This window comes from Gracilibacillus caseinilyticus (genome assembly GCF_022919115.1).
Taxonomy (GTDB): domain Bacteria; phylum Bacillota; class Bacilli; order Bacillales; family Amphibacillaceae; genus Gracilibacillus; species Gracilibacillus caseinilyticus.
On the sequence record NZ_CP095072.1, the window covers coordinates 3,054,733 to 3,170,075 of the forward strand.

The 115,343-nt window shown below is 39.1% G+C and carries 104 protein-coding genes, 1 other RNA gene, 1 riboswitch and 4 other annotated features; of the genes, 90 read left to right on the forward strand and 15 right to left on the reverse strand.

Features of this window, described 5'->3' with window-relative positions:
• Positions 1-143 precede the first annotated feature (143 nt).
• Entirely contained in the window at positions 144-344 is a 201-nt protein-coding gene (locus MUN88_RS14410) for a hypothetical protein (RefSeq protein WP_244716214.1), read from the forward strand.
• A 196-nt stretch (positions 345-540) separates the two neighbouring features.
• On the forward strand, positions 541-753 hold the full coding sequence (locus tag MUN88_RS14415; RefSeq protein WP_244716215.1) for a hypothetical protein: 213 nt from the start codon (positions 541-543) through the stop codon (positions 751-753).
• Positions 754-940: 187 nt separating this feature from the next.
• On the opposite strand, the gene MUN88_RS14420 is transcribed toward MUN88_RS14415, so the two are convergent.
• From MUN88_RS14420 to glgB, 5 genes are read right to left on the reverse strand one after another with little or no spacing between them, the layout of a single operon-like run.
• Positions 941-3,340 (reverse strand): glycogen/starch/alpha-glucan phosphorylase, encoded by a 2,400-nt coding sequence (locus MUN88_RS14420; RefSeq protein WP_244716216.1) that lies wholly within the window; start codon positions 3,338-3,340, stop codon positions 941-943.
• 4 nt (positions 3,341-3,344) lie between these two features.
• Entirely contained in the window at positions 3,345-4,778 is a 1,434-nt protein-coding gene (locus MUN88_RS14425) for a glycogen synthase (protein WP_244716217.1), read from the reverse strand.
• Between the two features lie 13 nt (positions 4,779-4,791).
• Complete coding sequence (glgD, locus tag MUN88_RS14430) at positions 4,792-5,895, reverse strand: glucose-1-phosphate adenylyltransferase subunit GlgD (RefSeq protein WP_244716218.1); 1,104 nt, start codon at positions 5,893-5,895, stop codon at positions 4,792-4,794.
• Positions 5,892-7,049, reverse strand: a complete 1,158-nt coding sequence (locus MUN88_RS14435; RefSeq protein WP_244716219.1) for a glucose-1-phosphate adenylyltransferase — start codon at positions 7,047-7,049, stop codon at positions 5,892-5,894. The genes glgD and MUN88_RS14435 overlap by 4 nt, the downstream gene beginning before the upstream one ends.
• A complete protein-coding gene (glgB, locus tag MUN88_RS14440; RefSeq protein WP_244716220.1) occupies positions 7,046-8,959 on the reverse strand; it encodes a 1,4-alpha-glucan branching protein GlgB in 1,914 nt (637 codons plus the stop codon). The genes MUN88_RS14435 and glgB overlap by 4 nt, the downstream gene beginning before the upstream one ends.
• Before the next feature lie 132 nt (positions 8,960-9,091).
• Here glgB and pulA point away from each other — a divergent pair, with 132 nt between their 5' ends.
• The 6 genes from pulA (at position 9,092) to yihA (ending at position 18,743) form a co-directional block, all read left to right on the forward strand.
• Positions 9,092-11,200 carry a type I pullulanase gene (pulA, locus tag MUN88_RS14445; RefSeq protein WP_244716222.1) on the forward strand — a complete coding sequence of 703 codons (2,109 nt, stop codon included), beginning with the start codon at positions 9,092-9,094 and terminating at the stop codon, positions 11,198-11,200.
• 338 nt (positions 11,201-11,538) lie between these two features.
• Positions 11,539-12,522: a hypothetical protein gene (locus MUN88_RS14450; protein ID WP_244716224.1), complete on the forward strand. Its 984-nt coding sequence runs from the start codon at positions 11,539-11,541 to the stop codon at positions 12,520-12,522.
• Positions 12,523-12,692: 170 nt separating this feature from the next.
• Positions 12,693-13,979: a trigger factor gene (gene tig / locus MUN88_RS14455; protein WP_244716225.1), complete on the forward strand. Its 1,287-nt coding sequence runs from the start codon at positions 12,693-12,695 to the stop codon at positions 13,977-13,979.
• Between the two features lie 329 nt (positions 13,980-14,308).
• The gene (clpX, locus tag MUN88_RS14460) at positions 14,309-15,580 is read left to right on the forward strand and encodes an ATP-dependent protease ATP-binding subunit ClpX (protein ID WP_244716226.1); all 1,272 of its coding nucleotides are present in this window, start codon (positions 14,309-14,311) and stop codon (positions 15,578-15,580) included.
• Positions 15,581-15,841: 261 nt separating this feature from the next.
• Positions 15,842-18,175, forward strand: a complete 2,334-nt coding sequence (gene lon, locus MUN88_RS14465) for an endopeptidase La (RefSeq protein ID WP_244716228.1) — start codon at positions 15,842-15,844, stop codon at positions 18,173-18,175.
• Positions 18,162-18,743, forward strand: a complete 582-nt coding sequence (gene yihA, locus MUN88_RS14470; RefSeq protein ID WP_244716230.1) for a ribosome biogenesis GTP-binding protein YihA/YsxC — start codon at positions 18,162-18,164, stop codon at positions 18,741-18,743. The genes lon and yihA overlap by 14 nt, the downstream gene beginning before the upstream one ends.
• 783 nt (positions 18,744-19,526) lie before the next feature.
• On the opposite strand, the gene MUN88_RS14475 is transcribed toward yihA, so the two are convergent.
• Together MUN88_RS14475 and MUN88_RS14480 are read right to left on the reverse strand one after the other, a co-directional pair.
• Positions 19,527-20,423 (reverse strand): DMT family transporter, encoded by an 897-nt coding sequence (locus MUN88_RS14475; RefSeq protein WP_244716233.1) that lies wholly within the window; start codon positions 20,421-20,423, stop codon positions 19,527-19,529.
• A 70-nt stretch (positions 20,424-20,493) separates the two neighbouring features.
• Positions 20,494-20,973: a LiaI-LiaF-like domain-containing protein gene (locus MUN88_RS14480; protein ID WP_244716235.1), complete on the reverse strand. Its 480-nt coding sequence runs from the start codon at positions 20,971-20,973 to the stop codon at positions 20,494-20,496.
• 228 nt (positions 20,974-21,201) lie between these two features.
• On the opposite strand from MUN88_RS14480, the gene hemA reads away from it, so the two are divergent.
• The 8 genes from hemA (at position 21,202) to MUN88_RS14520 (ending at position 30,285) form a co-directional block, all read left to right on the forward strand.
• Positions 21,202-22,569, forward strand: coding sequence for a glutamyl-tRNA reductase (gene hemA, locus MUN88_RS14485; RefSeq protein ID WP_244716237.1), 1,368 nt, complete (start codon positions 21,202-21,204; stop codon positions 22,567-22,569).
• Between the two features lie 18 nt (positions 22,570-22,587).
• A complete protein-coding gene (locus MUN88_RS14490; protein WP_244716239.1) occupies positions 22,588-23,406 on the forward strand; it encodes a cytochrome C assembly family protein in 819 nt (272 codons plus the stop codon).
• A 24-nt stretch (positions 23,407-23,430) separates the two neighbouring features.
• On the forward strand, positions 23,431-24,363 hold the full coding sequence (gene hemC, locus MUN88_RS14495) for a hydroxymethylbilane synthase (RefSeq protein ID WP_244716241.1): 933 nt from the start codon (positions 23,431-23,433) through the stop codon (positions 24,361-24,363).
• Positions 24,360-25,124, forward strand: coding sequence for a uroporphyrinogen-III synthase (locus tag MUN88_RS14500; RefSeq protein WP_244716243.1), 765 nt, complete (start codon positions 24,360-24,362; stop codon positions 25,122-25,124). The genes hemC and MUN88_RS14500 overlap by 4 nt, the downstream gene beginning before the upstream one ends.
• Positions 25,124-26,104 carry a porphobilinogen synthase gene (gene hemB / locus MUN88_RS14505; RefSeq protein ID WP_244716245.1) on the forward strand — a complete coding sequence of 327 codons (981 nt, stop codon included), beginning with the start codon at positions 25,124-25,126 and terminating at the stop codon, positions 26,102-26,104. Before MUN88_RS14500 ends, hemB begins: the two co-directional genes overlap by 1 nt.
• A gap of 13 nt (positions 26,105-26,117) precedes the next feature.
• Entirely contained in the window at positions 26,118-27,404 is a 1,287-nt protein-coding gene (gene hemL / locus MUN88_RS14510) for a glutamate-1-semialdehyde 2,1-aminomutase (protein WP_244724545.1), read from the forward strand.
• Positions 27,405-28,243: 839 nt separating this feature from the next.
• Positions 28,244-29,200 (forward strand): LysM peptidoglycan-binding domain-containing protein, encoded by a 957-nt coding sequence (locus MUN88_RS14515; RefSeq protein WP_244716248.1) that lies wholly within the window; start codon positions 28,244-28,246, stop codon positions 29,198-29,200.
• A 68-nt stretch (positions 29,201-29,268) separates the two neighbouring features.
• Positions 29,269-30,285, forward strand: a complete 1,017-nt coding sequence (locus MUN88_RS14520; RefSeq protein ID WP_244716250.1) for a phosphotransferase — start codon at positions 29,269-29,271, stop codon at positions 30,283-30,285.
• On the opposite strand, the gene MUN88_RS14525 is transcribed toward MUN88_RS14520, so the two are convergent.
• Positions 30,282-30,470 carry a YszA family small membrane protein gene (locus tag MUN88_RS14525; RefSeq protein WP_501993624.1) on the reverse strand — a complete coding sequence of 63 codons (189 nt, stop codon included), beginning with the start codon at positions 30,468-30,470 and terminating at the stop codon, positions 30,282-30,284. The genes MUN88_RS14520 and MUN88_RS14525 overlap by 4 nt on opposite strands.
• Positions 30,471-31,142: 672 nt before the next feature.
• Positions 31,143-31,229, forward strand: a riboswitch (cyclic di-GMP riboswitch).
• Positions 31,230-31,262: 33 nt separating this feature from the next.
• Here MUN88_RS14525 and sinI point away from each other — a divergent pair.
• The 34 genes from sinI (at position 31,263) to pheA (ending at position 63,456) form a co-directional block, all read left to right on the forward strand.
• Positions 31,263-31,397, forward strand: a complete 135-nt coding sequence (sinI, locus tag MUN88_RS14530) for a DNA-binding anti-repressor SinI (RefSeq protein ID WP_244716252.1) — start codon at positions 31,263-31,265, stop codon at positions 31,395-31,397.
• A gap of 178 nt (positions 31,398-31,575) precedes the next feature.
• Complete coding sequence (locus MUN88_RS14535; RefSeq protein WP_244716254.1) at positions 31,576-32,790, forward strand: NAD(P)/FAD-dependent oxidoreductase; 1,215 nt, start codon at positions 31,576-31,578, stop codon at positions 32,788-32,790.
• Positions 32,791-33,704: 914 nt separating this feature from the next.
• Positions 33,705-34,346, forward strand: a complete 642-nt coding sequence (locus MUN88_RS14540) for an ABC transporter ATP-binding protein (protein ID WP_244716256.1) — start codon at positions 33,705-33,707, stop codon at positions 34,344-34,346.
• Positions 34,343-35,119: an ABC transporter permease gene (locus MUN88_RS14545; RefSeq protein WP_244716258.1), complete on the forward strand. Its 777-nt coding sequence runs from the start codon at positions 34,343-34,345 to the stop codon at positions 35,117-35,119. Before MUN88_RS14540 ends, MUN88_RS14545 begins: the two co-directional genes overlap by 4 nt.
• Before the next feature lie 61 nt (positions 35,120-35,180).
• Positions 35,181-35,407: a binding site (T-box leader), on the forward strand.
• An 83-nt stretch (positions 35,408-35,490) separates the two neighbouring features.
• The gene (locus MUN88_RS14550) at positions 35,491-38,142 is read left to right on the forward strand and encodes a valine--tRNA ligase (protein WP_244716260.1); all 2,652 of its coding nucleotides are present in this window, start codon (positions 35,491-35,493) and stop codon (positions 38,140-38,142) included.
• Positions 38,143-38,398: 256 nt separating this feature from the next.
• Entirely contained in the window at positions 38,399-39,649 is a 1,251-nt protein-coding gene (locus MUN88_RS14555) for a bifunctional folylpolyglutamate synthase/dihydrofolate synthase (RefSeq protein WP_244716262.1), read from the forward strand.
• Between the two features lie 101 nt (positions 39,650-39,750).
• Positions 39,751-40,224 (forward strand): type IV pilus modification PilV family protein, encoded by a 474-nt coding sequence (locus MUN88_RS14560; protein ID WP_244716264.1) that lies wholly within the window; start codon positions 39,751-39,753, stop codon positions 40,222-40,224.
• Positions 40,200-40,619, forward strand: coding sequence for a prepilin-type N-terminal cleavage/methylation domain-containing protein (locus MUN88_RS14565; RefSeq protein ID WP_244716266.1), 420 nt, complete (start codon positions 40,200-40,202; stop codon positions 40,617-40,619). The genes MUN88_RS14560 and MUN88_RS14565 overlap by 25 nt, the downstream gene beginning before the upstream one ends.
• A 9-nt stretch (positions 40,620-40,628) precedes the next feature.
• Positions 40,629-42,140, forward strand: a complete 1,512-nt coding sequence (locus tag MUN88_RS14570; RefSeq protein ID WP_244716268.1) for a pilus assembly PilX N-terminal domain-containing protein — start codon at positions 40,629-40,631, stop codon at positions 42,138-42,140.
• 18 nt (positions 42,141-42,158) lie between these two features.
• Entirely contained in the window at positions 42,159-43,790 is a 1,632-nt protein-coding gene (locus MUN88_RS14575; protein ID WP_244716270.1) for a GspE/PulE family protein, read from the forward strand.
• A gap of 17 nt (positions 43,791-43,807) precedes the next feature.
• The gene (locus MUN88_RS14580; protein ID WP_244716272.1) at positions 43,808-44,845 is read left to right on the forward strand and encodes a type IV pilus twitching motility protein PilT; all 1,038 of its coding nucleotides are present in this window, start codon (positions 43,808-43,810) and stop codon (positions 44,843-44,845) included.
• 21 nt (positions 44,846-44,866) lie between these two features.
• Entirely contained in the window at positions 44,867-46,069 is a 1,203-nt protein-coding gene (locus MUN88_RS14585) for a type II secretion system F family protein (protein ID WP_244716274.1), read from the forward strand.
• Positions 46,070-46,207: 138 nt separating this feature from the next.
• The gene (locus MUN88_RS14590) at positions 46,208-46,579 is read left to right on the forward strand and encodes a prepilin-type N-terminal cleavage/methylation domain-containing protein (RefSeq protein WP_244716276.1); all 372 of its coding nucleotides are present in this window, start codon (positions 46,208-46,210) and stop codon (positions 46,577-46,579) included.
• Between the two features lie 60 nt (positions 46,580-46,639).
• A complete protein-coding gene (locus MUN88_RS14595) occupies positions 46,640-47,395 on the forward strand; it encodes a prepilin peptidase (protein ID WP_244716278.1) in 756 nt (251 codons plus the stop codon).
• 29 nt (positions 47,396-47,424) lie between these two features.
• Complete coding sequence (gene pilM / locus MUN88_RS14600) at positions 47,425-48,384, forward strand: type IV pilus biogenesis protein PilM (RefSeq protein WP_244716280.1); 960 nt, start codon at positions 47,425-47,427, stop codon at positions 48,382-48,384.
• Positions 48,385-48,396: 12 nt separating this feature from the next.
• On the forward strand, positions 48,397-48,933 hold the full coding sequence (locus MUN88_RS14605) for a PilN domain-containing protein (RefSeq protein WP_244716282.1): 537 nt from the start codon (positions 48,397-48,399) through the stop codon (positions 48,931-48,933).
• Positions 48,923-49,465: a type 4a pilus biogenesis protein PilO gene (locus MUN88_RS14610; RefSeq protein ID WP_244716284.1), complete on the forward strand. Its 543-nt coding sequence runs from the start codon at positions 48,923-48,925 to the stop codon at positions 49,463-49,465. Before MUN88_RS14605 ends, MUN88_RS14610 begins: the two co-directional genes overlap by 11 nt.
• 204 nt (positions 49,466-49,669) lie before the next feature.
• Positions 49,670-50,584, forward strand: a complete 915-nt coding sequence (locus tag MUN88_RS14615; protein ID WP_244716286.1) for a hypothetical protein — start codon at positions 49,670-49,672, stop codon at positions 50,582-50,584.
• A 183-nt stretch (positions 50,585-50,767) separates the two neighbouring features.
• The gene (gene radC, locus MUN88_RS14620; RefSeq protein WP_244724550.1) at positions 50,768-51,436 is read left to right on the forward strand and encodes a RadC family protein; all 669 of its coding nucleotides are present in this window, start codon (positions 50,768-50,770) and stop codon (positions 51,434-51,436) included.
• A 272-nt stretch (positions 51,437-51,708) separates the two neighbouring features.
• The gene (locus MUN88_RS14625) at positions 51,709-52,749 is read left to right on the forward strand and encodes a rod shape-determining protein (RefSeq protein WP_305852469.1); all 1,041 of its coding nucleotides are present in this window, start codon (positions 51,709-51,711) and stop codon (positions 52,747-52,749) included.
• 12 nt (positions 52,750-52,761) lie between these two features.
• Positions 52,762-53,640, forward strand: a complete 879-nt coding sequence (mreC, locus tag MUN88_RS14630) for a rod shape-determining protein MreC (RefSeq protein WP_244716289.1) — start codon at positions 52,762-52,764, stop codon at positions 53,638-53,640.
• A complete protein-coding gene (gene mreD, locus MUN88_RS14635) occupies positions 53,637-54,179 on the forward strand; it encodes a rod shape-determining protein MreD (RefSeq protein ID WP_244716291.1) in 543 nt (180 codons plus the stop codon). Before mreC ends, mreD begins: the two co-directional genes overlap by 4 nt.
• A gap of 34 nt (positions 54,180-54,213) precedes the next feature.
• A complete protein-coding gene (gene minC / locus MUN88_RS14640) occupies positions 54,214-54,897 on the forward strand; it encodes a septum site-determining protein MinC (protein ID WP_305852470.1) in 684 nt (227 codons plus the stop codon).
• Positions 54,890-55,687 carry a septum site-determining protein MinD gene (minD, locus tag MUN88_RS14645; RefSeq protein ID WP_244716293.1) on the forward strand — a complete coding sequence of 266 codons (798 nt, stop codon included), beginning with the start codon at positions 54,890-54,892 and terminating at the stop codon, positions 55,685-55,687. The genes minC and minD overlap by 8 nt, the downstream gene beginning before the upstream one ends.
• 104 nt (positions 55,688-55,791) lie before the next feature.
• Positions 55,792-56,571 (forward strand): M23 family metallopeptidase, encoded by a 780-nt coding sequence (locus tag MUN88_RS14650; protein WP_244716295.1) that lies wholly within the window; start codon positions 55,792-55,794, stop codon positions 56,569-56,571.
• Positions 56,558-57,412, forward strand: a complete 855-nt coding sequence (locus MUN88_RS14655) for a site-2 protease family protein (RefSeq protein WP_244716297.1) — start codon at positions 56,558-56,560, stop codon at positions 57,410-57,412. Before MUN88_RS14650 ends, MUN88_RS14655 begins: the two co-directional genes overlap by 14 nt.
• Positions 57,413-57,425: 13 nt before the next feature.
• Positions 57,426-58,874, forward strand: a complete 1,449-nt coding sequence (locus tag MUN88_RS14660; RefSeq protein ID WP_244716299.1) for a ribonuclease E/G — start codon at positions 57,426-57,428, stop codon at positions 58,872-58,874.
• Positions 58,875-58,912: 38 nt separating this feature from the next.
• Positions 58,913-58,985: a sequence feature (ribosomal protein L21 leader region), on the forward strand.
• Positions 58,986-58,998: 13 nt separating this feature from the next.
• Positions 58,999-59,307, forward strand: a complete 309-nt coding sequence (rplU, locus tag MUN88_RS14665) for a 50S ribosomal protein L21 (protein ID WP_244716301.1) — start codon at positions 58,999-59,001, stop codon at positions 59,305-59,307.
• Positions 59,308-59,319: 12 nt separating this feature from the next.
• On the forward strand, positions 59,320-59,652 hold the full coding sequence (locus MUN88_RS14670) for a ribosomal-processing cysteine protease Prp (RefSeq protein ID WP_244716303.1): 333 nt from the start codon (positions 59,320-59,322) through the stop codon (positions 59,650-59,652).
• Positions 59,653-59,666: 14 nt separating this feature from the next.
• Positions 59,667-59,945 (forward strand): 50S ribosomal protein L27, encoded by a 279-nt coding sequence (gene rpmA, locus MUN88_RS14675; RefSeq protein WP_244716305.1) that lies wholly within the window; start codon positions 59,667-59,669, stop codon positions 59,943-59,945.
• A gap of 289 nt (positions 59,946-60,234) precedes the next feature.
• The gene (locus MUN88_RS14680) at positions 60,235-60,750 is read left to right on the forward strand and encodes a Spo0B domain-containing protein (RefSeq protein WP_244716307.1); all 516 of its coding nucleotides are present in this window, start codon (positions 60,235-60,237) and stop codon (positions 60,748-60,750) included.
• Between the two features lie 17 nt (positions 60,751-60,767).
• The gene (gene obgE / locus MUN88_RS14685) at positions 60,768-62,048 is read left to right on the forward strand and encodes a GTPase ObgE (protein ID WP_244716309.1); all 1,281 of its coding nucleotides are present in this window, start codon (positions 60,768-60,770) and stop codon (positions 62,046-62,048) included.
• Positions 62,049-62,102: 54 nt separating this feature from the next.
• The gene (thrR, locus tag MUN88_RS14690) at positions 62,103-62,555 is read left to right on the forward strand and encodes a transcriptional regulator ThrR (RefSeq protein ID WP_244716311.1); all 453 of its coding nucleotides are present in this window, start codon (positions 62,103-62,105) and stop codon (positions 62,553-62,555) included.
• 19 nt (positions 62,556-62,574) lie between these two features.
• Positions 62,575-63,456, forward strand: a complete 882-nt coding sequence (gene pheA, locus MUN88_RS14695) for a prephenate dehydratase (protein ID WP_244716313.1) — start codon at positions 62,575-62,577, stop codon at positions 63,454-63,456.
• Positions 63,457-63,752: 296 nt separating this feature from the next.
• Here pheA and MUN88_RS14700 read toward each other — a convergent pair whose 3' ends face one another.
• Both MUN88_RS14700 and MUN88_RS14705 read right to left on the reverse strand, forming a co-directional pair.
• Positions 63,753-64,283 carry a transcription repressor NadR gene (locus MUN88_RS14700; protein WP_244716315.1) on the reverse strand — a complete coding sequence of 177 codons (531 nt, stop codon included), beginning with the start codon at positions 64,281-64,283 and terminating at the stop codon, positions 63,753-63,755.
• Positions 64,261-65,430: an IscS subfamily cysteine desulfurase gene (locus MUN88_RS14705; RefSeq protein ID WP_244716317.1), complete on the reverse strand. Its 1,170-nt coding sequence runs from the start codon at positions 65,428-65,430 to the stop codon at positions 64,261-64,263. Before MUN88_RS14705 ends, MUN88_RS14700 begins: the two co-directional genes overlap by 23 nt.
• 89 nt (positions 65,431-65,519) lie before the next feature.
• On the opposite strand from MUN88_RS14705, the gene nadB reads away from it, so the two are divergent.
• The 12 genes from nadB (at position 65,520) to yajC (ending at position 76,747) form a co-directional block, all read left to right on the forward strand.
• Complete coding sequence (nadB, locus tag MUN88_RS14710; RefSeq protein WP_244716319.1) at positions 65,520-67,058, forward strand: L-aspartate oxidase; 1,539 nt, start codon at positions 65,520-65,522, stop codon at positions 67,056-67,058.
• Positions 67,055-67,900, forward strand: coding sequence for a carboxylating nicotinate-nucleotide diphosphorylase (nadC, locus tag MUN88_RS14715; RefSeq protein WP_244716321.1), 846 nt, complete (start codon positions 67,055-67,057; stop codon positions 67,898-67,900). The genes nadB and nadC overlap by 4 nt, the downstream gene beginning before the upstream one ends.
• A complete protein-coding gene (gene nadA / locus MUN88_RS14720) occupies positions 67,897-68,997 on the forward strand; it encodes a quinolinate synthase NadA (protein WP_244716323.1) in 1,101 nt (366 codons plus the stop codon). Before nadC ends, nadA begins: the two co-directional genes overlap by 4 nt.
• Before the next feature lie 144 nt (positions 68,998-69,141).
• The gene (gene safA, locus MUN88_RS21730; RefSeq protein ID WP_305852471.1) at positions 69,142-70,134 is read left to right on the forward strand and encodes a SafA/ExsA family spore coat assembly protein; all 993 of its coding nucleotides are present in this window, start codon (positions 69,142-69,144) and stop codon (positions 70,132-70,134) included.
• A 353-nt stretch (positions 70,135-70,487) separates the two neighbouring features.
• The gene (locus MUN88_RS14730) at positions 70,488-71,237 is read left to right on the forward strand and encodes a YebC/PmpR family DNA-binding transcriptional regulator (protein WP_244716325.1); all 750 of its coding nucleotides are present in this window, start codon (positions 70,488-70,490) and stop codon (positions 71,235-71,237) included.
• 476 nt (positions 71,238-71,713) lie between these two features.
• Positions 71,714-72,259: a BofC C-terminal domain-containing protein gene (locus MUN88_RS14735; protein ID WP_244716327.1), complete on the forward strand. Its 546-nt coding sequence runs from the start codon at positions 71,714-71,716 to the stop codon at positions 72,257-72,259.
• Positions 72,260-72,455: 196 nt separating this feature from the next.
• Positions 72,456-73,055: a Holliday junction branch migration protein RuvA gene (gene ruvA / locus MUN88_RS14740; protein WP_244716329.1), complete on the forward strand. Its 600-nt coding sequence runs from the start codon at positions 72,456-72,458 to the stop codon at positions 73,053-73,055.
• Between the two features lie 15 nt (positions 73,056-73,070).
• Complete coding sequence (ruvB, locus tag MUN88_RS14745) at positions 73,071-74,072, forward strand: Holliday junction branch migration DNA helicase RuvB (RefSeq protein WP_244724555.1); 1,002 nt, start codon at positions 73,071-73,073, stop codon at positions 74,070-74,072.
• Entirely contained in the window at positions 74,069-74,269 is a 201-nt protein-coding gene (locus MUN88_RS14750) for a DUF2905 domain-containing protein (protein ID WP_244716331.1), read from the forward strand. Before ruvB ends, MUN88_RS14750 begins: the two co-directional genes overlap by 4 nt.
• 13 nt (positions 74,270-74,282) lie before the next feature.
• Positions 74,283-75,311, forward strand: coding sequence for a tRNA preQ1(34) S-adenosylmethionine ribosyltransferase-isomerase QueA (queA, locus tag MUN88_RS14755; RefSeq protein WP_244716333.1), 1,029 nt, complete (start codon positions 74,283-74,285; stop codon positions 75,309-75,311).
• A gap of 17 nt (positions 75,312-75,328) precedes the next feature.
• Positions 75,329-76,468, forward strand: a complete 1,140-nt coding sequence (gene tgt / locus MUN88_RS14760; RefSeq protein ID WP_244716335.1) for a tRNA guanosine(34) transglycosylase Tgt — start codon at positions 75,329-75,331, stop codon at positions 76,466-76,468.
• Between the two features lie 15 nt (positions 76,469-76,483).
• On the forward strand, positions 76,484-76,747 hold the full coding sequence (gene yajC, locus MUN88_RS14765; protein WP_244716337.1) for a preprotein translocase subunit YajC: 264 nt from the start codon (positions 76,484-76,486) through the stop codon (positions 76,745-76,747).
• A 738-nt stretch (positions 76,748-77,485) separates the two neighbouring features.
• On the opposite strand, the gene MUN88_RS14770 is transcribed toward yajC, so the two are convergent.
• Positions 77,486-77,863 (reverse strand): TIGR04086 family membrane protein, encoded by a 378-nt coding sequence (locus MUN88_RS14770; RefSeq protein ID WP_244716339.1) that lies wholly within the window; start codon positions 77,861-77,863, stop codon positions 77,486-77,488.
• A gap of 152 nt (positions 77,864-78,015) precedes the next feature.
• Between MUN88_RS14770 and MUN88_RS14775 the strand changes: the two genes are divergently transcribed.
• Entirely contained in the window at positions 78,016-79,317 is a 1,302-nt protein-coding gene (locus MUN88_RS14775; RefSeq protein WP_244716341.1) for an ArsB/NhaD family transporter, read from the forward strand.
• A 59-nt stretch (positions 79,318-79,376) separates the two neighbouring features.
• Complete coding sequence (locus MUN88_RS14780; protein ID WP_244716343.1) at positions 79,377-80,048, forward strand: DUF421 domain-containing protein; 672 nt, start codon at positions 79,377-79,379, stop codon at positions 80,046-80,048.
• Positions 80,049-80,082: 34 nt separating this feature from the next.
• Here MUN88_RS14780 and spoVB read toward each other — a convergent pair whose 3' ends face one another.
• On the reverse strand, positions 80,083-81,624 hold the full coding sequence (gene spoVB, locus MUN88_RS14785) for a stage V sporulation protein B (RefSeq protein WP_244716345.1): 1,542 nt from the start codon (positions 81,622-81,624) through the stop codon (positions 80,083-80,085).
• A gap of 115 nt (positions 81,625-81,739) precedes the next feature.
• Between spoVB and MUN88_RS14790 the strand changes: the two genes are divergently transcribed.
• The 7 genes from MUN88_RS14790 (at position 81,740) to dtd (ending at position 91,299) form a co-directional block, all read left to right on the forward strand.
• Positions 81,740-82,036, forward strand: coding sequence for a post-transcriptional regulator (locus tag MUN88_RS14790; protein ID WP_244716347.1), 297 nt, complete (start codon positions 81,740-81,742; stop codon positions 82,034-82,036).
• A gap of 78 nt (positions 82,037-82,114) precedes the next feature.
• Complete coding sequence (gene secDF / locus MUN88_RS14795) at positions 82,115-84,373, forward strand: protein translocase subunit SecDF (RefSeq protein WP_244716349.1); 2,259 nt, start codon at positions 82,115-82,117, stop codon at positions 84,371-84,373.
• 714 nt (positions 84,374-85,087) lie between these two features.
• Entirely contained in the window at positions 85,088-85,417 is a 330-nt protein-coding gene (locus MUN88_RS14800; protein WP_244716351.1) for a LapA family protein, read from the forward strand.
• Positions 85,418-85,473: 56 nt separating this feature from the next.
• The gene (recJ, locus tag MUN88_RS14805; protein ID WP_244716353.1) at positions 85,474-87,795 is read left to right on the forward strand and encodes a single-stranded-DNA-specific exonuclease RecJ; all 2,322 of its coding nucleotides are present in this window, start codon (positions 85,474-85,476) and stop codon (positions 87,793-87,795) included.
• A complete protein-coding gene (locus MUN88_RS14810) occupies positions 87,785-88,297 on the forward strand; it encodes an adenine phosphoribosyltransferase (RefSeq protein WP_244716355.1) in 513 nt (170 codons plus the stop codon). The genes recJ and MUN88_RS14810 overlap by 11 nt, the downstream gene beginning before the upstream one ends.
• A 320-nt stretch (positions 88,298-88,617) precedes the next feature.
• Positions 88,618-90,822 (forward strand): RelA/SpoT family protein, encoded by a 2,205-nt coding sequence (locus MUN88_RS14815; protein WP_244716357.1) that lies wholly within the window; start codon positions 88,618-88,620, stop codon positions 90,820-90,822.
• 21 nt (positions 90,823-90,843) lie between these two features.
• Positions 90,844-91,299, forward strand: coding sequence for a D-aminoacyl-tRNA deacylase (gene dtd / locus MUN88_RS14820; RefSeq protein ID WP_244716359.1), 456 nt, complete (start codon positions 90,844-90,846; stop codon positions 91,297-91,299).
• A gap of 302 nt (positions 91,300-91,601) precedes the next feature.
• Here dtd and MUN88_RS14825 read toward each other — a convergent pair whose 3' ends face one another.
• On the reverse strand, positions 91,602-92,522 hold the full coding sequence (locus MUN88_RS14825; protein ID WP_244716361.1) for an N-acetylmuramoyl-L-alanine amidase: 921 nt from the start codon (positions 92,520-92,522) through the stop codon (positions 91,602-91,604).
• Positions 92,523-92,637: 115 nt separating this feature from the next.
• Here MUN88_RS14825 and MUN88_RS14830 point away from each other — a divergent pair, with 115 nt between their 5' ends.
• The 4 genes from MUN88_RS14830 to ssrS all read left to right on the forward strand — a co-directional run bounded on the left by MUN88_RS14830 (position 92,638) and on the right by ssrS (position 96,535).
• Positions 92,638-92,805 carry a hypothetical protein gene (locus MUN88_RS14830; RefSeq protein WP_244716363.1) on the forward strand — a complete coding sequence of 56 codons (168 nt, stop codon included), beginning with the start codon at positions 92,638-92,640 and terminating at the stop codon, positions 92,803-92,805.
• 64 nt (positions 92,806-92,869) lie between these two features.
• Positions 92,870-93,093 (forward strand) — a binding site (T-box leader).
• A gap of 126 nt (positions 93,094-93,219) precedes the next feature.
• Positions 93,220-94,500, forward strand: a complete 1,281-nt coding sequence (gene hisS / locus MUN88_RS14835) for a histidine--tRNA ligase (protein ID WP_244724558.1) — start codon at positions 93,220-93,222, stop codon at positions 94,498-94,500.
• A gap of 8 nt (positions 94,501-94,508) precedes the next feature.
• Positions 94,509-96,263 carry an aspartate--tRNA ligase gene (gene aspS / locus MUN88_RS14840; protein ID WP_244716365.1) on the forward strand — a complete coding sequence of 585 codons (1,755 nt, stop codon included), beginning with the start codon at positions 94,509-94,511 and terminating at the stop codon, positions 96,261-96,263.
• Between the two features lie 77 nt (positions 96,264-96,340).
• Positions 96,341-96,535, forward strand: a non-coding RNA gene (ssrS, locus tag MUN88_RS14845) — 6S RNA.
• 833 nt (positions 96,536-97,368) lie between these two features.
• On the opposite strand, the gene MUN88_RS14850 is transcribed toward ssrS, so the two are convergent.
• Entirely contained in the window at positions 97,369-98,091 is a 723-nt protein-coding gene (locus tag MUN88_RS14850; protein ID WP_244716367.1) for an RsfA family transcriptional regulator, read from the reverse strand.
• 101 nt (positions 98,092-98,192) lie between these two features.
• On the reverse strand, positions 98,193-99,452 hold the full coding sequence (locus tag MUN88_RS14855) for a replication-associated recombination protein A (protein ID WP_244716369.1): 1,260 nt from the start codon (positions 99,450-99,452) through the stop codon (positions 98,193-98,195).
• A 192-nt stretch (positions 99,453-99,644) separates the two neighbouring features.
• Here MUN88_RS14855 and cymR point away from each other — a divergent pair, with 192 nt between their 5' ends.
• The 15 genes from cymR to greA all read left to right on the forward strand — a co-directional run bounded on the left by cymR (position 99,645) and on the right by greA (position 115,325).
• Positions 99,645-100,064 (forward strand): cysteine metabolism transcriptional regulator CymR, encoded by a 420-nt coding sequence (gene cymR / locus MUN88_RS14860; RefSeq protein WP_244716371.1) that lies wholly within the window; start codon positions 99,645-99,647, stop codon positions 100,062-100,064.
• 19 nt (positions 100,065-100,083) lie between these two features.
• Positions 100,084-101,226: a cysteine desulfurase family protein gene (locus tag MUN88_RS14865; protein WP_244716373.1), complete on the forward strand. Its 1,143-nt coding sequence runs from the start codon at positions 100,084-100,086 to the stop codon at positions 101,224-101,226.
• 12 nt (positions 101,227-101,238) lie between these two features.
• Positions 101,239-102,348, forward strand: coding sequence for a tRNA 2-thiouridine(34) synthase MnmA (gene mnmA / locus MUN88_RS14870; RefSeq protein WP_244716375.1), 1,110 nt, complete (start codon positions 101,239-101,241; stop codon positions 102,346-102,348).
• A 931-nt stretch (positions 102,349-103,279) separates the two neighbouring features.
• On the forward strand, positions 103,280-103,945 hold the full coding sequence (locus MUN88_RS14875) for a tetratricopeptide repeat protein (protein ID WP_244716377.1): 666 nt from the start codon (positions 103,280-103,282) through the stop codon (positions 103,943-103,945).
• A 16-nt stretch (positions 103,946-103,961) separates the two neighbouring features.
• Complete coding sequence (gene recD2 / locus MUN88_RS14880; protein WP_244716379.1) at positions 103,962-106,328, forward strand: SF1B family DNA helicase RecD2; 2,367 nt, start codon at positions 103,962-103,964, stop codon at positions 106,326-106,328.
• Between the two features lie 78 nt (positions 106,329-106,406).
• Positions 106,407-106,595 carry a YrzR-like zinc ribbon domain gene (locus MUN88_RS14885; protein WP_244716381.1) on the forward strand — a complete coding sequence of 63 codons (189 nt, stop codon included), beginning with the start codon at positions 106,407-106,409 and terminating at the stop codon, positions 106,593-106,595.
• A gap of 5 nt (positions 106,596-106,600) precedes the next feature.
• On the forward strand, positions 106,601-107,671 hold the full coding sequence (locus MUN88_RS14890) for an AI-2E family transporter (RefSeq protein ID WP_244716383.1): 1,071 nt from the start codon (positions 106,601-106,603) through the stop codon (positions 107,669-107,671).
• A 38-nt stretch (positions 107,672-107,709) separates the two neighbouring features.
• Positions 107,710-107,919: a binding site (T-box leader), on the forward strand.
• A gap of 86 nt (positions 107,920-108,005) precedes the next feature.
• Complete coding sequence (gene alaS / locus MUN88_RS14895) at positions 108,006-110,636, forward strand: alanine--tRNA ligase (RefSeq protein WP_244716385.1); 2,631 nt, start codon at positions 108,006-108,008, stop codon at positions 110,634-110,636.
• Between the two features lie 76 nt (positions 110,637-110,712).
• Entirely contained in the window at positions 110,713-110,976 is a 264-nt protein-coding gene (locus MUN88_RS14900) for an IreB family regulatory phosphoprotein (RefSeq protein ID WP_244716387.1), read from the forward strand.
• Complete coding sequence (gene ruvX / locus MUN88_RS14905; RefSeq protein ID WP_244716389.1) at positions 110,976-111,395, forward strand: Holliday junction resolvase RuvX; 420 nt, start codon at positions 110,976-110,978, stop codon at positions 111,393-111,395. Before MUN88_RS14900 ends, ruvX begins: the two co-directional genes overlap by 1 nt.
• A gap of 13 nt (positions 111,396-111,408) precedes the next feature.
• Positions 111,409-111,693, forward strand: coding sequence for a DUF1292 domain-containing protein (locus MUN88_RS14910; RefSeq protein ID WP_244716391.1), 285 nt, complete (start codon positions 111,409-111,411; stop codon positions 111,691-111,693).
• 448 nt (positions 111,694-112,141) lie between these two features.
• Positions 112,142-113,284, forward strand: coding sequence for an endolytic transglycosylase MltG (gene mltG, locus MUN88_RS14915; RefSeq protein ID WP_244716393.1), 1,143 nt, complete (start codon positions 112,142-112,144; stop codon positions 113,282-113,284).
• 57 nt (positions 113,285-113,341) lie between these two features.
• Positions 113,342-113,986 (forward strand): O-methyltransferase, encoded by a 645-nt coding sequence (locus MUN88_RS14920; RefSeq protein ID WP_244716395.1) that lies wholly within the window; start codon positions 113,342-113,344, stop codon positions 113,984-113,986.
• A gap of 13 nt (positions 113,987-113,999) precedes the next feature.
• Positions 114,000-114,629, forward strand: a complete 630-nt coding sequence (udk, locus tag MUN88_RS14925) for a uridine kinase (RefSeq protein WP_244716397.1) — start codon at positions 114,000-114,002, stop codon at positions 114,627-114,629.
• Between the two features lie 219 nt (positions 114,630-114,848).
• Positions 114,849-115,325, forward strand: coding sequence for a transcription elongation factor GreA (greA, locus tag MUN88_RS14930; protein WP_244716399.1), 477 nt, complete (start codon positions 114,849-114,851; stop codon positions 115,323-115,325).
• The last annotated feature ends 18 nt before the right edge of the window (positions 115,326-115,343 follow it).

Genomic DNA, 115,343 nt, shown 5'->3' on the forward strand with positions numbered 1-115,343 from the left:
TTTTCTTTTTAATTTCCTTACTTCAGTAGTGTGATTGCTTGTTACATCAATAATCTCCATAGACACCTCCGACATGGGTGGGTAATTGGTATTTTATTGTAAAATAAGATAATTATTGTTATAATTTATTGCAGGTTTTAAATTTGGAGGTGGTAAAAATAGATGCATTAACGTTATTTAAAATTGCATTTGGAGTATTGCTTCTTGTGTTAGCTATTTACACAATTAAAACCGCAAATAGAAACGATAAAGAAGATGGTAGTTCTCAGGATAATGCGTTAATAATTTTGATAGTAGTGGATTTAATAGCTTTTCCGATTTGGGGATACTTATTATCTTTATAAAAAACGGAGGAACTAAGTAATGAAAAAATATTTATTTTGTTTTTAATCTTGTCATTAATGATTGTACCTTTTTCCAGTATTTCAGCTCAAGATTTGAATTCAAAAGAAATAAAAGAAGTAGAAAAAATATCTGATGAATTAGAGTTTTATTTTGAGGAAGTCGGAGAAATTTATTCATAAGGACAATACATAAGATATGGAATTATTGAAAGAAAAAATTAATTCTGGAGATGAAATAGCTAAGAATATTTATGAAATTTATACTAGCACATATGGCGAATCCCAGTCAGATATGGTCACCATAAATTCAGCAACTGATTTCGGCAAATGTGTGGTAGGGAAATTTGCTGATAGTTACGGAAGCATTGCCAGAGGGATTTTAACAGGTGCTATTTTTACATATTTATAACATAAGAAATGAATATACTCCTTCAGTATTGGTGCAAGGTTCTCATGATAGGACCCCGAATCACGAAATCGTATTGTATCAACCAGAATCGGACGTTGCATAAAAAATATTTTAAATGACCGCCTCAAGAAACCATATGTAATTTAAAAAGCAAGTAACCCGCTTCCGGATTCCTTGCTCTCCAAGACTATAACTTCCAAATACTAGTCGCATATTCTCTTATCGTCCTATCACTCGAAAATTTTCCCGAATGCGCAATGTTCACCAGACTTTTAGACAACCAGCTGTCCTTGTTACGATAAGTCTGATCAATATGCTGATGTGTTTCCACATAGTCATCAAAATCTTTCAATATAAAATAGGGATCATTAGTGGATAGCAGCTGGTAATAGATATCTTTAAATTCATGGCCGAAATAGCCATCACGTAATTGATCTAATATTTTTGCGAGCCTGTCATCTGTCTGGTACAGTTCATTCGCCTGATACTCACCGGTTTGATAATACTGAAAAACCTCATCAGATTGTAAGCCGAATAAGAAGATATTTGCTTCACTCACCAGCTGCTTCATTTCAATATTGGCACCGTCTAATGTACCGATCGTTAGCGCGCCGTTCATCATCATCTTCATATTACCGGTACCGGAAGCTTCTTTGCCGGCGGTCGATATTTGTTCACTTAAATCGACGGCTGGTATGATCTTCTCTGCTAACGAGACATTGTAATTTTCCAAAAAAACAACCTTAAGCTTACCTTTGATTGCAGGGTCATGATTGACGACAGAAGCAACAGTGTTAATCAGCTTGATTACTTCTTTTGCGAAATAGTAGCTAGGAGCTGCCTTAGCAGCGAAAATAAAGGTCCGTGGTGTAATATCCAACAGAGGATTTTCCTTCAATTCATTATATAAATAAATAACATGAAAAGTATTTAATAATTGCCGTTTATATTCATGCAGCCGTTTAATCTGAACATCAAATATCGATTGATGATCTACCAGAATACCAGTTGTTTGCTGAATGTAATCGGCCAATTTTTGTTTATTTTCATTTTTGATGATATCGAGTTGATCAAGGAGTGGCTTGTCATTAATGTGTCGCAATAAATGGGTCAGCTCACGTGGTCTTTTGATCCAATGGGAGCTGATCGTTTCGGTGATCACTTCCGCTAATCGCGGGTTTGCCATTAGTAACCAGCGTCTGTGGGTAATGCCGTTTGTTTTATTGTTAAATCGTTTCGGATACAGCTGATAAAAATCTTTTAATTCCTGTGTTTTTAGAATTTGGGTATGGAGTTTTGCCACACCATTGACGCTGAAACTGCCGACAACTGCCAGTCTCGCCATATGAACGTAGCCATCAGCAATAATCGCCATCTCCGAAATACGTTCTCGTAATTCTGTATGCCCCTCCCAGATGTCACGACAAAATCGTTCATTGATTTCGTTAATAATCATGTAAAGACGTGGGAGCAGCTGATGCATGACTGTGACTGGCCATTTTTCTAATGCTTCACTCATAATCGTGTGATTGGTATAGGCAAACATATTGCTGGTAATCTGCCACGCTTCGTCCCAGCCGAGTGATTCTTCATCCATTAAGATACGCATCATTTCTGGAATAGCTAGACTGGGGTGGGTGTCATTGATTTGAATGACGACTTTATCTGGCAGTTTGGATAGAGATTTTCGAACGTTTTCCTGATAATCCTTCAATATTTTTTGCAGGCTCGCGGCTACCAAAAAATATTGTTGTTTTAACCGCAACCATTTGCCTTCTTCACTGGAATCGTCAGGATAGAGAAATCCGGAAATTTGTTCGATGGCGTGATGGTGTTCTAATTGATGATAGTATTCCGTTTCATCTGGCTGTTGAACAGCATCTGCCGGTTCTGCACTCCATAGGCGCAATGTGTTGACCACTTTATTTTGAAAGCCGATGATCGGGACGTCATATGGTACAGCGAGTACTTTATCTGTGTTGTGATAGCTGAAGGTGAAAGAACCATCTTCAGCTTGTTGCATATGTACTGAACCACCATACTCAATTTCTACTGCTTCATCGATTTTGCGAATTTCCCAAGGGTAAGGGGAGTCGAGCCAATAGTCAGGCAGCTCGGTTTGGTATCCGTTGATGATCCGTTGTTCAAAGAGTCCATAGCGGTAACGGATGCCGTAGCCATGACCAGGATACTGTAGAGCTGCCAATGAATCGAGAAAACAGGCGGCAAGACGTCCCAGACCGCCATTTCCAAGTCCGGGATCACGTTCTTCCTGATAGATCTGGTCGGGATCAAAGCCAAGCTCTGTCATCGCCTGGTTACAAGTGTCGAGCATGTCATAATGAAAAAGATTATTCTTCAGCAAGCCGCCGATTAGAAATTCCATCGAAAGATAATAAAGCTGCTTTGGTCGCTTAGAATGATAGCGTTTCTCTGTTTTCTTCCAATTCCGTTCAATCTCTTGGCTTATCAGTGAACTGATCGCATAATACATTTCTTTGGATGAAGCTTCTTTTATTTCTATTTCGTGTTCTTTTAAGATACTTTCTAACTGGGATGAAAATAATGCCGGTGTCCATTTTTTCAAAGGTTCATTCTCCTTTCTTTGCATGTATCAAAGCGCGATATAAGTGCACATATGCTTCAGCAGATTGTTGCCAGTCAAAGCTGCTTTTGTCTACATTGTGGAGGAGCGCTTTCCACTTTGTCTCATTATGATAGATTTGGAGTGCATATCGTAACACGTGCAGTAAATCATGCGCGTTGTAGTTCTGAAAGCTAAAACCATTTCCGCTTAAGCTGTGTTCATTAAAAGCTTGCACCGTATCTTTAAGACCACCCGTTTCCCTGACGATCGGCACTGATTTATACTGAAGGGCAATTAATTGCGATAAGCCACACGGTTCAAATAAGGATGGCATCACAAAAAAATCACTTGAGGCGTAGATTTGTCTAGCTAATGATTCGCTAAAACCTAAGTATGTTACAAGTTTAGTAGGATTGCGACTAGCTGCATGGTAGAAATAATCTTCAAACTCGTGTTCACCAGACCCAAGAATGATAAACTGAACATCTTCTGTTAGAAATTCGTCGATAATTCGCTGTACAAGATGAAAGCCTTTCTGTTCGACTAGACGGGAAACCATTACATATAATGGTGTATCTTCATTTACAGGTAATCCTAATTGTTGCTGAAGTACTTTTTTGTTAGCTTGCTTGTTAGCGCCTGCATGATCGAAAGGAGATACAAGCGATCTGTCTGTCATCGGATTATATCCCTCGGTATCGATTCCGTTCAATATACCTGACACATCCTGATGGCGTTCATTGATAATGGAATGTAAACCTTCACCGTGATAATGTGTTTTTATTTCCTCTGCATAGGTCGGGCTGACTGTTGTAATCTTGTGGGCATGGAACAAGCCAGCCTTCATACAGTTCAATAAGCCGTTCCATTCAAACCCGCCAATATGATCTGGAGCTAAATAAAACAAATCAGAAAAAGCATATTTTTGCATGATCCCTTGATATTTCAAATTATGAATCGTATAAACTGTTTTGAGTTGCCAATCCGGATAATAAATTTTGCTAAATGCGATAGACAAAGCAGCTTGCCAGTCATGAGCGTGCAAAATGTCAACAGGGAAACCTTCTAATTTAGAAAGCATCGAACAAACCGCCTGACAGAAAAAGATAAAACGTTCGCCATCATCTTCATAGCCATATATTTGATGCCTGGAGAAATAATAATCATTATGAATAAAATAGAAGTGCGTATGCTGATGTAACAACTGGTAGACTTTAACCTGGTGATGGCGCCACCCCACATCAACGGAGAAGGTAAGCCATTCTTCGATTTTGTCCTTCCATTTGTTCAATATTTCCTGATAGAGTGGAAGGACTACTCGGACTTCGACGTCATTTCGCTTGTTTAATGCTTGCGGGAGTGAACCAATGACATCAGCTAATCCGCCGGTTTTGACAAAAGGGGATGCTTCAGATGCAACAAATAATAGACGAGTCATAAAGCCAACTCCTTTAAACCGTACTTCGCTTTGCGATGATAAATGGTTGTTCTTTTGCCCCTTTTAACAATTGGTCTTCGGTAACGGTGACGTCTTTATCGAGAATCACATTTTCTAAATGGGCACCATCTTCGATTTTGCAATGCTGTAAAATAATCGAGTTTTTGATTTTCGCTCCTTTTCCTATTTTTACGCCGCGAAAGAGGATGCTGTTTACCACCTCACCATTAATAATTCCGCCTGTGGCAATGAGTGATTTCGCTATCTTTGCAGCGCTGTTATATTTTGTTGGTGGTTGATTGCCGATTTTGGTGTACACTCTTTCGCCGTTCGGAAATAATTGTTGATAATTGTTCAAGTCTAATAACGAAAGATTTTGCCGATAGTAACTATCAATCGAGTTAACGATCATGCTATATCCTTGATAGTTGTGTACTTGGATCTTTAGTCGTTCGAGATTGTTCTGTATGCCATCCAGAAAGAAGTTGCTTTTGTTATTGGCGATACACTCTTCCATCAAGGAATATAGCAGTGATTTTCTTAATAAATAAACACCGGTATACACATGATTATTTTTGGTATCATTGGTAAAAGCCTTTACATAACCATGTTCGTCAGCTTCTATCTTTAAACAACTATTATGTTCAGGCATTAAATCGTAATGACTGGTGAGTATGGTTACGTCAGCTCCTGATTCAAGATGCTGTGCAAATAAATGATTATAGTGCATGTTGGCTATGAATTGACTGCCGCTAATTAGCACATATTCTGATTTGCACCGTTCAAAGAAATCCCAGTTATTACGAAAATGCCGCAAATCTCCTTTGGACACATCGTGAGGATCATGCCATTGCGGTGGTAAAATAAATAAACCGCCATGCCGTTTGTTCAGATCCCAGTCTGCTCCGGATCCTAGATGATCAATTAAGGAGCGATATTTATGTTTAGCGAAAATAGCAATCTCGTTCATGTACGATTTAGTCATGTTCGATAAAGTAAAATCAATCAGACGGTAACGACCGGCAAAGGGTGTCGCAGCCCCACAGCGAAAATAGGTCAATTCGTTCAAAAAATCATATTCATGTTCTAAATTAATTAATCCGATCATGGTCTTCATGGCGCAACCCCCTGATTAGCTGAAATAACTTCTACATTTTCGTTCGAGATCACGATTGGTTCTTCGTCTGGTAAGGAAATGATTGTGGTATGATCTGGAATAATGACATTTTCCTGAACGATGACACGTTTTAATGTGACGTTGTTGCCAATTCTTCCTCCCGGCAATAGAATTGATTGCTCAACTGTTGAATCTTTACCGATACGTACATTTTCGAACAGAATGGATTGCTGAACATTGCCTGATACAATGCATCCATTATTAATTAATGATTTTGCGATGGAGGCACCTTGATCAATTAATTGAGGTGCGAAATTAGAGTCATGTGAATAAATACGCCAATCATCATTGTTTAAAGAAAAAGGAATATCGTCTTCTAACAGATCCATATGTGCTTCCCAATAGCTTTGGATCGTACCGACATCTTTCCAGTATCCTGTAAAGCGGTACGCATACATGGAGCATTGCTTGGCAAGCATCGCCGGTATGATATCATGTCCGAAATCATGCTGCGAGACGGAATCCAGCATGTCAGCTTCTAAATATTCTTTTAGTAATTTCCAATTAAATATATAAATGCCCATAGAAGCTAAGTTATTTTTAGGTTCTTTTGGTTTTTCCTCAAATTGATAGATTTTTAAGTTTTCATCCGTGTTGACGATACCGAAACGGGAAGCTTCCTTTAAAGGAATTTCAAGTGCAGCGATTGTCACATCTGCGTTTTTTTCTTTATGATATTGGAGCAGCTTATCATAGTCCATCCGATAGATGTGGTCTCCGGATAGAACAATTAAGTATTCCGGCTGATAACGCTCGATGAATTTCATATTTTTAGTAATGGCATCTGCTGTTCCAAGATACCAGTTGCCACCGTCATTCTCTGTGTAGGGGGAAAGGATCGCGAGGCCATCTTCCAATCGGTCAAGATCCCATGGTTTTCCGACACCAATATGTTTATGCAGTACAAATGGGGAATATTGGGTGAGAACACCGACGGTATACATGTGTGAATTCAAGCAGTTACTCAGTGTGAAATCAATAATTCGATACCTTCCACCAAAGGGGACTGCCGGTTTGGCGAGATTTTTCGTTAATAAGCCGAGACGCTTGCCGACACCGCCGGCCAAAAGCATGGTCACACATTCTTTTTTCATTCCTTATCCTCCTTTTTTGGTTGTTCTCTGGTGAAAATCGCTATAGCTAAAGGCGGAACCTTTACTTGTATATGCTGGGAATGGCCGTGCCATTGTTCTGGAAGGCTGAAATGCTCTGCCGTATTCTGCTGATCAGATCCACCAAATGATGCTGCATCTGAGTTGAAAATCTCTATATACTTACCAGGGAATGGAACGCCAATACGATAGTCGTAATAAACATTCGGTGTAAAATTACAAAGAATGATCAGGTCATCTTGGCTGTCCGCTGTTTTTCTCATAAAAAGCAGAATACTTTGTTCATTGTTATCTGCATCAATCCATTGGAAACCAGCCGGAACGAAATCCAATTGATATAAAGCTGGGTGGGCCAAATAGAAATGATTCAGCTTTTGTACATAATGATGAAGGGCATTGTGTAAAGGATAATCAAGAAGCAGCCAATCTAATTCCTCCTGGTCACGCCACTCAATATATTGGCCGAATTCCCCACCCATGAACATCAGCTTCTTTCCCGGATGTACCATCATATAACCGAGAAGTAAGCGCAAATTGGCGAATTGCTGCCATTGATCACCCGGCATTTTGTTTAACAGTGATTTTTTTCCATGTACAACTTCATCGTGTGACAAGGGAAGAACGAAATTCTCACTATATGCATACATCATAGAGAAGGTTAACAAATGATGGTGCCATTTCCGGTAAACAGGCTCATACTCCATATAGGCTAATACATCGTTCATCCAGCCCATATTCCATTTGAAATTAAAGCCGTAACCACCATTTGACGTTGGCCAGCTGATCATTGGCAGGTCTGAACTGTCTTCTGCCATCATGAGTGCATGCGGAAAGTAAGCAAATACAACTTCATTTAATTTTTTGATAAAAGCTACTGCTTCTAAGTTTTTATCTCCACCTAGGCTATTTAGTAATTGCGCTTCGTCGTCACCTCGATCAAAATTCAGATAAAACATACTTGCAACCGCATCTATTCGCAAGCCATCAATATGAAACTCCTTCAACCAGTAAATGGCGTTAGAAATTAAGAAGCTTTGAATCTCCGGACGTCCAAAGTCAAAAGTCAATGTTCCCCAAGATCGTTTCTCTGCTTTACTGGAATCACGATATTCATACAACGGCTCACCATCGAAAATACGTAATCCATGTTCATCCTTGCAGAAGTGTCCGGGAACCCAGTCGAGTATAATGCCAATATTGTGCTGATGACACTGATCGATGAAATATTTGAATTGATCTGCCGTTCCATAGCGGCTGGTGGGTGCATAATAGCCAGTGATTTGATAACCCCATGATAAGTCGAATGGATGTTCTGCTATAGGTAACAACTCAATGTGGGTATAACCTAACTTTTTTATATAAGGAATCAAAACAGCAGCTAATTCATTATAATGATAGTAACTGCCATCTTCTTTTGTCTTCCAGGTGCCCAGATGCAATTCATATATAAGCATGGCGGCTGGATAAGGAGTGTTCACTTGTTTTTGAGATTCCCATTTTTGGTCATTCCACGTATATATATCAGGAGAAGGGATAATGGATGCAGTAAGTGGCCGCAGCTCCGATTGAACGGCATAAGGATCAGCTTTTAAAAAAGGTGTTCCATTTTGTGGTGTTATCTTATATTTATAAGGAATGCCGGTTGGAATATCTGTAAAAAAAGCCGACCAAAGACCATTCATGCTGATTTTTTCAAGTGAATAGCCAGTACCGGTCCATTGATTGAAATTACCGGCTACTTCTACTTGCACAGCGTGGGGGGCCCAAACTGTGAAGCGTAGCCCTTCTTGATTGTCTTCCTGCACAGGATGACAGCCAAGGAATTGATAGCTTTGGTAGTGAGTGCCTTGGTGGAATAAATAGATATCAGTTTCTGTTATTGCTGGGTTCATAGATACTCCTTTCCTTACACCTGTGGAATGTTAAACTGTTATTATTCTATGACTTGAAGTAACGCAATATTACTTGTACACCAATTATGCGCAGATAATTATTGGGTACAATTTTAAGAGAGGGAGAAGGTTATGGAATGTTTTCAGGCATTTATTGATGAGCCAGATGTTGTGGTACTGGAACATCCTAAAACAGCATTTGTTTCAAAAGAAAACGTGAAAGTTATTGCTTCGTCGCAGGCCGTTACGGTTCTATCTATCGAACGTGCAGATGAGTATACCTTGTATCTTCAATTGGAAGAAGAGGTCATTTTAGGAGAGGAGATGTACCTGGTAGTCGAAGACAGTTACATACCGATCGATCCACGGCATATCGTTTGGACTGATTGGTTTGAGAGACATTATACGGCCAAAGCAGAAGAATTAGGACCGAACTATACGGCTGAAAAAACGACATTTCGTGTCTGGTCACCTACTGCTACTCAGGTTGAAGTGTGTATGTGGAACAAACGTTTTCCGATGATAAGGAAAACAAACGGTGTCTGGCAATTGGAATGGAATGGGGATTTAGCGGGTGTCACTTACCAATACGCAGTCACGATTAATCGGCAGCAACAACTCGTAAATGATCCCTATGCGAAAAGCATGAAGGCTAATAGTGAGTGTAGCGTCGTAATCGATTTGTCAAAAACAGATCCAGCTGCATTTCGTCAAATGCCTTCTCCTACAGTAGATAAGCAGGACGCTGTTATTTATGAACTGCATGTACGTGATGCTACGAGTGCAGCAACAAGTGGTGTGCAACATAAAGGTACCTTTTCAGGGCTGACAGAAAAACATACAACAACAGAAAATGGCTTTTCAACTGCGTTATATTATATGAAGGAATTAGGAATAACCCATGCACAGATCTTGCCGATTCAGGACTATGCCCGGGTGGATGAACGAAATCCATCCATGCAGTATAACTGGGGATATGATCCACTTTTTTATATGGTGCCTGAAGGTAGTTATGCAACAAATCCTGATGATCCATCGGCCCGGATCACAGAATGTAAAAAGATGATTATGGCATTTCATGAACAAGGGATTGGTGTCATACTGGATGTCGTTTTTAATCATGTGTATGCATATGAACATTCCGTTCTCGAGGCGTTAGTGCCAGGATATTATTTCCGTTATTATCAGGATGGTTCGATTAGTAATGGGAGCGGTACAGGAAATGACTTGGCAACAGAACGAGTGATGGTACGAAAATTACTTGTGGAAACAATTGATTATTGGTTAGAGGAATTCCAGGTAGATGGTTTTCGATTTGATTTGATGGGGCTGATAGATGTTGAGACGATGACAGCAATTAGCAAGCGATGCCAAGCGTGCTCTCGTCCTGTTCTCTTGCTGGGGGAGGGCTGGGAAATGGAGACGGCAATAGCTAGTGACAAGCATAAGAAAGCAAGTCTCTCTCAAGCTTCTGCTTTACAAAATATCAGTTTCTTTAATGATCAGTACCGGGATGTGCTGAAAGGTAATTTGTTCGATCAGGAGCAGAAGGGGTTTGTTAATGGTAACGGTCTGTTTCACGACAGAATTGCCGCTTTAATTGCGGGCAGTGCAGATAATCGGTTTGGAAATCCACTCTTTTCAAATCCATTACAATCCGTCAACTATGTCGAATGCCATGACAATTTAACATTAGCTGACTTTTTAGTGCGTTCAAATCCAGAAGTATCGGAAGAAGTGCGGAAGAAGATGCATCAGCTCGCTACCGGTCTGGTGCTGCTTAGTCAAGGTGTACCATTCCTTCATGCTGGTCAGGAATTTTTCAGAACAAAAAAAGGGAACGAAAACAGTTACAATGCAGGTGATGACATTAACCAATTAGATTGGCTTCAGCGAGTTGAAGAGAATGACAATGTTGCCTGGATTCGTCAGTTGATAGCTTTACGTAAACAATATCCTCATTTTCGTATGGTAAATTCTGACAAAACAAAAGCCTATCTGCATATCATTCCAGCGCCACTACCTGTCTTTGCTTACATGTTAATTGGACCTAGTGAAGACTTTACCATTTTTATTAATCCGACAAATGAAATGAAAATGGCAAAGCTAGCCGCTCTTGGCCGTTGGGAAAAAATCGTAAGCAACCATTCATCGACTTCCGCTACAATACACTGTACAGACCAATTACCGATCGAACTAGCAGGATATGAGCTCGCGGTTTGGAAGAAGAACAGACGGTAAGATGAAGTAACCACTGTATAGAGCTATCGTAATATTATTTATGTGTTTATTTTAAAGCGTAAGAAGATCCAGAGTGTGCTCCGGGCTCGATGGAATCGAAGCGGTTGGACGGAGCTGCGTTCCAGAACACATTGTGGCATGGCTTGATTGTTTCGTATAGGTGCGTAACCAATTGTAGAAAAATAGATAGACTGTTATCGGCGGAGGAGTCTTTAGACATAGTCTTAACGACGTAAATGGAAAGGGATGGAAGAGTTCCTTTTATTCCTCCTACTTGTTTCTTTCCTTTAATAAATTTATAATAGTACTTACTACATATATAGAAGGCAGGTGAAAAGATGGAAGAACGGGAAAAGGTCATTATTTTTCCAAAATGGAAAGATAACCTTGAGGAAAAAGCAAAAACTGCCATGCAAGAAAATCAATTTAATCAAGCCTTCGAATATTTTGATCAACTTACGGACAACGGTGTTCAAACGCATGAAGTAATGACCGGAAAATTGATATGTATGATGGAACTGAATATGCAAGCAGACGCAGAAGAATTGTGTGAGGAACTGATCGCGAAGAAAGATAACTATTATGCTTCTTATGTACATATTTATGCCACCTTGTTATTTCAGTCAAGCAAATACAGTGAGGTCATGCACATAGTGGAGGATGCTTTATTACATACAGATATACCATCGCATATTATTAATCAGTTACAACATATGTATCAGTTGAGCAAAGAGTTGCAACAGCATGAAGATCAAAATTCGTATGCAGACGTGTTGGAACGATTAAATGTAGCTGTCTTTGAACGGAATGACCGGCAGCAATGGTACTTAGTGAAGCGTTTATTAAAGTTGGGAGTGTACCATGATAAACCACTGCTACGAGACATGCTGGCTGAGCCAACCATCCATCCGGTAGTCAAAACAGCCTTGCTGGAATACTTCGAACATGTCAAACTGAAAGAGCCAATACATATAGAAAAATTTCAAATAAAAGACATATGGCAAGTAGAGGAGGCAAACCCTGTATTACCAGTCACCTTCACTACAGGTGTACTACATTACTTAGATGACCTGCAACATGAAAACCCTACGGAATATCAAATGATTCAATTCATTCTGGAACGGTTTATGTATGTATACACACCTTTTTTGCCTCATGTCGAAAACTACCAATTACTGGCTGACGCCCTTTGTTATTATGTGAACAAAAGTTTTCAGCTGGTAGAGCCGGAGGATGAACGGCAAACCTCTAATCTTAAGAAACACTATGTCAACATGATTGAAACGTCAGAGACACTTTATGGCAGTCTCCTTGACGTTTGATTATCTCATATCATATATATTGCAAAAATTTTACTACATACGTTATTATTATTGAAAGCAAGTGCAATTATGTTATAATAAGATGGTTGCAATTTGCGTTCGGTCTATTATAGGATGGTATATTGAATGAACGTCAAAGATACAGATTTTTATGTTGGAGGGAATTTAGAATGACAGCAAAATGGGAAAAGCAAGAAGGTAATGTCGGTGTCCTTACGGTAGAAGTGGATGCAGACAAATTCGATAGTGCTTTAGACCAAGCTTTTAAGAAGGTCGTAAAACAAGTACAAGTACCAGGGTTCCGTAAAGGAAAGATGCCTAGAGGAATGTTCGAAAAACGTTTTGGTGTAGAATCATTATACCAAGATGCAGTAGATATTATTCTTCCTGGAGAGTATTCTAATGCAATTGATGAAACTGGAATCGAGCCAGTAGATCAGCCGGAAGTAGATATTGAACAAATCGAAAAAGGCAAAAACCTTATCTTTACTGCTAAAGTAACGGTTAAACCGGAAGTGAAGCTTGGAGACTACAAAGGACTTGAAGTCGAAGAGGAAAACACAGAAGTAAAAGATGAAGATGTAGATGCTGAAATTCAAAAACAACAAGAGCAACAAGCTGAACTTGTTGTTAAAGAAGATGGCGAAATCGTGGATGGCGATACAGCCGTTATTGATTTCGAAGGTTTTGTTGATGGAGAAGCTTTTGAAGGTGGTCAAGCGGAGAATCATTCGCTAGAAATCGGTTCTGGTCAGTTTATTCCAGGCTTTGAAGAGCAACTAATCGGCAAAAAAGCTGGTGAAGAAACAGAAGTACAAGTAACTTTCCCTGAAGAATACCATGCAGACAACTTGGCAGGTAAAGAAGCTACTTTTAAAGTTAAAGTTCACGAGATCAAAGCAAAAGAATTACCTGAATTAGATGATGAATTTGCTAAAGATGTTGATGAAGAAGTAGAATCATTAGACGAATTAAAAGAAAAAACGAAAAAACGTCTACAAGAACAAAGAGAAAACGAAGCAGATTCAAATAAACGTGAAGACTTAATTCAGCAAGCTTCTGATAATGCAGAAGTTGAAATTCCAGAAGCAATGGTACAATCTGAATTAGATCGTATGCTTCAGGAATTCGAACAAAGACTTCAAATGCAAGGTATGACATTGGATATGTACTTCCAATTCTCAGGTCAAGATGAAGAAGCATTAAAAGCACAAATGCAAGAAGATGCTGGTAAACGTGTTAAAACGAATTTAACACTTGAAGCTATTGCTCAAGCTGAGAATGTAGAAGTAACAGATGAAGATGTAGAGAAAGAATTAGAACAAATGGCTTCCATGTATAACATGGAAATCGACCAAATCAAACAAGCGCTTGGTGGTAACACAGCAGCACTTCAAGATGATTTGAAATTCAAGAAGGCAATTGATGTCCTTGTAGATAATGCAAAAGTAAAATAAATCAATCAGCAAAACAAGGTGCGTACGTCCGTACCTTGTTTTCTATCCATATTCATACTTATAATTCAAGCCCCATCATACATAAATTTTTGCAGAATGCAATATAAGGATATAGATTTGGGAAGACTAACATATACATAAAGAAAACTGTTACCAAAAATGCAACATGTTTGTCATCGAGGTAAAAGACTGGTACGCTTCTACAAACAATGAAAAAGTGTATTACTTTTTTATTTTGAAACAATCTGATATGATTGCTTAAAGACGAGTAAACAGCTCATCGTTTTTGGGAACTTATCGTAATATTTTTTGATCAAGGGGTGAATGTCATGTATAAATTTAATGAAGAAAAAGGCCAATTAAAGTGTTCATTCTGTGGTAAAAGCCAAGACCAAGTTCGTAAGCTAGTGGCTGGCCCAGGAGTTTATATATGTGATGAATGTATTGATTTATGTACGGAAATTGTGGAAGAGGAATTAGGTACAGATGAAGAAGTTGAATACAAAGATATTCCGAAGCCACAAGAAATTTGTGAAATTCTGGACGACTACGTAATCGGTCAACAAAAAGCAAAGAAGAATTTGTCCGTAGCGGTTTACAATCATTATAAACGGATTAACGCACCGAAAGCGAAAGACGATGTAGAATTATCGAAAAGTAACATTGCGATGATCGGACCTACTGGTAGTGGTAAAACATTACTTGCGCAGACTCTTGCACGTATTCTTAATGTTCCGTTTGCAATTGCAGATGCTACTTCTTTAACAGAAGCAGGTTACGTTGGGGAAGACGTGGAGAATATTCTGCTCAAATTAATTCAGGCTGCAGACTACGATGTAGAAAAAGCAGAAAAAGGTATTATCTATATTGATGAAATTGATAAAGTAGCACGTAAATCGGAGAATCCATCGATTACACGTGATGTTTCTGGTGAAGGGGTACAGCAAGCCCTGCTTAAAATCTTAGAAGGTACGACAGCAAGTGTACCTCCTCAAGGTGGCAGAAAGCATCCTCATCAAGAATTTATCCAAATTGACACGACGAATATTCTATTCATCTGTGGTGGTGCATTTGATGGTATCGAACAGATCGTCAAACGTCGTCTAGGTAAGAAAGTGATCGGCTTTGGTGCAGATTCAGATAATCAGGAAATGGATAAAGCGACATTGTTATCCAAAGTGTTACCAGAAGATTTATTACGTTTTGGTCTTATTCCGGAATTCATTGGCCGTTTGCCGGTAATTGGAAGTCTGGAACCATTAGATGAAAAAGCGTTAGTTGAAATCTTAACCAAACCAAAGAATGCGCTAGTAAAACAATATAATAAATTGTTTGATATTGATAACGTCGAATTGGAATTTGAAGAAGGTGCTCTTGAAGCTGTCGCTCAAAAAGCAATTGAACGTAAAACAGGTGCACGTGGACTTCGTTCCATCCTCGAAGGTATCATGCTTGATGTGATGTTTGAATTACCTTCACGTGACGACATCAAAACATGTGTCATTACGGAAGAAACGGTATCAAAAGAAAATGGCCGACCGAAATTAATCCATGAAGATGGTACGGTACTTGATTTACAATCTCCAAAAGAGAGTGCATAAAGAAAAAAATCCCTTGTTATCGAAACAAGGGATTTTGTATGTTTGCTGTTAATATGATAAAACTAAGCTGGAACATACCTTTTAGATTTACAAAGAAACGAAACTTCTTTAAACTGATAACAATAGATGAGTAAAACCAATGAACTAGGTATTTGTTATTTCATACGCAGGGAAAGAAAGCAGATAAGTGTTGATCGTATCTGCCATTAGACTCGGGTGAATTCCATGTACTTAGAGAAGTAGCTATGATGGAGGTGCCACATGACAGAATCAAACTTTTTACATATTCCACTTTTGCCTTTGAGAGGTCTAATTGTATTTCCAGGTATGGTCATTCATTTAGATGTCGGGAGGGAAAAATCAATAGAATCTTTAGAAAAAGCAATGATGAATGATCAACATATTTTCCTGTCTGCACAGAAAGAAAGTGCGATTGAAGACCCCGACAAAGAGGATATTCAGGTGATTGGAACAGTTGCGAAAGTAAACCAAATGTTAAAATTGCCAAATGGTACAATGCGAGTGCTGGTAGAAGGTTTGTACCGTGCGGAAATCAAAAAATTTATTAATGAAGAAAAACAATTTTTTGTTGAGATAAATCCTTTAGATGACAGCCATCAGAAACCTGCAGAAGAAGATGCTTTACGTAGAGCATTACTCGAGCAATTTGAACATTATTCAAAAGTATCGAAAAAAATCACGAAAGACACAGTAGCCACTGTAATGGATATTGAAGACCCAAGTCGATTTGCTGATATTGTAGCATCTCACATTGCATTAAAAATGTCAGACAAACAAGATGTTTTGGAAACTAGAGATGTGGCCAAACGCTTGCGGAAGTTATTAGAGATTATTTCCAATGAACAGGAAGTATTGGAATTAGAGCGCAAAATAGGTCAGCGGGTTAAAAAATCAATGGAAGAAACGCAAAAAGAATATTATTTGCGGGAACAGATGAAAGCCATCCAAAAAGAATTAGGCGAAAAAGACGGGCGAACTGGCGAGTTACAAGCTTTGCGTGAGAAATTAGAAGAGAAGGCATTACCGGAGCGAATTCAGGAAGTAGTCGAAAAAGAATTAAATCGCTACGAACGTGTGCCGCAAAGCTCTGCGGAAAGCTCTGTTATCCGTAATTATATTGATTGGTTATTAACATTGCCGTGGCAGGAAGAAACAGAAGATAATCTTAATATTCACCATGCGGAAGATGTGTTGAATGCTGATCATTATGGATTAGAAAAAGTGAAAGAACGTGTATTGGAATATCTTGCTGTACAACAGTTAACTAATTCATTAAAAGGACCAATTCTTTGTTTAGTCGGCCCTCCCGGTGTAGGTAAAACGTCACTGGCAAGATCGGTTGCCAGAGCAATTGATCGTCATTTTGTTCGTATCTCACTTGGTGGTGTAAGGGACGAAGCGGAAATTCGTGGTCATCGCCGTACATATGTGGGGGCGATGCCAGGCAGAATAATTCAAGGTATGAAAAAAGCAGAAACGATAAATCCAGTATTCTTATTAGATGAAATTGATAAGATGTCAAACGATTTTCGAGGTGATCCATCTTCAGCGATGCTGGAAGTATTAGATCCAGAACAGAACAATACGTACAGTGACCATTACCTGGAGGAAACGTATGATTTATCGAAGGTAATGTTTATTGCAACAGCTAACAATTTAGCCACAGTTCCACGTCCATTGCTGGATCGTATGGAAGTCATTTCAATTGCCGGATATACAGAGTTGGAGAAGTTAAATATTGCCAAACAACACTTGTTGCCAAAACAATTGAAAGAAAATGGTCTCAAAAAAGGGCACCTGCAAATTCGGGATGAAGCTTTAATCAAGCTCATCAGAGTGTACACGCGAGAAGCGGGAGTGCGTGGATTAGAAAGACAGCTTGCATCCGTTTGCCGTAAAGCAGCTAAAATTATTGTTTCCTCGGAGAAACAACGTGTCATCGTAACCGAGAAACAATTAGAGAATATTCTTGGTAAGCCAATATTCCGTTACGGATTAATGGAATCAGAAAATCAAGTCGGTGCTGCCACAGGACTAGCTTACACTGCGGCTGGTGGAGACATATTGTCGATTGAGGTCAGCCTTGCAAAAGGAAAAGGGAAGTTAACCTTAACAGGTAAGTTAGGGGATGTAATGAAGGAATCTGCGCAAGCAGCTTTCAGCTATATTCGATCACGTGCATCAGAATTGAAAATTGAACCTGATTTTCATCAAAACTTTGATATTCATATCCATGTTCCTGAAGGTGCAACGCCGAAAGATGGTCCATCTGCAGGTATTACAATGGCAACGGCTTTAATTTCTGCATTAACAGGCAGACCGGTTCGGAAAGAAGTGGGGATGACCGGTGAGATTACATTGCGTGGCAGAGTGTTGCCGATCGGTGGTCTGAAAGAGAAAACATTAAGTGCGCATCGAGCGGGGATTACAACGATTATCATGCCAGCTGATAATCGGAAAGATCTGGAGGATATTCCGGATAGCGTACGAGAAGGATTAACGTTTATACCAGTTGATCATTTAGACACCGTATTAGAATATGCATTATTGGAGGAGAAGGATGAAAGTAAGTAAAGCAGAAATTGTGATAAGTGCAGTATCTGAGAAGCAGTATCCGTCGGACAGACGTCCAGAAATTGCCTTAGCGGGACGATCCAATGTCGGTAAATCGTCTTTCATAAACAAATTAATCAATCGGAAAAATTTAGCAAGAACCTCATCAAAGCCTGGTAAAACACAAACATTAAACTTCTATAATATCAATGATATTCTTTATTTTGTGGATGTACCAGGATACGGTTATGCGAAAGTTTCGAAAAAAGAGCGAGAAAAATGGGGAAGAATGATGGAAGAATACTTCTCGCTTCGTGATACACTCAAGTTAACGGTTTTAATTGTTGATATTCGCCATAAGCCAACAGAAGACGATAGGATGATGTATGACTTTTTAAAACATTATGAAATCCCGGTATTGGTGATTGCAACGAAGTTAGATAAAATACCGAAAAACAAAAAATCAGCCCATCTAAAACAAGTAATCGATACGCTCGATTTAGATCAAGAAGACACCGTAATCCCATTCTCTGCTGAAACAAGCGAGGGTAAAGAAGACGCATGGAGCTATCTGTCTAAATATATTTAACATGTGAGCAGTATGTAGAATGAGAAACTCTGCATACTGCTTTTTTTGTATGCAAGAATAGGTTATTGCGGATTGTGCTTTACATCAAAAGCTGTTATCAGATAAGAAAAACCGAGAAAGCCCACCTGGTCCTAACTAACATAAATAATAAATAATATACAACTACCTATAATATGGATTATGTAAAGAGGAACTGTGTTACAATGTGGGCATTTTAAATAGATTTCATGTGCTTAACTAAGCTCCGGAAATATGCTTCGCGTCCTGTGGGCACGGCTTCAGCTAACTTTGGAAAGAAAATTCTTTTCTTTCCAAAGTGGATCTTCAGCTCGCGCTGATTCCACGGGAGTCTCCGCATATTTCCTACGCTTTAGGGAAGTGCTACAGCGTTTGTAACAGCTAAAAGTAAGGATTTTAAGCATTGTTACAGTGAATGATGAAATCGGTGGAGACTGCCCAAAATGCTACCTCTTGCGTCAGATGTAGAACCAATACTAGAGCGGAGGCCAACCATGGAGACTCCCGCGGGACATGCAGGTGCTGAAGATCCACTTTGTGAAGTGATCTTCTTCACAAAGTTAGCTTCAGCCGTGCCCCGCAGGACGCGGAGTGGTTGGGCGGAGCGGTCTCCCAGCATATGAAACATTTCAAAGTTACCACTGTGTTAGTTGACATAATCCATATTATAAGAACCCATCAATCATGTTTAGGATGTTTACTTCTATGACTATACTTTTATACTTTCTTACTTGGCAAAAAAAGAAACCAGACAAATTCCGGTTTCTATCGTTTAACGGTTATTTTTCGTTTTTTTCGGTATACAGTCATAAACGCAGCGCTTATGACCAAAATAATCCCGAATGTCTGGAATAAAGTCAGCTGATCATCGAAAATGATCACACCGACTAATACTGCGACAATTGGTTCCATTGCTCCTAATATCGCTGCTTTACTTGATTCAATATAAGCAAGCCCTAGCGTGTACAACGTATATGCAGCAATTGTTGAAATAATCGCAATTCCAGCAATATTTAACCAAACCTCAATGGATTGGAAGGAATCTGTTTTATTCCATAGCCCGCTGGTTGGCAAGATAAAGATACTCCCTGTCAGTAAGGCATAAACGGTTGTAGTGAGAAAATTATAGTGTCTGCTTACTTGTTTACCAATAATACTGTATAATCCACAGAAAAACGCAGAAAGTATTCCTAGAATAATACTGATTAGGGGAATACTTAAGTTGCCAAAAGGAAATAATCCGATCGCTAGCGCACAACCAATAACCGTCAAACTCAAGGAAATAATTTTACTTCTGGTTATCGGCTCATGGAAAAGGAAACGGGACAAAATGGTAACAAAAATCGGTGCAGTGTACAGTAAAACGACAGCTATTGAGACAGAAGTCTGTTGCATGACGGTGAAATAACACCAATTGAAAAAGACAATGCTCCCTACCCCTAAACCGAAGAAATGTGGAAGATGTTTCCATTGGATTTTTAATTTCTTTGGCTGGGTCAATAATAAAACAATCAATAATATAGTAGAGGAAACAGTCAGCCGTATCGCAACAATCTCCCAGGCAGTAAAGCCATAACTATATAAGCTGTCAACAAATAATCCAGTAAGTCCCCAGAATCCGGCGCCAATCATTGTCAACATATACGCAACATAGTTCTTCATACAGTCACCTTCTTTTCTCTCTCTATTATCAAAGGATTAGTATTCCGAATCATGTTAAGCTTAGCACAATTTATTTCTTTTTCAAGAGTAAATAAGCGCCTAAACCAATTAAAATAATCGGCCAGAAACGTTCTAGCCAGTTCATTGCTTGATTAATCCAGCTAAACCAGCTTGGTTGTTGATCAGCAAAAATCGCAAATAAAGAAATACCTAACAAAATAAGTCCTGGAATAAAGCCGTTTTTCGTTTTTAGACCACGTAACAGAAACGCTATTGCGACAATAATTGTAAACATGGCCCAATGATCTAGCCAGAATGCATAATGGTTTAAGCCGTGAAAGTGAATGCCTAATCCTAACAGAATAACACCTGGGAATATATTGGCATAATCTTTAATTGAGAAGGCATAAATGAGAAATGCAGCACCAACTAATATTAATAACGTCGGCCAAGAATAAAAATCGGTAAAAACGGGTATACGTAGTTCACGAAGTAAAAAATATATACCGATACCAATTAATAAATAGGCGACAAGTCCATTTTTCTTCAACTAGAAACACTCCTAAATTAAAATGATTATTATGTAAAATTAATTTTCTTGATAAAATATATAAAATATGATAAATTACTTAATGAACAATGAAAACGAACATCACTTTTTTATTTTAGCATAGATGATTCATATACTGTTCATAAAAACATCACGAATTCTAATGTAATTCATGTTATACTATTAATAAATGTGTGTTAGGTTTTTGTTTTTTTGGGGGTAGATATCGTGCATATCATAACAGCAGGTATAAATTATAAAACAGCGCCTGTCGAAGTTAGAGAAATGCTCGCATTTCGTGAGGATGGCTTAATCGAAGCTATGACAGAGCTAAATAGCAGAAAAAGTATATTAGAGAACGTCATTGTTTCGACATGTAATCGCACCGAAATTTATGCGGTCGTGGATCAACTTCATACAGGCAGATATTTCATTAAGCAATTTTTGGCTGATTGGTTTGGTATTGAGAAAGAAGTATTTGTTCCCTATATCATCTTTTATGAAAATGAAGCAGCAGTGGAGCATCTATTTCGTTTGAGCTGTGGATTAGAATCAATGGTTATGGGGGAAACACAAATTTTGGGGCAAGTGAAACAAACCTTTCTTCAAGCACAGCAGCACAAGTTGACGGGTACCATTTTTAATGAGCTGTTTAAACAAGCTATAACAATTGGTAAGAGAAGTCAACGTGATACTATGATTGGTGAAAGTGCAGTTTCTGTAAGTTATGCAGCTGTAGAATTAGCGAAAAAGATTTTCACCGACTTACAGAAAAAACACGTCGTCATCATAGGTGCTGGAAAAATGGGTGAATTAGCTGCCAAAAACCTGGTCGGGTCTGGTGCTGTGCAAGTAACAGTAGTGAACCGGACGATGGATAAGGCTGAACAATTAGCTAAACAATTTAATGGTGCAGCTAAATCAATGGATAAGCTGGAAGAGTCATTAGTTGCTGCTGATATTGTCATCAGTTCGACTGGTGCCGATCAATACATGATCACGAAAGATTTGTATCGCAAGGTAGAAAAACAGCGTAAAGGTCGTCCACTATTTTTAGTCGATATTGCTGTTCCAAGAGATTTAGATCCAGCACTGGAAGCAGTAGACAATGTCTTCCTTTATGATATTGATGACTTGCAACATGTCGTTGACAGTAATTTAGAAGCTAGAAAAGAAGCAGCAGAAGAAGTGGAACTTTGGATCGAAGAAGCAATTGTTGCATTTAATGAATGGTTACAAACATTAGGTGTTGTACCAGTTATTACAGCGTTACGTGAACAAGCGCTCGAGATTCAAAAAGAAACCATGAAAAGTATAGAACGCAAAATGCCTAACTTAACAGATCGTGAACGCAAAGTATTGAATAAGCATACGAAAAGTATAGTGAATCAACTATTGAAACAACCGATATTGCAAGCAAAAGAATTAGCAGGTCAAAAAAATGCGGAGCAATCATTATCATTATTTATGCAAATTTTTGACATCGAAGATTTAGTGAACGAAAACGTTCAAAAAACGGAAGATGATAAAGTTATTACCTTTGATAAAAAGAAGGAGAAAATGATACAAAAACTACAAAATGTGTCTACACATTAATTGGGTGGTTTTCCCTTTATGTTGGCTGAACGAATTATTCATGAGTGCATGTTGATGTTATACGGCTTAAGTGTCATATTTTATTTTATAGATTTTCTTTACCAAAACCGGAAAGCAAACCAAATTGCTTTCTGGTTGCTTTCTGTTGTTTGGATTCTTCAAACCATTTTTTTATTAACGGAGATATGGCAAAATTCCAGTTTGCCAATTCAGACATTGCATGATGGTTTATATACGTATACATGGATCATTATTACGTTCTCACTAGTGGTACATCGATTTTTTCAACTTGAATTTTTTATGTTTTTTATGAGTGTGTTTGGATTCTTCTTTATGATTGTGCATACATTGCAATCAGTGAGACTGACTGATTCCAATCAAATTCCGATGGTATTGAATGAAATGTTATTTGCACATATCGTACTGGCCTTGCTATCCTATGGATTATTTACGATTTCGTTTATTTTAGCTTGTTTATATTTTATGCAATATCAGTTATTAAAACGAAAAATAGGGTATAAATGGTTAAGGAGATTCCAAGACTTGGAAGGATTAGAAAAGCGTGCTTTTCATCTGATTGTACTTGCTGAACCGATGTTAATACTGTCCATCATTTTAGGTGTTGTCTGGGCTTATATGACGGGGACGGAGTTTTATTGGGGCGACAGTAAGACAATCGGTTCCATACTTGTTTTTATTATTTATGCAGGTTACTTGTATATTCGGATTAAACAAGGGTATCGTGGCAAGAAGATATTAACATGGAACATTATCGCTTTTCTGATGTTATTAATTAATTTCTTTTTATTTAACAGTTTATCGAACTTTCATATGTAAATTTGGATCAAGGGGGCGTCATGAATGCGCAAAATAGTCGTAGGTTCAAGAAGGAGTAATTTAGCATTAACACAATCGGAATGGGTGATTGAGCAGTTACAAGAACACGCTGGTGATCAATATCAGTTCGAAATCAAAAAAATCGTAACTAAAGGAGATCAAATTCTTAATGTTACGTTATCGAAAGTCGGCGGAAAAGGTCTTTTTGTTAAAGAAATTGAGAATGCTATGTATGACAAAGAGATTGATTTTGCTGTTCATAGTATGAAGGATATGCCTGCAGTCATGCCAGAAGGATTAATCATCGGCTCCATTCCGGTACGTGAAGATCACCGCGATGCCTTTATTTCCAATAATCATGTTGCCTTTAAGGATTTACCTGCAGGAGCGGTGATAGGGACAAGCAGTTTGAGAAGAGGATCACAAATTTTAGCAGCACGTCCTGATTTGGATATTCAGTGGATTAGAGGGAATATCGAAACTCGTATGCGCAAGTTAAAAGAAGAAAACTTTGATGCGATTATTTTAGCTGCAGCTGGGCTGAAACGGATGAACTGGAGCGAGAATATCGTGACCGAATATCTGGAACCTGAAGTTTGTGTGCCTGCTGTCGGTCAAGGTGCGTTAGCGATTGAATGTCGCGAAGATGATAAGGAATTATTGCAATTGCTTACTAAAATAAATGACGATTATACAACCAAAACCGTCACAGCTGAACGAACTTTCTTGCATTTACTTAATGGTGGCTGTTCCGTTCCAATCGGAGGTTATGCTTATCTGAATGGAGATAATGTTATATTAACAGCAATGGTTGCCAGCACGGATGGAAAAACTGTCTTGAAAGAAACGGTAACTGGTACGGATCCTGATCAAGTTGGAAAAGAGGCAGCAGAGAAACTCCAGGCACGTGGTGCACAATATTTAGTCGACGAAGCGATCGAGGAGAACCAGGAATGACCAAGCCTTTAACAGGCAAAAGAATAATGGTGACGAGGGAAGCGAAACAAGCGCTTCCTTTAGTCTATTTACTGGAATCTTACGGTGCTAGTTGTGAGAGAGTTCCTCTTCTCCTTTTTGAAAGATGTTTATCGAAAGGTAATCAAAAAATCATGCAGCAAATTAGTCAATTTGATTGGCTTTTCTTCACTAGTGTGAATACCGTACGTTTCTTTGATCAATACGTAAAAGAATTTGATCTGAAAATTGATCAAAAAATTGCTGCGGTCGGTGAGAAAACCGCTCAACTTCTTGAAGAGCTTGGATATCCTGTCGATTTTATTCCTTCTATTTTTGATGGGAGTACAATGGTTCACGAATTTCATCAACTTGTTTCATCCCCTCATATTGCTTTATTATGTGGGAGTAACGCAAGGAGAGAGATTCCTAAACAATTACAACGACAAGGTCTTTCTTTTGAAAAAATAGTGATTTATCGTACAATAAAAAATAAAGAAGTAATACCATTGCTTCAGGAAAAAGCGACAGAAATGGATGCTGTATTTTTTACAAGTCCATCAACGGTAAAGGCTTTTCATGAATTCTTACCTGCTTCGCTTTTGGAACAAGTAAAGGAAAAAGCGACAGCTGTTGCCATTGGTACGACAACGAGCGAGGCGCTTGAAAAGTATGCTTTTCGTCATATCATTTATCCTGAAACATTTACAATTGAAAATATGGTAGCTACTTATATTGAATACATAAGAGAAGGTGATAAATAATGTCTACAACACCATTTGATCGCCATCGTCGCTTACGTTCTTCCAGCGTTATGCGCCGATTCGTTCGTGAAACAGAATTACAAGTAAATGATTTAGTTTATCCGTTATTTGTCGTCGAAGGAGACCAAATCAAAAACGAAGTCTCCTCTATGCCAGGTGTTTATCAGGTATCCCTCGATTACTTGGATGAAGAGATTGATGAATTACTGAAATTAGGTATCCCGTCTGTTCTTTTATTCGGTATACCGAAAGAAAAAGACGAAGTTGGCTCAGGTGCATATGATCCAGATGGAATTGTTCAAGTAGCAATTCGTCAAATTAAAGCAAAAACGGATCAGCTACTCGTGATCGCCGATACATGTTTATGTGAGTACACATCACATGGCCATTGTGGAGTCATTGAACATGGAGATGTAGATAATGATAAATCATTACCTTTACACGTAAAAACGGCTGTAACACAAGCTGAAGCTGGGGCAGATATTATCGCACCATCGAACATGATGGATGGCTTTGTAACAGAAATTCGTGAAGGCTTAGATGAAGAAGGGTATACGAATATTCCGATTATGTCCTATGCAGTCAAGTATGCCTCTGCATTTTATGGGCCGTTCCGTGATGCAGCTGATAGTACGCCACAGTTTGGGGATAGAAAAACGTATCAGATGGATCCTTCTAATCGATTAGAAGCAATCAGAGAAGCCACGTCTGATATGGCAGAAGGAGCAGATTTCTTAATTGTAAAGCCAGCTCTTTCTTATATGGATATAATACGAGAAGTAAAGAACGAATTTCCTGTACCAGTTGTAGCCTACAATGTTAGTGGGGAATACTCAATGGTAAAAGCAGCCAGTCTCAATGGATGGGTTGATGAACAAGCGATAGTACTAGAGAAGCTGACTGCGATGAAACGGGCTGGAGCGGATATCATTATTACGTATTTTGCGAAAGATGTAGCAAAATGGTTACAAGAAAAATAAGGAGGCGATCATGATGCGAGAAAATCAAAAATCTGTTGATGCATATAAAGAGTCGGTGGAATTAATGCCAGGTGGTGTCAATTCACCAGTGCGAGCTTTCAAATCAGTAGGAATGAATCCTATTTATATGGATTACGGAAAAGGATCAAAAATTTACGACATTGATGGCAATGAATACATTGATTATGTGCTAAGCTGGGGTCCGTTAATTTTGGGTCATGCAGATGATCGAGTAGTCACTAAATTAAAAGAGGTGGCTGAAAAAGGAACAAGCTTTGGCGCACCGACTTTATTAGAGAATGAATTAGCACAATTAGTGATTGATCGTGTTCCTTCCATTGAGATGGTACGAATGGTTAATTCCGGTACAGAAGCAACAATGAGTGCATTACGTCTGGCACGAGGCTATACAGGAAAAAATAAAATCCTTAAATTTGAAGGGAATTATCATGGTCATGGGGATTCTCTATTAATAAAAGCAGGGTCTGGTGTAGCGACATTAGGTTTACCTGACAGTCCTGGAGTACCTGAAAGTGTTGCACAGCATACAATTACAGTGCCATATAATGATATCGAAAGCGTTCGGTATGCATTTGAACAATTTGGAGATGACATTGCGGCTGTGATTGTTGAACCTGTTTCTGGTAATATGGGAGTTGTTCCGCCGAAGGACGACTTTTTACAAATATTACGTGATATCACTAACCAGTACCAATCCTTGTTGATCTTTGATGAAGTAATGACGGGATTCCGAGTTGACTACCATTGTGCCCAGGGATATTTCGAGGTGACCCCTGATTTAACTTGTTTAGGAAAAGTTATAGGTGGAGGTCTACCCGTTGGCGCTTATGGCGGAAAGCGTGAAATCATGGAATGTATTGCCCCGGTTGGTGATATTTATCAAGCTGGAACATTATCTGGTAATCCGCTTGCTATGACAGCAGGTCTGGAAACATTAAAAGCAATGGATCGTTCTTCTTATGATGATATCAATACGAAAGTAGACCGTTTAATCGAAGGATATAGACTGGCTGCAGATAAATATAATATTCCTCTGCAAATTAATCGAGCTGGATCAATGGTAGGTATCTTCTTCGCAAACGAGCCTGTGATTAATTATGAGACAGCTTCTAAATCGAACACAGAAGCGTTTGCCACCTATTACCGGACAATGGCAGAAGAAGGCATATTCCTTCCACCTTCTCAATTCGAAGGTCTGTTCCTGTCTATATCTCATACAGACGCAGACATTGAAAAAACAATCGCAGCAGTCGAAAAAGCATTTCAAAAATTATCATAACCCGAAAAGCTTACAGGCCCACATAGGCTTGTAAGTTTTTTTCATGAGGTAAGAAAGTATAAAATCACTGTCATAAAGATGTTAAAGATGTACTATAGAGGTAGATCAAGATTTTTTAAAAACTGGCTACCTATAATATGGATTATGTAAACTAACCATTACTAACCAAGCATCCATATTGAAATATTTAATGTGCTAAGATACCGCTTCAGCCAACCACTCCGCGTCCTGCGGGGCACGGCTGAAGCTAACTTTGTGAAGAAGGGCACTTCACAAAGTGGATCTTCAGCACCTGCATGTCCCGCGGGAGTCTCCGTGGTTGGCCTACGCTATGGTACTTGTTCTACAACAAATGCATGAGGTAGCATATTGGTCTTCTAACAATATGAACTATAAAAAATAAGCATCTACACCTTAGTAAATAGAATGCCTAGTACCATTGCTTTTAGCTGTTCCTATTGTTGTAGAACTTCTCTCAAGCGTAGAAAATAGGCGGAGACTCCTCATGCGTCAGCGCGAGCTGAAGATCCACTTTGTAAAGAAAAGAATTTTCTTTACAAAGTTAGCTGAAGCCGTGCCCCACAGGACGCGGAGCCAATTTCCGGAGCTTTGTTACGTAGATAAAACATGTCAAAATGGCCAACTTGTCATACAGTGGTAGTTTACATAATCCATATTATGGGTAGCTATGATTTAAACGGCTGATAAGAATTTCGCTGTTCGTTCTGCGGTGTTATACAACTTCTATTTGTCAAGCTTGCATATTTTTCTTCCTCACAACATATAGTTTAATGAAATGCTAGTACGCCTTAGCTAAGCAAAAGGAAGGGGGAAGTGCTTTGCAAGAAGCCTTTACATTTAATATTCATGAAGTGGTTGCATTTGAGAATGAACAGCAGATCAAGGAAATGTTAGGGATAGGTCTGGAACCTGTTATATCAATGGAGGAACTAGGTAATACACTCTCGATTAGAGGTGTGATGGAACTTAAAGGAGAATATATTAAAAGCGATACACCGGATCTTAGGGTGGAAGAACCGGTGAACGGCAATTATGTCGAACGAGTAGAATCGTTATCAGATGAAGTGAATGAGTTTTTTCATAAATTTCTCATTGATGTCTCTGTCCCGCTCGATCGTATTGCATCTTTAGATGATGTGTTTATAGAAGTCGATCACTTCGATTATAATTTGGACGCTGTCAATGAAATGACGATTGAGGCAACATTAGCTATTCATGGCTTGCAAGAACCACAACCGGAACCTGCAGTAGAAGAAGAGAGAGAGTTTACAGAAGAAACGGAATTGCTAGCTTTTGAAGAAAACCGATTCGATGAGCAGACAGAAGATGCAGCAGAGACGTTTCATTTAGAAATGGATGAAGAAGATCTCGAATCAACTGAAGAAGAAGAAAAAGAAGAGGAAAAAGTGGTACCTATCACAAGCGTTCGAGCAATGCAGGAGGGTGAAGATCAAGAAATAGAAGACAGTCACGCTCAAGAGGATGATGTATCAGCTGAGGAAGAGGATTTTGAAGAAGAAGAGGAAAAATTACATGTGAAAACCAGAAACGAGCCTCAAGATGAGACATCCTATTTGTTAAACGTTTTTGCGGATGAAGAAGCCTCGAGCTATACGAGGTTGAAACTTTATATTGTACAGCCAGATGACCAAATTCATACTATTGCCGAACGATATCAACTTTCATCTAAACACATTATGAGAGTAAATCGTTTAGAAGATGAAGATGTTTCAGCTGGACAATTGATTTATATTCCGGTTCCTACTGAAGAATAATTTGTTAGTCCCTTGGTAGCTTGTCAAGGGATTTTTTATTTGATGAATCAGAAATGGAGGGTTTGCCGATGGAATGGTCACAATTATTGCAATCATATCAATTGCAGCCAGAGTCAATTGAGCAAATAACAGACCGTCTATACAAAATTGAAGCCGATCATCAACAATATGCGTTAAAGCATGCGAGGCTGTTACCAGAAGACGTCGGAAGGTGGCAGGCAATCCAACAATATATTCAGGAAAAAAAGATATTTGGTTTTGTACCTGTCTATTATACTGTCCACCAGCAGCCGTTTGTGGAAGACAACGGAGATATTTATTATCTGATGCCATGGGTTAACCGGGAAATTTCAGACCAGCCAATAGATGAATATGCAACAGCTATTCACACAATTGGCAAGTTGCATGCAGCAACGATGGATTATCATAAGATTGATGCGGTTAAACAAAATCGGAGAACATTAGAAAAACAATTTGAGCAGGAGCTTACTTACTGTCGTGAACAAATGCTGCAATATGTTCGCTTTTTTGAAGCAAAACGATTCATGGCACCCGCAGAATTACAAATATGCATGTATTATCGTGACATGGAGCAATTATTTAATAAAATGGAAGAGTGGCAAGAGATTTATTTAGACAGGATGGAAGAAACCGATCAGATGAAATACACGTTATGTCATGGAAATGTAAAACCATCCCATTATATGATTACGGGAATGAATACTTATTTATTAAATTGGGAGTATGCATTAATGACTTCGCCGACTTATGATTTAGTATCGTATTATCAATATTTATTCCGGTTTCATGACTGTGACATGGATAAAATCACAGAATCATTTTCAGTATATTGCCGATATATAGATTTATCAGACTATGAGAAAGCATTGCTTGTATTGCAACTGTTGTCACCCCATAACTGGTTTCAATCTATGTCGGACACCCTTCAGCCTAGAAGGGGCACAAGTAATGTAAGAAAGTCCATTGAAATCGAAAAAGAGTTCCGTAAACTGTTTCACGGCTTCCAAATGCAAGAATATATCTACCAGACACTGAAAACGGACCCTGTAGATGAATTAGGTTAAATCCATTCCAATTGAAAGGCGAGCAGGATACCAATTAATATCCCTAATAATAAAACATCAAAGGTTGTAGGGAAAAATACGGTGCGAATCCCTTGAAATACGACGATTGGTAAAATACAACGCTCACAGATTAAGATCCATTCTCTCGCCCAAGGAGGTAGACGGTATCGATAATAACGTGCCACGATATCACCTCATTTTCATTATATTTTTGTTATATTCTAGCTTATGCAGTCAAAGTGGAATCGTACCCCATATTTATTAATCGAATTTTGAAATAAACGGAAAGAACTACATCATTCATGTTAGCCGAGTGATAAATAAGGGGTTCGCACGCTAAGTTAAAATACTTAGTTCAAAATTAGTAAAAAAGTATTTTTTTTGCAGGAAAATTGATTTTTTTATCGAATATATATTATTAGAATATATTAATCAAAGAAGTCTCTATCGGATGCGTATAAGAGGTTGTCTTCAATATGAGAAGTAGCATAAATTTATTTAATTTAATTATTTCCCAGTATTATCATACGCTGACAATGGCAGACAAGCATCACTGTATTAAATTCAATTTTTCTGGATGTTACAAAAGAATCATCTGTTTTGGAATGCGTTGCTGAATAGTAGATACAGCAAGGATTCTGCACTATCATTCAAATGTATAACAAAGTGTATAAACAGGTTTATTGTAATGAATTTTGCTAATTCATCACCTAATTAGCAAATAGTAAAAAAGCGGTATGTTTCTATATTTACTGAATATAATTTACTAATTACAAATGTTGTTTATATTACTGTTCGTTTTGTTGGGCTGCTGTGGTATTGCAATTCGTTCAAGGTGTTTTCGTGTAGCATGCATAATCAGAAAAAGGCAAACCTATTGCAAGATAGGGACGCAAAGTTCCAGGTCCGTTCATTTATCCAATACGGACGGCTGAGCTGCCTGAAATACAGATTTGTATTTTAGGAGGAGAAAGATTATGGAATCGAAGTTAAATGTGGATTATGAATGGATCTATCTAATGCTGAAAGCGAAAGAGATTGGTTGTACAACAGAAGAAATAAAAGAATTTCTGACAAAGAAAATGCCAGAGAAATGTGTGGAACAGTATTAGACCTAGAAAACCCTATGTGACATAGGGTTTTTATTTTTGTGAAAAGGGTATAGCATATTAGACGCTTATACGTATCATTTGCTATACTAAAAATGATACGTATTGAGTACATATCTAGTCAAAAGTGAGATAAACTATCATAGTTTAGCAATGATATCGACAGGAAAGGAATGATTAGATGACAGTGAAGAAACCAAAAATCGTAGTACTAGGTGCAGGTTATGCCGGTATGATGACAACGAAACGACTTACGCAACAATTCTCTCCTGAAGAAGTGGATATTACATTAGTTAACAAGCATAATTATCATTACCAGACGACATGGCTGCATGAAGTAGCAGCTGGTACGATTGATGTAAACCGCTCCAGGATTATGATCTCTGATGTGATTAATACTAGACATGTAAACTTTGTACATGACACCGTTAAGCAAATTAATAAAGATGACAAAACGGTTGAATTGGAAAATGGTACACTTAGCTATGATTTTCTTGTGATCGGTTTAGGCTTTGAGAAAGCTACCTTTGGCATTCCAGGTATGGAAGAGCATGCATTCTCCATTCAGAGTGTAGATAAGAGTCGTATGATTCGTGACCATATTGAATATCAATTCTCACGTTATCGAAATGAACAAGATCCTGATCCAAGCATGCTTACGATTGTTGTTGGCGGTGCTGGTTTTACCGGAATCGAATTTCTTGGTGAACTTGCGGAACGCATTCCCGCTCTATGTAAAAAATATGATATTCCACGTCAAGATGTGAAAATTATTGACATTGAAGCGATGTCTACTATTTTACCAGGTTTTGATGAGGATTTACTAAGCTACGCAAAAGAATCGTTAGAAGCGCGTGGTATTGAATTTAAGCTCGGTACTATGATTAAAGAAGTGAAAGAAGATCGTGTAATTGTCGGAGAAGACAGAGAGGAAATTAAAACAGACACGTTTGTTTGGACTGGTGGTGTACAAGCCAATCGCATTGTCGGAGAATCCGGATTCGAATTGACGAAAGGTAAAGTGAACGTGGATGCGACGTTACGAACACCAGAGCAAGATGACGTATTTATTCTAGGAGATTGTGCCTGGGTGATGAATGAGGAAACAGGCAAACCTTACCCACCTACAGCACAAATTGCGATCCAGGAAGCAGATGTATGCGCGCATAATATCAGAACACTTATTTATGGCGGTACACTTCGGACGTTCCATTTTGACAATAAGGGGACAGTTGCTTCTCTAGGTGGAAGTGATGCAATGGGTACTGTTTTTGAAGGGAATAAGTTATATGGTATGCAGGCCAAGGTGATGAAGAATGTGATCGATGATCGCTATTTATTCATGTTAGGTGGACCTAAGCTGGTGTTACGAAAAGGAAAATTCCGTCCATTTTAATTCAAAGCATGATCTGATCTAGGAGGTAGAAAAATGAAAAATACTTTACTTTACACATTAGTTACGGCAGCAGCGACAATTGCTTATGTCTTAATCTCTCGAAAAATGGAAGATAAGCGAGACTTTCGCTAAGTACAAAGAGCAGATGCCATTGTGTATCTGCTCTTTTTTTACAAGGTAAGAAAGATTTCAGCTAAAGATTCAGAAAATAAAAGTGTAAGTTCTTATAATACGGATTATGTCAACTTGCGTTGTGGTAATTTTGAAATGATTCATGTGCTGGGATACCGCTCCTGCTTACCACTTCGCGTCCTGCGGGGCACGGCTGAAGCTAGGCTACTACACGAATTACCTCTTTGCTGCCTTGCACCGAGGAAGCTTACTTCGAAGCGATACTAGAAGACACAGGTGCAGACTTTGTGGATCTTCAGCAACTCCACGTCCCACGAGAGTCTACGTGGTTGGTCTGCGCTATGGTACAGACTCTACAACGTGTACAAGAGCTAGCACATTGAGCTGAGTATAATTGTCATGATGCTATTCGAATTCTAAATAACAATATACCTAGAACCACTGTTTTTAGCAGTTCCATACCATGTAGCACTTCCTTAAACGTAGAAAATACGCGGAGACTCCGAATGTGTCAGCACGAGCATAGAAGCAGTTCAAGTAATAGCCTAGCTGAAGCCTTGCCCCACAGGACACGGAGCATATTTAAGGAGCTTTGCTAAGAAGATAAAACATTTCAAAATTATCACATTGTAATACAGATTCGCTTTACATTATCAGTATTATAGGCAATTGTATATATAATAACCTATATAAAGTAACTAGGCTGAATTTTGCTTATTAAAGAGAATGACTTGCAAATATACGTTCACAATAGAAGTAGAGGACAGTATGGAGGATGAAACATGTTTGTGATCAGGAATTTGGTATACAAAAATATTTTACGAATCGAACATCTCGAGATCGAATCAGGTAATATTTACTGTCTTTTCGGTACAAGCGGAAGTGGAAAAACAACTTTATTAAAAATGTTCAATGGCATGCTAACGCCAGACGAAGGTGAAATTCACTTCAAAAAATCATCTATTCAAGAACTGGATGCCGTTGAATTAAGACAGAAAGTAGTGATGCTCGGACAAGATCCGATCGTATTCGAAGGAACAATACGAGACAATTTATTAATTGGCTTACGATTTTCTGAACAAGATAAAGAACCAAGTGACAACGAATTAACAGATCTATTACAAAAATTACAACTGTCAAAAGATCTGGACGAAGATGCTGCCAATTTGTCAGGTGGAGAGAAACAGCGTATCGCTTTTGGCAGAGTGTTAGTGATGGAACCAGATGTATTTTTACTTGATGAACCCACCTCCGCATTGGATGATGATACGGAAACGATGGTAATGGATTATTTTACGAAGCGTATCAAAGAATTCAATAAAACGGTCATTATGGTGACACATTCCAAAGATACTGCAGAGACATACAGTGATCAATTGATCTATATGAGCGAGCTTCTGAAAGATAAGGAGGTTCGATCATGAATGATATGTTAGAGATTACGATATGGCAATTAGTTTCCGCCTATTTATTTATACTGCTCTTATTAGCTATTGTTCGCTGGCGGAAGATACCAAGAGAAAAAGAAATTATTATTGCGACACTGCGAATGACGATTCAGCTAGTACTGGTCGGTTATGTATTAATGTTTATATTTGAAAATGAACATTTCCTTTACTCATTGCTTGTTCTCATTTTGATGGAGAGCTTTGCTGTTTATAACATTTACAAACGGTCGAAGCATACATTGAATAAGGAATTAAAGAAAATTATTGCACTAGCGATGGTGTCTGGTACATTATTTGCATTTTTCTATTTTGACTTTGTCGTTGTTCAATTTTCACCATGGTATGATCCGCGATATTTTATCCCCATTGCAGGTATGTTAATCGGTAACTCAATGACTGGTATTACACTTGGTGTAAGTGCACTAATGGAAGGTTTTATTTCTCGTAAAAACGAGGTTGAAGCAGCTTTAATGCTTGGTGCTACACCTCATAAGGCGGCACGTAATATCGTTAATCATTCCTTTGATTCCGCAATTCTTCCAACTATTAATAATATGATTGGTATGGGAATCGTGTTTCTGCCAGGAATGATGACAGGGGTTATCCTCTCTGGTGCAAACCCTGTAGATGCGATTAAATACCAAATCGCTATTATGCTTGGTATTACAGGAAGTGTTTCTTTAACGGTTATTTTGTTCCTGTATTTCGGATATAAAACCTTTTTTAATAAACATGCACAGCTAAAATGAAAATTAAACTTGACTTATATGTTTCCTTTTGGATAAAATAACATATAATATAATAAAACATAACGATGCGATGAAGAGGAGGAGTACTTCATACTATTTGATAGAGAGGAAGACCCACTGGCTGGAAGGTTTTCTCGAATAAAGGTGAAGGAAGGTAGCCTCAGATGCAGCTTTATTGAACATACAGTAAGTAAAGCCGGTGAAGCCGATATCTTCTAAAATGAAGTGTATAAGTTACGGAGCTTATAAACAAAGGTGGTACCGCGGAAAACCCTTTTCGTCCTTTATTTAAGGATAAAGAGGGTTTTTTTTGTTGCATTAGCTACTGTCAAATAGAAGGAATGCAAGTCAACTAAAAGGAGGAAAATATTATGTCAGATAATAAAGAAGTGAATTTACCATCGAAATACGATCCGACAGCCGTAGAAGAAGGCAAATACGATTATTGGGTGCAAGGTAAATTTTTTGAAGCAGAACGTAACAAAGAAAAGGATCCATTTACTATAGTGATTCCTCCACCTAACGTAACGGGAAAGCTTCACATCGGTCATGCTTGGGACACTACCCTGCAAGACATCATCACTCGTATTAAACGAATGCAAGGATATGATGTATTATACTTACCTGGGATGGACCACGCAGGAATTGCTACACAAGCAAAAGTAGAAGGAAAATTACGAGAAGAAGGTACATCCAGATACGATCTCGGACGTGAGAAATTTTTAGAAACAGCTTGGGACTGGAAAGAAGAATATGCTGAGTTTATTCGTGAACAATGGTCTAAATTGGGCTTGGGTCTTGATTACTCCCGTGAACGATTCACACTTGATGCCGGTCTTTCGGATGCAGTAAAAGAAGTATTTGTTACTTTATATGATAAAGGTTTAATTTACCGTGGAGAGTACATTATTAACTGGGATCCAGCAACGAAGACGGCACTTTCTGATATAGAAGTTATTTATCAGGATGTTCAGGGCCATTTCTATCATATGAAATATCCATTAGCAGACGGATCGGGCCATATTGAAGTCGCAACAACCAGACCGGAAACAATGCTAGGCGATACAGCAGTAGCTGTTCATCCTAACGATGAGCGATATAAAGATTTAATCGGCAAAAAGGTTAAATTACCGATTGTCGGGCGAGAAATTGAAATTGTTGCAGATGATTATGTAGATATAGAATTCGGTTCTGGTGCCGTCAAGATCACGCCAGCACATGATCCGAATGACTTTGAAATTGGCAATCGTCACGATCTGGAGCGAATCCTTGTCATGAACGAGGATGGCACAATGAATGAAAATGCTGGTAAATACCAGGGGTTAGATCGTTTTGCATGTCGTAAACAAATCGTCAAAGATTTGCAGGATACAGGCATTTTATTTGAAATTGAAGATCATATGCATTCGGTAGGGCATTCGGAACGTAGTGGCGCAGTGGTGGAACCGTATCTATCTACACAATGGTTCGTAAATATGCAGCCACTAGCGGATGCAGCAGTAGAGTTGCAAAACGGTTCAGACGAGGATAAAGTCCATTTCGTACCTGACCGATTTGAGAAAACTTATTTACGTTGGATGGAAAATATTCGTGACTGGTGTATTTCTCGTCAATTATGGTGGGGGCATCGTATTCCTGCTTGGTATCATAAAGAAACAGGTGAAGTGTATGTTGGTAAAGATGCTCCAGCAGACATTGAGAATTGGGAGCAGGATGAGGATGTGTTAGATACATGGTTTTCATCTGCATTATGGCCGTTCTCTACATTGAACTGGCCGGATACAGAAGATGAAGATTTCAAACATTTCTTCCCGACGAACGTATTAGTTACAGGCTACGATATTATCTTTTTCTGGGTAGCACGGATGATTTTCCAATCCAAGCAGTTTAATGATGAGCGTCCATTTAAAGATGTCCTGATTCATGGTTTAGTAAGAGATGCAGAAGGCCGCAAGATGAGTAAATCACTCGGCAACGGTGTTGATCCAATGGAAGTCATCGAGAAATATGGTGCAGACTCCTTGCGCTATTTCTTGGCAACTGGTTCAAGCCCTGGTCAAGATGTTCGTTTCCAATGGGAAAAGGTAGAGTCTACCTGGAATTTTGTTAATAAAATCTGGAATGCCTCCCGATTTGCTCTAATGAATATGGATGGCTTAACGTATGAAGAAATTGATATTAATGGTAAAAAATTAGTGGCAGACAAATGGATCCTGACTCGATTAAATGAAACAGTGGAACAGGTAACTCGTCATGTTGACAAATATGATTTCGGTGAAGCTGGTCGCTACTTGTATAACTTCATTTGGGATGATTTCTGTGATTGGTATATCGAGATGGCTAAGCTGCCGTTATATGGAGAAGATGAGCAAGCAAAACATACGACAAGATCTGTACTGGCGTATGTACTAGACAATATAATGCGCATGCTTCATCCATTTATGCCGTTTGTTACAGAAGAAATTTGGCAGCAGCTGCCACATGAGGGCGAGTCTATCGTTCGTGCTGCATGGCCAACAGTCGATTCGAATTTATCTGATCATCACGCAACAGAAGTGATGAATCAGTTAGTGGCAATTATCCGTTCTGTTCGTAATATCCGCGCAGAAGTAGATACGCCAATGTCGAAAGAAATTCCAATCCTTGTTCTGGCAAATAATGAAAAAGTAAAAGAACAGCTTAGGGCTAACAGCAGTTATTTAGATCGTTTCTGTAATCCAAGTGAGTTAACGATCGATACAGCGATTGCTGCACCGGATAAAGCAATGTCAGCAGTTGTGACAGGTGCAGAGATTATTTTACCGTTGGAAGGGTTAATTGACATTGATAAAGAGCTGCAACGATTGCAGACAGAGCTGGATAAACTGAATAAAGAGATAGAACGGGTTGATAAAAAACTTGCCAATAAAGGTTTTGTTGATAAGGCACCAGCACATGTAGTAGACGCTGAAAAAGAAAAACAAAAAGATTATATCGAAAAACGCAGCAAAGTAGAAGCGCGTATAATGGATTTGCGAGATTAATAATAGAGGAATAATGGCGAGTAAAGCTATAGACTGATACGATCACAGTTCGTAATGTGGGGTAGCTCTCGTTTAATTAGAAAAGAGGCTGTCTTAGACAGTCTCTTTTTACACAGTAGGAAAGTATAAATTTTAATAATGAAGCATCTCGACGTAGTGAAAATATAGAGTGTACCAAGTATAAGAAAAACTACGGCACTCGCTAAAAGACGAGGCGAATACCGTTTTTTTCTAACACATAAAGGATGTGAGAAGAATGATCGATAATCTTAATGATTTAGACCAATTTTTTGAACAAAGAAGAAAGTTTGGGATAAAGCCAGGACTTGAGCGGCTCGACTATTTGTTGGATCAGACTGGTCATCCGGAGCAGGAGATACCAACCATTCATATTGCTGGTACAAATGGCAAAGGGTCCACTTTAACCTATTTAAAAGAGATGTTAATGGCAGGGGAATACCGGGTGGGTACATTCCAATCACCAGGTTTACCGACCATATTTGATCATATCGCAATCAATGAGGATGTTATCACATCAACGGCCTTTATCGACATTTTGAATCAGCTGCTTCCAGTTATCGATGACATGGACAAGCATGACCTCGCTCCCTCTGAGTATGAAATATTGATGGTAATTACTTTACTCTATTTTCGAGAGAGAGTGGATATGGGGGTGATTGAAACGTGCATGGGTGGCAGAGAAGATGTGACGAACAGAGTCATCCCCCTTGTTACCATCATTACATCGATCGATTATGATCATACGTCATTCCTTGGCACGAACATTGAAGCTATCGCTGGCCATAAAGCAGGGATAATTAAGAACAAGGTTCCAGTCGTAATTGGTCCATTTCCTGAAAAAGCACGTCAAGTAGTACGGAATGAGGCGGCGTGCAAACAAGCACCTGTTTTCGAATACAATCAAGATTTTTTTGCAGAGGAAATAGATCATCAAAAGTTTTTATGGAAAAATCAAGACCTTGAACATCGTGCAAAACTATCTATGCTAGGAAAGCACCAAATCGAAAATGCTTCGCTGGCGATACAAACAGTTCAACTTTTGCAAAAGATGGATTTTCCACTTGAAGAGAATGCACTCCGACATGGACTATTAAAAGCACAAATGCCGAACCGAATGGAAACGGTGAAGAAAGAGCCGAGAATAATCGTCGATGGTGCCCATAATGCCGCAAGCATCCGTCAGCTTGTTGAGACGTTTTCCACACAGACATTTCCAACCATATATGTTTTGTTTAGTGCATTTCGTGATAAAGAAGTAACAGAGATGCTTACCCTTTTAGCAAGTATGACGGATGATATCACGATCACAACCTTTAACCACACTCGGGCACTTCGGGCAGATGATGTACCTGCGAGCTATCGTTATATAGCTGATCCGGAAGAAGCGTGGAAGGATGCCTTAATTAGAAGTAATTCAGATGACTTAATTCTAATTACAGGATCATTGCATTTTGTCGATTTTGTTAAAAAATTAATCCAAAAGTAATGCAAAGATTTAGTTCGTTATAAGAAAAGTATTGTTCTTTAAGGTTGGAGTAGTATAATGGACTTAAGAGAAAAGTAAGGATAGAAAGGAGATAATAGCCGATGAGAAACATTTCGCAGAAGGAATCAGGATTTACCTTAATCGAAATGCTTGCTTCCATCACAATCCTAAGTATTATCTCCTTTGGTTTTATTGCCATATTTGTACATGCCTCTAAGACGACGGAAACATCTGCTGACATTATTGATGCTGACTATATCGCACAGACAGAGATGGAGAGAATCTATCAATATAGTACCGAATCTGCGATGGAAGATACGATAAGCTTATTAGAAACAGATGGCTATCAGCTGCTGAATAGGGCGGAGGAGACGTTTCAGCTGGAAAAATCGACACGAAATCATTACATACGTATGAAAGTAGAGAAGGATCAATCTGTAACAGATTTCTGGATGGTATCGGTTCAGGTTTTGAACGAACGGGATGATCATACGGTACAAGCTGTTTTGGAAGCGGGTTATGTCTGGTGTATAGAGAGGTTTGATCACGCATGTTCAAAAATCAGCGAGGGATGACATTAATCGAATTATTAGCTGTCCTTATAATTCTATCATTGATTGTCATACTAGTTGGATCAATCCAATTATTCTCGCAAAAGCAATTTAGCAATCAAGCCCAGCAAGTGGAACGACAGTCTGACGTGCGGCAGCTATTAACTGAAATGAATCGTGAACTCCGCCTCACACCAAGTAAAGCGATCTCGGCAGCTGATAACAGTTTAGTGATCGCGGATACTGTTTACGCATTACAAGGCAATATGATATTGCGAAATGGTTCTGTACAAGCAGAGAACATTCGTGCTTTTGATGTTGAACGGACAGGGAATCAACTGACGATAGAAATTTCTACAGAGCGTACGCTGATGGAGGATACCACTACAGTAACGACTACTATTATGTTAAGAAAGTAGGCTGTGCATATGGACAAACGGCGGGTGCAATTTGCAAATGAAAAAGGCATAGCTTTGGTATTGGTTATGATGGTGTTTGTTATCCTATCGTTATTAAGTATTGCTATACTTACGGTGTCTGCCAGTAATCTGAATGTAACGACCAAAGACAGGTCGTTACAATCAAGCTTTTATATTGCAGAAACAGGGCTCAATCACACCATTGCTGATATTTACGATCAAGTTGATGCGCTTTACCATACTAGTTCGAACCAGGTCAGCTTTTTTCAACGGTTGGAAGACTTAATTATAAAGACGGATCAGCCAGTGGAATTGTCTTTTACCGAGCAATATGAGAGAGAGCCTAAGGTAAAGGTTACGGTGACGCGGCTTAATAATAATAATCCGAGAGCCTATCATATTGTAGCTACTGGTGGAATGGATAAGAGCAGTCGAACAGTAGAGACGGAAATTGAAATTGAATGGCAAGACAATCAGACCATTGATATACCACAAAACCTTGTCGCATATACTGGTGTTTTTGATTCGCAGCGTTGTAAAGCTCCTCAAATAGCATTAGAACAAGGTGCTATCATCGACGGTGATTTTGGCACTGCTTGTCTTTCTAAAGGTGCCATCACCATTACGGGTAATCCAAAGCTCAGTGGTGAGCAAGTTTTCGTACCAGAAGGTGCCAAAGAAAATGTAATCGATTTACGGGCGAATTATGCAGGAAATATTCCTTTATTAACTTTCCAAAATAATGTAATTTATCCAGGGAATATTAGACAAATGATGGATAGCTTTCCGAGCGTTCCATCCTATACAATACCAGTAGATCAAACCATTGGAGATGAGTTTAATCGTCATCAAGTGATTCAAAACGGAAATTTGAATATTACTCATTACAAAGCAGACGGATATCAATTAAAGATGACCAGTAACTTATCTTTTCATCAGATAAACTTTAACAGTAACCGGAAACTTTATATTGACACAAACGGACAGGATAGGGAAATAACCGTAGAACGATTAAATCTGGAGAATGGTCACATCTATATTACCGGAGAGGGAGCCTTAACGGTTTATGTGACAGAATCAATTACTTTCGGGTCTGGCAGTACTTTCAATGCTGACCGCAGTGTGGACGATCTGTTTCTATATTTAGCAGGTAAGAACAAATCATTTACACTAACAGGTGCTCAGAAGATGAATGGTCACTTATTTGCCGAAGATGCCAGTGTGACGCTATCAGGCGGAGGTGGCTTTAACGGATCGATTATTACAGGAGGTAACCAAGTAAATTTAAGTGGTGGCAATTACAACGAAACACTAATTCTTGCACCACATGCAAAGGTTACAGCATCTAATGGTGCCAGTGTGTACGGAACCGTGATTAGTGATTCTCTCAGAGTGACAGGAGGGGCAAAGTTATCCTTCAAAGAGCTAAACCTTGATGATATCCTTATATTCGGTGGAACAGGTGATACCACCATTCCACAGGAAGCCTATAAAACCGGCCAAACACTCGAATCTCAATAACAGAAAGTAGGTGTGCATATGGCAGTGCCTTTTAAAAAGCAAAAATTAGGGGACTTATTAAAACAGTCGAATATGATAACCGAAGATCAGATCTTGCAAGTGCTGGAAGCGAAAAAAGAGGGACAGAAGCTTGGAGATGCCCTGTTAGAACAAGGATTAATTACAGAGAAACAATTGCTGGATGTACTCAAACAACAGTTAGGCATCGAATCTGTTTCCTTATATCGTTATCCGATTCAAGAGGAAGTCCTGAATTACGTGTCCAAGCAGTACGCCAGGGAAAACTGTTTAATTCCGATCCACCAATCCGAGCATCAATTAACGATTGCAACAAATGATCCAATGGACTACTTTGCCATTGATGATATTGAGCTTGCAACAGGTTTTCAAATCAGGACTGTTATTGCTAGCAGAGATGATATTTTACAGGCGATAAATAAGTATTATGACCGCAATGACAGTGACTCGGAATTGGCCTCCTCTGTTGATGAAGATGCACCTGCCGTGCGTATAATCGATCAAATTCTGCAAACAGGCGTTAATTTAAAGGCAAGTGATATTCATATTGACCCACAGGAGCAGCAAATTACAGTACGATATCGAGTGGATGGGATGCTTCGAACAGAAAAAACAGTGAAAAAACCATTGCAGAATGCGATTATTGCCCGGACGAAAATTCTCGCTAACCTGAATATTACCGAGTCTAGATTGCCACAGGATGGCAGAGTCCGAATCGAGATCGACAAGCGACCGATCGACTTGCGTGTGTCTATCTTGCCAACTGTTTTTGGAGAAAAAATCGTCATTAGAATATTGGATTTAACGAACGCTTTTAAGCGATTATCCGAATTAGACTTTTTAGAGAGAAACAGGCAACAATATCAAGCCGCTTTAAAGCAGCCGTCCGGACTTATTCTGCTCACAGGTCCCACAGGTTCAGGAAAAACAACCACACTGTATGCATCGATCACGGAGTTAAATCAGGACGATGTTAACATTATTACTGTCGAGGATCCAGTTGAATACCAAATAGATGGTGTGAACCAAGTTCAGGTGAACGGTTCGATCGGTTTGAATTTTGCAACAGGGTTACGGTCGATATTGCGACAGGATCCGAATATCATCATGGTCGGAGAAATTCGCGATAAGGAAACAGCTGAAATTGCGATACGTTCTGCATTAACCGGGCATCTTGTCTTTAGCACCCTACATACAAATAGCGCAATTGCAGCGATCCCACGATTGTTTGATATGGGCATTGTGCCTTATCTTGTTGTATCATCATTGACCGCTATTATGGCTCAGCGTTTGGTTAAAGTGATTTGTCCAGACTGTAAAACAGAGCGATCTGTTACTGCGATGGAAAGAGAGGTTTTTCGGAAGCGTGGTATCAATATCGAGCGTGTTTTTGAAGGGGAAGGCTGTAATACGTGCAGAGGTACGGGTTATAAAGGAAGAATGGCGATTCATGAGTTACTTGTCATAGATGATGCGATTCGAAATTTGATGATGAATCAACACAATATGACGGAAATTCGCGACTATGCTCGTAGCAAGGGGATGCATTTCCTGTTAGATGATGGTCTCTATAAAGTAAAAAATGGCAAAACCACATTAGAAGAAGTGTTAGGAGTCGTGGCAGAAGAATAAGGGGAGGCGGCTGTACAATGAATTTATTAGAAGAGTTATTAATCGAAGCACATGATCGCAAGGCATCAGATCTTCATTTGACAGTAGGATCGAGTCCTGTCTTCCGAATTAATGGAGAGCTGTCCACCTTTCACGAGTTTGTGATCAAGCCAGCGGATACGGAGTTTATCGCAAAGGAAATGTTGAATGAAGAATTATCAGCTAAATTGAACAAAGACAAAGAGATCGATCTTTCATACAGTATTTCTGGAGTTTCAAGGTTTCGCGTCAATATTTATTTTCAGCGTGGTTGTATTTCACTCGCTTTCCGCACGATACCAAAAGAAGTTCCGACGATAGAAAGCTTACGATTGCCATCATCTCTTCAGTCTATCGTAGAAAAAGAAAATGGACTGGTGCTGGTGACAGGTCCGACCGGCAGTGGTAAATCGAGTACACTCGCGGCCATGGTCAACCATATGAACCATACGATGAAGCGTCACATTATTACATTGGAAGATCCGATCGAATATTTGCATTCTCACCATCAATCGATCATCGATCAGCGGGAGATCGGTTTTGATGCCAAAAATTTCAAAAGCGGCTTAAGAGCTTGCCTGCGTCAAGACCCGGATGTGATATTGGTTGGAGAAATGCGTGATCTCGAAACGATTTCGATCGCCATTACTGCAGCAGAAACCGGTCATTTGGTGCTCGGGACGCTGCATACGTCAGATGTGATGTCAACCGTACACCGGATTATTGATGTTTTTCCAGCTACTCAGAAAGAACAGATTAGAATTCAATTAGCAAGTGTGCTGCATGCAATCATTTCACAAAAACTATTTCCAACAACAGATAAAACCGGACGGATTGCAACAACCGAAATACTGATTAACAATCCAGCGATTCAAAATGTCATTCGCAATGATAAAATACATCAGATACCCAATATTGTCCAAACGTCAAGAGAACTGGGAATGCACACGTTTGAGCAGGACATCACTCGGCTTAGGGCACAAGGTGCAATCGATAGGGAAGGAGCGAAATCCCATTTGACGAATGGAAACTTTTAATAGGATGGGAGGTGCTATGTTTTGATTTATTATCAGTACCGCGGAAGAACTGTTCAAGGGAAATTTAAAAAAGGAAAAGTAAAAGCGGAATCGGAAAAAGATGTGATTCGTTTGATGGCCGCAGAAGGCGTAACTATTTTCGAGGTTAAGCCTTTGGATTCGGTACTGTATAAAGATATTACGATTGGAAAGCCAGTTAAACTAAAGGAATTTGTCATTTTCTTGCGCCAGCTGGCAACGTTAATTGAATCAGGGATACCGATTATCGATTCTATTGAAATATTAGCAGAACAGACTTCGAATAAAGCTTTTGCGCTAGTGCTAAACGCCATTAATGAAGATTTACAGGAAGGAAATGGCTTATCGGAGGCAATGAGTCAACACTCGAAATTTTTCCCGGAATTACTGACAAGAATGGTTTATGCTGGGGAAGTCAGTGGTAACTTAGACGAAATTTTGGACAACATGGCCAGTTACTATGAGAAGCAATATGCTCTAAGGCAAAAAATTAAAACAGCACTTGCTTATCCTTTATTTGTCAGTATTTTTGCCGTCGTCATTACGTTATTTCTGTTAGTTTACATTGTGCCGATTTTCACCAATTTGTTTTCTTCCTTCGGTGAAAGTTTGCCGATTTATACGGTGATCGTGCTGCGAATAAGTGAAGTCATTCAGCAAATCTGGTGGGCTTTGCTGCTTCTCGTTGTATTGATAATCGTACTGTGGAAGATCATGATGCGGTCTGAATCTTTTACGTTTCGGATCGATGAAATCAAGCTGAGATTGCCTGTTATAGGAAGCTTTCTGCAAAAGTCCCAAATAACTCGTATGTCTCAAACATTAAGTACGTTATTAAATAGCTCGGTGCCTATTCTGCAATCTGTACAAATCACCGAAAAAATCGTTGACAACCGCTTGATTGCACAAGTACTTCATAACAGTCATCACGCTCTGGAAAGAGGGCAATCGATGGCATCCGCAATGCAAAGCCATACGGTAATACCGCCTATGGTGATACAAATGATAGCAGTGGGGGAACGAACAGGTTCCTTGGATAAAATGTTGTTCAAGATCGCTGATTTCTACGAGAAAGAATTAGATGATGCATCTGATAAGCTGAAAGCACTAATTGAACCAATTCTTATAGTAATACTTGCTGTGATAGTTGGGGCGATCGTATTAGCTATCGTTATTCCAATGTTTTCAATTTTCGATGCAATTTAAATGTCTAAAAGGCTATTATTTTTACACTGGTGATTCTTTTTATAGTATAATAGTCATAAAAAAATGCGGGATAATTTACTGAAATTCCAAAACATTTTGGAACAGTGAAACACACTTAAATAAAGGGAGAGATGTATCATGAAAAAAATATGGAAGTTATGGAAGGAAGAAAAAGGTTTTACACTAGTAGAATTATTAGCTGTTATCGTTATTTTAGCCATTATTGTTGCGATCGCAGTACCGGCGGTTGGTGGTATTATTGATCGTGCGGAAGCTGGTGCAAATGAAGCAGAGGCGGAATTGGTGGAAAAAGCTGCAGAGTTAGCATTATTAGAAGCTCAATCTGTTCAGGATGATGATACATCGTTCGATTGGGTATATAATGCTTCAGGTGGTGTAGATATTGAAGTATCAGAGTTAGTGAGCAACGGATATCTGGAAACTGATCATGCACCAAGTGGAGAATTAAATTATTCGGACAATTCTTTTACGTTTAGTAGATCGGAATAAATAATTGTTATGTGTTCGTTTAACAGATAAGTCATCATTCCATTATTAGGAGTTAACTAAATGGACTTTATATACAGTGTTTTTTTTCTCATTCTTGGATTAATTTTAGGATCTTTTTATAACGTAGTTGGCCTGCGTGTCCCGAAAAAAACATTTTTTTCCACATCCAGGTCGATATGTCCAGCATGTAAATATACATTAAGGTGGTATGAATTGATCCCTGTTGTATCCTTCATCATCCAAAAGGGAAGGTGCCGGGGATGTAAACAACAGATTTCTGTTCTTTATCCTGTTGTCGAATCGCTAACAGGAATTGGCTTTCTACTGGCATATCTCTATTTCGATATTTCGATTTCATTATGTATAACGTTATGTTTAATCAGCTTATTCGCGATTATCATCGTGTCGGACCTTCGCTATATGATTATTCCCAATCGGATACTGCTAGCCTTCTTGCCGATCATGGTTGTCCTCCGAGTCCTATCCCCATTAGATCCGTGGTGGTCCAGTCTGTTTGGAGCCGCCGCTGGATATGGCACGGTGGCACTGATTATTTTGATCAGCAGAGGAGGAATGGGCGGAGGCGATATGAAACTGCTAGGATTATTAGGAATATTATTAGGATTTCCGTACATATTGCTGGCTTTCTTTCTTGCTAATGTCATTGGACTTGCGTTTAGCCTTGTCATATTAGCGAAGAACGGATGGAAAAGGAAGCAAGAAGTGCCATTTGGTCCTTCCATCATGCTTGGTGCAATCGTTACCTATTTATGGGGGGGAGAGATTGTACTGGCTTATATGCAATTACTCTGGTAATACTTGTTGGGAAGGGGGAGTACAGTACCATGTTACAGAAAAAGCATGTGCATCTCGTATTTTACGATCATTATTTTCGATATCTTGTATCGAAAAAAAATCGTCTTGATGACATTGTCGATTATGGAGAAATTTTAATAAAAGACGGATTAATAGAAGATGGAAAATTGGTAGATGAAAAAGGCTTCCAAAACTATTTTGAGAAAATTGTCAAACAAAAGAAATGGAAGCATGCCCATGTTTCATTATCGGTATCTGATTCATTTGTGTCGATTCGAAGGCATCAAGTTCCGAATGGGTTAAAAAAAGAGGAAATGAGAGCTATCTTACACAGAGATGCCCAGGAAGGGCTCCGGTTACCTTTTCAGCAGCCAATCATTACCTTTGACATTATTCGTAACTACGAAACAACAGTGGAACTGCTTGTATTTGCTTATCCAAAAGATGTTTTGCAAGCATTTCTAAACGTTTTTACTCTTGTTCATTTAAAACCAATCATTGCTGATATTTCTTCATTAGCATTGTGGCGAGTCTATCAGGAGGTTTTGACTGATACTAACTATGAACAAGATACATTGTTGATGCAATGGACGAAAACAGGACTTGTACTGGCAGCATTTGAAAATGGCTTACTCGTTTTTTCCAGACATGTTCAATTGCCGGCGGAGAATCGTTTGTGGTCTTGGAGTTTTGAATTAGAACAGTTAAAGTGGACAGGTGATGAAGAGGAGTTACAGGCGCTTATTGATACACATCTTGTCACGATGGAACGATTTAATGATTTCTATCGTTATTCTGTTCAGAATGGAAATAAAGGGATTGAAAAAATAGTGCTAGCAGGAGATTTTCCTTATATGGAACAGGCACAATCTGCTTTAACATCTCATTCATCATTGCCGGTTGACTCATTGCAGGATTACTTACCAGGTAGCATCCCGAGAGGATCAAGTGATTTAGCGGGATTGGTGATTAGAGGGAATTCCAAGTGATAGGGTGATAGTATGCAAATAAATTTTATCGAACATAAGGCTGTCAATCTTGTGCCATACCTCATAATAGCTATCGCAGTCATCGGTATAAGCATTTCTTCGTGGCTTATATTGCAACCGTATATGTCACTAAAAGAAGAAATCTCTGTGATGGAAGCTGACATTCAGTCCAATCAGCAGGCGGAGGCCGATGCAATCAAACTAGAAAAAAGGGTAACACAGCAGCAACAATTAACAAATAGAATTGATGGGATCGAAGGTAATTTGATGGGAAATGTTGAATTAATGGATACCCTTCACCAGCTAATGCCGACCAATAGTGTGTTAAGCCATTTTTATTACACACAAGGTGATGTACTGAAAATTTCAATATCTGCTTCTCAATATGCCGATTATGCTGCTTATAATCAATCCTTATTAGCTCAGCCATTTATTTCTGATGTCAGGTTTAATTATTTAGAGGAAGCGGATGGTGGAGATAGCAGTGCTGCTTTTCAAGTAGAACTTGATAATCAAGGATGGCTGGAGGTGATAGAGAATGACCGTTAAATGGACGAGAGCCAGCTTTTTTTGGCTAATCATCGTACTGTTATTGATCGCAGGCACCTATTTGTTGGGGAGAATCTACTTACTTGATCCAGTAAAAGCAGATTATCAAAATGTTTCCACAGATCTGCAAACACAGCAACTATATTTATCCAATGCGGATACATGGGAAGAAATAGTCGATACTATGTCCCCGGAACTGCTCGAGAAGCTACCGATTAAAAAACAGAACGATGCTATCATTAACTTGTTAGATCAAACAAAAAAAGCCAGCAAGACTTCGATACGTACCGTTCAAGTGGAAGAAAATACTTCAGAAACGGAAGGTGTGGGGGAACTTATCTATCTGATAGAAGGTCAGGCAGCAACATATGATAGCTTTCACCAATTTCTAACAAAATTAAATAAAGATAGCAGGTTAATAGATATTCGTGAAATTAACGTGGACCGATCGGGTGAGGACCAAGTGATCGACTATGCGATACAATTTCATACCTTTTTTGCCCCTGATTTACAAGGGTTAGAAGCAAATTGATTAAAGAGTACATCGATTATAATTGGTGTGCTCTTTTTTAATTATTGCAAAATACACGAAAAATTCTCCAACGAGCTTTGCTGCAATTGCTGATTTACTGTCAGTATTTGATGAAGACTTTTCTGATAGAGATGACAAAAGTCGTCTTACATCTCGTAATAGATATGATAGGGTGATAGAAAAGGATTCGAAACGAGGGATTTCATGGATAACAAAAAAGCCATTACCATTCAAATTAATCGAAACCAGCATGACGCTCCCACACATGGAGAGGCTCAGCCCCATAACGCAAGTAATCAGGCTTCTTTGGAAGATTATATAAGAGAAAATCATCATCCGATTGATGATGATCATGTATTTCAACGCCAATATACGCCTGATCCCGGTTCATTTAAGAAAAAGCCATCACAATCCTTCTGGAAAAAATACAAATCACTCTGGTTATCAGCATTGACAGCTATCATTATTGGCTCGTTTCTAGGGTTTATTATGCTAAAAATGTTTGTTGATCTGGATCCGGAGGAAATGGCGGCTAATCAGAATAGTACGAATGGGGCCGTGCAGACTACCGGCAGTGCCAGTGAGGAGAATAGTGGAGGGACAAATGGTGGAGCCTCCTTTGAACTGAAATCTTTTCAGTTATTTGTCATTCAGGCTGGTGTCTATTCCAATCAGGCAGCTGCGGAAGAATTGATCACAGGATTAGAGCAAGAAAATGTCGCGGGGATGATCTGGCAACGTGATGGTCAGTATCATGTCTTTATTGGCGCAGAGACGTCACATGATGCATCTAAACAATTTGCTTCTAGCTCGCTTAATACTACTTATGAAATATATGCCGGCAAAGAATGGACAACGACTGCGCAAACGGCTGATGTATCGGCGGAAGAAAAAGGTTGGTTAACGGACTTAGGAAATATCATCGATCAACAGCTTGCTGAAGGACAGGATCAAGCGAGCGTTACAGAATGGTTACAGGCAAAACCAGAAAATCTATCGGAAAAGGTACAAGCAGTTGCTACAACTGCAGAAGGATTCACAAATGCGTCAGACGGACAGGCCAAACAAGTAGCTTTACTTTCGATAATAGCGGCATATGAAAATGTCGCAATTAATTAATTCATTTTTTTACCCAATTAAGACAATGGTTTTTCATATTTTCCTATAAGAAAATCAAGCAAATGATAGGAGATAGATCAGTGAAAACATGAAAAGCACCATTTGCCGTCACGTATCCTTCTCGGTAAGCTAGGAGATATTGGAAAGAAGGAGGATGCAAATGTGGAAATAACAACGATTACGATGAAAGAAGTACCGAAAGAAGATCGTCCAAGAGAGCGGTTACTCACATTTGGACCAAGCCATTTGTCCAATCAAGAGTTATTGGCAATTCTGCTTGGGTCGGGCACACGAAGTGAAAATGTACATCAGCTGGCAGAAACCGTACTTTGTCATTTCGAGGGTCTGAAAATGCTGAAAGATGTCACTATTGAAGAATTGATACAAATCAAAGGAATTGGCCAGGCGAAAGGGGTACAAATATTAGCAGCAGTTGAATTTGGCAAGCGAATTCAACAATTTAAGGAGAAAGAAAAATATACGATCCGAAGTCCCGAAGATGGCGCTAATTACTTAATGGAAGAAATGAGTGGCTTAAAACAGGAACACTTTGTATCCATGTTTCTTGATACAAAAAATCAGATAATCCATCGGCAAACTATCTTTATTGGCAGTTTGAATGCTTCCATTGTTCATCCTCGAGAAGTGTATCGGGAGGCGGTTAAACGATCAGCTGCTTCCATTATCTGTGCCCATAATCACCCTTCCGGAGACCCTTCGCCATCTCAAGAAGATATACATGTGACAAAACGCTTGTCCGAGAGTGGTAAAATGATTGGCATCGAACTTTTGGACCATCTTATTATTGGTGATCATAAATTTATCTCTTTAAAAGAAAAAGGGTACTTATAACACTATCTATTTTCCGAAAAGTTCAGTATAATAGAATATAGACAAGCTTTTTAGCGCCTTATACAAGCGTAGTTGTATAATGGCGCTTATTCTTATGGTTTCTCTATCCACATACATAAACAGTGCCGCAACAAAATGGAAAAGTAGAAGGAAAAGTTGTTTAAAGAAAAGATTGTCGAATATCAGAATACAAATTCTTGATAGAAATGGAATAAAAGCATAAAATATTGAAGTAAATGTTTGTATTATTATGTCTGAGAGGAAGAAAAAGAGTGGGATTATTTAGTTTTTCACAAGATCTAGGGATCGATTTAGGTACAGCAAATACGCTGGTTTTTGTTAAAAGTAAGGGGATTGTTGTGCGTGAACCATCTGTAGTGGCGATAAATAAAACAACTGGTGATATAGAAGCGGTCGGTGGCGATGCTAGAAATATGATAGGACGTACGCCAGGTAACATTTCGGTTATCCGGCCAATGAAAGATGGGGTTATTGCAGATTATGATACAACAGCATCGATGATGAAATACTATATAAAATTAGCACAAAAAAACCGTTCCAGTTTTGCCAAAAAGCCGAATGTCATGGTCTGCGTGCCTTCAGGCATTACGATGGTCGAAGAACGAGCGGTTATTGATGCGACAAAACATGCAGGTGCAAAGGATGCCTTCCCTATTGCAGAGCCTTTTGCTGCGGCCATTGGTGCAGGTTTGCCTGTTTGGGAACCTACTGGAAGTATGATTGTCGATATTGGGGGCGGTACGACAGAAGTAGCTGTGATTTCCCTTGGTGGTATTGTAACGAGCCAATCGATTCGTACAGCTGGTGATGATATGGATGATGCTATTATTCAGTATGTGAAACGTACGTATAATTTAATGATCGGGGAACGTTCGGCAGAATCGATCAAAGTCGATATCGGTTCTGCGAAAACAAGTGATGACAATGCACAAATGGATATCCGTGGTCGGGATTTATTAACTGGCTTACCTAAAACCATCAGTATCTCAGCTTCTGAAATTACCACGGCATTACAAGATACTGTGGATGCCATTGTGGATGCAGTAAAGAGTACCTTAGAAAATACACCACCAGAACTTGCAGCTGATATTATGGATAGAGGGATTGTCTTATCTGGTGGCGGTGCGCTGTTAAAAGATTTAGACGAAGTCATTAGTGACGAAACGAAAATGCCTGTCTTTGTTGCCGAAGAACCACTAGACAGTGTAGCTATTGGTACAGGTAAATCATTAGAGTATATTGAACATTTTAAATCACATCCGAATGTAGGGGTGCAGCGCTTATCAGATTAAGAAGGTGTTATAATGTTTTATAAAAAAAGGCGACTGTTTATTTTTATGATCTCATTAATTATTATTGTCGGCTTAATTGGATTTTCGTTACGAGATCGAGCTAATTTAACGATGATCGAAGATTTTGTCCATGATACAACAGGATGGGCATCAGGTGTAATAAATAAGCCGATTACGTTTGTGACAGGAGTTGCAAACAACATAAAAGAAATCCGTAATGTGTACGTAGAGAACCAACAGCTGAAATCAAGTCTTGACGAGTTGAGACAACTTGAATACGAAAATCAAGAATTAAACAAAGAAATTACCGAGCTGAGAGAAGTATTAAACAAGACTGATTCCGATTTTTTGGATAGCTTTCAATCGATCCAAGCATCCATTGTAGCGAGAAGTAAAGATCAATGGTTTAAGCAAGTTACGATAAATAAGGGGACACAAGACGGCGTAGCGCCTAATATGGCTGTAATTACAGGGAAAGGGATGATTGGAAAGGTACAATCCAGCTCTCCTTTTACCTCTACTGTGCTGTTATTAAATGGTTTTGACAGATCGAATCGTATCTCTGTTAACGTTTATCAGGAAGAGTCCGAAACAGATATGTCAGGATTTATCGTTGGTTATGATGATGAATCAGAATTATTAATGATGGAATTGAACGAAAACTATCAAGACTTGAAAGAAGGTCAATATGTTTTCTCTTCTGGCTTGGGAGGCGTTTTTCCTAGAGGGCTGGAGATTGGTGAAATAGTTGAGATTCGAGCAGATCGCTATGAACTTACAAGTGTAGCGTATGTGAAACCTTCAGCAGACTTAGAACAACTAAATCATGTTATTGTTATAGATCGTTCCATGACAACTACAGATGAGCAAGCGGAGGAGGAAGATTCATGAAACGAATGATTCCTTACCTGATTGCTCTGATCTGTTTTGTGCTCGTCATATTAGAAGGGATCGTCTCTCTAACCAATCTTCCTTTTGTAAAGGAAGATTGGTTAGTAGTTTCACATTTTCTGTTTGTTTTTTTAATATTTGTAACGATGTTTTTCGAGAAAGAACATACATTTTATGCTATTGCGTTAGCGATTGTATTTAGTTTTATCATTGATATTATCTATACAGATGTGATTGGCGTATATGTATTCGCGTATACTGTTATACTTTATGGCGTAAGAATACTGATGAAAATGCTGCAGTCTAATATTATTATTGCGTTACTTATGACGGTTATTGCTGTATCTGCTACAGACATTTTAATATTTTTCCTATATAATATAATTCAAGTACATGATCTAAGCTGGCACGAATATTGGCGTTATCGACTCATGCCAACAATTTTATGGAATGTTATTACAGGAGCTGTCATGTATGCATTGTTGGCAAAACGATTAACTGTATGGTCCGTCATGAAGTTTGAAAGATCGGATCGATAGCTGATATCGCTTGTTTTTAAGGGGTTGAATAGGGTTGGCTACGAATAAACTAATTATGATAAAAGGTACGAGAGACGGTCTGACACTTTCGATGAACGATCGCTGTTCATGGGAGGAACTGCTTAACGAATTAGATAATATATTAACCAACAAATATATGGCTGCAGATGAACCACTCATTACGGTGAAAATTGAACTCGGTAACCGCTACATAACGGATCAACAAGAACAGCTGTTAAGAGAAATTATCCGAAAACATAATAAATTGGTGGTAGACCATATTGAATCAAATGTCATTTTGAAAAAAGATGCATTGAAATGGAAAGATGAAACAGATATTAAGTTGTATAATAAAATTATTCGTTCTGGACAAGTGTTGGAAGTGCATGGCGATTTATTATTGATTGGCGACGTTAATCCCGGTGGAAAAGTTATAGCTACCGGTAATATCTTTATCATTGGCAATCTAAGAGGGATCGCTCATGCAGGTGTCAATGGTAATCGAGAAGCGGTGGTTGCTGCTTCTTACATGGCTCCAAGTCAATTGCGAATAGCAGAAGTGATTAGTCGTTCGCCTGATACAGATACAGAAGGCGTCCCAATGGAATGTGGTTTTATTAATGCAAATGGGGAACAAATCGTCATGGATCGAATTAATGCCATTGCAAAATCACGTCCGGAATTGAATGCTTTTGAGAGGAGAGTTATGAATGGGTGAAGCAATCGTTATTACTTCGGGTAAAGGTGGCGTTGGAAAAACAACGACAACTGCCAATCTAGGTACTTCGTTAGCACTGCTAGATAAGAAAGTCTGTTTAGTAGATACGGATATTGGTTTGCGGAATTTAGATGTGGTAATGGGATTAGAGAATCGAATCATTTATGATATCGTTGATGTACTGGAGAAGCGTTGTAAAGTTTCTCAGGCACTGATTAAAGACAAGCGCTTTGATTGCTTATCTTTACTCCCGGCAGCTCAAACAAGTGATAAATCAGCAGTGACACCTGAGGGCATGAAGGAAATTATCGAAGTGTTAAAGCCTGATTACGACTATATTTTAATCGATTGTCCCGCTGGGATTGAACAAGGATATCGAAATGCTGTTGCCGGAGCAGACCGGGCAATTGTCGTCACCACTCCTGAGAAGTCCAGTGTTCGAGATGCGGATCGAATTATCGGTTTACTCGAGCAAGAAGAGATCCAGCCTCCAAATCTAGTCATTAACCGCATTCGGAATCATATGATGAAAAATGGTGATATGCTGTCAGTCGATGAAATTGTTCAAGTATTATCGATTGATTTATTAGGTATTATTGCGGATGATGATGACGTTATTAGAGCATCTAACCATGGCGAACCAGTTGCATTTCAACCGAATGCACGTGCTTCTATCGCATATCGAAATATTTCCAGAAGAATTTTAGGGGAATCGGTCCCATTGTTATCTTTAGAAGAGAAACCAACCTTAATAGATAAAGTAAAAAAAGCTTTCGGTATAAAAAAATAAAAAGCATCTACAAGAGTTTGTCCAAAAAAGGGACAAACTCTTTTTCATATTTTACGGGTTGTCCACATATATTGGTACAAACGTTGGAAAAGGAATGGGTGCCGATGAAAAATAATGATTTATCCAAGATCCGTCAAAATATTAACAGAAGAAAAGAATCGAAAAAGAAGATCTCTAATGCACAAGGAATGCCTTTAAAAGAGTTTCGTTACCTTTCTCAGTCCCACATGGAAGATGAGGAAAGACATGGGTTCTCTCCATCATTGTCCGGTTATAATCGTCAAACTGAAGCATCACCTTTTATGAAACGGTTTTTAATAAGAAGTGTTATTGCCACCGTTCTCTTCTTTATGATGGTATTGTCTGTTGGGAATGAGAGTAAGTGGTTGGAGCAACCACAAAGCTGGATTAATTATGCGATGAATGAAGAATTTCCATTTGCAACGGTTAATGCATGGTATCAGGCAAGGTTTGGGGCTCCATTCGCAATGGAAACTGACCTAGGTACGGAAGCTACAGCAGAACTGGCAGCACTTCCTGTTTCAGGTCAAGTAAGTCAGACATTTCAGGAAAATGGTGAAGGGATATTGATTTCATCTGAAGAAGAAACAGAAGTAGTCGCAGTTGATGCTGGTACAGTATTGTTTGCCGGTAATGACAGAGAAACAGGGAAAACAGTTATTATACAGCATGCGGACAATAGCAAATCCATTTATGGTCATTTAACGAATATAAATGTTCATTCCTATCAGTCGATCCAATCCAACCAGAAAATAGGAAGTTACCAGCCAACCGGAGCACAGGAAGCGATGTATTTTGCCATTGAAAAAGATCAACAATTTTTAGATCCTATTAAGGTGATTCAAGTTGATGAGCAATCTTAACCTTCCGCCTGTACGTATACACCCAATTCTTTATTTTTTCCTGTTCATTGCTATCCTGACCGGGATGCTGGTGGAATTTGTCATCATCTTCCTGATTGTATTCCTGCATGAATTAGGACATTATACATGCGCTCGCATCTTTAACTGGCGAATACAGCGCATTTTTTTATGGGTGTTTGGTGGAGTAATGGAAACGGATGAGTATGGCACAAGGCCATTAAAGGAAGAATGGTTGGTAACAATTGCTGGTCCTGTGATGCATTTATTTATTTATCTAATTTTATTTTTGTTAGAACTGGGAAATGTACTCCCTGATACGACGCTGATCATGGCGTATCAATATAACAGTTTTATTTTATTTGGAAATCTGCTGCCGATTTGGCCGCTCGATGGTGGAAAACTGACACAGCTTAGCCTGGATTCATTCTTCTCATACCAATTATCACATAAGTGGATGATCCTGATTTCTGTTATTACCATTGTTGTTTCCAGTCTTTTTGTTTATATGAAGCAGTGGCTTTCATTAAGCTTTGTATTGCTTATTATTTTTTTAATTTGGGAAAATCGATTAGAATGGAAGCGAAGGTATTATAAATGGTGGCGCTTCTTGTGGAGCAGGTATACGATGCAAGAGCACTACCGTAAACAAATCGAAATTGAAGTGCCAACTAATTTGCGTTTATTGGATTTATTTCGATTATTTAAACGAGATACGACTTATCATATTCGCGTATTTGACAATGCTGGTAATGTGTATATAGTTTCAGAAAAAGACTGTTTACGAGGTTTTTTCGACAATAGAGATGTTACTGCTAACATAGGACAAATGCGAAGCGGATAGAAAGAGGATTCACATGAAAAAAATTCATTTGACCACACGATTAACCGAGAAAGTCGGTTTGATGTTTGAAGACAACACTTGTATGGATATTTTTATAGATCGGCCGCGAATACAGCAGGCAGCACTGCATTCGATATTTATAGGAAAAGTCAGAAATGTGGATGAAAGTATAGAAGCGGCTTTCATCGACATTGGAGCCGATAAGGTAGGCTTTCTGGCCAAAAAGGAAGTACCTTGGGTTAATACGGAAGAGAAGCTGTCATCGTATTTAACAGAAGGTGCTTCCGTTATCGTCCAAATTACGAAAGAAGCGTATCAGGATAAAGGTCCAAGGCTGACAGCTAATATTACAATACAGGGAAAGTATATTGTTTATTTACCTAAAGGCAACTATATTGCCAGTTCAAAAAAATTACATGCGCAGGCCGCTGCTGAGTGGAAAGCATTTATTTCGTCCTCTACGGATAAGGAAGAAGGAGCAATCTTAAGAACAGATATTACAGAAGCGGCAGAAGAGGAGCTTTTGCAAGAATTAACAGACTCGAGAGTCCAATGGCGCAATCTCCAGGAAAAGGCGGCAAATGAGAAAGCACCAGCATTATTATGGCATGATCCGCTTGTTCCGAATCAAATGCTTCACTATTATCAGAGTCAATCCATTCAGGAAATCACGTTTGATGAACCTAAAAGTCTCGAAAGAATGAAGAAGCAATTTCCATATCTTGCGACAGTCATGACGATCCGAACGGATTCGCATTACATAGGTGGAAAGCATATCGATCGCTGGTTAGCAGAAGCCATTCAGCCGCAGGTGGACAAGCAGGATGGTATTTCCTTGATCGTGGAAGAGACGGAAGCGTTGACTGTAATTGATATTAACAGCAGCAGATTTTCCAGTCGTCAAAATAAACAGGATACCATTTTTAAGATAAATCAGCTTGCTGTCCGTCACTGTGTGGAAGAGATTCGTAAGCGAAATTTATCCGGTATCATTGTGATTGATTTTCTTAAGATGAACAAAAAACAAGAAACACAAATTATAAAGGAATTGAACGACATGCTGCGACATGATCCAGTCCGAACAGAAGTGTATGGATTTACCAACCTGGGCTTACTTGAGATGACACGGAAAAGGGCACGAACCGGACTGTTACAGTTATTAACTAATAATACTGCAACGATGATACATGACTTCTCTGCTGAGACGTATCTGTACCAGCTTGAACGCGAAGTGGTTGCATTCAACCGTCACGTTGAGGGGCTTGTTGTTGCTTGTCAACCAGAGCTATACCGTTCATTGCAAGAACGTCCTTTCCATGAGACGGCTTCTTTTTCATTAGAGTTATATATTTACATAGATAATGAGATCACAGGATATCAGATAATCCGTTCTGGCAGTAAGGAGATCGTCGAATTATTTATTGCGGAACATAAGGAATTAGACATTGACAAGATATACTGAATTATGATAAAATTTTCATGTTGTTTATGTGGCACCCGTTGCTACTACAACCGCACAGAGCAGGTTTTTAAAGCATCGTTTGCTACCTGTATGGCGAGTCTGAGTCTAAGAGGAGGTGCAGAGAATGTACGCTATTATTGAAACTGGTGGAAAACAAGTAAAAGTAGAAGAAGGTCAAGTGATTTACGTAGAGAAATTAGCTGCTGAAGCTGGTGAATCTGTAACATTTGATAAAGTACTTGCAGTTGGTGGAGACGACGCTAAATTTGGTACTCCATTCGTTGACGGAGCTTCTGTTACGGCGAAAGTAGAAAAACAAGGTCGTCAAAAGAAAGTTACGGTATTCAAGTACAAACCAAAGAAAAACTATTCACGTAAACAAGGTCACCGTCAGCCATACACAAAACTTACAATTGAAAAAATCAATGCATAAGGTTTTGTCTTTATGATAAAAGTGACGATAGTACGTGAGCATACACATATTAAATCATTTTGTCTGACAGGGCATGCGGATAGCGGACCAGAGGGGCATGACTTAGTTTGTGCTGCTGTATCTGGCATTTCTTTCGGTGCCGTCAATGCAGTGTTTGCTTTATGTGAGATTGAATTAAATATTGATCAAGCCGGTGATGAGGGCGGTTACTTGGAAGTTACTGTACCTGCTATTAATGATCCAGCACTTTTAGAGAAAGTGTCATTATTATTTGAAGGTATGGTCGTATCCTTACGAACCGTTGAGCGGGATTATGGTCAGTATATTTCCATCTCTGAAAAATAAGGAGGTGCAATAATATGTTACGTCTTGATTTACAATTTTTCGCAACGAAAAAAGGTGTAGGTAGTACAAAAAACGGTCGTGATTCAGAATCGAAACGTTTAGGTGCTAAACGTGCGGACGGTCAGTTCGTAAGCGGAGGTTCTATCCTTTACCGTCAACGTGGTACTAAAATCTACCCAGGTACAAACGTAGGTCGTGGAGGAGACGACACACTTTACGCTAAAGTAGACGGCGTTGTAAAATTCGAACGCCAAGGACGCGATCGCAAAAAAGTTAGTGTATATCCTGCATAAGTAGAAAATGGCTCTAATCTGTAAAGGTTAGAGCCTTTTATTTTTTTGGCACTATTCTATGCGGCATATAATAAGGGGATTTTGATATCGTTAAGCACAGAAGTCGTGCTGAATCAAAATAATCCATGCAGATGTCTGAAAGTATGAGCAAAAGAAACATCACGTATTACTTCTAATTTTTTGAACGAATTTTTGATTAAATCGTCTGAAATACGGTAAGTTACATTAGATAGATGAATCATAGGCTGTTTTATGCTATAATTTGCTTATTGTATGAGGGGTGAGCACGTTGAAGGAACAAGATGTGGTGGAAATGTTGCGGCATTATCGTCATGATTGGCTAAATGACTTGCAACTGCTATTGGGCTATGCTCAATTGGGAAAACTAGATAGAATTGAAAATAAAATTCAGCATATTATCAAACGATCTGATCAGGAACGAGGATTAGATCGATTAAATATACCAAAAACAATGGTCTGGCTCTATCAGCTGAACTGGCGATCCCATACTTTTCAACTAGAATTCCAGTCAGTTACGAATGATCAGCCGACTATCGTTGATGACGAATTATTATTAACAAAAATACAAAAGATATTTCAGATATTGCCGTCCTATCAAGAAGAATTTCAACAATATCAAGGTCAATTAATTTTTGAGAAAGTGGATCATCTATTACATATTCATTTAATTTTTGATCCGAATTGGGCCGATCTGGATGCATTAAAAGAGGAGCTTGAGTCCTTATCATTTATTGATCAAGTTATCACAGACAGTCAATTAAAGATAGTGTGGCAGCAAGATTAACGAAAGAAGGTGACAAAATGTTTGTCGATCAGGTTAAAGTATATGTGAAAGCTGGAGATGGCGGAAACGGTATTGTAGCATTCCGTCGTGAAATATATGTCCCGATGGGTGGACCAGCCGGTGGTGATGGCGGTAATGGCGGCGATGTGATTTTTGAAGTAGATGAAGGATTAAACACATTGATGGATTTCCGTTATCAGAGACACTTTAAAGCAAAACGTGGAGAGAACGGCATGGGTAAAGGCATGCATGGAAAAAATGCCGATCCATTAGTATTATCAGTCCCACCTGGTACCAGTGTTCGAGATGTAAATAGTGGAGAAGTTATTGCCGATCTAATTGAACACAAACAACGAGCTGTTATTGCAAAAGGTGGGCGAGGTGGTCGAGGTAATATTCGTTTTGCATCACCACGAAACCCAGCACCTGAAATTGCAGAGAACGGTGAGCCGGGTATCGACCGAGATATTCAAATCGAATTAAAATTAATAGCAGATGTCGGACTAGTAGGTTTTCCGAGTGTAGGAAAATCGACTTTGCTGTCAACCGTTAGTGCGGCGAGACCGAAAATTGCTGATTATCATTTTACTACCTTATCACCTAATTTAGGTGTTGTTGATACGGCAGACCAGCGCAGCTTCGTATTGGCGGACTTGCCAGGTTTAATCGAAGGTGCACACGAAGGAGTCGGATTAGGGCATCAGTTTTTACGCCATGTGGAAAGAACACGTGTTATTCTTCATGTCCTGGATATGGCTTCGACGGAGGGACGAGATCCATATGAAGATTTCGTTACGATAAATAAAGAATTAGAACAGTACGATCCAACATTATTAGAGCGACCGATGATCATCATCGCGAATAAAATGGATTTACCAGAGGCAGAGGAACAATTAAGCTTCTTCAAAGAACAATTAGAAGAAGACTATCCAATCTATCCGATCTCAACTGTAACCAAAGAAGGGATCCGTGACTTATTATTTGCTGTTGCGAATAAATTGGATCAAATCCCGAAAAATTATAAGCCGATTGAAGAGAATGAAGATCGCGTCGTTTATAAATTTGAAAAAGAAGAAAAAGCTTTTTCAATTACACGAGAGCCGGATGGTGCTTTTGTGTTATATGGAGATAAGATTGAGAAGTTGTTTAAGATGACCGATTTCAGCCGTGATGAATCCGTTCAACGCTTCTCCAGACAGTTACGTGGTATGGGTGTGGATGACGCGCTACGAGATCGCGGTGCAAAAGGTGGAGATACTGTTCGACTGCTTGATTACGAATTTGAATTTATGGAATAATGGAACCATGCTGGTGATCGTGACGATATCTGTTCAAATAAAGGGGAATAGTGGATGTCTGCGAAAAACGACAAATTCTATTTAGTAAGTGAGCAGTTCTTACCAGATGGAATGAAAAAAACATTAGAAGCAAAGAAATTATTGGATACCAACAAAGTAGATTCTATTCATGAAGCTACAAGGCAAGTTGGTTTATCGCGTAGTGTATTTTACAAATATCGTGATGCAGTCTTTCCGTTTCAACATATGGTAAAGGAGCAGATGATTACCTTGTTTTTTCATTTAGAGGATCAGACAGGAGTCTTATCCCATCTTTTATCCGTTGTTGCCATAGCGGGTTGTAATATTTTAACGATTCACCAGACGATTCCGATTCAAGGAAAAGCTAACGTGACCTTATCCCTTAATACCAATGGTATGACTTCGGATATTGATCAGTTGCTTTTTGAATTAAAACAAATTGATTTTGTTACTCAAGTGGAAATACTAAGCTCAGGCGTTTCATAAAGTAGGGGGAACATGCGAAATGAAAGACACAGTAGGTTATTTAGGTCCAAAGGGTACATTCACTAAAATTGCAGTGGATTCTATGTTTAATGGAGAATCGAAAAAAGGTTTTAGCACGATTCCGGAATGTATTGATGCGGTAGTAAATGATGAAGTAACATATGCAGTTCTGCCGCTTGAGAACGCAATTGAAGGGACAGTAAATATTACACTGGATTATATAATCAAGGCTGAGAATATTAACATTGTCGGTGAAGTTATTGTACCAATTCGTCAACATTTAATGGTACATCCTGAAAATGTGAAGGAATGGTCAAAACTAGATGCCATTTATTCTCATTCACATGCGATCGCGCAATGTCACCGTTTTATCCATCAGGATTTACAGCAAGTGACAGCACAATCGATGACATCTACTGGTGCTGCAGCCGAATTTGTCAGCAAACATCCCGAACAACGGATTGGTGCCATTGCTAACCACCTTGCTGCCAAAGAATATGGCTTGTCGATCGTGCAAAAGGATATTCACGATTTCGATAATAACCATACTAGATTTGTGGTACTGCACAAGGCAAACAAAGTTCTAACATCGAAAAAACTGGAAGAGAAAGGCCGGAAGACAACGGTTACGGTAACATTACCTTCCGATCAGCCTGGTGCGTTACACCAAGTATTATCAGCGTTTGCCTGGCGAAACCTCAACCTTTCCAAAATAGAATCCCGTCCAATGAAAACGGGATTGGGTAATTACTATTTTCTTATTGATATTGAACAGCAAATGGATGATGTGCTAATCCCAAATGCGATTACAGAAATGGAGTCTTTAGGCTGTAAAGTTTCTGTTCTTGGCAGTTATCCATATTACTTACACAGTGGAAACGGCGTAACGCTTGCGGTCTAACCGCCAGCGTTTTTTACGCTTAATATTGAAAAAAGACAGCCTTCTGATAATACAGATTATGTCAACCAGCACTTATTTTGAAATGATTGATGTGCTGGGACACCGATCCGGCTAACCACTCCTTGCCCCACAGGATGCAGAGCATATTTCCGGAGCTTTGTTAAGTATATGAAACCTATCAAAATGACCACATTGCAATACAGTTCCACTTTTCATAATCCGTATTATAGGTAGCTTTATATATTTTTAAGTTGCTTAAAGTTGATCCTGTTGCCCGATTTTCTTATGAAAATGATTTATTCCACGATAAAGCCTTTGTTAACGAGTGCTTCAAATGCTTGGTCCAGTTTTGTTTCATCCTTTGCTGCAATCGTGTGGTTGTGGATGCCTTCTGTTAATTCTAACAGGTAAGGGGCTTGCTTTTCTTCAATTTTTTGGACGAACTGATCAACATCTGCGCGATTGCTTAGCATTAGTGAAGCCTTTAAATCTCCGTAAATCGGATGTTCGATGATGACATCTTCCACGGTAACACCGTAATCTACAATTGTGTACAATTCTTCTCTTGTTCTCGAGCTCCCATGCTGGCATGCAATAACTCGGCGAACTTCTTTCTCCTCATCTTCCAATTTCATATATAAATAGCCACTGCTTGTTGCAATTATCGGATGGTTTTGTGCTTTAAGCAAAGAAATATCCTGTACAATCACTTGGCGACTGACTTGTGCTTTTGCTGCTAATTCTGTACCTGTTAATGGTTTTGCAGAAGCTTTTAACCAGTTTAACAAGCTATCACGTCTTGTTTTACCCGTTAACTTTTTGTTCATATTTCTTTTTTTCTCCCTTCATTTTCGAAAAAATCTGCTTGGAAACCGCTATGAATTCTTCCACCTCTTGTGCGGTTGTCGTATGACTAAAAGAAAATCGGTTGAATCGTTTTCCTTCTTCTTGATCTGCCATGAACGGCTGGATGGAGGCTGGAATCTTTTGCTGATTGGAACTACATGCTGTTCCCGTTGATAAATGGATGTCTCGTCGATTATATTCTAACATGACATAGTCACCCTGTACTAAAGGATTGAAGCATCCTGCAATGGTTGGCGATTGATAGTCAGTGTTAATCAGCTTTAGTGGAATATTTTCTTGTTCAATACGATTGATAAATAGGTCTCTTATGTAATGTAAATGTTCTTCTTTTGCTTGCCTATCCGTAAATATTTCACTCGTGGCAGCAGCAAATGCGGCAATTGCTGGTACATTGACAGTGCCAGGGCGTAAACCGAATTCATGATTTGTCTTAATCGGATGTGGTTTCAATGTCAGCTTTTTAGAAAAATAGACGGCACCGACTCCTTTTGGTCCATGGATTTTGTGGCTGGACATGCTCATACAATCTACGAAAGATAACAGTCTAGTTACATCTATTTTACCAAAAGACTGAACGATATCGCTATGAAAAGCAATTCCTTTGTCCTTGATGCATTGTCCGATTTCTGCTAACGGCTGAATGACACCTGTCTCACTGTTTACATGTTGAATGGAAATAAGGCAAGTGTTGGGCCGGATCGCTTGTTTTAAAGCATTTATGTCAATTTGTCCTTCCTTTTCACCTGGTAAAAAGGTTACCTCATATCCTGGCAGCTGATTTAAATGCTCTAAATAAAAGAGCAATGAACTATGCTCCATCTCTGTACTAATAATATGTTTTTTTCCTGAAATAGAACTGGATCGTAATAAGGTATCGATTGCCAGTACATTACTTTCCGTACCACCATTCGTGAAAATAATTTCCCTTGGGTCAGCATGTAAGGGGCCTGCAATTATTTGTCGAGCCTGCTCTAATATATCTTTTGCTTGTCCTCCAATATCGTGAAGGCTGCTAGCATTTCCGTAATAATCTTTTGCGATCTGTTGATAAGTTAACAATGCTTGATCAGTGATTGGGGTGGTAGCGGCATAATCCAAATAAACCATCGTCTCATCCTCTCAAAAAAAGTCTTGTCTTTTCTATTATTATATGTAAAGATATCTGTAAAGACAACTGTAAAGTTAGGTGATGTAATTTGTCAAAACCAACTGTCATCATTGTTGGTGCAGGTTTGTCAGCATTTGTTCTGGCAAGCAAATTGTACCAGCAGGCTGAGGTAACCATTATAACTAAAAAAAGCATTCACAAGAGTAACTCCATTCGTGCGCAAGGGGGAATTGCGGCAGCTATTGCCAAGCAGGATCATTGGAGATGGCACTTAATGGACACACTGCAAGCTGGGAATTATCACAATCAACCCCAAGCGGCAGAGATTTTAGTGAAACAAGGACAGCATTTGGTTAAAGAATTATTAAAACAAGGATTTCCGGCAGATTGTAATGCAGAAGGATCCCCACTGTTAGGGAAAGAAGGCGCCCATTCTCACAGGAGGATTGTTCATGCAGGTGGTGATCAGACTGGAAAGTACTTGTTACACTATTTCCAATCTGCACTAATTGACAAAATTAACATAATAGAGGAGCAATCAGCTGTTGATTGTATTGTCGAAGAGAGGTGTTGCACAGGGATCACGACGATTGATACAAACGATCACTATCATACATATTCAGCAGATCATATTGTATTAGCAACTGGCGGTGCAGGGGGTATTTATGAGACGAATACTAATGATCGAACCGTCACAGGAGATGGAATAGCCATTGCATATCGTGCAGGAGCCAGTCTAACTGATTTGGAATTTATTCAATTTCACCCGACGATGCTCGTTACAAGCGATACAAGTAATGAATTAGTATCTGAGGCAGTTCGAGGAGAAGGTGCCGTGTTAGTGGATCAAGATGGTAACCGGATCATGAAAGGAAAGCACGAACGTCTCGATTTAGCGCCTCGTGATGTTGTATCGCGAATCATAGAACAAGCCTTGCATGAAAGGAATACAATCTATCTTGATATTAGTAGTGTTAGTGATTTTAGACAGAAGTTCCCTTCTATTAGCACAGCTTGTGAAAAACATAACATTGAGTGGCAAAGTGGAAAGATTCCGGTGAAGCCAGGTGCCCATTTTACGATGGGAGGAGTTGAGACCGACCTTGTAGGCAGAACTTCTATTACAGGATTGTTTGCGATTGGAGAGGTGGCTTGTACACATGTACATGGTGCGAATCGCCTTGCCAGTAATTCTTTATTGGAAGGATTAGTGTTTGCCACACGTTTAGCAGAAGAGATATTGGTTCCTGTATCACGAAAGTGCAGCAATGTTACAAAGACAATACCGCTATACACCTCGGTTGATATGCCTTCCAAAGATATGATTCAGGATAAAATGAGCAGGCATGTTGGTATTAACAGAGAGGGAAGCTCGTTAAAAGAAATGCTGAACTGGCTAGATGGTTATACGGTATTAAAAGATGAACAGCTAAGCAGTTATTCGTTAACGAAAGAGCAGTGCGAAATTCAGCATATGCTCCTAACTGCACAATTAATAACGAAAGCAGCATATGAAAGAACAGAAAGCAGGGGAGCTCATTTTCGTATTGATTTCCCGGATGCATCGCCAGAATGGAAACAAAAATATATAAGATGGAATTTTCATAGACAAGGAGTAGAAATATGAATCGATTATATTTACGACAGCAGTTAGAATCTTTTCTTCATGAAGATATTGGATTTGGTGATCAGTCAACCACGGCATTATTTCCTGATCAGACGCTGGTTGGGGAAGGGAAATTTATCGCAAAGCAGGAAGGGATATTTGCAGGTGGATTGATCATCGAAGAAGTGTTTCGTCTTTTTGGTAATGAAACAACAGTCAACTTGATTAAAGAAGATGGAGAACACTTGCGACAAGGAGATGTAATGGCGAAGGTGACAGGACCTTATGCACAATTATTGACAGCAGAGCGAGTAATCTTGAATTTATTACAGCGGTTATCAGGGATTGCCACTGTCACCAATCAAACCGTCAGTAAGCTTAGTAATTCAGAAGTAAGACTAACAGACACAAGAAAAACAACGCCCGGATTACGAATGCTAGAGAAATATGCTGTTCGCTGTGGCGGAGGAGTCAATCATCGTTTCGGATTAGATGATGCTATTATGTTAAAGGATAATCACATTGTTGCAGCTGGCTCTATTTCAAATGCAGTCAGTAAGGTGAGGTCAACCGTTGGCCATATGATAAAAATAGAGGTTGAAATCGAAAATCAGCAGCAATTGCAAGAAGCGATCGATGCTAATGTAGACGTGATTATGTTCGATAACATGTCACCAGCACAAATTAAACAATTAATTGACAGGGTGCCTGAACATATTGTCACAGAAGCTTCTGGATCGATTTCCATGGAAAACATTGCAGCATACAGTGACACAGGCGTACATATGATTTCTTTAGGTTTTCTGACACATTCTGCCCAGGCGCTTGATATTAGTTTTTCATTAGTGGAGGTAATAAAATGAGTATAGATACAATTTTTTCAACCAGTCAACAAATTCCAAAACAATATCTGCATTGGAAAGATGAAGAGATGATCGCTTATATCCGACAGATTAAGCAGGAAATGGGTGATGACCTGTATATTCCAGGTCATCACTATCAAAAGGATGAAGTGATGCAATTTGCTGATTCCAGTGGTGATTCTTTGAAGCTGGCGCAATTGTCTTCCGAAGTTAACGCTACAAATATTGTATTTTGTGGTGTGCACTTTATGGCAGAAACCGCTGATATTTTATCGAAACCGGATCAAAAGGTATTTTTGCCAGACATGCGGGCAGGATGCTCTATGGCGGATATGGCGGACGATAAACAGGTGGTGGAAGCCTGGGATGCTTTACAGACGTTATTTGGAGATACTATTTTACCGCTTACTTATGTGAATTCCACTGCTGCTATTAAATCATTTGTTGGCGAGCATGGCGGGGCGACCGTAACATCTTCGAATGCGAAAGAGATGGTGAAATGGGCTTTTAAACAAAAGGAACGGTTGTTATTTTTACCTGATCAGCATCTTGGCCGGAATACAGCGGTCAAATTAGGTGTCCGCCTGGATGAAATGGCGGTATGGGACCCGATTAACAGGAAACTGGAAACCGATCAATCGCCTGATCAAATCCGTGTCATCTTGTGGAAAGGTCATTGTTCGGTGCATGAGAATTTTACTATAAACAATATCGAAGAAGTTCGGCATTCATTTCCGGAGATGAACATTATTGTCCATCCTGAATGTAAATATGACGTGGTACAACGAGCAGATTACGCGGGTTCAACGAAATATATTATTGATAGCCTACAGCAAGCTGAATCCGGAAGCCAATGGGCAATCGGTACAGAAATGAATCTGGTCAATCGTTTAATAAAACAGCATCACGATAAAAAAATAATTTCATTAAATCCGTATATGTGTCCATGTCTCACCATGAACCGGATTGATCTGCCACATCTTACCTGGGCATTAGATGAAATTAGTCAGGGAAAAGGGAGTAATCAGATTATTGTGGAAGAAAAAATTGCAGCAAATGCAAGATTGGCATTAAATCGGATGTTAAGGATCTCGTAATATACGGTTAAGGAAGGGTGTCTAAAAAGATATCCTTCTTTTTTTATTCAACATTTTAGGCATTTTGCATATGTTGTTAAAGAAGATGGATTAGATCGAGACAAATGCCCTTCCATACTTACCAAGAAGAAAGGAGAAATTGCATTGAAAATTCATATTGTGCAAAAAGATGAAAGTTTATGGACCATTGCGCAAAAATATGGTGTCAGCCTTGATGCTGTCATTGCTGCCAATCCGCAAATTTCCAATCCAGATATGATTATGCCAGGAATGAAAATAAAAGTGCCAACAGGCCATGATAATCACCACCAGATGCCGCCGAACAAGAAGCAACAAGTAACACCAGGAAAAAAGGATAAACAAGAGGTAAAACCACCAACTCAAATTCTGCCACCAAAAGTTGAAGAAGATGATGATAAAAAATGGGAACCACTAAAAAAAGAAATGCCACCTTTACCGATTCATTTTAACAAACAACAGCCAGCACCTGCACCATCCCATTCGCAAGATTTAAAGTGGACACAGCTAACAAATAATTTTGAAGCGAATTTTTATCCGACACCAATCGAAGAAGAGGAAGTGCTGGAAGAACAAAAGGTAAGTCCGCAAAAACCAGTTCATCCTGTTTATCCGCAACAACCACAAGCACCTTGCTATTCATCAGAGGGGATTCCTTATGGTTATGGTCCAGTTGGCCAGGTGCCACCAATGTCACCGCATCATGGCTCTCACCATTGTTACCCAGGACATCACCATGGATACCCTGGCCAAATGCCACAGCAGATGCCACAACAAATGCCGGGTATGCAGCAAGTACAAGGTGCACAACAGCAGGCACCTTCTCAAGGACAACAGGGGTGGTATCAAGCACAAATGCCATCAAATCAAATGATGCCAAGTCAACAACAGCAGATGATGCCTCAAATGCAGCAGCAACAAGGCATGCAACAACAACCAATCCCAATGCAAGGTGACCCGATGATCCCACAGCCGGGAATGCCAAATTATCCGATGATGCCATTACCGTCACAAGGTATGCCGGGACAGCAGCCAATGCCATATCCTTCATACGGACCACAAGGCATGCCACACAATCCGCAAGATGACGACGATTGCGGTTGCGGAGGAAGCAGATAAAATTTTATTTACTCCACTTGTGATAAGTGGAGTTTTTTTCTTTATGAGAAAGGATTTAGATACGCTCATAGAAAATGAGGATGGCGTTGAAAAAGCAAAGTGAAAGTACCTATAAATATGCTTAAGTTAGTTAGGACCAGGGGGTTGGGGTTTTTTGCTCTTTAATTGTATAAGCAATCCTTAACATCAATATCCTCAACATAAAAAAAACTGGTAGAAGATGATATAATATTGTGTTGGGATGATATATCCTGAAATCCGCACGTATGGCAGTGTCACAACATTTTCAATTGTCTGCAGTTATGATAAAGTAAAAGATGGAGAATAAGATAGATTACGAGAGGTGAGAATGTATGGCAGGACACTCTAAATGGAAGAACATTCAAAGAAGAAAAAATGCACAAGATGCGAAACGCGGTAAAATTTTTATGAAGCATGCGAAAGATATATATTTAGCTGCAAAGCAAGGTGGTGGCGACCCGGATATGAATGCGAGTCTTCGTCTGGTAGTAGAGAAGGCAAAAGCAGATAATATGCCAAATGACAATATAGATCGCGCCATTAAAAAAGCAACAGGTGATTTAGATGGAGCGAACTTTGAAGAATTGACTTATGAAGGGTATGGACCAGGTGGTACAGCTGTTATGGTAGAAGTGTTAACCGATAACAAAAACCGTACAGCCTCTGAATTACGCCATGCCTTTAGTAAAAATGGTGGTAACTTAGGTGAGAATGGCTGTGTCGCTTTTATGTTTGATCGTAAAGGTTATTTCGTCATTGATCGAGAGACGACAGATGCGGATGAAGATACCGTGATGTTAGAAGCAATCGAAGCTGGAGCTGAAGAGATGGAAACTGTCGAAGGTGCTTACGAAATATATGCCGATCCTGAAGACTTCCAAAACGTGAAGAAAACGATGGAAGAAAGTGGCTTCACATTTGAAACATCAGAAATCACCATGATTCCACAAACCATGTCAGCAGTAGATGAAGAAGCAGGTAACAAAATGGTTAAGTTAGTTCAAATGTTAGAGGATATGGAAGATGTCCAGGAAGTTCATCATAACATAGAAGCAGACGAAGCAATTATGGAGCAATTGTAAGAATAAAAAGACTGATTCCAAGAATAGGAGTCAGTCTTTTCTTATAAGCAGGAAAAGGATATATTGAATCTCCCGAAGGCAAATTACAAAAATATAGACAGAAGAGGATTAATGTTTCTTAAAATTCAGATTATGTAAAGTGAAACTATTTGACAATGTGGTAATTTTGATTTCATTTATTTGCTTAGCAAAGCTCCGGAAATATGCTCCGCAGGACAAGAAGTGCTTGGCCGGAGCGTTATCCCAGCACATTAACAATTTCAAAATTACCACCAAGCTAGTTAACATAATCGATATTAAAGGAAGTTTTATATATTACGTTAGTTAGGACTGTTAGTGATTAAGCCAATTTTTCTTACGGCAAAGAAACGTGCATTTTACAACCATTATCGTTCTGAAGATTTTTAAAAAAGATGATTATATTTTCACAGTTTGGACATCCTAATAGTAAACATAGCTCGATTGGAGGGTCTTTAATGAGCAAGTTATGGTTACTATTAAACGGAGTCATTGTGGCAATAATAGGCGTTATCAGCTATCAATCTATACAAGAAACACCAAAGAGTAATGCGGAGAGTCCAAAAGAAGTCATGGCAGTTGCACAAGACCCGCTTACAATTGAACTAACATTGGAAAAACATTATATAGATGGCAAAGTAGAGCGGGAGCAAGTTGAAGAAACGATCGCTTCCATGCAGGATTTTTGGGCAGAATATCAGGATTGGCAAGTCATGGAGCAAAAAGAAGGACACATCCGTTTCCGAAAAGAAGTCAACGATATATCTCCATATTTAAAAGCCAATGGCTATTTTGGTATTAAAAATGGCAAGCTGACCATCTTTGAAGGTGTTCCTGTACAAGAATCCGCGGTACAGTCGTTTTACCAGATCGATACCGATGAATTAGAATCACACTTATATGAGCGCTTAAAAGAAGGTATCAAAATTAATACAAAAAAGGATTATTCGGAAGTGTTAGAAACATTCCGTTCCTATCAAAAAGCTGAAGCAGTGAACAGTTGAACGATGATATTATCGTTCAACTTTTTTTATTGATAAAAAGACACTGCAAATGATATTGAACATATTTAAGTGCTCGTTATTCCTATCATTTTATTTCCTCCTACTTCTTGCGAAAGATCGTTAGATAAGCTAAGATTAAATACGAACGTATGCTTGTGAACGAGTGCGAATTTGGAATGAAGAGGAGATCAGTGATATGATTGCATATATAAATGGATTAGTATCGGATATAACGGAACAAACCATTCTGATAGAAACGAATGGAATAGGATATGAAGTAATCTGTCCGAATCCTTATCGCTTTCAAGTACAAACAGGTGAGCAATTAAAGGTTTACACGTATCATTATGTAAGGGAAGATGCACAAATTTTATACGGATTTCAAAACCAGGAAGAAAAAAAATTATTCGCGCAAATCTTAAATGTTTCGGGAATCGGACCTAAAGGTGCATTAGCTGTATTGGCCACAACTTCTGTTAAAGATTTCGTCCTGGCGATCGATCAGGAAGATGAAAAGTTTTTGACAAGTTTTCCGGGAGTAGGGAAGAAGACAGCACGCCAAATGATCCTGGATTTAAAAGGGAAATTACCTTTTGACTTTCATACTGAAGATTTATTTAACCAGCAGCCAGATAAAACAGAGGAAAATAATGCTTTATCTGAAGCGATAGAGGCACTTAAAGCATTAGGTTATTCGGAAAAAGAAATTAATACGATTAAACCAGTCTTAGCGAAAGAGCAGAGTGATGCGGCGGATACATACATACGAAAAGGGTTAGCCTTACTAATGAAATAGAAAGGAGATTCCATGATGGAGGAACGGATTATTTCCAATGAGATCCAAGAAGAAGATTTATCTGAAGAATTAAGTCTGCGCCCAAAAATGCTGAAGCAATACATTGGTCAGCATAAAGCTAAAGATAACTTGGCAATTTTTATCGAAGCTGCCAAAATGAGAAACGAACCACTCGATCATGTATTATTATATGGTCCTCCAGGTCTTGGTAAAACGACGATGGCACAGATTATTGCCAATGAGATGGGTGTCCAATTTAAGCAAACATCCGGCCCGGCCATCGAACGCTCTGGTGATTTAGCAGCGATACTTTCCTCATTGGAAGTCGGTGATGTCTTATTCATTGACGAAATTCACCGACTGCCCCGTGCAGTGGAAGAAATCCTTTATCCAGCAATGGAGGATTTCTGTCTGGATATCGTCATTGGTCAAGGTTCAAGTGCAAGATCTGTTCAACTCGATTTACCGCCGTTTACCTTAGTAGGTGCTACAACTAGAGCAGGTCTTCTATCAGCACCATTACGTGACCGCTTCGGTGTATTATCAAGACTTGAATTTTACGAAGTAGTGGACTTGTGTGCCATTGTCGAACGGACGGCTGACATATTTCAAGTGCAAATAGAAAAAGTAGCTGCGATGGAAGTAGCGAGACGGTCACGTGGCACTCCGAGGATTGCGAATCGTTTGTTGAAAAGGGTACGGGATATTTCGCAGGTTAAAGGTGAACCAAGTATCTCGATCCAAACAACACAGCAGGCGTTAAAGATGTTACAGGTTGATCAGGAAGGGCTTGATCACATTGATCATAAATTATTACTTGCAATCATTGACGGTTTCAAAGGTGGACCTGTAGGCTTAGATACGATTGCAGCGTCCATTGGCGAAGAGTCACAAACAATTGAGGATGTCTATGAGCCCTATTTATTACAGCAAGGATTTATTCAACGTACACCAAGAGGACGGCTTGTTACGTCCAAAGCTTATGCACACTTTGACCGGGAGGTGCCTGAATCTTGACGGACGTCGGTAAAATCTTTATTGTAATAGGGATTGTATGTATAATCGTTGGTCTGTTATGGGGATTCATTGGTAAGCTGCCTGGTGATTTCAGCTTTAAAAAAGGTAATGTATCTTTTCATTTTCCAATCATGACATCAATAATTGTGAGTATTATCCTGACAATTATTTTTGCAATAATAGGACGTTTTAAGTAGAAGGAGTAAAGGCATGAATATAGAAGATTTTGATTTTGATTTACCAGAGGAATTAATCGCACAGACACCGTTACAAGATCGCGCTAGTTCAAGGTTAATGGTGTTAAATCGTGAAAAGCGATCGATCACACATCACCATTTTTACGATATATTAGATTTTCTTGAAAAAGGTGATTGTTTAGTCTTAAACAATACAAAAGTGTTGCCGGCAAGATTGTATGGTATGAAACAGGATACAGGTGCCAAAGTGGAAGTGTTATTATTATCGCAAATAGAAGATAATGATTGGGAAGTCCTCGTGAAACCAGCTAAAAAAATAAAAGTCGGTTCTACGATTGTCTTTGGTGATGGGCAATTAAAAGCGACCTGTATTGATACGAAAGAGCATGGCGGTCGCATCCTTCGGTTAGAATATGAGGGAATTCTTTATGAAGTGCTGGATGAGCTCGGCGAAATGCCGCTTCCGCCTTATATTAAAGAACAATTGGATGAGAAAGATCGATATCAGACTGTTTATGCACGCGAACAAGGTTCAGCAGCAGCACCAACTGCAGGGTTGCATTTTACCAATGAACTTCTCGAACAAATCGAACAAAAAGGAATCGAGATTGCATTTATTACATTGCATGTTGGATTAGGGACATTCCGTCCGGTTAGTGTAGACAATGTCGAAGAACACGAAATGCATGCAGAATTCTATCAGATGACAGAAACAACAGCAAATCAGCTTAATGAGGTAAAGAAGCGTGGAGGCAAAATTATTTCGGTCGGGACAACCTCAACCAGAACGCTTGAAACAATAGCACGTGATACAAATGGTGTATTTGAAGAGCGTAATGGCTGGACGGATATTTTTATTTACCCACCGTATCAGTTTAAAGCGATCGATGGCTTGATTACGAATTTCCATTTGCCTAAGTCGACATTAATTATGTTAGTGAGTGCACTATCAGATCGAGACTTTATTTTAGAGGCCTATAATAAAGCAGTTGCTGAGCGTTACCGCTTCTTCAGCTTTGGTGACGCGATGTTAATTATGTAAAGAAAGGACAACTTTTGATGACTGCGATAAGATATGAACATATAAAAACATGTAAACAAACAGGAGCAAGACTAGGAAAGGTCCATACACCACATGGTTCCTTTGATACTCCCGCTTTCATGCCAGTCGGAACATTAGCGACTGTCAAGACAATGAGTCCAGAAGAATTAAAACAGATGGGGGCAAATATGATCCTGTCCAATACTTATCATTTGTGGCTCAGACCTGGTCACGAAATCGTAAAGGAAGCAGGGGGATTGCACAAGTTTATGAACTGGGATGGTGCAATATTAACTGATTCCGGAGGATTCCAGGTTTTCAGTTTAAGTGACTTACGTAAAATTAAAGAAGAAGGTGTACATTTTCGTAATCATTTAAACGGTGAAAAACTCTTTTTGTCACCAGAAAAAGCAATGAACATTCAAAATGCATTAGGCTCTGATATTATGATGGCATTTGATGAATGCCCACCATACCCGGCAGAACATGACTATATGAAAAAGTCAGTGGAACGAACAAGCAGATGGGCAGAACGCTGTCTTGAAGCCCATGACCGAAAAGATGTTCAAGGATTATTCGGGATTGTTCAGGGGGGCGAATATGAAGATTTACGTCGTTTAAGTGCACAAGACTTAACATCATTAGATTTCCCGGGATACGCAATTGGCGGATTATCTGTCGGGGAACCGAAAGATGTTATGAACCGTGTATTAGAATTCACTACACCATTATTGCCTTCAGATAAACCAAGATATTTAATGGGAGTAGGTTCTCCAGATTCCTTAATAGATGGCGCTATTCGTGGCGTTGATATGTTTGATTGTGTACTGCCGACGAGAATTGCCCGTAATGGAACACTGATGACATCAGAAGGACGTTTGGTTGTCCGTAACGCGAAATTCGCTCGTGATTTTTCACCATTAGACCCAAATTGTGACTGTCATGTTTGTAAAAATTATACAAGGGCTTACATCCGACATTTAGTAAAATCAAATGAAACTTTCGGTTTCAGACTTACTACTTATCATAATCTATATTTTCTGTTAAAATTAATGGAGCAAGTTCGTGAAGCAATTATGCAAGACCGACTTGGAGATTTTAAAGAAGAGTTCTTTGAAAAATATGGTTTTAATAAACCAAATGCAAAGAATTTTTAAGAGGAGGTGCAACACATGGAATTTTTAGCAACCCTTGGTCCGCTTGTTTTAATGATTGTGATCTTTTACTTTCTATTAATCAGACCACAACAGAAGAAACAAAAACAAGTACGTCACATGCAATCTGAACTGAAAAAAGGGGACAAGATTGTAACAATTGGTGGTTTCCACGGCACTGTTCATGCCTTGGACGAAGACAGCCTTGTACTTATTACAGGTGATGGAACAAAACTTACATACGACCGCTCAGCAGTGCGCGACGTAGTAGAACAGAGCTAATCAGAGAAAATACCATGGCATCGATAAAGATGCCATGGTATTTTTGTTTTACTTAAATAATTTCAGTCATAAACACGAATCGCAGAAATTATCATACCAAAATGAAGTGTGGGTTCTTATAATACGGATTATGTCTACTAGCTATGTGGTAAGTTTGAAACGTTTTATGAGCTGGAAGACCGCTCCGGCCAACCACTTCGCGTCCTGCGGGGCACGGCTGAAGCTAACTTTGTGAAGAAGAGCGCTTCACAAAGTGGATCTTCAGGACCTGCGCGTCCCGCCGGAGTCTACGTGGTTGGCCTGCGCTTAGATAGCATTGTACAACTCTTGTAAGAGCTAGCATTTTGAGCGCATCCATCAATAACAGCATTTGAATTAAAAACATAATGCCTAAAACCACTGCTTTATGCTGTTTCATACGTTGTAGCATTTCCTTAAGTGTAGGAAATATGCAGAGGATCAGCGTGAGCTGAAGATCCACTTTGTCTGTGCCTGTGTCTGCAAGTATCGCCTTGAAGCAGGCTTTCTCGGCACAAGGCAGCAATGAAGTAGTTCAAGTGTTAGCCTAAATGAAGCCGTGCGCCACAGGACATAGAGCATATTTTCGGAGCTTAGTTAAGCACATGAAATCTATTTAAAATGGCCACATTGTAACACAGTTCCTCTTTATATAATCCGTATTATAGGTAGTTGTATTTAGGCGGGTATATAGCCTTTTTCTTATTGCCAATGTGCGAGTTATGCAGCTTCTTCCTCGGATGACAGATTGACGCCTATGATGGCGCCGATTATGGCTAGTAACAAATAAGCCGTATGATTGACCAGCTCTATCACGGAAAATCCAAGATGTAAGCCTAAAAATCGGTAGCAAAACACGATAAAAGTAAATAACAAGCTGGTCAATGCTCCTACCCAAATGCCCTTATGTTTTGCCTTTAATCCAGCAATCAATCCTCCAGCGAATAATGCAATAAAACTGATAAATAGCGTAGACATCTCTAGTGTGGATTCTCCTAGTGATGTAAAACGTAACAAAAGCGTTAAGATGATACTTGCCGCTAACATAACTACAAAAATGCCAATCCAACCATACAGAACACCCACGATTGTCTTCACTTCCAACCCCTCCCTTTTAATAACTGCTCTCTATTTATGTATGCATGTCCTCAAAAAATAGAAGATATCCTTCTCGAATAGTTACAAAAAATCAGAATATATATGAATTATAGCTTGTCAATATTTTGAGGTGACTAGAGAGGGGACATTAGATGTCAGTAACTATTGCCATAGCCGTTTTCATTATTAGCTATATATTTATAATGTCAGAGAAGATAAATCGCGCACTGGTAGCATTAGCAGGTGGGGTATTGTTGCTTTTGACAGGTGTATACCAATGGGAGGATGCTGTTACCTCCTATATTGACTGGAACACTGTAGCGTTATTATTTGCGATGATGGTGTTAGTTGCCATAACGAAAAAAACTGGTGTTTTCACTTATATCGCGATCTGGCTTGCGAAATTAGTAAAAGGAAAACCAATTCCGTTAATGGTTGGAATCGGTTTTCTAACAGCACTTGGTTCTGCATTACTCGACAATGTAACAACGGTGCTGTTATTTGTACCTGTTATTTTAACTTTGACCAATCTTTTACAATTACCAACGTTCCCATACTTACTGACGATTATTTTGACTGCGAATATCGGAGGGACGGCGACATTAATAGGGGATCCGCCAAATATTATGATTGGTCAAGCAGTACCACACTTAACATTTTTGTCCTTCCTGGAACATACCGCACCGATTTCGTTACTATTGCTGGTACTCGTGCTGGTGCTGTTAAGTGTATGGTTCCGAAAGCAGTTAAAACAGATAGATTCAACTCGCATACATGATTTAATGCAAATGAAAGAATCTCAATACCTAAAAAAATCACCATTACTGTACCAATCCCTTTCTGTATTGTTATTAACAATAATAGGCTTTCTGCTCCATCCTGTTTTTCATGTAGATTTAACAATCATTGCACTGTGTGGAGCGATCCTGTTGCTGATCGTAAGTGAAAAAGAGGTAGATACGGATAAAATCTTTGAACAAGTGGAATGGGTAACGTTATTTTTCTTCATTGGCTTGTTTATGCTTGTGGGCGGGTTGGAAGAGGTAGGCGTGATAGATGAATTAGCACGTTCGATTATGTGGTTGACAGAAGGGGATATGACGAATACCGCTCTTCTGTTGTTGTGGGTGTCCGGAATATTTTCAGGGATTGTTGATAATATACCGTTCGTAGCGGCGATGATACCAGTAATAGAAGAATTCGAAACATACGGGATGACGAATTTGGATCCATTATGGTGGTCGCTTGCACTTGGAGCCTGTTTGGGTGGAAATGGTACATTAATCGGTGCATCTGCAAATGTTGTTGTGGCTGGACTAGCGGACGCACAAAATAAACCAATTTCGTTTGTGAAATTCATGCTTTACGGTATTCCTGTAGTTATACTATCTCTAATTATTTCTACGATTTATATTTACTTCCGCTATTTATTGCCATTTCAACAGCCTTTATAAGTATATTGAGACAAGTACAGGGAAAGCTAGCCATATCGTCATGGAAGGATGTGGCTAGTATGGGCATTGAGGAGATTATGGCGATCGTACCGCGGACAATCTTTTACTATTTTGTGGTAGTCATTATTTTTCGTTTGATGGGTAAAAGAGAAGTGGGAGAATTAAGTCTGCTTGATATAGTCGTTTATATTATGATTGCTGAAGTAGCTGTACTAACGATAGCTGATTTGGAGTTGTCATTTACTTATGGTTTAATTCCGATGATTCTTTTGATGATTATTCAATGGATGACGGCGTGGATATCATTAAAAAGCCCCTTGTTTCGTGCCTGGTTTGAAGGCAAACCGTCGATTATCATAGCTCAAGGGAAAATTGATGAAAATGAAATGAAAAAAAACCGATTTAATTTTGACGATTTATTACAGCAATTACGTGAGCATGGAACAGAAAGTATAAATGATGTTGCCTATGCCATTCTAGAACCGTCTGGAAAGCTATCGATACTAGAAAAAAATCAAAATAATGTGCAGCCTGTCATTGATGGACTGGTTTTACCGTTAATTGTGGATGGCAGGATTCAGGAGAAGGCATTAAAGCATTTAAACAAAGATCAGAATTGGGTGGTCGAGGAAATGCGCAACCGTGGATTTGATTCGGTCGAGGAGATCTCCTTTTGTTCGATCGATGTCAATAATGAATGGTATATCGATAAGAAAAATGAAAAGAAATAAATAGAGCAGGGGAATCATAGAAATTCCCACTGGTCTATTTATTTTTTCGTAATTGCTGCAACTCATCCTTGCTAATAAATTGTAAACAGAATAAGAAAATCAAGTAACTGATAAACAGAAGGACGACGATAAACAAAAAGCGTAGAGTGTGCTCTATATGGAAATCGAACAGTTGGATTAACAATTGCCCCATCCAGAAAGTTAATCCAATTAAAGCAAACATTTTTAGGATCATTTTCATAGGGATATAAAATTTAATCGCGCGAAACAAAGTAATCAGATGAAATACGGTTCCGATAATAACACCGACACTCATCGCAATAGCCGCCCCGTAGATTCCGATTTGCGGATTGGTCGTAAGTACGATCAAAATAATAAATTTGATAATGGTTGATCCGATATTATTCCACATCGCTTGTTTGGCGAGATCAAGTGCTTGTAAAGAAGCATTTAGCGGAAACTGAATATACATAAATAAAAAGCAAGGAGCCATAATTTTTAAGAAAAGGCTAGCGTTATTAGTGCCATACATATACTGTAAGATAGCATCTGCAAAGAGTGTTAACAGAACAGTAGCAATTGCGCCGGAAGCGAAGGAAAGCCGTATGGCCTGATGAATACGGTAATGAATTAACTTTTTATGCTGTTTTGCCTCTGCTTCACTAATATTCGGTACGAGTGCAACTGCTAGTGAATGTGTGATAAAGGTTGGTAAGAATAGTAGCGGCAATGCATATCCGGTCAGAGCCCCATATTGTTTGGTTGCGACTGTTGCTTGAAATCCAGCAAGTGCTAGACTCTGTGCTACTAAAATAGGCTCTAAAAAATTGGAAATGGAGTTGACTAACCGGCTGGCGGTACTTGGTATTGCGATCGAGAATAATTGTCTTAACGTGTCTGAACCTGTTTTTACATATTGCCAAATGTTTTTCCGGAGCTTGATTCGTTTCTTTAGACGGAACATTTTTAACATGAATAGTAAAGAAACACCTTCGCCAATGATAACCGCGATCATTGCTCCTGCAGCGGCAAATTCTATACCACGTGGAGCGAGCCATGTCACCAGGACGAGAATGAAACCAATACGCACTACTTGTTCAATTACTTGTGCAATACTTTGTGGCTTCATATTTTGTCTACCCTGGAAATATCCTCGGATTACTGCTGCGACAGCACTGATCGGAATGATTGGAAGAATCGCCATCATAGGATAATATACACGAGGATCGGTCAATAAATGGTTGGCTACATATGGGATGATCAGGTACATGAGTACTGTAGAGATCACACTTAGGGATACCGTGATGGATAGCGAGATAATTAATATTTGTTTGATTTTAACAAAGTCACCTCTCGCATCAGCTTCTGCAACTCTTTTGGAAATGGCAATCGGTAAACCAATTTGCGAAATGGTATACATTAAAAATAAGGTAGGTAAGGCCATGTTATATAGACCGATGCCTTCTTCTCCCATTAATCGGGCGACAACGATTCGATTAACAAAGCCTAAAAAACGTGTAATCATACCGGCGATGATTAGAATGATTGTCCCTTTTAAAAAATTTTGTTTGGTCACTTTGATCGACCTGCCTTCTCAAACCGAAAATTTTCATATACAATGAATTATATGCAAGATGAGAGGACAAGCATGACAATTTTAGCTAGATTTTTAATCGGATGGAGGCAAGTGTATGGTAAATCGTAAACAAGTTTCGTCTTGGCGGAACGAATTAGACGTAGTGCTTGAGAGTAAATTGCGTGAATTGCAATTACTCGATTATTCCAAAACAACGATTGATGATATTTGGAATTGTTTAGTGGATAAGGTTTGGAAGGGCAATCCTGACAAAGCGTTATATGAAGTGGTGCAGGACATTCTGCATTTAAACCCTAACATCTATATGACTTATCTAACACAAAAATCATGGATGGATACAAATCTTCAAGAATCGCTCGATGCCCTGTTAGGCAATCGGAAATCGGACTAAAGTCTTTGCCTTGCTTGTCTAATCACCCGTATTTAAGGTAAAATAGTGTTGTTTTGAAAACATAGGGGGGCTTTACGTATGGTGAAAAGAGGGAGAATCGTTGCGTTTTTCCTAATAGTGTTAGTGTTAGGAGCGACGATTGGTACTACATATCAGGATATTGCAAAAAATATTAAATTAGGACTTGATTTACAAGGTGGTTTCGAGGTACTTTATGACGTTGAACCCTTGGATGAAGATGAGGAAGTAACAAGAAGTGTACTTGAATCTACGGTTGAAACACTCGAAAGACGTGTGAATTCGATCGGGATCAGTGAACCAAGCTTCAATATCGAAGAACCGAATCGTATTCGTGTACAACTCGCTGGTGTGGAAGATCAGGATCAGGCAAGAGAGATGCTGGCAACAACAGCTGAACTGACTTTCCGTGATGTGAACGGAAAGAAATATCTGGATGGTTCTGATATTCAGGAAGGTAGTGCAAAGCAAGACTTTGATCCAGATACGAATCAACCGATTGTAACGCTCAAATTTAAAGATGCCGATCGATTTGGTGATACGACGAAACAAATTTTAGATGACTCTGAACTCGCAAATCAAGTAGTTATTTGGATGGACTATGAAGAAGGCGATACATACGAAGAGGAAATCCAAAAAGAGGATTCTAAAGTTATTTCTGCCCCATCGGTAAGTCAAGTATTAAGAACAAAAGATATTATGATTACGGGTGACTTCACGATTGAAGAGGCCCAGCAATTGGCCAACTTACTAAACGCTGGTTCCTTACCAGTGGATTTGAAAGAAGAGTATTCGACTTCTGTTGGTGCCCAATTTGGTCAGCAAGCATTAGACAAAACCATTTTTGCCAGTGTATTAGGTGTCATTTTAATCTTTATTTATATGATGTTCTATTACCGATTCCCAGGATTCATTGCAGCAATCACGCTAAGTATTTATATTTATCTAGTACTGCTTGTCTTCGAATTAATGAACGGTGTGTTAACTTTACCGGGTATTGCCGCATTGGTATTAGGGGTTGGTATGGCAGTTGATGCTAATATCATAACGTATGAGCGGATAAAAGAAGAATTAAAAGAAGGTAAATCTGTCAAAGCTGCTTTTAAATCAGGAAATAAGCAATCACTATCGACGATATTTGATGCGAACATCACGACAATGATCGCTGCTGCCGTTTTATTTATATTCGGTACAAGCTCTGTGAAAGGTTTTGCAACCTTGCTAATGGTAAGTATTGTGTTAAGTTTCGTAACAGCTGTGTTTGGCTCCAGGTTGTTCCTGGGCTTTTGGGTGAACAGTAATTTCTTAAACAAACGTCCAGGCTGGTTTGGTGTCAAAAAGGATGACATAATTGACCTTAATAGTCGCGAAGAAGTAGAACCGAGATTTTTCGGCCGTCAATTTGATTTTGTTAAACACCGTAAGAAGTTTTTCAGTGTCTCCATCGGGTTAGTGGCTTTAGGTATTATCTGTTTGGCTGTGTTCAGACTGAATCTTGGCATTGATTTCGTTTCCGGTTCGCGAGTAGAGGTTCTTGCCGATCAGTCATTAAAAACAGAAGAAATTGAGCAGGAATTTGAAAAGCTTGATTTAGAAGTGAGTGCACCAGTTGTCTTGTCTGGAGAAGATGAAAATATTGCAGTTGCTCGATTTGAGGATGAACTTTCCGAAGACAAAGTATCGGAAGTCAGAACGCATTTCGAAGACAAATACGGTAGTGCACCTACTGTCAATACGGTCTCTCCTGTTGTAGGAAAAGAATTAGCTGAAAATGCTGTAAAGGCGGTAATCTATGCATCGATTGGGATTATCATTTATGTGACCATCCGCTTTGAGTTTTATTCAGCACTTACCGCGATTCTTGCCTTACTGCACGATGCCTTTTTCATAATTGCTCTGTTCAGTATAACAAGGCTCGAATTTGATATTACGATTATCGCTGCCATTCTGACAATTGTGGGTTATTCGATTAATGATACCATTGTTACGTTTGACAGGATCAGAGAAAATCTCAAGAAACGGAAGAAGGTTAAATCGTTTGCTGAGCTTGCCAAAATTGTTAACCATAGTTTAATGCAGACTTTTGCAAGAAGTATTAACACGGTATTAACGGTTATTTTTGCAGCTGCTATGTTGTTATTCTTTGGTGCAAATGCAATTACCAACTTCTCCTTCGCGTTGGTTGTCGGATTATTCGCCGGTACGTACTCTTCGTTGTTTATCGCAGCACAAGTATGGTTAGTATGGCGAGGTAAATCAGTAAAAGAAAAACCGATCGAATACAAAGAAAAGAAATATAACGACGGCCCACAAGTGTAATTCTAAAAAGCTGAGCTTCTAGACAAGAAGCTCAGCTTTTTTGCTATTAGTCAGAAATCACCATTACAAATTAATAAATGTGGCATAATACATTTATAAAAAGTCAAGTAATTCCAATAATACGGATTATGTAAAGTGGAACTGGGTGTCAATACTTGTAGACACAGGCACAGACAAAGTGGACCTTCAGCTCGTGCTAACGCATACGGAGTCTCCGCATATTTTCTCCGCTAATCTTACAAAAGTTGTTGAGTCCCTATCCTAGCGAGGCCAACCAAGTAGACTCCCGCGGGATTGTGCAGGTGCTGAAGATCCACAAAGTCTACACCTTTGACTACTAGTATTGCTTCGAAGTAAGCTTCCTCGGTGCAAGGCATCAAAAAAGTAATTCATGTAGTAGCCTAGCTTCAGCAGTGCCTCGCAGGACACGAAGTGGTTGGCCGGAGCGGTATCCCAGCACAAAAACGTTTCAAAAATACCACATAGCTAATTGAGTTAATCCGTATTATAAGCAGTCTTGTTTAAAATAATGTAGATAGGCTAGGTCGATTTTACTCGCTGGAGTTGTACTTGAGGTGTCGTGAGATGTTAAGTAGGAATAAATGCGATTATCAAACGTGCCGAATGTGATGCAGAGTTTGCAGAAATCGACATTTCCTGCTATTACCTTTATAATGAAAAACAAGGAATCATATCATTTGAAGGAGGCCTTGCATGAAGGGACAGACTTATTTAATTTTGGCTGTACTGTTTGCAGTAATTATCGCCATTTTTGCGGTGATTAATGTCGACCCTGTAGAGGTTAATTATTTATTCGGGACAGGGGAAGCACCGTTAATTTTGATCATTTTATTTTCTGTATTAATGGGTGTTGTCATCACTGCAGCTTCTGGTGTGGTTCGAATACTGCGTTTACAACGAGAACTGCGTGCTGCAAAGCTGGAATTGTCAGCTCTTCAACAAGATGAAAAAAATAATCAATATCCTGCAAAAACTGACAAAACAGACGGTCTAAATGAAGATAACGGTGATAAAGTAAAATAATTCTGTTTGCTACCCTTGATACACTTTTGTATAATAAGTGAGTCAGGGGTGAATTTATGTTAGAAAGTCAATCAAATTGGATTTTTACATATAAGAATACGGACCAAGAATCATACGGTGTACTAGCGGATGTGAACGTATCTCCTGTCATTAAGCAGTTATTGTGGCATCAGGGGATCGATACAGAGGAGAAGGTTGATCGATTCTTGCTACCTTCTCTTGACCAGTTGCACAGTCCGGAACAGTTCTATCAGATTGATAAGGCCATACAACGTGTCAAGCAAGCGATTGAAGCAGGAGAAAGCATTCTTGTATACGGGGATTATGACGCAGATGGAGTTACTTCTACAACAGTCATGGTTGAAGCGTTGCGTGAAAGTGGAGCAATGTGTGATTACTATATCCCTAATCGCTTTACAGAAGGTTATGGACCAAATGAAGAGGCTTTTCGAGAAGCGCATAGCCAAGGGTTTCAATTAATTATTACAGTGGATAATGGTATTGCTGGAGTAGAGGAAGTAGCTGTCGCGAATCAATTAGGAATGGATGTCATTATTACCGATCACCATGAAATGCAAGAGACACTTCCTGAAGCGCATGCCATCATTCACCCGAAATGTTCGGAAGACTATCCTTTTAAGGAATTGGCAGGTGTGGGTGTAGCCTTTAAGTTTGCCCAGCAGCTATTAGGCTATTTTCCTGAGCAGTTCTTAGATTTAGTCGTCGTGGGTACCATTGCCGATCTTGTACCGTTACATGATGAGAACAGAGTACTTGTCTACCATGGTTTAAAGGCATTAAGTCGATCAGAACGGAAAGGCATGAAAGCATTAAAGAAATTATGTCAAATCGAAGGGAACGTAACGGAAGAAGATATTGGCTTTCGGATTGGACCTCGATTAAATGCTGTTGGCCGTCTGCAGGATGCGAATTTAGCGGTTGATCTATTGTTAACAGATGATCCGGAAGAAGCTGAGGAGCTAGCCAATTATGTGCAGGATCTAAATACCGAAAGGCAAAAAATTGTGGCAGATATAACAAAAGAAGCGATAAGTCAGTATGAAGAAGCTGACCATACCAGCCAAGTCATTATTGTGGCTAAAGAAGGATGGAACCAAGGTGTCCTTGGTATCGTCGCATCTAAGTTAGTGCAAACTTATTATCGACCTGCCATCGTGCTAGCGATAGACAGTGAAACGAAGCAAGCAAAAGGGTCAGCACGTAGTATTGATGGGTTTGACATGTTTCAAAATTGTATGCAACATCGAGAGCTTTTTACTCATTTTGGCGGGCATGCACAAGCTGCCGGTATGACCCTTCCAGTCGATAATGTAGAAACACTGGAAACAGAGCTGGATACACTTGCTAATCAACAATTGACTGAAGACGACTTTAAACCGCAGTTGTCTATTAGCGGATCATTAGCGATCTCTGATATTAACATGGAACTATTAGAAACCATTGATCAGTTAGCACCGTTTGGTATGGGTAATCCTAAACCACTGTTTCATTTAGAGGCAACACCTAGTGATATCAAGCAAATTGGCGCAACCAAAAACCACTTAAAACTAAGGTTTTCAGAAAGTGGACAGCAATTGGATACGATCGGTTTTGGCTTAGGTGAAAAAGTACCATACCTCGCAAAACAGACACCTGTAGAAGTAGTAGGAGAATTACAGATCAATGAATGGAATGGTATTCGTAAGCCACAAATGCTTATCAAAGATATGGCGGTTACGAGCTGGCAATTATTCGATTATCGCGGAATGAAGAATTGGCAACAGCAAGTAAATGTTGAACAACCTAACCAATATTTTGTTAGTTTTCAAGGGAGTGACATACAAGGTGTTCCAGTCTGCGATAAAGATACGGTATTAGCTGTATCACATCCGGTAGAAGCACTTTATTTGCTTGATGTTCCAACTGATTTGGAAGATTTGCAAGTGTTAATCGACCAGGTGAAATTCGAGCGTCTGATTGTTTGTTTTTCGACGAATGACAGTCAGTATTTCCGTTCATTACCTAATCGAGATGAATTTAAGTGGCTGTATCAATTAATCCTGAAGCGGAAATACTTTGATTACAAGGTAGATGCTCCTAAGCTAGCGTCATTTAAAGGCTGGAAATTGGACAAGATCAAGTTTATGTTCCAGGTATTTCATGAATTAAATTTTGTAACCCGAAAAGATGGAGTAATCGTCCCAACCGATGATCCGTCCAAAAAAGATTTAACAGAAGCGACCGTCTATCAAGAACGTAAACAGGAGATGGAGCTAGAAGAAATTTTTATTTATTCATCTTATTCACAATTAAAAACATGGTTCTCTGAACAAATGAAGAAGAGGAGCAATGAGGAGGAAATTGTTTATGGACTATAAACAGTATATTACAGTAGTAGAAGATTGGCCGAAGGAAGGTGTTCGTTTTAAAGATATTACGACACTTATGGATAACGGTCCTGCTTATAAATCAGCAGTAGATGAAATTGTCGCATATGCACAGGATAAAAAAATTGATCTTGTTGTTGGACCCGAAGCGAGAGGTTTTATCGTTGGCTGTCCTGTTTCCTATGCACTTGAAATAGGCTTTGCACCAGTTAGAAAAGAAGGAAAGCTCCCTAGAGAAGTAGTTAAAGTAGATTACGGCCTTGAATATGGTAAAAATGTGTTAACCATTCATAAGGATTCCATCAAACCAGGTCAACGAGTTTTGATTACGGATGATTTACTAGCAACTGGCGGAACGATCGAAGCAACGATCAAGTTAGTAGAAGAACTGGGCGGTATAGTAGTTGGATGTGCCTTCTTAATTGAATTGACTTATTTAAACGGTCGTGACAAATTAGACGGGTATGACGTATTAACGCTAATGGAATATTAAGTTATAAAAAGTAGAGTACTCTTCGGAGTACTCTGTCTTTTTATTTTTATATCACGTTAGGAACGTATTAAACATTTCAAAGAACAATGCATAGAAAACTGGAGCTTTCGCCAGCACTTAGCGATAAGCCAAGTTTAATTTATCTGAATTTTTCATCATTTATGGAACGAAATGATTTACGCTTAATAAGGTATAGTAAAAAATGTCATAATAGAAATTGTCGATATTTGCTATATAATTAAGGAAAATTACTATTTTTTTTGGTATGATAGGGAAAACACGTTTTAATTCGTGATGAGTCTAAAAGTAAAGGTGATTATATGGCAAAGGATAAAATTTTAGCGCCTGAAGAGATATTTGAAGAAGCAAAAACTTATCTAAACGATGAAGATATACTATTTATTAAACGTGCTTATGATTTTGCAGAAAACGCGCATCAAGGGCAATTTCGAAAATCAGGAGAGCCATATATCATTCATCCAGTTCAGGTTGCTGGTATCTTGCTTGATTTGAAATTAGACCCGGAAACTATCGCTGGGGGATTTCTTCATGATGTAGTGGAAGATACAGAAGTAACGGTAGAAGATATCAAAAATGCTTTCAATGAAGAAGTAGCGATGCTGGTTGATGGGGTAACCAAGCTCGGTAAGATTAAATACATGTCGAAAGAAGCGCAACAAGCGGAAAACCACCGTAAAATGTTTATCGCGATGGCAAAAGATATACGGGTTATCTTGATCAAGCTGGCGGACAGACTTCATAATATGCGTACACTAAAGCATTTACCAGCTGAAAAGCAACGCCGAATTTCGAACGAAACATTAGAGATCTTTGCACCCCTTGCACATCGACTTGGGATATCAGCTATCAAATGGGAGCTGGAGGATACCGCGTTACGTTATTTAAATCCTCAGCAATATTACCGTATCGTCCATTTGATGAAACAAAAACGTGAAGAACGTGAACATTATATTGAGGAAGTAATGGATGAAGTCAAACAGCAGTTGAAGGATGTAAATATTGAAGCAGAATTTTCCGGTCGGCCGAAGCACTTGTACAGTATTTATCGTAAAATGATGATACAAAAGAAACAGTTTAATGAAATTTATGATTTGCTTGCCGTTCGCATTATCGTTTCTAGCATTAAGGATTGTTATGCAGTGCTAGGTATTATCCATACTTGTTGGAAGCCAATGCCTGGCCGTTTCAAAGATTATATTGCCATGCCGAAACCAAATCTGTATCAATCCCTGCACACGACAGTGATCGGACCTAAAGGTGCACCGCTGGAGGTACAGATCCGTACAAAAGAAATGCATGAGATCGCTGAATACGGTATTGCAGCTCATTGGGCTTATAAAGAAGGCAAAATGATCAATCCTTCACAACAATCAACAGAAGACCGTTTAGCTTGGTTCCGTGAAATTCTCGAATGGCAAAACGATGCCAATGATGCCGAAGAATTTATGGAATCGTTAAAGGTAGATTTATTTTCTGATATGGTGTATGTATTCACACCAAAAGGCGATGTAATAGAATTGCCGCGTGGTTCTGTGCCTCTTGACTTTGCTTACAAGATCCATACAGAGGTAGGTAACCATACGATTGGTTCTAAGATAAACGGAAAAATGGAGCCACTCGATTATCAATTGAAAAATGGTGATATCGTTGAAGTCATGACATCTAAGCATTCATATGGTCCATCTCAGGATTGGGTGAAAATGACGCAAACCTCTCAAGCGAAAAACAAAATCAAGCAATTTTTCAAAAAGCAACGACGTGATGAGAATGTGGTAAAAGGTCGTGAAATGTTAGAAGAGGAACTGAAACATGCTGGCTTTGAACCAAAAGAAGTCATTACAGAAGAGAATATCGATCTGGCATTGGAGAAGTTTAGTTTCACGACAGAGGAAGATATGTTTGCGGCGATTGGTTATCAGGGTATTACGCCTGCACAGATTGTTACAAGAATGACAGAAAAAATTCGTGAGCAGCAAGAACAGGAAAAAGATATAGAAGAAACAATTGAAAAGGTAAATGCTAGCGGTGAATCCATTAAGAAAAAATCAAAAAGAGATTCCGGCGTACGTGTCGAAGGCGTCGATAATATGCTGATTCGGTTATCAAAATGCTGTAATCCGGTCCCAGGTGATGAAATAGTTGGTTATATTACGAAGGGGCGCGGTGTGTCTGTTCATCGTAAAGATTGTCCGAATGTTCAAACGGAAGAAGCAGAAGATCGTTTGATATACGTTGAATGGGAAAACATGGAGTCAGAATCTAAATCTTATCATGTTGATTTAGAAATTTCAGGCTATGACCGTCGTGGTTTATTAAACGATGTTTTACAAGTAATCAATGAATCAAAAACTAATATTATTGCTGTCAATGGTCGTTCAGATCGAAATAAAATTGCAATTATCCACGTAACGATTCTTATTCATAATATTAATCACCTACGTCGAATTGTCGAACGGTTAAAACAAATAAAAGATGTATACACAGTAGAACGTACGATACAGTAATTAAAAGAGGTAGGTCAAACAATGAAAGTAGTACTGCAACGAGCAAAATACGCCTCTGTCGTCGTTGAGGGGGAAGTGGCTGGTAAGATTGATGATGGCTATGTGGCTCTGGTAGGTATAACCCATAGTGATGAGGAAACAGACATAGACTACCTAGTCAACAAAACGGCGAATCTTCGTGTCTTTGAAGATGAGAATGGTAAAATGAACTTATCATTAAAAGATATGAACGGCAGTGTCCTTTCTATTTCACAGTTTACCTTATACGGGGACACAAGAAAGGGAAGAAGGCCAAACTTCATGCAAGCGGCAAAACCCGATCAGGCACTCGCCTTATATCAACAATTCAATGAGAAATTACGTGCAGAAGGTGTACGTGTTGAAACTGGCCAATTTGGCGAGATGATGGATGTATCATTCACAAACGTTGGACCAGTAACGATTATATTAGACAGCGAAGATGCTAAAAAGAAATAGTGAAAAGCCGTGTCGATCCAGACACGGTTTCTTTTAAGTATAAAGAAAGCATATCATAACAGTCTTAAAACCGATTTGCAGAAATAATCATGCTCAAGATGAGGTGTGGGTTCTTAAAATACGGATTATGTTAACTAGAACTAAATGACCGCTTTGCTAGTTAACATAATCCGTATTAAAGGAAGCTTTATATTTTTATGTTAGTTAGGCTCAGTCGTGTTTATCCTTGGTTTCTGCTAATAAAAGAGGGAGCTCTATGTTTTTATAAACTCACCTGTATACCTTGTATGCCTTTGCTTCGGCTACTGAAAATATAACTGCAATCCATTGATAATGCCTCTGCTGACAGATTCCAAATATGCCCTTGACTGCACTTTTTCTTCTTCTGCCTCATTAGATACAAACCCTAACTCAAGCAGTAAGGATGGCCGATGATTAATTCGTAATACTTGCAGATCTCTTTGTTGGAACCCGCGATCATCCATCCCTGATGCCAAGACCATATTCTGGTGAACATAATTGGCAAGCTGTTTATCGCGTTCCGAATAATAATATGTGTCGATTCCAGTTACTTCAGGTAATTCAGGGGTACTGTTGTAATGGATGCTAAGAAAGACATCCGCTTTCTTTAAATTGGCAAAGGTTGTCCGACTTGATAATGGAACATACCTGTCCTGTTCTCTTGTTAAATATACTTTTGCGCCATATTGCTCTAACAATTCTTGAATAATGAGAGCCGTTCGTAAAGTATAATGACTTTCATAAGCACCGGATACCCCAATCGCTCCTACGTCTCGTCCTCCATGTCCTGGATCCAATACAATTATTTTCCCTGATAAATCTTTGCTGCTGTTTGTTGTGACAACTGGAATTGATTCGTTTTGTGATGCAATGGTTGCATTATCCTGCTCCTGTTTTTGTTCAGTAATTTCTGGCTCTTCTTGTACTTCCTGCTCAGATGAGGATGCTATCTCTTTCATGTAGTCCTGATGAATCCAACCTTGTTGGTCACCAAGGTCAATCTGCACCCAAGCGCCTTCTTGCTGTAGGATCGGATATGTCTCTGGAGGGTTTACCTGTGTAATCACTTCATAGTCTGTACCTGGACCTGTGCGAACATTTAAATTTTCCCCGTTTATTTCGGCGTCGTTTGCATAAAGTATGTAAGACATAGAGAAAATAACAATAACACCAAGCATAGTTAGGATTAATAGTTTTTTCAAAGACTTTTCCCTCTTTCAATCGATATTGTTTTATTAGGGGGTAATCCGCCAATGATGTATTTCTCACTTTATCATACCCTAAAACGGTCTCAAATGTAAAAAAAGGACGGTAAAAATGCGAACAAATGATAATTTTAACAGACATTCTGTAACAGAAAAGCAATTTCTCAGAAGTATGCAGCAGATGACGGAGTGGCAATTACGCCATTATCAAACAGAAATCGCCGATCAATTCCACATTCCATTACACAAAACGCAAAGAATGCCCAAAATTCGAAAATAAACTTGACAAAGTTATTGACAAAAGATTATGATATAATCATTCTTAATCAATAATCATGAATACAAAATAGCCCAAGAAGGAAAAAGTAACAGAGATTACAGTAGGTTAGAGAGAGAATTCCAAAGGCTGAGAGAATTCTTGCTATATGACTCTTGTGAAAGACATTCCGGAGGCTTTGTACTGAATAAAGTAAGTATAAACGTGTAACAGGCGTTAACTGTTTTGAGTGGGAGTATGGTACATGTACTTCAACTAGGGTGGCAACACGGGTAAACTCTCGTCCCTTTCTATAGGGATGAGGGTTTTTTTGTATTTATCATGGGCTTATCGTTCGTACATATTCCACGCTTGGTCAAAACAGCTAAGCTATAGAATATAGGCGTTAACATTCCGAAAAGTCTTATTTTATTGAATATGTTAGGGGGAAATGAAGTGAAGGCACCGAGAGGAACGCAAGATTTATTACCTGGTGTATCTGAAAAGTGGCAATACGTTGAAGAAAAATTAAAAGAAATCAGCAGCAATTATCATTACAAGGAAATTCGTACACCTATTTTTGAGCACACGGAATTATTCCAGCGCGGTGTAGGTGATACAACGGATATTGTGCAAAAAGAAATGTACACTTTTCTCGACAAAGGAGATCGCAGCATTACGTTACGACCAGAGGGAACAGCATCAGTTGTTCGGTCGTTCGTAGAACATAAGCTTTTTGGTTTGCCTAATCAGCCGACCAAATTATTCTATATCGGTCCCATGTTCCGTTATGAAAGACCACAGCAGGGCAGAATGAGACAGTTTGTCCAGTTTGGTGTAGAAGCATTAGGAAGTGCGGATCCTGCGATTGATGCAGAAGTTATCTCACTAGCTATGCATGCTTATCAATCCTTAGGTCTACGATCACTAAAGCTAGTGCTTAATTCTTTAGGAGACCAGGAAAGCAGAGAAAGTCACCGTCAGGCATTGGTCGATCACTTTACACCAGTGAAAGATGAATTATGTGATGACTGTCAACAACGGCTTGAGAAAAATCCGTTACGTGTTTTAGATTGTAAGAAAGATCGAGAGCACCCAAAAATGCAAGATGCACCATCCATCCTTTCCTATTTAAATGAAGTGTCCCGATCGTATTTTGATAAAGTAAAGGCTTATCTTAATGCGATGGGAATCGATTATGAGGTTGATCCAAACTTAGTTCGTGGCTTGGACTATTATAATCACACTGCTTTTGAGATTATGAGTGATGCAGAAGGTTTTGGAGCGATTACCACATTATCAGGTGGTGGACGCTATAACGGACTTGTTCAGGATTTAGGTGGTCCGGAAACACCTGGTATTGGTTTTGCAATGAGTATTGAACGTCTGCTAATGGCATTAGAAGCGGAAAATGTTGCACTTCCAATTGACGAGCGTCTGGATTGCTATGTGGTATCACTTGGTGAAGAAGCAAGCTTAAAAGCAGCTGCAATTGTAAACGACTTGCGACAAGCGGGAATCCAAGCCGATAAAGATTACCAAGGCAAGAAGTTTAAAGGGCAATTTAAAACAGCTGACCGTTTAGCTGCTAAATATGTACTAGTGTTAGGTGATGATGAATTAGCTAATGAGCAAATTTCTGTAAAAAACATGGAAACAGGCGATCAGGAATCCGTGGCTTTAGCAAATTTAACCGAACATTTACAAGCTTTATTATAAGGGGGATTATGATGCGCACATTAGCAGGAACATTAAGAAAAGAACATATTAATCAAGAAGTACTTTTAAAAGGTTGGGTACAGAAACGACGCGACCTTGGTGAAATTATTTTCATTGATCTGCGAGACAGATCTGGTGTTGTCCAAATTGTATTCAATGCGGAGCATGGTAAAGAATTACACGCTATTGCCGACAGTGTTCGCAGTGAATATGTAATTGAAGTAAAAGGGGAAGTCGTAGAGAGAGAATCTGAAACGATTAATCCGAAAATAGATACTGGTGATATTGAAGTCATTGTTAGTGAAATCACGGTCTTAAATGAAGCAAAAACACCTCCTTTCTCATTAACAGATGAATTAGATGTGTCAGAAGATATTCGTCTTAAATATCGCTATTTAGATTTACGACGTGAAGTGATGCAAGAAACGTTTAAATTGCGTCATCAAGCTACACAATCTATTCGCTCATTCTTGAATAGTGAATCATTCTTGGAAATGGAAACACCGATGTTGACGAAAAGTACACCTGAAGGGGCGCGTGATTACTTAGTGCCAAGTCGTGTACACGAAGGGTATTTCTATGCTTTACCACAATCACCACAACTATTTAAACAATTGTTGATGGTTGCAGGTTTTGAGAAGTACTATCAATTTGCGCGTTGTTTCCGTGACGAAGACTTACGTGCAGATCGTCAGCCAGAATTTACCCAAATTGATATCGAGACATCATTTATGTCGATGGAAGATATTTTGAGTATGACTGAACGAATGATGAAGAAAGTTATGAAGGATGTAAAAGGATTAGATATCGAGACACCATTCCAACGTCTTCCTTATGATGAAGCGATGGAGCGATTTGGTTCTGATAAACCTGATGTCCGTTTTGAAATGGAATTAGTTAATTTATCTGAAGTGGTCAAGGAATCTGGCTTTAAAGTGTTCCGTCAAGCGGTAGAAAATGGTGGCAAAGTGAGTGCGATTAACTTAAAGGCGAAAGCAGAACAATATTCTCGTAAAGACCTTGATAATATGACTGACTTCGCCAAAATATACGGTGCTAAAGGATTAGCATGGTTAAAAGTAGAAGAGGAGTCATTAGTCGGTCCCATAGCGAAATTCTTCTCAAGTGAAGAACAGGCACAATTCCGTCGTCTACTTGACGTGAATCCTGGTGATTTGTTATTCTTTGTTGCTGATAAAAAGCAAGTTGTATATGATACATTAGGTGCATTGCGAATTAAATTAGCGAAAGATCATCAATTGATTGATGAAAGTAAGTTTGAATTTCTATGGGTAACGGACTGGCCGTTATTAGAATATGATGAAGAAACAGGACGTTATCATGCTGCACACCATCCGTTCACTATGCCGTTTGAATCAGATTTTGATAAATTGGATACAGACCTGGCTGCTGTACGTGCACAAGCATATGACTTAGTATTGAATGGGTATGAGTTAGGTGGCGGATCGCTTCGTATTTATCAACGTGAGATGCAAAATCAAATGTTTGAAAAACTTGGCTTCACAAAAGAAGAAGCAGAGGAACAGTTTGGCTTCTTATTAGATGCGTTGGAATTTGGAGCACCACCACATGGAGGAATCGCTTTTGGTTTTGACCGTCTGATCATGTTACTTGCTGGCCGTACCAATTTACGTGACACTATTTTGTTCCCGAAAACTGCTTCCGCTTCAGATCCGATGACAGATGCACCAAATGCAGTAGATGTCAAGCAGTTAAATGAATTACATTTAAAATTAAAATAAATGTAAAGATCTTGTAAACAAATACGTCTTGAATTTGTCGAAATGCTATGCTAAAATTTAACTATAATCATAAACAAACAATCCTGATGTGTTCGTCATCTAAATGATGTTTTGACCGAACACCATTAACTACGGGAGCCCGGTGTTCTCATATGGTGTGCATGCCGCTTACTTATTGTTAACTGCGGAAGCATGAAGTATGAGACAGGGCACCCACCTGCCATGAGCGGGATCAAAACTTCTTGATATATGACGGCACGATTGGGATTGTCGAATGTAAATGAAAAAGGGAGATACCTGTAAAGGTATCTCCCTTTTCTGCATAGTAAAGAAAAACGTACTAACCTGTACTATAATGAAAATAATAAGAGTACTTAAATACAGATTATGTAATGCTAGCGTTAGGATCATTTTGAAATGTTATTAGTGGTATGATACCTTCTACCAACCACTTCGCGTTTGTGGGGGCACGGCTGAAGCTAACTTTGTGGAGAAGATCGCTTCACGAAGTGGATCTCAGCTCGTTCTGATCCCAGGGGAGTCTAATTGTTTGACCTCCGCTAATGTTTGGACTCCACAACGGATGAATGAGGCAGTACATTGATTGGTATCCTCAAGTAATAATCGATAACATACTTAATCTTAAAGACATACAGCTAGCACTGCTACTAACTGTTACAACCGTAGTAACACTTCCTTATGCGTAGGTAATATGCGGAGACTCCTCATGACGCAGTCGCGTAGGAAATCCCGCAGTGGTTCGTCTGTGTCTTCTAGCAATGCTTCGAAGTATGCTCCATCGGCACAAGGTAGCTAGGAGATTTATTCAAATAGTAGCCTAGTACGCCGACTCCACAGGAAGCGGAGCATATTTCAGGAGCTTTGTTAAGCCAACATATGCAAATTACTAAATAGTAATAGAGTTACACTTTACATAATCCATATTATAGCTAACTTTTTTATTTATACTTAGGTTCAGTCCGAACTGGTTTTGGTCGATTTTTAATTATAGCAATACCTATCAGTCTAGTTTAAAAAATGTTACATTAAAAAAAATACTTTCCTTACAAAAATAAAAAAACCGGTGTAATGACCGGTTTTCGTTTTATTTGGCTACTTTTTCAAGATTACCGTTTTTGTCCATTCTGAATTTTGGAACTGGATGTGAATCTTCTTCATCAAATACTACCATTTTTCTAGCACGTTCCACAATTTGCATAAACGCCTGATAATCTTCCTTCATAGTGATTAGCTCTTTCTCCAACTGGTTACTTCGTTTTTGTTCCTGCTCAAGCTGTATCATCAGTTGTTTATTTTCTTCCGCCAGTTTTTGATGGTTATGATGGGAAGATTGGGCAACCTTTTGTTCTTTCTTTAAGTACTGCAGATATCGTATCACTTGATCAAGGTTTAAGCTGAATTCCTCTTGATAGTTTTCTGTTACAGGCTGAGGCTGTGGTTCAGGTTCACTACGATTTGAAGTCCAGTTAAGCAAGGAATATACTTCTTCCTCAATTGTTTTCGGCTTCTCTTCTTTTGACAAGTTCGTAGAAGCGGGTTTTGCTGTTGAGAATTCCGTGTTTTGGTTGGCTAGAGCTCGTTTTCTATCTTTTCGCTGTTTCTTCGCGATTTGGACTGCTTGTTCATAGTTTTGACGAACTTCTGCATTCCAGCGAAACCCACATGCTGCAGAAGTTCGGTTCAGTTTGTCACCAACTTCATCAAAGGCCTGCAGCTGTGTACCTCCTTCGCGGATATGTCGTAATACTGTTTCAGCTAATAATAAATCATCTTCATGTGACCAGGCATCTTGTCTTACTTTCGCCATTTATGTCCACTCCTATTCTCTGGCATTTTTAATAGATTGATAATCGAACAAAATGTGTTGATTTATCTGCTAGTTTGACCAGAAAATAAGAATATTAAACACTACTTTTTAATTTTTTGATATATTTGATGTAAATTTTTTTCAAATTTACCAGTTTCTTTTGGATGGTAATAGGTTTTATGCTTGATTTTATCTGGTAAGTATTGTTGCTTTACCCAGCCACCTTCATAGGCGTGTGGATATTTATAGTCCACACCTCTGCCTAAATGAGCGGCACCTTTATAGTGTGAGTCCTTGAGATGATCCGGTATTTCGCCAGTATTGCCACTCCGTAAATCATGTAATGCCGCATCAAGTGCAACATAAGCACTGTTTGATTTAGGGGATAAGCAAAGTTCGACGATCGCAACAGACAGGGGAATCCTCGCTTCGGGAAAACCTACACGCTCTGCCGTTTCAACAGCCGCTAATGTACGTTGACCAGCCTGGGGATTGGCTAATCCAATATCCTCATAGGCACAGACAAGCATTCTCCGAGCGATACTTTCTAAGTCACCCGCTTCAATTAACCTTGCCAAATAATGGAGAGCAGCATCGACGTCACTTCCTCTAATCGATTTCTGGAAGGCGGATAGGACATCATAATGGGCATCTCCTCCTTTATCGTGGGAGAAACTCTTTTTTTGCATACAAGCTTCTGCATTCGCGAGATCGATGACAATATCTTCTCGATTCTGTGGGGTGGAATAGGCAGCAAGCTCTAATCCGTTCATGGCTGCCCGTAAATCACCGTTACATGCATTGGCGAAATGTTCCAACGCATCACTTTCAACAGATAATTTCATGTTTCCTAAGCCATTTTCTGTATCAGAGATGGCCCGTTCTAGTGCTTCTTTGATATCGTCTGGCTCCAGACGGTACAGTTCAAATATATGAGACCGACTTCGCACAGCAGGGTTAATGGAGTGATACGGATTTTCTGTTGTGCATCCAATTAACGTAATCAGATTTGACTCTACATGAGGTAATAGAAAGTCTTGTTTTGCCTTATCGAGGCGGTGCACCTCATCTAGTATAACGACAAGTTGACCTGACATTTTTGCTTCTTCTACTGCGATTTGCATATCTTTTTTCTTATCAATGGCGGCATTCAACAATTTATAACGTATTCCCAAGCTATTCGCAATTCCAATCGCCATTGAAGTTTTTCCAGTACCAGGTGGACCATACAGTACCATGGAGTGGAGTCGGTTAGCCTCGACCATTCGTCTGATCATGTGTCCTTCACCGACTAAATGCTGCTGTCCAATAACTTCATCTATATTTTTTGGTCTCATACGAAACGCAAGAGGTTGATTCATCTACTATCATCCTTTCACCGTTGCAAGCAAGCATCTTGACATTTTGGTTTTGCTTTTTTAATATAGGCAAGTATGTAATGACAAGTAACTTACTATGATTACTCTTAAATTAGTATATCATTCATGCTATAATAACAACTAATAACAAATGTTGTATATAGATATTTTGAATGGGAAAAATGAGGTGAAACCATGAAAATATCAACAAAAGGCAGATATGGTTTAACAATAATGATCGAATTAGCAAAAAACACTGGTAATGGGCCGATGTCATTAAAAAGCATCGCAAAGGAAAATAATCTTTCAGAACATTACTTGGAGCAATTAGTGGCGCCATTACGAAATGCAAGTCTTGTAAAAAGTATCCGCGGAGCTTATGGCGGTTATGTATTGGCAAAAGAGCCTGCTGAGATAACGGCGGGAGACATTATTCGAATTTTGGAAGGTCCAATCACTCCTGTAGAGGGTATTGAGGATGAAGAACCTGCGAAGCAAGAATTGTGGATCAGGATCCGTGACGCTGTGAAAGATGTTCTTGATACAACCACATTAGAAGATTTATCCACATATGGTGAAAAAGGGGTACAGGACCCATACATGTTCTATATTTAATGTAAAGGATGAAATGGCTATGAAAGCTATCTATTTAGACCATGCGGCAACAACTCCAGTACATCCGCAAGTAGTGGAGGCAATGACTGAAAGTTTACAAACAAATTTTGGAAATCCTTCCAGCGTTCATTTTTATGGAAGAAAGGCGCGACAAGAGTTAGACAAAGCTCGAGCTGTTGCAGCGAAGTCAATCAACGCCTCTGATAGAGATATTGTTTTTACAAGTGGAGGAACAGAAGCCGACAATATCGCTATAACTGGTGTTGCCATGGCGAATCGTCACAATGGCAAGCATATTATAACAACAAAAATCGAACATCATGCGACACTGCATACGGTGGAGAATTTAGAACGATATGGCTTTGAGGCGACGTATCTGGACGTCAATGAACATGGCGTTATTGAACTGGAACAAGTGCAAAGAGCGTTGAGAGAAGATACCATATTAGTATCGATTATGATGGTGAACAATGAAACTGGTGTGATCCAGCCAATTAAAGAAATAGGTGAATTGCTAGCGTCACATCAGGCATATTTCCATACCGATGCAGTGCAGGCTTATGGTCTGTTATCGATTGATGTAGAAGCATTAGATCTGGATTTATTAAGTGTTTCTTCTCACAAAATTAACGGACCAAAGGGTCTTGGCTTCTTATATATTCATCCTGACACCACCTTGCAAGCTCTGCAGCATGGCGGTGAACAAGAACGTAAACGTAGAGCAGGGACGGAGAATGTAGCAGCAATTACTGGTTTTGCTGCAGCGATTCGCCTTGCGCAAGACGAAAGAGTGTCGCGTGTTCAACAATACCAGGATTACCGGGATGCTTTTTTACAATTATTACAAGAGAATCAGGTTTCGTACACCATAAACGGTGAAAAAAGCGACAGAGTCCCGAGTATTATTAATGTCAGTTTTCCGGGTGCTAACGTCGAAGCAATGCTAACAAATTTTGACTTAAGCGGTGTGGCAGCATCAAGCGGCAGTGCATGTACAGCGGGCTCTGTAGAACCATCTCACGTACTAAGCGCAATGTATAGCGAAAATAACGCTTGTACTACTAATTCCATTCGCTTTAGTTTCGGACTTGCTAATAATATGGACAATGTAAAAGAGGCAGCAGAAATCGTTGCGAAAATCGTAAAAAGGTTAACGAATTAAGGTGGTGATAAAATGAAAAAGAACAAAGATACACGCGTAATTGTTGGAATGAGTGGTGGAGTGGATTCGTCTGTAACTGCCTTGCTGCTAAAAGAACAAGGATATGATGTGGTCGGCATTTTCATGAAAAACTGGGACGATACCGATGAGTTTGGTGTTTGTACGGCAACAGAAGATTTTGATGATGTGGTACGTGTTTGTAACCAGCTCGATATTCCGTATTATGCGGTGAATTTCGAAAAACAGTATTGGGATAAAGTGTTTACTTATTTCTTAGACGAATATAAAGCAGGAAGGACACCGAATCCGGATGTCATGTGTAATAAAGAAATTAAATTCAAAGCGTTTCTTGACCACGCGCTTTCTCTTGGCGCTGATTATGTGGCGACAGGTCACTATGCACAAGTAAGACGTGTCGGTGATCGTGTTGAAATGCTTCGTGGTGTAGATGATAACAAAGATCAGACCTACTTCCTCAATCAGTTGTCAGAAGATGTGTTAAGCAAAGTAATGTTTCCTTTAGGACATTTGCCCAAATCAGAAGTTAGACGGATTGCGAAAGAAAATGATTTGGCTACGGCTAACAAAAAAGACAGTACAGGCATTTGTTTTATCGGAGAACGAAATTTTAAAGAATTCCTCAGTGAATATCTGCCTGCACAACCTGGCAAAATTATGACATTAGACGGTCAGGAAAAAGGCGAACATGATGGTTTAATGTATCATACAATCGGTCAACGGCAAGGTCTTGGTATTGGTGGCCCAGGCGGACCTTGGTTTGTGGTTGGCAAAGACCTTAAAGATAATGTTCTGTACGTAGGTGCTGATTACAATAATGATGCCTTGTATTCAGATGCATTAATTGCGACTGATATGAATTGGATTAATCAGACCCCAGCTGAAGCATTTCATTGTACGGCTAAATTCCGCTACCGTCAAAAAGATACTGGAGTTACGGTATATCCAAATGATGATGGAAGTGTAAAAGTAGTGTTTGATAACGCGGAGCGTGCTATCACACCGGGACAAGCTGTCGTCTTTTATCAAGACGAAGTATGTCTCGGAGGCGGAACAATCAACGACGTCATTAAAAATGATCAATATTTAGATTATGTAGGATAGTTAATTGAGACAGCATAAATACTGCTGTCTCCTTTTCTTATCAATGATGGGAAAGATTTGCAGAAATACATATTGCCAATAAACAGTGAAAATGACTTTAATACAAATGATGAAAATCAGCCTTGTGTTTATCTGTAGAAAGGGGCCGTGGAAGAAGAGAGGCGACCTTTACTCAACAGATACCATAGTAAATGTTTACATAATCTTTATTATCAACCTTGCAATGATTAAGAAAAGCTGGACATAACCCGTCCGTCCCTAACTAATGTTAGTATATATAACTTCCTTTAATCCGGATTATGTAAACTATATCGATTTGGTTATTTTGACATATCAAATATGCTTAGCAAAGCTTCGGCAATATGCTCCGCGTCCAGTGGGGCACGGCTTCAGCTAGGCTACTACTTGAATTACTACTTTGATGCCTTGTGCCGAGAAATATCACTTCGAAGCGATACTTGCAGACACAGGAACAGACAAAGTGGATCTTCAGCTCGCGCTGACGCATGCGGAGTCTCCGCGTATTTCCTACGCTTAAGGAAGTGCTACAACGTATGGAACAGCTAAAAGCAGTGGTGCTAGGCGTTATTATTCACTCAATTGCTGATATTTATGGATGCGCTCTATATGCTACCTCTTACAAAAGTTGTAGAGTCTCCATCTTAGCGCAGGCCAACCACGTAGACTCCCGCGGGATTGTGCAGGTGCTGAAGATCCACTTTGTGAAGTGCCTTTCTTCACAAAGTTAGCTTCAGCCGTGCCCCGCAGGACGCGAAGTGGTTGGCTGGAGCGGTATCCCAGCACATGAACAATTTCAAAATTAACACCAAGCTAGTTTACATAATCCGGATTATAAGAAGCCTTGCAATTTTAACAGGCTTGTTGCACATCTCTTCATGAGTAAGCTAAAATAACAACAGGAGGTAATCGAATGACTGAAATCGATCAAGGTATACAATATATGAAAGAAGGAAAATTGGAAGAGGCAGCACAATATTTCACGGATGCCATTGAGCAATATCCAAAGAATCCGGTACATTATATCAATTTTGGAAATCTGCTTTTACATATGAAAGACTATCAACGTGCGAAACGCTTTTATCAGAAAGCCACGGAATTGGATCAAGAAGCGGCAACTGCTTATTATGGATTAGGTAATGTCTACTTTGAACAGGACGATTTTGAAAAAGCAAAAGAAAATTTTCAAAAAGCGATCAATCTTGGGTTAGAGGAAGCAGATCCTTACTTTATGTTAGGGATGACGTTTTTATATGATGAGCAATTTAAATTATCTTTACCATATTTACAACGGGCAAGTGAGTTAAACCCTGATGATGTTGATGTGCAATTTCAATATGGATTGGCATTAGCGCAAACGCAACAATTAGATCATGCAAAAGATGTGTTCAATCAAGTGCTCGGTTTGCAGGAAGCACATAGTGACGCGCATTATAATTTAGGAGTTATTTCCTTATTCGAAGAAAATATAGACCAGGCTATGATCCATTTTGATAAGGCACTTGAAATCCAGCCGGATCATTTATTAGCAGGTAACGGAAAAAAACAAATCGAAATTATGCTTGAAGATAACCAATAAGCTAGGAGGCTTTGGGATGGAGAATGAACCAGAAGTAGAAGAAAAAAATTTCATCAAAGGCGAGATGATTCATACGATCTTTGAAAATAAACAAGAGCATTTCTCCATTGCAAAGATTAAGGTTCTCGAAACAAATCAGACCTTCGATGAGAATGAGGTCGTGGTAAAAGGCTATTTTCGACGATTAGATCCAGGGGAGACATATGAATTTTATGGACGAGTAGTGGACCATAAACGGTTTGGACGTCAATTTCAGGTAGAGAGTTATCAACGTTTTTTACCACAATCAAAAGAAGGTATTGTGGCATACCTATCAAGTGATCTTTTTCCAGGTGTCGGAAAGAAAACTGCAGAAAGAATCGTAGACACGCTAGGAGACACAGCACTTTCTATGATTTTGAATGATCAGAAGGTTCTTAACAAAGTAAGAGGTATAACAGACGAAAAACAAAAGAAAATTTATCAGATTTTGCAAGAAAATCAGGGGTTTGAAGGTATTGTTGTTGAACTTTCGAAATATGGTTTCGGTCTGAAAATGGCGCAAAAAATGTATACCGCTTTTAAAGAGGAAACATTGGATACATTAAAATCGAACCCGTATCAATTTGTGTTTCAAGTTGAAAGTTTTGGTTTTCTTAGAGCTGACCAGATCGCCAGGCAAAATGAGATTTCTATTGATCATCCGACAAGATTACAAGCAGCTTGTGTCTATATATTGCAGAATAGTGTGCAAGATGGACATGCCTATTTGCCGCTGGATCGTTTGCTGTATGAAATGGATCAGCTATTAGATGGGGAAGCGAATGCCATCGATGTTGACAAGATGACTGCCCAGATCGTCGAACTCAACAAAGAAAAAGAAATTATCGTGTCTGACCAAAATGCTTATATGCCATCCCTATACTATTCTGAGACCGGATTTTGTGCACAAGTAAAACGGATTGCAGACAAAAAGCAGGAAAGGACATTTACTGACGCAGAACTGTTAAAAATAGTTGGAGGAATTGAAGAGGAAGAAACATTAAGCTATGGAAAAGAACAATATCAAGCGTTGGAAACGGCATTATCTGAAAAGATTTTTATTCTGACAGGTGGTCCTGGAACAGGGAAGACGACCGTGATAAAAGGGATCATAAATGCGTATGCAGATATTCATGACTTGTCCTTAGATAAGGATGATTATAGGGATGACGAAGATTTTCCATTTGTCCTCACAGCACCGACTGGCAGAGCAGCAAAAAGAATGAAAGAGTCAACAGGAATTGATAGTGTAACAATCCACCGATTGTTAGGTTGGGATGGTCAAGAATCCTTCGATAAAGATGAAAATAATCAACTCACGGGGAAAATTATTGTTATTGACGAATTTTCTATGGTAGATATTTGGCTTGCTTATCAGCTATTTCGTGCCATTCCTGATGACATGCAGGTCATTATCGTAGGGGATGAGGATCAGTTGCCATCGGTCGGACCTGGCCAAGTTCTTGCTGATTTGTTAAAAAGCAGTGTGGTAGCTTCCATCAGTTTAAAAGAAGTTTACCGTCAAAAAGAAGGCTCCAAAATTATTCAATTAGCCCATGAAATTAAGAATAATCAAGTACAGCCAACAACATTATCAAAGGCAAATGATTTTAACTTTTTTTCCTGTCCTGATTATCAGGTCATTGAGATCGTGAAGCAAGTAGTAAAAAAAGCGTACGATAAAGGTGTTGACCAGCGACAAATACAAGTTCTTGCCCCAATGTACCGTTCAAAAGCAGGCATTCTCCGATTAAATGAAGAATTGCAAGCAATCCTAAACCCTCGTCAACAGGGGAGAAGAGAAATGGCTTTCGGGGATACCGTTTTCCGAAAGGGAGACAAAGTCATTCAATTAGTGAACCAAGCAGAAGACGGTGTGTTTAACGGCGATATAGGTGAAGTTGTCGCCATTTTTGAAAAAGATGAAAATGTGGATCAAGAAGAGCAAGTAGTTGTCAGCTTTGATGAAAAAGAAGTTGCTTATGCAAAAGCGGATTTAATGAATTTGATGCATGCTTACTGCACCTCGATTCATAAATCCCAAGGCAGTGAATTCCAAATTGTCATTATGCCAGTAATTTCAGGATATAATCGGATGCTTCGGAAGAATCTACTTTATACGGGTATAACCCGCGCAAAGCAGTCTCTGGTTATGTGTGGGGATAAGCAAGCTTTTTTAAAAGGGGTTCACACAGAAGACACCAACAAGCGTTATACAAACCTCGTGTCATTTTTGCATGAACTTTTTCATGTAAAGGAGGAGAAAAGTGACAAAGATAAGAAAGAGATATCAGCAGATGAATGGTTACTTTCAGTAGATGTTGGACAGGAAGATTTCTCACCTTATGATTTTATGGTATAAATTTTAGACAATTACATGTATATTTCCCTCAAAGTTGGACAGGCTGACAGATAAAAATGATAAAGTGAGGGAAAGTTTGTGAGATGTCCGAATTGTCGCAGTAAGAATATTGGAATTATTGGCCCGGAGCAATATTATTGCTGGGATTGTTATATTGAATTATCCATCCAAAATAACATGTTGCATTTACATGAGGTCGAAATGGATGGTACCTTAAGTTCATTAGACGACTTATTTTCAGATGAGGAACGACGGGTTGAAGGTTAACCGTGATGACTAATCAGAAAAAAGTCAGTATCGCTCTGAGACTTGTCATATTATGTTTGGCTGTATTATTTTTGTACTTAATGTATATCCTCTTTCCTTTTTATAAAAATGTTTTAGTAGTAGCGTTCCACATCTTGACGCCTTTTTTAATAGCTGGATTAATTGCATACTTGTTACATCCGCTCGTGGAAAAGATTCATAGCTGGCATATCCCGCGACCCGTTGCGATTGTGTGCATTTACTTATTATTTTTCGGACTGGTCGGTTATGGAGTCTATCGTTCTTTTCCCACTTGGATGAAACAAATTCAGGATATTCAGCAGAATCTGCCTTCTTATGTGGATGCTTACCGTTCGTTTATTTATGGTTTATATAGCCAGACTTCCTTTATGCCCGAAGGATTTCACGATAATTTAGACGAATTCTTACAAAATCTTGAGACATCTATCGGTGAAAAAATTACGATTCTGTTAAAAAATATTCCGATGCTTTTCGATGCGTTTGTCATGCTGGCGGTAATACCAATCCTGGCATTTTATTTTTTAAAAGACTACCGGCGATTGCAAAAAAGTCTACTAAAACTAATTCCATCCAGATGGCAGGTGTTTACCAAAACTTTAGCTCGAGATATGGAAGAAAGCCTAGGTCAATATATTCGTGGTCAAATATTAGTTTGTTTTTTAGTAGGTCTGGTCAGTTATTTTCTTCTTAAGTGGATCGGCATGAGTTATACAGTTGTATTGGCAACGATTATTGGCTTTACTAATTTCATTCCGTACTTTGGACCAATTATCGGGGCCATACCAGCCGTGCTGATTGCATTTACTGTTTCTACAGAGAAAGTGTTATACGTTATCCTGGCAGTACTGGTTGTCCAGGTGTTAGAGGGCAATTTGCTGTCACCTTTTATAGTAGGGAAAAGCATTCATATTCACCCTGTGTACATTATCTTAACGTTATTTATTGCGGCCAAAACTGTTGGTGTTGTCGGCATGATCCTGGCAGTTCCATTGTTAGCTGTTGGAAGGGTAGCGATACCGATGATTTATAAACAAGTGAAAGCAATTGACAGATAGAAAAAAGTTTTCTATAATATGCTAGCGAAGTGAATAATCGAAATACGTTGAAAAACCTGAGTACCAGATAACCATGTCGAAGAGAGGGATGACCGAGGCTGAAAGTGATCCTGCATGCAATGATCTGGGAAGCTAGTTTGAAGTGCAGTTAATCACTGCCGGTTACATCACCGTTACAGATGTTAAAGAGATAGTCTTTTTTAGACTATAATTAGGGTGGTACCGCGGATTCAACTCTCGTCCCTGCTATTTAGGCAGGGATGGGAGTTTTTTTATGCAAATCATGTCCGGGTAGTTGTACCTGATTAACTATATTATTATGGGAGGTTTCATTATGAAGCAATTAACATCTGCTGAGGTTCGTCAAATGTTCTTGGACTTTTTTAAGGAAAAAGGACATGGTGTTGAACCAAGTGCGTCATTAGTACCGAAAGATGATCCTACTTTATTATGGATCAACAGTGGTGTAGCCACATTAAAAAAATATTTTGATGGAAGAGTCGTACCGCAAAATCCACGTATTACTAATGCACAGAAGTCTATTCGTACCAATGATATTACTAATGTCGGCTATACAGCACGTCACCACACATTCTTTGAAATGTTAGGGAACTTCTCAATTGGTGATTATTTCAAGGAAGAAGCAATCGAATTCGCATGGGAATTTCTGACCAGTGAAAAATGGATTGGTTTTGATCCAGAAAAATTATCTGTTACCGTTCACCCGGAAGATGAAGAAGCCTACTTGTTATGGAAAGATAAAATCGGTTTACCTGAGGATCGTATTATTCGACTTGAGGAGAATTTCTGGGATATTGGTGAAGGGCCAAGTGGTCCGAATACGGAAATCTTTTATGATCGTGGTGAAGCATATGGTAATGATGCCAATGATTCTGAACTTTATCCAGGTGGGGAAAATGAACGCTATTTAGAAATTTGGAATCTTGTATTCTCCGAATTTAACCATAATCCAGATGATACGTATACACCATTACCGAAGAAAAACATTGATACCGGTATGGGACTAGAACGACTTGTTAGTGTTATTCAACATACACAAACTAATTTTGAAACAGACTTGTTTTTACCAATTATTAAAGAAACGGAAAAATATGCGAATACGAGTTACCTGGCAAATGTGGATACAGATGTCTCATTTAAGGTGATCGCGGACCATATTCGTACCGTATCGTTCGCAGTCAGTGATGGTGCATTGCCATCTAATGAGGGACGAGGATATGTGCTGCGTCGTTTATTGAGACGTGCGGTCCGCTATGCGAAACAAATTGGAATTGACAAGCCATTTATGTATAAACTTGTTCCGACTGTAGGATCCATTATGGAAGCATTTTATCCAGATGTGAAAAACAAAGGCGACTTTATTCAGAATGTGATCAAAACAGAAGAAGAGCGATTCCATGAAACGTTACAAGAAGGTTTGCATATTCTAAATCAGATTGTCGAGCAGGAAAAAGCAAAAGGTAGTACCATTTTTCCAGGTGAAGAAGTGTTCCGTCTATATGATACTTATGGATTCCCGAAAGAATTAACGGAGGAATATGTGGGCGAAGCGGGGTTTACGATTGATGAACAAGCGTTTGAAAAAGGAATGGAAAAACAGCGTGATCGTGCACGTAATGCACGTCAAAAAGTAGATTCTATGCAGATTCAAGATAGTGTATTAAGTGATATTAATGCAGAGAGTCAATTTGTAGGATACGATCAGTTGGAAGTGGAGACGAAAGTTATTGCACTTGTTTCAGGAAAGGATCTTGTTTCTGAAGCAACAGACAGTGAAGCGTATCTTATGTTAGAAAGCACGCCGTTTTATGCAGAGAGCGGTGGTCAAATTGCCGATAAAGGATTGCTGTCATTTGAGAATGGCAATGCGGAAGTATTAGATGTCCAAAAAGCACCAAACGGACAAAATCTTCATCGTGTAAAGCTGCAAGGAACGATTGCTAATGGACAAACAATTCAAGCAAAAGTCGATCAGACATCCCGTCAGTATATTATAAAAAATCACTCCGCTACTCACTTATTACATCAAGCGTTAAAAGATGTATTAGGAGAACATGTCAATCAGGCAGGTTCACTGGTAGCTGGTGAACGATTAAGATTTGACTTCTCTCATTTCGGAGCCATTACAGAGCAAGAAATCATCGAAATTGAGCAAATTGTAAATGAAAAAATTTGGGATTCCATTCCCGTTACGATTAGTAATAAGTCAATTAGTGAAGCAAAAGAAATGGGTGCAATGGCTCTATTTGGTGAGAAATATGGTGATGTCGTACGTGTTGTAGAGATGGGTGGATATAGTATCGAGCTGTGTGGTGGATGCCATGTTAATAATACTGCTGAAATCGGACTATTTAAAATTGTATCAGAATCTGGTATTGGCGCAGGAACTCGCAGAATAGAGGCCGTAACAGCTAAAGGCGCTTATCAATTTGTCAATGGGAAGCATCACCTGTTACAGACAGCAGCTACCCAATTGAAAACGAAAGAAGATCAGGTACCAGAAAGACTGGACCAGATTTTCAAAGAAATGAAAGAACAGCAGCGTCAAGTGGAGTCTTTGCGCGCTAAATTATCCCAATACGAAGCCTCTTCTATTTTAGATGACGTAAAAGAAGTAAACGGTGTTCAATATTTAGCTAAAAAAGTCGATGTAAGTGATATGAATCAATTACGCCAAATGGTAGATGATATGAAACAGAAGCTCGAATCTGGTATTATTTTGCTTGCAGCAGTTAATAATGACAAAGTACAGCTTGCTTCAGGTGTGACGAAAGACCTTGTCAATAAAGGCTATCATGCTGGGAACTTAATTAAAGAGACCGCACAAATCTGTGGAGGAGGAGGCGGCGGCCGTCCAGACATGGCACAAGCTGGAGGGAAAGATGCCAGTAAATTGGCCGATGCATTAGGTTATGTGGAAAAATATGTCCAAACAGCACTATAATTTTGGAAATTTTTAATAATAACCGGTATAATAGAAAGATACAGTCAAACGTTGAATTTTAATTGGGGGTGCTTCCATGGATGGAATGGACAAGACAATGAAATTTGATTTTTCAGAAGAGCCCATTGAACAGAATGTTGAAGAAGTGTTATTGGTAGTTTATAATGCTCTGGAAGAAAAGGGGTACCATCCGATCAATCAAATTGTTGGATACTTATTATCCGGGGATCCAGCATATATTCCAAGACACAAGGATGCACGCAATTTAATAAGGAGAATTGAGCGCGATGAAATCATTGAAGAACTTGTTAAATATTACATCAGCGCAAACAAAAAATAATGAGTAAGGTATTAGGGTTAGATGTAGGTTCCAAGACTATTGGAGTAGCCATTAGTGATGCATTGGGATGGACGGCTCAAGGATTAAAGACGATCTATTGGAATGAGCCCGATTTCCAATCTGTACAAGAAACGTTTAAACAGTTAATTGATGACCATACTATTGAGAAAGCGGTAGTTGGCTTACCGAAGAACATGGATGGTTCCATCGGTTTTCGTGGCGAAGCTTCGCAGGAATTTGCAAAGTTTTTAGAATCCACTTTTTCCTTGCAAATAGTGATGTGGGATGAACGACTGACGACAATGGCTGCCGAAAGGGTACTGTTAGAAGCAGATGTCAGTCGTTCCAAACGAAAAAAAGTGATAGACAAGATGGCGGCAGTAATGATTTTACAAGGCTATCTGGACAGTCAACCATAAGGGAGGAAGGCAATTGGCACTAGAAGAAAAAGAACGAATTATCATACCAGATGAAAATGGTGAAGAGCACTTGTTTGAAGTGTTGTTTACATTTGACGTGGACGAAACAGAGCAGTCGTATGTTGCCGTAGTACCGGCAGATCAAAAAGAAGATGAGGAAGTAGAAGTCTTTGCTTTCCGCTATGAGGAAAATGATAACGAAGAGGACCTGGCACTGTTCCAAATTGAATCAGATGAAGAATGGGACATGGTAGAAGAAGTACTTAACACTATCGCAGACGAAGACTTAACCGAATAAGCCAAAAGCCTGACTAATCAGCTTAGTCAGGCTTTTTTACAAGAAAATATTTAAATACTGTCATAAAGGCGAATTACATAGATGTATGGGTTCTTATTATGCGAATTATGTAAACGGGAACTGTAAGACAAAGTGGTTATTTTGATAAATTTTATCTGCTAAGCCAAGCTCTTAAAAAGTACTCCGCGTTCTGCGGCGGGTCGATCTGCTAAGTTACTTCTGAATTAACTTCCTAGCTACCTTGTGCTGAAAAAACTACTTCGAAGTGATATTAAAAGATAGAGGAACATCACCGGGTATTTTTGGACACGACTGATCCTACGTTCTACGCATATTTCCTACGCATAAGAGAAGTTCTGCAATGTTTAATTGGTACAAATAATAGTGTGTTGTGTTTTCCTTTTGCGAAAATTGTAGTATAATATACCGGGTGAAAGGGGGAGACCTGATGAGTAACGAACAAGATGACAGCCAAAAGAAAAACAAGCTTACATATAAAGAAATCTCACAACAGAATGCGAAAGAAGCAAGTATCGCAAGAAAAATTATAATTATTGTGCTGTTGCTATTATCGATTATACTGATAATCGGTGGTTACAGTGCGTATAAATTTGTCGAAAAAGGTGTATCACCAGTAGATCCAAATAGTGAAGAAACTATTAACATCACAATTCCTTTAGGATCTTCCAGTTCCGAAATCGCAAAAATATTGGAAGAAAAAGGAGTTATCTCCAATAGTTTAATTTACAGGTTTTATGTCAAGTTTAATAATGCGACAGGATTTCAAGCTGGTGACTATCAATTATCACCTTCTATGACACTTGCAGAAATAACAGCAGAGTTAGAAACAGGCTCAGTTCAGCAAGATGCTGTATTGCGTGTAACAGTACCAGAAGGAAGAAATATAGAAGAAATTGCAACAATATTTGCAGATAATGCAGGAATCGATCAGGAAGCCTTTTTGGAAAAGATGAATGATCAGGAATATATCAAGCAATTGATCGATAAATACCCGACTATTCTAACGGATGAGATACTGAATGAATCGATTAAATATCCATTAGAGGGTTATTTATTCCCTGCAACCTATGAATTCTTCAGTGAGAGTCCAACTATTGATAAGATCATTACAAAAATGCTGGAGAAGACAAATAATGTTGTATTGGCACATTATGATCAAATTGAGGAATCTGATTATAATGTACATCAAGTGCTGACGTTTGCTTCGCTGGTAGAAGAGGAAGCACCTACACCAGAGGACAGAAAGAAAATAGCAGATGTATTCTATAATCGAATGGCAAGTGATATGCCATTGCAAACAGACCCAACAGTTATTTATGCGCATGGAGAACATATTCCACGTTTAACTTATGATCATTACGAAATCGATTCTCCATACAATACGTACAAGGTAAAAGGCTTACCGGTTGGCCCGATTTCCAACTTCGGTGAAAGCTCAATAACAGCAGTGTTAAAACCAGACGAGAATGATTATCTCTTTTTCTTAGCTGATTCAGAAGGAACGGTACATTATTCCAAGTCCTATGAAGAGCATCAGGAGTTAGAAAAAAAATACATTCATAACCAATAATCAAAAGCAGGGGAGTTTCTCCCTGCTTTTGCGTGTTACGGAAGGGAAAGAATAAACGTGTATTCAAAAGAAATTATTTCCTACTTAAATGATATAGCGCCAGAATCCGAGAATTGGGTGCAGGCATTGGAAGAAGAAGCTATTGAGCACCATGTGCCGATCATGGATAAACAAGGCATCAGCATACTGCAACAGCTTGTTCGCTTACATCAGCCTGTCAAAATACTTGAAATCGGTACAGCGATCGGGTATTCTGCTTTAAGGATGTTAGAAGCACATCCACAAGCATCCATCGTTACGGTGGAACGAGATCAACAAATGTATGAAAGAGCCATTCATAATATTGAAAGGCAACAGAAGCAACAAAATGTTGATGTGATTTTGGGGGATGCCTTGGAAAAGGAAACAGAAATTCTTGCTAAAGGACCGTATAATATCATCTTCATTGATGCAGCCAAAGGTCAGTATCGTCGCTTTTTCGAGAGTTATCTACCAGCCTTAAAAAGTAACGGTATGATTATTACCGATAATGTCCTCTTCAGAGGATTAGTGGCAGACGCATCTGAGGCGCCCAAAAGGCTACAAAATCTGGCGAACAAAATTGATCAGTATAATCAATGGTTATTGCAACATCCAAGCTTTCATACCACTATTTTGCCAGTGGGGGATGGTATAGCTATCAGCATAAAAAAGAATGAGTAGAGGTGCAAGTAGTATGAGTAAGGAAAAACCCGTAATAATAGGCGTTGCAGGCGGATCTGGATCGGGAAAGACGTCTGTAACCAAAGCTATTCAAAATCGCTTTCGAGATCAATCTGTGCTTGTTATAGAGCAAGACTATTATTATAAAGATCAGTCAGAGATGCCGATGGAAGAAAGACTGCAAACAAACTATGATCACCCACTCGCATTTGATCATGATTTATTAATTGAACATATTAAACAATTGTCGGAGCATCAATCTGTCGATAAACCAGTATACGATTATACAATGCATACGCGTTCCGATCGGGTCATCCCTATTGAACCAAAAGATGTGATCATTATCGAAGGTATACTCATACTTGATGACCCACGATTAGTGGAATTGATGGATATCAAAGTATTTGTCGATACAGATGCGGATTTGCGTATCATCCGCAGACTATTACGTGACATTAAAGAACGTGGCCGCTCGATCGATTCCGTCATCAATCAGTATATTCAAACGGTTCGCCCGGCTCACTTACAATTTATAGAACCGACAAAACGATATGCAGATGTGATTATCCCAGAAGGTGGTCAGAACGAGGTTGCAATCGATTTGTTAGCGACAAAAATTGAAAAAATACTTGATTTAGAGTAGAATATTCCGATAGTAGTGTATGCTAAATATATACTTGTTAAAATACTACGAGTAAAACTATTGAAAAAAATAAAAAAATTTGAGATAGTAGTGTTTAGTAAATTAAGCATTTACATATCATATCTGCTATGATCAGTGCTATTTCTGAAGATTACACATACAATGAAAGTACATTTATAAAGGTTGACTCATAGCAATAGATAGAAGGAGTGTAGGATAATGCCAGAAGAAAAAGAATTTTTTATGACAGAAGAAGGACTAAAAAAGCTTGAAGATGAATTAGAATATTTGAAAACAGAGCGACGGCAAGAAGTCGTGGAACGAATTAAAATTGCCAGAGATTTTGGTGATTTATCAGAGAACTCGGAATATGATGCAGCTAAAGATGAACAAGCATTTGTAGAATCACGTATCGTTCAAGTGGAGAATATGATCCGCAATGCGGTTATCATCACAGATGAAGATGCCAATCCAGATGTCGTTTCATTAGGAAGAACCATCACGTTTCAAGAATTACCTGATGGTGAAGAGGAAAGCTATACCATTGTAGGTAGTGCGGAGGCAGACCCGTTCGAAGGGAAAATCTCAAATGATTCACCAATCGCCAAAAGCTTATTAGGTCATTCCATTGGTGAAGAGGTCGTTGTTCCTACTCCTGCTGGTGATCTGAATGTCAAAATTTTAAAAGTACAATAAATGATTAACGTAAAATGG

What these genes read in the sequence shown, in the direction of transcription:
- MUN88_RS14415 (WP_244716215.1), top strand. Translation starts at nt 541, where the DNA reads ATGGAATTATTGAAAGAAAAAATTAATTCTGGAGATGAAATAGCTAAG.
- MUN88_RS14425 (WP_244716217.1), bottom strand. Translation starts at nt 4,778, where the DNA reads ATGACTCGTCTATTATTTGTTGCATCTGAAGCATCCCCTTTTGTCAAA.
- glgD (WP_244716218.1), bottom strand. Translation starts at nt 5,895, where the DNA reads ATGAAGACCATGATCGGATTAATTAATTTAGAACATGAATATGATTTT.
- MUN88_RS14435 (WP_244716219.1), bottom strand. Translation starts at nt 7,049, where the DNA reads ATGAAAAAAGAATGTGTGACCATGCTTTTGGCCGGCGGTGTCGGCAAG.
- glgB (WP_244716220.1), bottom strand. Translation starts at nt 8,959, where the DNA reads ATGAACCCAGCAATAACAGAAACTGATATCTATTTATTCCACCAAGGC.
- pulA (WP_244716222.1), top strand. Translation starts at nt 9,092, where the DNA reads ATGGAATGTTTTCAGGCATTTATTGATGAGCCAGATGTTGTGGTACTG.
- MUN88_RS14450 (WP_244716224.1), top strand. Translation starts at nt 11,539, where the DNA reads ATGGAAGAACGGGAAAAGGTCATTATTTTTCCAAAATGGAAAGATAAC.
- tig (WP_244716225.1), top strand. Translation starts at nt 12,693, where the DNA reads ATGACAGCAAAATGGGAAAAGCAAGAAGGTAATGTCGGTGTCCTTACG.
- clpX (WP_244716226.1), top strand. Translation starts at nt 14,309, where the DNA reads ATGTATAAATTTAATGAAGAAAAAGGCCAATTAAAGTGTTCATTCTGT.
- lon (WP_244716228.1), top strand. Translation starts at nt 15,842, where the DNA reads ATGACAGAATCAAACTTTTTACATATTCCACTTTTGCCTTTGAGAGGT.
- yihA (WP_244716230.1), top strand. Translation starts at nt 18,162, where the DNA reads ATGAAAGTAAGTAAAGCAGAAATTGTGATAAGTGCAGTATCTGAGAAG.
- MUN88_RS14475 (WP_244716233.1), bottom strand. Translation starts at nt 20,423, where the DNA reads ATGAAGAACTATGTTGCGTATATGTTGACAATGATTGGCGCCGGATTC.
- MUN88_RS14490 (WP_244716239.1), top strand. Translation starts at nt 22,588, where the DNA reads ATGTTGGCTGAACGAATTATTCATGAGTGCATGTTGATGTTATACGGC.
- hemC (WP_244716241.1), top strand. Translation starts at nt 23,431, where the DNA reads ATGCGCAAAATAGTCGTAGGTTCAAGAAGGAGTAATTTAGCATTAACA.
- MUN88_RS14500 (WP_244716243.1), top strand. Translation starts at nt 24,360, where the DNA reads ATGACCAAGCCTTTAACAGGCAAAAGAATAATGGTGACGAGGGAAGCG.
- hemB (WP_244716245.1), top strand. Translation starts at nt 25,124, where the DNA reads ATGTCTACAACACCATTTGATCGCCATCGTCGCTTACGTTCTTCCAGC.
- hemL (WP_244724545.1), top strand. Translation starts at nt 26,118, where the DNA reads ATGCGAGAAAATCAAAAATCTGTTGATGCATATAAAGAGTCGGTGGAA.
- MUN88_RS14520 (WP_244716250.1), top strand. Translation starts at nt 29,269, where the DNA reads ATGGAATGGTCACAATTATTGCAATCATATCAATTGCAGCCAGAGTCA.
- sinI (WP_244716252.1), top strand. Translation starts at nt 31,263, where the DNA reads ATGGAATCGAAGTTAAATGTGGATTATGAATGGATCTATCTAATGCTG.
- MUN88_RS14535 (WP_244716254.1), top strand. Translation starts at nt 31,576, where the DNA reads ATGACAGTGAAGAAACCAAAAATCGTAGTACTAGGTGCAGGTTATGCC.
- MUN88_RS14540 (WP_244716256.1), top strand. Translation starts at nt 33,705, where the DNA reads ATGTTTGTGATCAGGAATTTGGTATACAAAAATATTTTACGAATCGAA.
- MUN88_RS14545 (WP_244716258.1), top strand. Translation starts at nt 34,343, where the DNA reads ATGAATGATATGTTAGAGATTACGATATGGCAATTAGTTTCCGCCTAT.
- MUN88_RS14550 (WP_244716260.1), top strand. Translation starts at nt 35,491, where the DNA reads ATGTCAGATAATAAAGAAGTGAATTTACCATCGAAATACGATCCGACA.
- MUN88_RS14555 (WP_244716262.1), top strand. Translation starts at nt 38,399, where the DNA reads ATGATCGATAATCTTAATGATTTAGACCAATTTTTTGAACAAAGAAGA.
- MUN88_RS14560 (WP_244716264.1), top strand. Translation starts at nt 39,751, where the DNA reads ATGAGAAACATTTCGCAGAAGGAATCAGGATTTACCTTAATCGAAATG.
- MUN88_RS14565 (WP_244716266.1), top strand. Translation starts at nt 40,200, where the DNA reads ATGTTCAAAAATCAGCGAGGGATGACATTAATCGAATTATTAGCTGTC.
- MUN88_RS14570 (WP_244716268.1), top strand. Translation starts at nt 40,629, where the DNA reads ATGGACAAACGGCGGGTGCAATTTGCAAATGAAAAAGGCATAGCTTTG.
- MUN88_RS14575 (WP_244716270.1), top strand. Translation starts at nt 42,159, where the DNA reads ATGGCAGTGCCTTTTAAAAAGCAAAAATTAGGGGACTTATTAAAACAG.
- MUN88_RS14580 (WP_244716272.1), top strand. Translation starts at nt 43,808, where the DNA reads ATGAATTTATTAGAAGAGTTATTAATCGAAGCACATGATCGCAAGGCA.
- MUN88_RS14590 (WP_244716276.1), top strand. Translation starts at nt 46,208, where the DNA reads ATGAAAAAAATATGGAAGTTATGGAAGGAAGAAAAAGGTTTTACACTA.
- MUN88_RS14595 (WP_244716278.1), top strand. Translation starts at nt 46,640, where the DNA reads ATGGACTTTATATACAGTGTTTTTTTTCTCATTCTTGGATTAATTTTA.
- pilM (WP_244716280.1), top strand. Translation starts at nt 47,425, where the DNA reads ATGTTACAGAAAAAGCATGTGCATCTCGTATTTTACGATCATTATTTT.
- MUN88_RS14605 (WP_244716282.1), top strand. Translation starts at nt 48,397, where the DNA reads ATGCAAATAAATTTTATCGAACATAAGGCTGTCAATCTTGTGCCATAC.
- MUN88_RS14610 (WP_244716284.1), top strand. Translation starts at nt 48,923, where the DNA reads ATGACCGTTAAATGGACGAGAGCCAGCTTTTTTTGGCTAATCATCGTA.
- MUN88_RS14615 (WP_244716286.1), top strand. Translation starts at nt 49,670, where the DNA reads ATGGATAACAAAAAAGCCATTACCATTCAAATTAATCGAAACCAGCAT.
- radC (WP_244724550.1), top strand. Translation starts at nt 50,768, where the DNA reads ATGAAAGAAGTACCGAAAGAAGATCGTCCAAGAGAGCGGTTACTCACA.
- mreC (WP_244716289.1), top strand. Translation starts at nt 52,762, where the DNA reads ATGTTTTATAAAAAAAGGCGACTGTTTATTTTTATGATCTCATTAATT.
- mreD (WP_244716291.1), top strand. Translation starts at nt 53,637, where the DNA reads ATGAAACGAATGATTCCTTACCTGATTGCTCTGATCTGTTTTGTGCTC.
- minD (WP_244716293.1), top strand. Translation starts at nt 54,890, where the DNA reads ATGGGTGAAGCAATCGTTATTACTTCGGGTAAAGGTGGCGTTGGAAAA.
- MUN88_RS14650 (WP_244716295.1), top strand. Translation starts at nt 55,792, where the DNA reads ATGAAAAATAATGATTTATCCAAGATCCGTCAAAATATTAACAGAAGA.
- MUN88_RS14655 (WP_244716297.1), top strand. Translation starts at nt 56,558, where the DNA reads ATGAGCAATCTTAACCTTCCGCCTGTACGTATACACCCAATTCTTTAT.
- MUN88_RS14660 (WP_244716299.1), top strand. Translation starts at nt 57,426, where the DNA reads ATGAAAAAAATTCATTTGACCACACGATTAACCGAGAAAGTCGGTTTG.
- rplU (WP_244716301.1), top strand. Translation starts at nt 58,999, where the DNA reads ATGTACGCTATTATTGAAACTGGTGGAAAACAAGTAAAAGTAGAAGAA.
- MUN88_RS14670 (WP_244716303.1), top strand. Translation starts at nt 59,320, where the DNA reads ATGATAAAAGTGACGATAGTACGTGAGCATACACATATTAAATCATTT.
- rpmA (WP_244716305.1), top strand. Translation starts at nt 59,667, where the DNA reads ATGTTACGTCTTGATTTACAATTTTTCGCAACGAAAAAAGGTGTAGGT.
- obgE (WP_244716309.1), top strand. Translation starts at nt 60,768, where the DNA reads ATGTTTGTCGATCAGGTTAAAGTATATGTGAAAGCTGGAGATGGCGGA.
- thrR (WP_244716311.1), top strand. Translation starts at nt 62,103, where the DNA reads ATGTCTGCGAAAAACGACAAATTCTATTTAGTAAGTGAGCAGTTCTTA.
- pheA (WP_244716313.1), top strand. Translation starts at nt 62,575, where the DNA reads ATGAAAGACACAGTAGGTTATTTAGGTCCAAAGGGTACATTCACTAAA.
- MUN88_RS14700 (WP_244716315.1), bottom strand. Translation starts at nt 64,283, where the DNA reads ATGAACAAAAAGTTAACGGGTAAAACAAGACGTGATAGCTTGTTAAAC.
- MUN88_RS14705 (WP_244716317.1), bottom strand. Translation starts at nt 65,430, where the DNA reads ATGGTTTATTTGGATTATGCCGCTACCACCCCAATCACTGATCAAGCA.
- nadC (WP_244716321.1), top strand. Translation starts at nt 67,055, where the DNA reads ATGAATCGATTATATTTACGACAGCAGTTAGAATCTTTTCTTCATGAA.
- nadA (WP_244716323.1), top strand. Translation starts at nt 67,897, where the DNA reads ATGAGTATAGATACAATTTTTTCAACCAGTCAACAAATTCCAAAACAA.
- MUN88_RS14730 (WP_244716325.1), top strand. Translation starts at nt 70,488, where the DNA reads ATGGCAGGACACTCTAAATGGAAGAACATTCAAAGAAGAAAAAATGCA.
- MUN88_RS14735 (WP_244716327.1), top strand. Translation starts at nt 71,714, where the DNA reads ATGAGCAAGTTATGGTTACTATTAAACGGAGTCATTGTGGCAATAATA.
- ruvA (WP_244716329.1), top strand. Translation starts at nt 72,456, where the DNA reads ATGATTGCATATATAAATGGATTAGTATCGGATATAACGGAACAAACC.
- ruvB (WP_244724555.1), top strand. Translation starts at nt 73,071, where the DNA reads ATGGAGGAACGGATTATTTCCAATGAGATCCAAGAAGAAGATTTATCT.
- queA (WP_244716333.1), top strand. Translation starts at nt 74,283, where the DNA reads ATGAATATAGAAGATTTTGATTTTGATTTACCAGAGGAATTAATCGCA.
- tgt (WP_244716335.1), top strand. Translation starts at nt 75,329, where the DNA reads ATGACTGCGATAAGATATGAACATATAAAAACATGTAAACAAACAGGA.
- yajC (WP_244716337.1), top strand. Translation starts at nt 76,484, where the DNA reads ATGGAATTTTTAGCAACCCTTGGTCCGCTTGTTTTAATGATTGTGATC.
- MUN88_RS14775 (WP_244716341.1), top strand. Translation starts at nt 78,016, where the DNA reads ATGTCAGTAACTATTGCCATAGCCGTTTTCATTATTAGCTATATATTT.
- MUN88_RS14780 (WP_244716343.1), top strand. Translation starts at nt 79,377, where the DNA reads ATGGGCATTGAGGAGATTATGGCGATCGTACCGCGGACAATCTTTTAC.
- MUN88_RS14790 (WP_244716347.1), top strand. Translation starts at nt 81,740, where the DNA reads ATGGTAAATCGTAAACAAGTTTCGTCTTGGCGGAACGAATTAGACGTA.
- secDF (WP_244716349.1), top strand. Translation starts at nt 82,115, where the DNA reads ATGGTGAAAAGAGGGAGAATCGTTGCGTTTTTCCTAATAGTGTTAGTG.
- MUN88_RS14800 (WP_244716351.1), top strand. Translation starts at nt 85,088, where the DNA reads ATGAAGGGACAGACTTATTTAATTTTGGCTGTACTGTTTGCAGTAATT.
- recJ (WP_244716353.1), top strand. Translation starts at nt 85,474, where the DNA reads ATGTTAGAAAGTCAATCAAATTGGATTTTTACATATAAGAATACGGAC.
- MUN88_RS14810 (WP_244716355.1), top strand. Translation starts at nt 87,785, where the DNA reads ATGGACTATAAACAGTATATTACAGTAGTAGAAGATTGGCCGAAGGAA.
- MUN88_RS14815 (WP_244716357.1), top strand. Translation starts at nt 88,618, where the DNA reads ATGGCAAAGGATAAAATTTTAGCGCCTGAAGAGATATTTGAAGAAGCA.
- dtd (WP_244716359.1), top strand. Translation starts at nt 90,844, where the DNA reads ATGAAAGTAGTACTGCAACGAGCAAAATACGCCTCTGTCGTCGTTGAG.
- MUN88_RS14830 (WP_244716363.1), top strand. Translation starts at nt 92,638, where the DNA reads ATGCGAACAAATGATAATTTTAACAGACATTCTGTAACAGAAAAGCAA.
- hisS (WP_244724558.1), top strand. Translation starts at nt 93,220, where the DNA reads ATGTTAGGGGGAAATGAAGTGAAGGCACCGAGAGGAACGCAAGATTTA.
- aspS (WP_244716365.1), top strand. Translation starts at nt 94,509, where the DNA reads ATGATGCGCACATTAGCAGGAACATTAAGAAAAGAACATATTAATCAA.
- MUN88_RS14850 (WP_244716367.1), bottom strand. Translation starts at nt 98,091, where the DNA reads ATGGCGAAAGTAAGACAAGATGCCTGGTCACATGAAGATGATTTATTA.
- MUN88_RS14855 (WP_244716369.1), bottom strand. Translation starts at nt 99,452, where the DNA reads ATGAATCAACCTCTTGCGTTTCGTATGAGACCAAAAAATATAGATGAA.
- cymR (WP_244716371.1), top strand. Translation starts at nt 99,645, where the DNA reads ATGAAAATATCAACAAAAGGCAGATATGGTTTAACAATAATGATCGAA.
- MUN88_RS14865 (WP_244716373.1), top strand. Translation starts at nt 100,084, where the DNA reads ATGAAAGCTATCTATTTAGACCATGCGGCAACAACTCCAGTACATCCG.
- mnmA (WP_244716375.1), top strand. Translation starts at nt 101,239, where the DNA reads ATGAAAAAGAACAAAGATACACGCGTAATTGTTGGAATGAGTGGTGGA.
- MUN88_RS14875 (WP_244716377.1), top strand. Translation starts at nt 103,280, where the DNA reads ATGACTGAAATCGATCAAGGTATACAATATATGAAAGAAGGAAAATTG.
- recD2 (WP_244716379.1), top strand. Translation starts at nt 103,962, where the DNA reads ATGGAGAATGAACCAGAAGTAGAAGAAAAAAATTTCATCAAAGGCGAG.
- MUN88_RS14890 (WP_244716383.1), top strand. Translation starts at nt 106,601, where the DNA reads ATGACTAATCAGAAAAAAGTCAGTATCGCTCTGAGACTTGTCATATTA.
- alaS (WP_244716385.1), top strand. Translation starts at nt 108,006, where the DNA reads ATGAAGCAATTAACATCTGCTGAGGTTCGTCAAATGTTCTTGGACTTT.
- MUN88_RS14900 (WP_244716387.1), top strand. Translation starts at nt 110,713, where the DNA reads ATGGATGGAATGGACAAGACAATGAAATTTGATTTTTCAGAAGAGCCC.
- ruvX (WP_244716389.1), top strand. Translation starts at nt 110,976, where the DNA reads ATGAGTAAGGTATTAGGGTTAGATGTAGGTTCCAAGACTATTGGAGTA.
- mltG (WP_244716393.1), top strand. Translation starts at nt 112,142, where the DNA reads ATGAGTAACGAACAAGATGACAGCCAAAAGAAAAACAAGCTTACATAT.
- udk (WP_244716397.1), top strand. Translation starts at nt 114,000, where the DNA reads ATGAGTAAGGAAAAACCCGTAATAATAGGCGTTGCAGGCGGATCTGGA.
- greA (WP_244716399.1), top strand. Translation starts at nt 114,849, where the DNA reads ATGCCAGAAGAAAAAGAATTTTTTATGACAGAAGAAGGACTAAAAAAG.